Genomic DNA, 114,356 nt, shown 5'->3' with positions numbered 1-114,356 from the left:
CTTCGGTGACAACGACCGCCTTGCAGCACTGGTGGCCCACCTGGTCCGCGCCGACGCGCTGGTACTGCTCTCCGACGTCGACTCCCTCTACGACGGCCCGCCTGCCCACGGGGCCAAGCGGATTCCGCTGGTGGAAGGCCCGCAGGATCTGGAGGGTGTCTCCATCGGCAAGGCTGGCAAGGCCGGTGTGGGAACCGGCGGGATGCTCACCAAGGTTGAGGCTGCCACCATGGCCGCCGGTTCGGGCATCCACGCCCTGGTTACGTCAACGCCGAACGCCGCGGCGGCACTCCGCGGCGAGGACGTGGGCACTTGGTTCACCGTAAACGGCGCCCGCAAACCGGTCCGGCTGCTCTGGCTGGCCCACATCGCGTCAGTCCAGGGCCGCCTGGTCCTGGACGAAGGAGCGGTCCGCGCAGTGCGGCACCACCGGACGTCCCTGCTCCCTGCCGGGATTTCCGCGGTGCACGGAGAGTTTGAAGCCGGCGACGCCGTCGAAATAGCGGCTGCCGACGGCACCGTGGTGGCGCGCGGACTGGTCAACTACTCCTCGGCGGAGCTTCCCCGCATGCTGGGGCGCACCACCATGGAGTTGGGGGAGGAGCTGGGCAGCGGCTACGAGCGTGAAGTTGTTCATGTTGACGACCTGGTGCTGGTCCGGGCCGTCCGCTCGCCTAAACTTGGACTATGACTGAGGCCCTGATCCATAACGCTGCTGAAAATTCCGGAGAGACCAACGCGGCTGCCCAGGCGCAGCCGCTGGAATCCGCGGAGGCTCCGGCGTCGGGCACTGTGACTTCCGGCACTGAGGCTTCAGTTGCTGGGTCGTCGGGCGCTGTTCCCTTGTCCGAGGAAGAAGTCGAGGCCGGCGTCCACGCCATTGCAGACCGTTCGCGCCATGCTGCCCGCCGGATGGCCATGGCCAACCGGGCCTGGAAGGACCGGGCGCTGCGCGCCGTCTGTGCCGCACTTGAAGAGAACCAGCAGGCCATCCTCGCAGCCAACGCCGAAGATGTAGCCCGGGGCAAGGCCAACGGAACCTCTGCGGCCATGCTGGACCGGCTCACGCTGACGCCTGCCCGCATCCAGGGTTTGGCCGATGCTTTGGAGAACCTGGCGAACCTGCCGGACCCGGTAGGCAACGTGGTCCGCGGCCAGACGCTGCCCAACGGCCTGCGCCTGCGCCAGGTCAACGTTCCCATGGGCGTGGTGGCAGCCATCTATGAGGCCCGCCCCAACGTCACCGTGGACATCGCCGGTCTCGCCCTCAAGAGCGGCAACGCCGTCATCCTCCGCGGTGGAAGCGCCGCGGAATCCACTAACGAGGTCCTGGTGCGGATCCTGCGTGAGGCGCTGGAATCCGTTGGCCTGCCCGCGGACGCCGTCCAGACGGTGGACCAGTACGGCCGCGCCGGTGCGACGGCCCTGATGCGCGCCCGCGGCCGCGTTGACGTCCTGATTCCCCGCGGCGGCCGCGAACTGATCCAGTCGGTCGTCACCAACTCCGCCGTGCCGGTCATCGAGACCGGCGAGGGCAATGTGCACATCTTCATTGATGAGTCCGCCGGCGAAGAGATGGCCGTAGAAATCCTGCTCAACGCGAAGACCCAGCGCCCCAGCGTGTGCAACACCGTGGAGACGCTCCTGGTGCACTCGGGCTCCACAGTGCTTCCCGCCGTCGCCACCGCGCTGCAGAAGGCCGGCGTCAGGCTGCACGTGGACGAACGCATCCGCGCCGCGTTGCCGGCGGGCGTGGCGGCCGAGGCCGCGACGGACGAGGACTGGGGGACCGAGTACATGGACCTGGATCTCGCCGTGGCCATGGTGGACAGCCTTGACCAAGCGGTCAAGCACATCCGAACGTGGTCCACCGGCCACACCGAGGCGATCCTCACCAACAACCTGGCCAACGCGGAGCGGTTCATCGCCGAGATCGATTCGGCGGCGGTGATTGTCAACGCCTCCACCCGCTTCACGGACGGCGGCGAGCTGGGCCTGGGCGCCGAAGTGGGCATCTCCACGCAGAAGCTGCACGCGCGCGGTCCGATGGGTCTGACGGAGCTCACCACCACCAAGTGGATCGTCCAAGGCGAGGGCCAGGTCCGCGGGTAGCAACGCGGTAACATAGACCAGAACCATTCGCAGCGGTCACTTCCGCTGCCGCAATCCTTGAACCCTAGGGGAGAACATGCTGTTCCAGCAGATCGCCATGACCGCAGCCGCTGAGGCCGAAGAACACGAACTTGCTCCGCTCTGGGCCGAGCCGTGGGTCTTCGGTGTGGTCATTTTCGCCATCCTGCTGGTGATGATGTTCATCACGCTCTCCTACACCAATCTGGGCAACCGCCACGAGGTCACCGAGGAGCACGCCGACCCGCACCGCCAGCACCCGAACAAGCACGATCACGGGCAGGGCCACTAACATTTCGCGCGCTCTGCACCGTCAAGGTGCCAACGGCCGGCTGCGGGTAGGCGTGATGGGCGGGACGTTCGATCCCATCCATCACGGCCACCTCGTGGCTGCCAGCGAAGTTGCCGCCGAGTTCGAACTGGACGAGGTGATTTTTGTCCCCACAGGTCAGCCGTGGCAGAAGTCCCACAAACAGGTCAGCGAAGCGGAACACCGGTACCTCATGACGGTGATTGCCACTGCCTCGAACCCGCGGTTCACCGTCAGCCGCGTGGACGTGGAACGGCCTGGCCCGACCTACACCATCGATACGCTCCGCGACCTGCGCGCCCAGCGCCCCGAGGCGGACCTCTTCTTTATCACCGGCGCGGATGCCCTGGCCCAGATCCTGTCCTGGAAGGATATTGACGAGCTCTGGTCGCTTGCGCACTTTGTTGGTGTCACCCGGCCGGGGCACGTCCTGGACGGCATGGGCCGGGACGACGTCAGCCTGCTCGAAGTGCCGGCCATGGCCATCTCCTCGACGGATTGCCGCAGCCGGGTGGCAGCGAACAACCCGGTCTGGTACCTGGTACCGGACGGCGTGGTGCAATACATCGCCAAATACGGCCTCTACGCGGACGTCCCGCCTGTCGGGACGGACGCCGCGGCCGGTGCACGTGAACCAGCAAGTACTGAATGAGTCCTCAATGAGTCACGAACAGCCCCCCTTCCGCAGCCGCAGGGAACTCCGGAAGGCCCGCGACGCACAGCAGGCGGCCGCCGCCGGAAATACCGCGCACGACGACGGCCAGGCGACTGCCGCGTCCGGTGAACCTTCCGCTTCGGGGCCTGCCCTTGCGGCCGCGCCTGCTTCGTCCGGTCATTCCGGTCCGGACGGCGCGCCTCCTTCTGCTCCGGCAGCCGCAGTTTCCGCTGCGCCCCGGCAGGCGTCGACGGAACGGTCCTCACAGGTCCGCGCCCGCGACCGCGCTGCCCTCCGTGCCATCAAGGAGATGGAGCAGAAGGAAAACCAGCTTTCTGCCGGTGGCCCGGTGACCCGGCGCCAGCTCCGGCTCCAGCAGCTTAAGGAACAGGCCCTGACCGGGCTGAACCCGGTCGTCCCACCGGCGCAGACGGACGCTCCGGCGGCGGAAGGCAATGGATCCACACGACCCGGCGCCCCTGGGAACCCGAAGGTTCCTGCCCAGCCGAACAATCCGGCGCATCCCAGGGCTGCCGGCGACGGGCCGCAGCCGGGACCTGCAGGCGGGCATGAACTGCCGGCCATGACCGTGGAGCAGGCACTCGCGGCGCGTTCCCTCATCGCTGAGCAGGCGCGCAACCAGATCGCCAAGATGGAGCACATAGCTTCGCTGGATCCCGAAGCTGTTGACCCGGAGATCCTTGCCGAACAGATCGCCCTGGCCGAGCGTGCGGCCGTGCTGAACCGCCGGGCCATGGCAAGGCAGAAGCTGGCTGAGCAGGCGTCCGCCCCGCCGGCCCGGGACAGTGCAGCGAAAGAACGTCAGGCACCCTCCACCGCCACCAACCTGGCCATGGTCACGCCGCTGGAGTTCGTCCAGGTTCCCGGCGTGGACCGCCCCGTGATGAAGGCTCCGGCCACGTCCTACGTGCCGGTCACAACCCATCAGGGCACCAAGATCCCGGCGCGTGAGAGCGGCCCCGCGGCGACCGCGGACCGCACCCAAGGACCAAACGCTTCACAGGGTCCTTCGGGTCAGGTTCCGGAGGGCTCCGGATCCAAGCGATCACACGTGATTGCGCGGGCCGAGGCAGCGGCCCGGGCCGCCGGGGGAGCTGGGGGAGTGCTGGAAGCCCAGCCTGTCCAGCACCGACAGGCGCAACGCCGGGCGGCACAGGAAGGGCCGGCAACAGCGCCGCAGTCCGCGCCGCAGGAGACGCGTGTGCCACCACAACGGCCCCTACCGCAGCCGCCCGCCGAACCATTGGCGGACGACCTCTTCGAAGACCTTCCCCGTGTTCCGGCGGCATCGGCCCATGGCCTGGAACCGCTGGACGCTGCCACGGCAGGCCTCGCCCGGGCTAACCGAAACCGGATGCTGCAGATTTTCGTCCTGGCGCTGGGCATCGTGGCGCTTATCGCCGGGATCATCCTCATCATTAGCGGATTTTCCGGCTAGCAGTCCGGCCGCGCCAACAGCATTTTCAACCCTACAAGGAGTCCCGTGACTGCATCAGAATCATCCATCATCACAGCCCGCGCTGCCGCCAAGGCCGCTGCGGACAAGCTCGCCCAGGACGTGGTGGGCCTGGACGTCAGCGAGCGTCTCGCCTTGGCTGACGTCTTCCTTATCGCCTCGGCACCCAGCGAGCGCCAGGTCAACGCGATCGTCGACGGCATTGAGGAAGAACTGGCCAAGCTGGACCTCCGTCCTGTCCGCCGCGAAGGCCGCTCCGGCGGACGCTGGGTCCTGCTCGACTACTCAGACATCGTGATCCACGTGCAGCACGAAGAGGACCGCGTCTTCTACGCCCTGGAGCGGCTCTGGAAGGACTGCCCCGTGGTGGATCTGGGGCTCGGAGACGACGCTTCCGCCAAGGCCGGCGCGGCCGCCGAGGGCGAGTAAGGTTCACCCCAAAAGCCGAATATGCCCGATTTGGAATTTTCGGAATTGCTGTTCTAAGATATTTGAGTTGCTCCGGGGAGACCCGGAAAAACGCTCCCGGAGCGGCAATAGTTCGGGGCTGTGGCGCAGCTGGTAGCGCACCTGCATGGCATGCAGGGGGTCAGGGGTTCGAGTCCCCTCAGCTCCACCAAATAATCCGCCGGAACCATGTGGTTCCGGCGGTTTTTTGCTGTTTTCGTTGCCTTGCCGGGCCCTGCCTGGCGCCGCACGGGCCATTACACCTGGAGAGGCGGCCGACCGACGGAGCGGTTTCCGGCAGTCCAGAGGCCCGATTGGTGTCACCAGCGAAAGTGCATTAAGCTGGTCAGGTTGCTCCGGGGGAAACCACCGGAACAGCAAATCCGGGGCTGTGGCGCAGCTGGTAGCGCACCTGCATGGCATGCAGGGGGTCAGGGGTTCGAGTCCCCTCAGCTCCACGGATATGAGAAACACCCCGGTCTTCGGACCGGGGTGTTTTTCTTTACCTGGGTTTCCCTCCCGGAGTCAGTTGCAGAGCCGCCGACTCAGAGCCGCGGATCTCTTTCACAGCCAGCCTGTCCGGCGCAGGGGAGGTTCCTTGCCGCCGGGGCGCTGGACCAACACCTGGTTGACGCCTGTCAGCCCGTTCTCGAAGCCCACGGCACTGGAAGCCATATACAGACGCCACACCCTGGCCCGCCCGCTGCCGGCAAGCCGCACGGCGTCGTCCCAGTTCTCCTCCAGCCGCCGAACCCACGCCCGCAGGGTCAGGGCATAGTGCCTGCGGAGGGCCTCTACGTCCAGCACTTCGAAGCGGGCCTCTTCCAGCGCCGTCACCATCTCGCCCAGGCTGATCATTTCGCCGTCGGGAAACACGTAGCGGGGAATAAACGAATCCGGGTCCGGGCTGGTGGGGCCGGCATTCCACGAGATGGCGTGGTTAAGCAGCCTGCCGCCCGGTTTCAGCAGCGCATACAGGGCAGCCGCATAGCGGGGGGTCTGTTCCCGGCCAACGTGCTCGGACATCCCGATGGAACTGATGGCATCGAATGGCCCGTCCGTGACATCTCGGTAGTCCTGAACCCGGATTTCCACCTTGCCGGAAAGTCCCGCATCAGCCACCCGCTGCCGGGCCAGTTCGGCCTGTTCCGACGAGAGCGTCACCCCCACCACCGACGCCCCGTACTTCCCCGCGGCATGCAGGGCGAAACTGCCCCAGCCGCAGCCCACATCCAGAACCCGCATCCCTGGCTCCAGGTCCAGCTTGCGGCAGACGAGGTCCAGCTTGGATTCCTGCGCTGCCTCCAGCCCGCCGGGACCTCCGGAGGAACCGTCCGTCCGGCTGCCGGGCTGCCCGTCGTCCGGCCAGACCGCGCACGAGTAGACCATCGATGGGCCCAGCACCAGGGAATAAAACCTGTTGCCCACATCGTAGTGATGGGAGATCGCCGCAGAGTCTCGGCTGCGCGAATGCAGGCGCCCCTTTCGCGCCACTTTCGCTTCTTCCGGGGGCGGAACCGGATTGGGACCGAGTGCCCCGAGCCGGACGGCGGTCCGCAACAGTGCCCAGAGTTCAGGCGGCGTGGGAGGGCGGAACGGGCCCGGCTCGGCGAACTTGCCCGCGGAGCTCAGGGCGGTAAAGGCGGCGAAGATGTCACCGGGCGCATCGATTTCCCCCGCCACATAGGCCCGGCTCAAGCCAAGCTGGCCGGGGGACCACAGCATGCGCCGCAGGGCACGGCGCGAACGGAATTCGATGATGGGCGCTCCCTCGGGGCCGGCTTCCGAACCATCCCACGCCCTCAGCCGCAGGGGTATCGTTTCCGTCCCCAGGACAATGCCAAGGGCTTTACTGAGCTGTCCGGCGGCGCCGTTGCTTCGCGTCATGATGGTCCTCCCGTCCCCGTGTGTGCCCAGACTATGGCCACGGCGCCCCGCAGGGCTATGGCGCGCCGGCCATCATCTGTCGGATCCTCCGTCCCGGTATCATGGGGGAGTGAATCCCACCCCCGCCGACGTCGTAGTCATCGGGGCGGGCCAGGCCGGACTTTCCGCCGCATACCACCTCAAGCGCCGCGGCCTGGACTACGTGGTGCTGGATGCCGAGCAAGGCCCGGGCGGCGCCTGGCGGCACCGGTGGAGGAGCCTGCGAATGGCAACCGTGAACGGCATCAGCGACCTCCCCGGCATCGCTAAACCCTCACCGGACCCGCGGGAACCCAGCTCCGAATTCCTCACCCGGTACTTCAGCGGCTACGAGGAGGAACTCGGCCTCGACGTGCATCGGCCGGTCAAGGTCCGGTCCGTGCACCGGGAAGACGAGGAGCCAGCCGGGCGGCTCCTCGTCAGGACAGACAAAGACGACTGGAGCGCGCGGGCCATCATTAACGCCACCGGCACCTGGACCCGGCCCTTCTGGCCCATTTATCCCGGCCGGGAAACCTTTCGGGGCCGGCAGTTGCATGTGGCCGACTACGTCGCCGCAGATGAATTCGCGGGGCTGCATGTCATTGTGGTGGGCGGCGGCATCTCCGCGGTGGGCCTCCTGGATGAAATCTCCCAGGTGACCACCACAAGCTGGTTCACCCGCCGCGAGCCGGAATGGCGGGACGCAGGGTTCGACTCCCAGGCGGGCCACGACGCCGTCGCGCTCGTGGAAGAGCGCGTCCGCCAGGGCCTGCCGCCGCAAAGCGTGGTCTCGGTGACAGGGCTCGTCTGGACGCCGGCGCTGCGCGCCGCGGCAGCACGCGGGGCGCTGGACCGGCGCCCGATGTTTACGGCCATCGAAGCGGACGGTGTCCGCCTGGCGGATGGAAGCTTCCTGGCGGCCGACGTCATCCTCTGGGCCACCGGCTTCCGGGCCGAACTTGAGCACCTGGCACCGCTGGGGCTCCGTGGTCCCGGCGGCGGTATCGTTATGGACGGTACCCGGGTGGCAGCGGAGCCGCGCGTCCACCTGGTGGGTTACGGCCCGTCGTCGTCCACTATCGGCGCAAACCGGGCAGGACGCGCAGCCGTGACCGCCATCCTCAAACTCCCCGGCATCGAACCCAGCCAGGCTGCGCAGGCATGGGGCTGACGGGTACCGCGCCGCGCGGCGGCAACCAAGAAGACCACCCCACCCCGGAAGGCGGCACCAGCCCCGTGACAGGACCCACCCTTGAGGATGTTTTCCGGATACTGCGCCGCCGGCCGGATGTGGAAGCGCCAAACCTCCAGGCCTGGGACGCCACGGACCGGCTCCTGCTGGAGACAGCCTCGTCCTTTGTCCGGCCCGGCAGTACTGTGGCGGTCATCGGTGACCGATACGGTGCCCTGACCCTGGGCGCCCGCGCTGTCCTCCAGCCGGGCGCGTTGCGGGTGCACCAGGACCTGATCACGGGGGAGCGCGCGTTGCAGCTTAACGCGGCCGCCCTCGCCTCGCACTACCCTGAAGCGCCGCGCGACCCAGCGAACCCTGACCCGGCGAACCCCGACCCGGCGAACCCCGACTCAGCGAACTCTGATTCGGCCAACCCTGACTCAGCGCATCATGACAGAGCGCGCGACGACGGCGGCGCACCTTCCGCGCCCGGCTTCCGGCAGTTGCCGCTTGGCCCTGCCCTGCTGGCCGGAGCGGAAACGGTCCTGATGCAGCTGCCCAAAACCCTCGCGGAGCTGGACGAGGCCGCTGCCGCCGTCGCCCGTTACGCCGCCCCGGAGGCAGTGCTGCTGGCCGGCGGCCGGATCAAGCACATGTCCCTGGGCATGAACGCGGTCCTGGCCAAACACTTCGAGGTCGTCCAGCCCCAGCACGCCCGGCAGAAGTCCCGGGTGCTGCTGGCCACCGGCCCCCGGCGGGACGGGGAAGGCAGCCGCTTTCCCGCCGTCGAACACCTCGCGGAACTGGACCTGGAAGTCGCCGCGCATGGGGCGGTCTTTGCCGGGGCAAAGCTGGACATCGGAACCCGGTTCCTGCTCACGCTCCTGCCGGAGATGAAGTCCGCCCGCCATGCCGTGGACCTGGGATGCGGCACCGGTATCCTGGCCGCGATGTATGCCCGCCGGTTTCCTGGGGCCGCCGTGACGGCATCGGACCAGTCCGCTGCCGCAGTGGCTTCCGCGCGCGCCACCGCGGAAGCGAACGGACTGGGGGAGCGCATCAGCGTCCTGCAGGACGACGCCCTCAGCACGCTTCCGGACGGTGCCGCGGATCTGGTCCTCCTGAATCCGCCATTCCACGTAGGCGCGGGGGTGCACGCAGGCGCAGGGCTGAAGCTCATTGCCGCCGCGGGCCGCGTGCTGGAACCGGGAGGCGAGCTATGGACGGTGTTCAACCGCCATCTGCCATACCTGCCGGCACTGGAACGCGAAGTGGGGCCAACGGTGATAAAGGGCCAGAACCCAAAGTTCACAATCACCCTCAGCCGGCGCCGGGCCTGACGGGCAGTTGCCGGCGCGTACATTGACCGCGGCCCGGCGCCTCCCGCCTCCGCCACATCGCCGCGGCGCATGTGCCAGCCCGGGCGTGTACCGTACGATTTCAAGCAGCACCATACCGGGTGGCCGAAGACGTTTAGGGGACGCCGTGACTGAGACCCGCCAATCCGCGCCAAGGCGAGGAACCAACCTGCCCCGGATGGGCGACTTCAACCTCACGGTGATCCTGGACGCCATCCGGCGTGCCGGCGGTGGCCTGAGCCGCGTTGAGCTGGCCCAGATCGTGGGCCTTTCACCGCAGACCATCTCAAACATCTCCCGCAGGCTGCTGGACCAGAACCTCATCGTCGAAGCAGGCAAGGAAGGCAGCGGCCCGGGCAAGCCGCGGACGATCCTCCGGCTCAACCCCGGTGGGATGTATGCGCTCGGCGTGCACCTGGACCCCGCCGTCACTACCCTGGTGGTCCTGGACCTGGTGGGCGCCGTGGTGCAGCACGTACGGATGGAAACTCCCGGCGGCAATGATCCGGCTGCGGTGATCTCCACCATCGCGGCCGGAATCACTGACCTGGTCAACGATTCCGGCGTGGACCGGGGACGCATCGCCGGACTCGGCATTGCGGCCCCCGGCCCCATCGATCCTGAACACGGGACCGTGGTGGACCCGCCGCTGCTGTCGGGCTGGGACCGGGTGGAACTGCGCAATGCGCTGTCCGAAGCCACCGGCTACCCCGTTCTCATGGACAAGGACGTCACCAGTGCGGCCGTGGCCGAGACGTGGGCCGGCGGTCCCAGCGGCGCCGGGAGCTTCGTTTTCATGTACATGGGCACCGGCATCGGCTGCGGGATCGTGCTGAACGATGAAGTGGTCCGGGGTACCTCCGGCAACGCCGGTGAAATCGGACATATCGTGGTGGATCCGGACGGTCCGCTATGCGACTGCGGGCAGCACGGCTGCGTGAAATCCTCCGCGATTCCGCAGGTCCTCGTTGCAGAAGCGGAGGCGGCAGGCATCCTGGCCCGGTCGCGCACCGGCGACAGCGGAGCCGAAATCCAGCAAAGCTTCGGGCAGCTGTGCGACCTCGCCGACGCCGGCGACAAACGCGCTCTGGCCATCATCGACAAGTCCGCAGTCCTGGTGGCGCGGGCCGCCTCCGTCGTGGCCAACGCCCTGGACGTGGAGCGGGTCGTCTTCGGCGGCCCGTTCTGGAGCCGGCTCTCCCGCCGCTACCTGGAGCTGGTGCCGGAGATGCTGAACACCAACAGCGCAGCGCGGCTCATCCACCCCATCGAGGTGGTGGGCACCGGAGTGGGCGAGGACGTGGGCGCCATCGGCGCCGCGTCCCTCGTGCTGGAAGATGCGCTCGCCCCCCGGGCGCAGCGCCTCCTCCTGGAGTCCTGAACCATGGCCCGCACCACGCGCCGCACGGCGCTGAAGGCAGGGGCGGCCGCGGCCGCAGCACTGATGGGACTCACCGCCTGCTCGCCGGGATCCGACAGCGATTCCGGAACCACCCTCAAGGTCGCCTACCAGAAGACGGATTCCTTCACCGCCCTGGACACCATGTTCCAGTCCGCCAAGTCGGACTTCGAGGCCGCCCACCCGGGTGTCACGGTGGACCTGCAGCCCATCCAGGGCAATGACGAGGACTACGGAACCAAACTGGCACTCGCCCTCCGCTCACCGGCCACGGCCCCGGACGTGTTCTACGAGGACACTTTCAAGGTCCGCTCCGACGTCGACGCCGGCTACCTCCTTAAGCTCGACTCCCACCTGGATCAATGGGAGGGCTGGGACGCCTTCGAGGACGCGGCCAAGGCGGCCGGAAAGGCGGACGACGGCGGCACGTACGCAGTGCCGCTGGGTACCGACACCCGGGTCATCTGGTACAACAAGAAGGTTTTCGCGGCCGCCGGGATCAGTGTCCCGTGGCAGCCGAAGAGCTGGGAGGACATCCTCACGGCCGCGCGCACCATCAAGGCCCAAGGCCCGGACATCATTCCCTTCAACATGTACGCGGGCAAGGGCACCGGCGAAGGCACTGTCATGCAGGGCTTCTACGAACTTCTGTACGGCACGGGAACCGGGCTCTACGACGACGACACCGGTAAGTGGGTGGTTGGTTCGGCAGGCTTCCAGGATTCCCTGGCGTTCCTGAAGACCCTCTACGACGAGGACCTTGCGGTCAGTCCCGCGGAGGCGCTGGACGGCAACGTGTGGAAGAAGGTCTTTGGCGAGTGGTTCCCGAAGGGCCGCCTGGGCGGGACCGTGGAAGGTTCCTACGCGCCGTCGTTCTGGCAGGAAGGCGGCAGCTACGAATGGCCCGGCTATGCGCAGGACATGGGCGTCGCTCCTTTCCCCACGCGTGACGGCGCAGCCCCGGGTGCGGTGAGCATGTCCGGAGGGTGGACGCTGGCGGTGGGCGCGGGCACCAAGGACCCGGACCTCGCTTTCGAATTCCTCGCCACGGCCCTGAACATGGAGAATTCGCTGGCCTTCACCCTTGCCAGCTCGCAGATTGCGGTCCGCAAGGACGTCGCTGCGCATCCCGATTACCAGGCCGCCAATCCCTTCGTGGGGGACGTATCCGCCGTCGTGCCGGTAACCCGCTACCGTCCTGCCACCTCGGACTATCCCCGGATCTCCGCTGCGGTGCAGGAAGCCACTGAAGCCGTGATCACCGGTGCCCGGACACCGGCAGAGGCTGCGGCCGGCTATGACGCTGCGGTGGAGCAGATCGTCGGCGTCGAAAACATCGTCCGGAAGTAGCTTGTGTCCGCCTCCGCCGGCCCGCGGCAGGGCCTCCGGTATCTTCCGGTCCTGCCCGCCGTCCTGCTCCTGCTGGTTTTCCTTGCCGGTCCCGTCGCCTGGGCCTTCCACGCCTCCTTGACCAATGCCGGACTGACAGGCCGCACCGCCCGCAACCCGCAGTGGATCGGACTGGAGAACTACGCGAGGCTGCTGGGAGATGACGCCTTCCCCCTGTCCCTGCTGGTAACGCTCGTGTTCGTGGTGGGCTCGGCGGTCCTGGGCCAGAACCTGCTGGGGCTGGCCTTGGCTGTCCTGATGCGCCGGGCACGTCCCGCCATTTCCGCGGCGGTGGGCACGGCGGTGGTGGCGGCGTGGGTGCTGCCTGAGATCGTTGCCGCCTTTGCCGCCTATGCGTATTTCAGCCGCGACGGCACGCTCAACCAGCTCCTCGGGGGGCTCGGTTTGCAGGGCGCGGACTGGCTTTATTCCTTTCCCCTGGCGGCGGTGATGCTGGCCAATGTGTGGCGGGGAACGGCGTTCTCCATGCTGGTCTACCGCGCGGCGCTGAACGACGTTCCAGTCGAAGTGGTTGAGGCGGCGCAGGTGGACGGGGCCACGGGGTGGCAGCGGCTGGCCTTCATCACCCTGCCCATCATCCGCGGCAGCATCGCCACGAACCTGATGCTGGTCACGCTGCAGACGCTTGCGGTGTTCACGCTCATTTGGGTGATGACGGCCGGGGGCCCAGCGAATGCCAGCGCCACATTGCCGCTGCTGGCGTACGTTGAAGCGTTCCGCTTCGGGGACATCGGCTATGGGACGGCAGTGGCGGTGGTCCTGCTGCTGATCGGAGCCGGATTCGGGGCTGTCTACATCCGGCTGCTGCGCGGAGCCCGGGCATGAAGCGGAAGGACGCCGGCAGAAAGCGGCAGGCCGTCGGCAAAAAGCTGATGGGCAGTGCGCCGGCCGATGCCGCACTCCTGGTGTTGGGCGCCTGCTTCCTGCTGCCGCTCCTGTGGCTGGTGCTGGCCTCCCTCGACACCGGGGCCGGCCACGAAACGCGCCTGCCGGAGCAGCCGGGGCTGGCCAACTTCACCGCTGTCATGACTCCGGAGCTGCTGCTGGGGCCGCTGTGGAACAGCCTGGTGCTTTCAGCCGGTACCGGTGCGGTGACCCTGGCAGCAGCCGTGCTGGCGGCCTATCCGCTGTCCCGCTACCGGTCCCGCTTCAACGGCCCGTTCATGTACGGTGTCCTGTTTGGCACCTGCCTGCCCATCACCGCGATCATGGTTCCGGTTTACGGGTTGTTCGTGCAGCTGGAACTGCTGGACTCCATGCCCGCCACCATCCTGTTCATGGCGGCCACCTCGCTGCCGATGGCCATCTGGATGACCCGGAACTTCATGGATTCCGTGCCGGTCTCCCTGGAGGAAGCAGCCTGGATGGACGGTGCGTCACGGATGGCGGCGTTGTGGGCCATTGTCCTTCCGCTGATGCGGTCCGGGCTGGGCGTGGTGTTCATCTTCGTGTTCATCCAGGCCTGGGGCAACTTCTTCGTGCCCTTCGTGCTGCTCCTGTCCACGGCGACACAACCGGCGGCCGTCTCGATCTACAGCTTCTTCGGCCAGCACGGAGCGGTGGCCTACGGACAACTGGCCGCCTTCTCGATCCTGTACTCGTCACCTGTGCTGGCCCTGTATGCCATCGTGGCCAAGGGCTCGGGCGGCACCTTTGCCTTGTCCGGTGCTGTGCGCGGGTAGGGCCGGCCCCGCCTGGCTCAGCTCCCGTCCGGCTACGGGGCAGCCGCGCGGAGGTCATCTATCAGGACAGTCAGCGGTGCATTGGTGGCGCTGCCTGAGAGGTACGTCATGATGCCCACGCTGCCAGGCACCTGCAGCACGGCGGTCGAGTCCGTCACGGTGCGCTGCCACATGGCGGGCTCAGCGGTACCCAATTCCCAGACGCGTGCCCGGACGGTGGTGGGGCTCGTGCCCGTAACCTGCAGCCGGATGCCGAGCCGGTCGCCAACTGCATAGTTCAGCCCCGCAACCGTGCCGCCGATCAATGTGGTTTCGGCGCCGCTGGACGTCGCCCGCACCAGCGAAAGATTCACGCTACCCGTGGATGTCAGCTGCAGTTTGGCACGGTATTCGCCGCTTCCAGGAACTCTCCGGCCGATTACCGAAGTGTAGATTCCGCTGCCGGTCGCGGGCTTATCCGTGGCCAGCACCAGGTACACGTCAGTCGCGGACGAAGAAACAGAACCAAGATAGGCGCTGTTGCCGACTGCGGGGGCGGAGATTCGGATCCGCCCCTCGCCTGCGGAGACGGAATACGCGGAGGAATTGCCGGTGGTTGTCCACGGACCGCCCACGTCTGCGCTGCCCAGCCCGTTGGAGACCGTGCGGTCGAAGGCGTCGGCAGCCAGGACCGCAGTGGTGGCCAGCGAGAGCTGCCGGGTGGTTGAATCAGTGGCACCGTCGTTATCCGTTACCGTCAGTGTGACTGCGTAGGTGCCTGCAGAGGCATAGGTGTGCGACGCCGTCGTTGTGCTTCCCGTCGTCCCGTCGCCGAAATTCCAGGCGTACGACGCTATGCTGCCGTCCGGGTCTGTGGATGCTGAGCCATCAAACGAGCACGATAGGCCATCGCAGCTTTCAGTGAACGAGGCCGTCGGCAGGGCATTCCCTGCGCCCGTTGTTATGCCGAAAGCATCCGCGAAACTGCCGTTTGTGGCCACAAACCGCGCATTGAGAGAGGTTTCCGTGAACTGCAGCTGCAGAAACCCGTGGCTGGGACTGGCATTGAGCGCAGAATAGCTGGCGAAGTAGGGTGCCTCCGGGTCGGCTGTGTTGACGTCCCGCAGGGCAACTCCACCGGTTCCCACGGTGGCGAAGACAGTACCGGCACCCTTCGACAGCGCATTGTCGGCGTCACGAACGCAGCCCGCCTGGTAGGTGCCCGGAACAACTGCGGTGCAGCCCCCGCCGGTACCAAGCTGCTTGCTTCGCTGGTAGAGGTGTTCATGGCCGTTCAGTACCAGGTCGACTTTCTTGTTGAGGACCAGGTTGGTGACCGCGGACCCGGCCACGCATCCGTACTGGCCTATGGAGAGGCAGGGGGTGTGCATCCCGACGACTACCCACGGAATGGAGGCGGACCGGGCACCGTCGATGGCTGCTGCCGTCCAGTTGTAGCGGACGCTACCCGCTGAGTAGTCCCAAGTGCCCTCGGGAAAGGGTATGCCCGGCGATATCATGATGAACCTGGCCATCGGGTCCTGCTGCGGAACGTCAACGTAGTACTGGCGCCCGTAGGTTCCGACCAGACCGGGCAGCTGGTTCGGCAGGCAGGCCCCAAAATCATTTATATTGCCGTTCTGGCCGTTGCTCTCGTGGTTTCCGGAGACGAGCTCGAAGGGAAAGCCCGCGCCGGTGTTTGCTGTCACCAGGTCACACCAGCTCTGTTCTGCTCCCGTGGTCCCGTAGGACAGGTCGCCCAAGGCAAGGTTGAGATCAGGTTTCACCGCGCCAATGCCCGCCAGGACGCCCGCGGCTGCTGCACTTGCGGAGTAGTCGCCGGCTGCCGTGACGTGCAGCTCACCAGGAGTGGCCGGGATCAGGGCGGCGGGTGCCGCCACCTGCCGGTCCACGACGGCGGACATCCCCGCTTGCGGCTGCCCGCCGGACTGCGGGGGCGGGCCGGGAAGAATCGCCAGGAGCAAAGCCCCCAGGGCAAGTGCGGTTGCGGTCACGCGCCGATCATGCATGGTGGGCTCCTGTTCCGGAACACTGCCGGGCACCTCGGCCCTGGCGGGGAGAGCTGCGCTGTGAGTGCGCGGGTACCGGATCCAAGGCGTGAGACCGCACGAGGCGTATAGGCGAGAGTCAGTCGATGTCCTCGAGGACCACTCCGTAGGGGAGCGTCTCGTCGAGGTGTGCCTGGTGGCCGGTGGATCCGGGGTTGTAGGTGACCCGGACTCCGTGCAGCTTGTCCGCAGCGGACTGCATGAGGACGGGCCGCACGGTGCTGATAAACATCTCGCTCTTGCCTGCGAGGAACTCCTGGTAGCTGGCTGGAAGCACGATCATGGCAAAAGGATAGACCTGCGGGCGCCTGATGGGGAGGGGGAAACGGCCCGGCCCGACGTCGAATAATATTCTGCCGGCCACCGCCCGCGGCTGTAAAACTGCGTCTTAATTCGGACGCCGACTTGAATGCTTCCCCCCTGGCCCATAGAGTCGTAGGCAAGTTACCGCGGTAACGTGTCAGCGATCCTCCGGTCAGGAGGGTGTGGGTGCCCCCATGTGGGCCTGACATTTGCTCACGGAAAGCTTCAATCCAGGCGTAACAGTCGCGGCTGCGTCCCTGTTGAAGTTCCTTTTCCGTGTTCCCAAACTCAAATTCATTGCCGGGCCGGCACCGCCTTCGGGCAGCTGGCCCCAGTGACCCAAAGCCAAGGACGCAAATGTCGCCACCAAGCCTTATTGACACACATCCATCCCTCTCCGAGACGGCCGCTCCCGTTGCGCTGTCCTACGAGCTCTTTCCGCCCCGTTCGCCCGCTGCGGCCGAGACCCTGTGGACCACCATCCGGGAACTGGAAACCACCAGCCCGGACTATGTCTCCGTGACGTACGGTGCCAGCGGCTCCAACCGGGACACGGCCGTTGACCTGATCAACCGGCTCCTGCTGGAGACCACCCTGCGGCCGCTCGCCCACCTGACCTGCGTGGGGAACACGCCGCAGGAACTCGCGGGGATCATTGGCCAGCTGCTGGACACCGGCGTGCGGGGCATCCTGGCCCTGCGCGGCGACCTGCCCAAGGACGGCGTCGCGCCGGGGGATGGTTCCCTGCGCTACGCCCAGGACCTGATCGACCTGATCCGCCGTGTCGAGCAGCGCCGTTCGGCCCTCCTCTGCGCCGGCAAGATCGCGGTGGGCGTTGCGGCGTACCCCGCACGCCATCCCGAGTCGCCCAGTGAAGCGCACGACGTCGAGGTGTTGCTGGCGAAGCAGCGTTCCGGCGCCGATTTTGCCATCACGCAGGTGTTCTTCCATGCCGGTCAGTACGCCGACTTGCTGACCCGGGCGCGCCGTGCCGGGGTCACCATTCCGATCATTCCAGGTGTCATGCCGTTGACCAGCCTGCGCCGGCTGAAGCGGCTGGGCGAGCTGACCGGGGTGGAGCCGGCAGCAGAGCTCACCGAGCGGCTGGCTGCGGCGGACACCGATGCGGACAGGCTCCGCATCGGCGTCAATGCCACCGTGGACCTGGCCAATGCCGCACTGGATGCGGGAGCACCCGGCATCCACCTGTACACCTTCAACGAACACCAGAGTGCACTCCAGGTGCTGGACAAGCTGGCCCTTCCCAGGCCCAGCCGCCCGGCCGCGCGCACCGCGGGCCGCCGGCTCGCCAGCTGACACCGGGGCCCGCACCCTGAGAACCTGCCCCGAGGCCTGAGCCCAGCCTGCCAGGCCTGCAGACCACCAAGAATTCGAGGAATCACCATGACTGACTTCAGCACGCCCAAAAACACTCCGTTCCCGTCAGCTTCGCTCCTGGGCTACCCCCGGATCGGCCGCCGCCGCGAACTCAAGAAGGCCGTTGAAGCCTACTGGGCCGGCAGGATCGACTCCGCTGCCCTGCACGCCGCCGCCAAGGACATACAGCTCACCACTGCCAGGCGTCTCCAGGAGCTCGGCCTGACCGAGGCCGCCGCTGTCCCCGGCACCTTCTCCTACTACGATCAGGTCCTGGACACCACAGCGCACGTCGGAGCAGTTCCGGCCCGCTTCGGCCAGCTCCTCAACGAAGCAGGACAGCTGGACATCGACGGGTACTTCACCCTCGCCCGCGGCACCAAGGAGCAGCAGCCGCTGGAAATGACCAAGTGGTTCGACACGAATTACCACTACCTGGTTCCGGAGATCGGCCCCGAAACCGCCTTCACCCTGGCTTCCACCGCCAAGGTTGACGAGTTTACCTTCGCCCTGGAGAACGGCATCGAAACCCGCCCGTACATCGTGGGCCCGGTCACCTACCTGCTGCTGTCCAAGGCTACCGACGAGGCACCGGCGGGCTTCGCCCCGCTGTCCCGCCTCGAGGACATCCTGCCTGTCTACGTCCAGCTGCTCGAGAAACTCGCCGCCGCCGGCGCCAGCTGGGTCCAGGTGGACGAACCCGCACTCGTAGTTGACCAGGACACCCCGGCCGCGGAGATCGAAGCAGCCGTGGCCCGCGCCTACGAGGTCCTCACCGCTGCAGCCAACCGCCCGCAGATCCTCGTTTCGACCCCGTACGGTTCGCTTGACGGCCAGCTCGGCACCCTCGCAGCCACCAACATCGAGGCCCTCCACATTGACGTCTTCAAGGGTGCCGTCCCTTCCGCCGCGGCACTCGCCGGACTGGGCAGCAAGACTTTGGTTGCGGGTGTCGTTGACGGCCACAACATCTGGCGCAACGACCTCGCCGCTTCAGCTGCCAAACTGGACGCGTTGAAGGCTGCGGCAGGCAAGCTGGCGGTCAGCACCTCCACCTCCACCCAGCACGTGCCGCATGACGTCGCAGAGGAGACTGAGCTGTCCGACCAGCTCCGCAACTGGCTGGCGTTCTCCGACCAGAAAGCCGCTGAGGTCAGGACCCTTGCCGCATACCTGGCCGATCCTGCATCCGCGCAGGCCGCCATCGATGAAGCCACATCCGTCATTGCCTCCCGCGCCTCAGCCGAAGGCGTCCGCCGCGCCGACGTCCGGGCCCGCACGGAAACCCTTACCGCCGCCGACTTCAGCCGCTCAGCCTACGCGGTCCGCGAAGCCGCGCAGCAGGAAGCATTGCACCTGCCGCCGCTGCCCACCACCACCATCGGGTCCTTCCCGCAGACGGCGGAGATCCGCTCCGCCCGCGCCCGGAACACCAAAGGCGAGCTGAATGACGCGCAGTACGAGCAGCTCATGAAGGACGAGATCAAGCGCGTCGTGGACCTGCAGGAGGAGTTGGGCTACGACGTCCTGGTGCACGGAGAGCCCGAGCGCAACGACATGGTCCAGTACTTCGCCGAGAACCTCGAGGGCTTCGACGTGACGGTCCACGGCTGGGTCCAGTCCTACGGTTCCCGCTGCACCCGACCGTCCATCCTGTGGGGCGACGTCACCCGCAGCGCACCCATCACGGTCAAATGGGCCGAATACGCGCAGTCCCTGACCAGCAAGCCGATGAAGGGCATGCTCACCGGTCCCGTCACCATCCTGGCCTGGTCCTTCGTCCGCGACGACCAGCCGCTGCGCGAAACCGCCAACCAGGTGGGCCTGGCACTGCGTGACGAGATTGCGGACCTCGAAGCCGCCGGCATCAAGGTGATCCAGGTGGACGAGCCCGCGCTGCGTGAACTCCTCCCGCTGCGGAAGGCCGACCACGCCGATTACCTGAAGTGGTCCGTGGACTCGTTCCGCCTGGCCACCGCCGGAGCAGCCGACTCCACCCAGATCCACACCCACCTCTGCTACTCGGAGTTCGGCGTGATCATCGACGCGATCGACGGGCTCGACGCGGACGTGACGTCGATCGAGGCGGCGCGCTCCCGCATGGAGGTTGTGCACGACCTCGAGTCCCACGGCTTCGGCCGCGGTGTCGGCCCGGGCGTGTACGACATCCACTCGCCGCGCGTTCCCGGCGAGCAGGAAGTCACCGAACTGCTCAGCACCGCCGTCAAGCACGTCCCGACGCGACAGCTCTGGGTCAACCCGGACTGTGGCCTGAAGACCCGCGGCTACGCCGAGACCGAGGAGTCGCTGCGCAACCTGGTCAAGGCCACACAGGCAGTCCGCGCGGAACTGCTGGAGGCCGCCGAGTAGCAGCGCAGTGAGCGGCGCCCCCACCGCTAAGGTGAGGGGCGCCGTCGTGCATTAGGTACTCCTCAGGATTCCCAGAGGATCTCGTCGTCCACCACGCCGTCCTCGTCGGCCGAGGCCACCAGGACCTCATCGGTGAAGTGCTCGCCGAGGGTGAAGTCCATGACGAAGTAGCGTTCCGGCTGGCCGGGGTAGATACCCACGTGGCCCAGCTTGAGCGCCTTGAGGAAGACGTCCTTGGTGAGCTGGCTGCGGTCCTCGACGCCGAAGACCTTGTGCAGGTGCTCATCTTTGAGGGCGTTGCAGTGGAAGTGCAGGTATTCCTGGGGGCTGGTGCCTTCCTGGTCCAGTTCCTCCGCAATCATCTCGCGGACCTCGTCCACCAGCTCGGGCAGGAAGCGGAGGCGGTATTCGACCTTGCGGAGGGCGGCTTCGTCGAAGTGGTCGTGGGCGGCGATGTTCAGGTCGAGTTCCAGCGGGTGGCCGCGCAGTTCGTGCTTGGCGGCAACGGAGTGCTCCCGGCCGTGGTTGAGCTCGATCTCCCCAAAATGCTGGCTCGCTACCTTGTTCATAGTCTCAACATAGACCCGAAGCCCGGTGCATTCCAGCGTTGGCGGCTAATTCACGGCGGTGCGCATGCCGGCCAGCGTTTCGGCGAGGAGGTCCACGAACAACTGCACGCGGGCGGTCTTCCGGTCGTTGATCAGCAGGGCGAAGACGTTGCGCGCCAGCCGGATTTCCGGAACGTCCAGGACCACGACGCCGGAGGGCTTGTTCCGCAGCGCAAGCTCAGGAACAAGGGCGGCGCCCAGGCCCGCTGCCGCCATTTCCAGGCTGGCGTGGAAATCGTCGCTGTGCGCGACCACCCGCGGGTGCAGGTTGCAGCCGGCGAACAGCCGCTCGATCACCATGGCGTCGCTGGTCCCGGGGTGGTGCATGATCCAGGGCATCTCCGACAGATGGTCCGCTGCGACCTTCGCATCGCTGCGGAAGCCCCAGCCGGCCGGGAGCACCACCCGGAAATCGTCGTCGCCGATCCACTGCCGGTTGATGGTGTTGGGCCAGGCGAATCCGGTCTGGCCGACCTGGAACACCACGGCCACGTCCAGGTCACCGCCGGTCCGCAGGCCCTGGATGGTCTGGCCGGGCTCGGCGACGGACACCTTCAGGTCGATGCCCAGGTCCTTCCAGGCCGGATTCTTCAGGATGCGGGGGAGGACATACGTGGCCAGGCTGGGAAAGATACCCAGCCGTAGTTCCTGGCTGGCAGTGTCCTGGGTCTTGGAGGCGGCTGCCATCAGCGCCTCTATGTCGGTGAGCACCTTGGCGGCGTGCCGGGTCATGACGACGGCGGCATCCGTAGGAACCACGCTGCGCGCCGACCGCTGGAACAGGGTCACGCCGGTGTCCCGTTCCAGCGCGGACATCTGCTGCGAGACGGCGGACGCCGTGTAGCCGAGCGTCGCCGCGGCGGCCGCGAAGGAGCCCTGCCGCGTGACCTCCAGGAGGGTCTTGAGGTGTACCGGATTTACCACCTGCCCACCCTACTCCGCGGACCCGCGGCAAAGAACCTTTCCATCCCGCCCATCCGGGCAGGCGGCTGCGCCGAATTGCCCTCTGTATACCCGTCCCAGAGGCAATGTTCAGCAGAGGAGCATCCCTTGTCAGCAATCCCAGCAGGAAGTATCGGCCGCCGCCGGGTGGCGGTCATCGGCAGCGGCGTGGCCGGCCTGACCGCGGCGTACGTCCTCAACCGGCATGATGACGTCACAGTTTTTGAAGCGGACGCGCGCTTGGGCGGGCACGCGCACACGCACGACATGCCGCAGCCGGGCGGCGGTACCCTGGGCGTTGACACTGGGTTCATCGTCCACAACGAGCGGACCTATCCCACCCTGTTGCGCCTGTTTGCCGAGCTGGGCGTGGAAACCCAGGACTCCGAGATGAGCATGTCCATCCGCTGCGACGGCTGCGGGCTCGAATACGCGGGAGCCCGCGATGGTGCCCGCGGCATCATTCCCCGGCCGTCCACCCTGCTGCGCGGACGCTACCTGCTCATGCTGCTCGAAGTAACCCGGTTCTACCGGAAGGCGAGGGAATTGCTCAGGACGGCGCCGCCGTCGGCCGTCAGCGACGAAGTCGAGGTGCCCGAACTGACGCTGGGCGAATTCCTGGCGCGGGAGAAGTTCAGCCCCTACTTCATCTCGCACTTCATGACCCCGGTGGTGAGCGCTGTGTGGTCCTGCGATCCCGGCACGGCACTGGCCTACCCGGCCCGCTACCTGTTCACCTTCCTGGGTCACCACGGGATGCTGGGCATCAAGGGCTCGCCGCAGTGGCGCACGGTCACCGGCGGATCCGCCCGGTATGTGGAGAAGCTCGCAGCCACGCTGCCCGACATCCGGATCAACACCCCCGTCACCGCCATCCGCAGGCACGCCCTGAGGGTGGAGATCAGCTCCAACGGGATCAGCGAGGACTTTGAGGCGGTCGTGATCGCTACCCATCCCGGCCAGGCGCTCCGGTTCCTGGCGGACGCCACCCCGGCTGAGCAGGAAGCGCTCGCCGGGATGCCGTATTCGGTGAACCACACCGTCTTCCACCAGGACACGGCGGTGCTGCCCGCCACCGACAACGCCAAGGCCTCCTGGAACTACCGGCTGCCGTCCTGCGACGCCCGCCCTGACAAGGTCCTGGTCAGCTACGACCTCACCCGCCTCCAGCGGCTGGAACCGGCGGACGGCCGGCGCTACTTGGTCAGCCTGGGCGAATCGGACCTGATCCACCCGGGCACCGTCCTGGAACGAATGGTGTACGAACACCCCCAGTACACGCCCGAATCCCTCAAGGCACAGCAGGCCATCGCCGCGCTCGCAGACCCGCGGACCGCTTTCGCCGGCGCTTACCTCGGCTGGGGATTCCACGAGGACGGCGCACTCTCCGGCGTCCGGGCCGCAGAGAAGCTGGGGCGTACGTGGTCGGCGGTGCCTGCGGGGCCCGCGGACATTCCCATGCCGGGCGAGCGGGACCTGTTGGCCGCCGGAGAGCCGGCATGAAACCCGCGATCTACCGCACCTGCATCTCGCACGTGCGGCACAGCCCGCTGAAGAACGCCTTCACCTACCGCAGCTACAGCTGGTTCGTGGACGTGGACCACCTGCCCCGGCTGCCATGGCTGCTGCGGCCGCTCGCCGGCTTCCATGCTGCGGACCACCTGGGTGCCCCGGACGCCACGATCCGCGCCAACGTGGAGCGCTTCCTGCGCAGCCAGGCAATAACGCCCGACGGCGGCCCCATCCACATGCTGGCCAGCGCCCGGGTCTTTGGTTACGTCTTCAACCCGCTCACGCTGTTCTGGTGCTATCGGGCCGGGGGCGGGCTGGAGTGCGTGGTGGCGGAGGTCCACAACACCTACGGTGAACGCCACTGCTACCTGCTGCGGACCGACCAGTCCGGCCGCGCAGCAGTGCCCAAGGCCTTCTACGTCTCTCCGTTCAACGATGTGTCCGGCCAGTACCGGATGAAACTGCCGGCGCCGGACGAAAGGCTGGCTGTGTCAATCGTGCTGGACCGCGAAGGGCACCGGCCGTTCATTGCCACGATGGACGGCAGGCGGCGGCCGGCCACCGTCCGCAACATCCTCGCAGCGGCCCTGGCCGTTCCGGCCGCGCCGCTGCTGGTATCCGCACTCATCCGGGTGCAGGGCATTAAACTCTGGGCACGACGCCTGCCCGTCGTTGCCAGGCCACACCACCCATCACAGGAGGCAGTTCAATGACAATGACGGACAACAGCGGAACCGCCCCTGCCCGTAAGGCCGGGAGCGCTACCCGGGTGCCGGCGTCGCCCGCCACTATCGATCCTGACCTTTGGCCGGGAGTGGCCGCACCGCCGTCGGGCGCCAAGGCATTGATCGCAGGAAGGGCCGCCGGCGCGCTTTTCAAAGGCGCTGTGAAGCGGCTGCCCCTGAGGGTGGAATACCCCGACGGGACTGTCCTGGGAACCGGCGGACCGGACGCCCCCGTGATGACCATGCGGCGGCCGGGGGCGTTCGAGGCACGGATCGGGGACAACGGGCTGATCGGGCTCGGGGAGTCCTTCATGGCGGGAGACTGGGAAGCGAGCGACCTGGCGGGCGTCCTGGAGGTGTTCGCCGCGGCCGTGGACACCCTGATCCCGGTGCCGCTGCAGAAGCTGCGCTCGCTGTACCTGCCGCGCACGCCACGGACTGAACGGAACGCCGAGCAGAACACCCGCAGCAACATCTCGCGCCACTACGACCTTTCCAACGACCTCTTCGCGAACTTCCTTGACGACACGATGAGCTATTCCTCGGCGCTGTTCCCGATGTCGGCGGGTCCGCTGGAATCCGTGGGCTGGGATGCGCTTGCCGGGGCGCAGCAGGACAAGATTGACCGGCTGCTGGACAAAGCGGGTGTGGCTTCCGGGAGCCGGGTGCTGGAGATCGGAACCGGCTGGGGCGAGTTGTCGCTGCGCGCGGCGGCACGCGGGGCGACGGTATACAGCGTGACGCTGTCCAGCGAGCAGCAGGCGCTGGCGCAGGAACGGATAGCCGCCGCCGGGTACGCCGACCGTGTGACCGTGGCGCTGCAGGACTATCGTGCGGTGGAGGGCGAGTACGACGCCGTGGTATCCGTGGAGATGATTGAAGCCGTGGGCTATGAGTACTGGCCGATCTACTTCCAAACCATCGACCGCGTCCTTGCGCCCGGGGGGAAGGTGGCCATCCAGGCCATCACCATGCCGCACGGGCGCATGCTGGCCACCCGTAACGCCTACACATGGGTGCACAAGTACATCTTCCCCGGCGGCTTCCTGCCCTCCGTTCGGGCCATCGAGTCCGTGACCCAGCAGCACACCACACTGCGGGTCCGGGAGCGGATGGGTATGGGGGACCACTACGCCGCTACCCTGCGGCTGTGGGAGGAACGGTTCCTTTCCCGCTCCCGCGAGGTCGGCGAGTTGGGGTTCGACGCCGTGTTCCAGCGGATGTGGCTGTTCTACCTCTGCTACTCGCGGGCCGGCTTCCAGTCGGGCTACCTGGATGTGCAGCAGATCGTGCTGGACCGCAGGGAAGCGCAGCTGTAGGTTCGGCCTGGGTGCAGGGACCCTGGTTTCCAGGGAAGGAAAGTGGGCAGGCATGAAACTCACGACACTGGCATGGACGACGGCGGCAACGGTGGCCACTGCCGCTGCCGGCGCCGCGGCTACGGACCCCCGGAGCAGCTGGTACATCGGGCTGCGAAAACCGGACTGGCAACCGCCGGCCCTTGCCTTTCCGATCGTGTGGACGGTTTTGTACGCCGACCTGGCTGTGGCGTCCGCCGCGGCCCTGGACCGGGCCGCTGAGGAGGGCCGGGCTGGAACAGGTGGCGCTGGGGCAGGTGGCGCTGGAACAGGTGGCGCTGGTACGGGCGGACAAGACCTGCGAACGGAGTTGCGGGCCTACCGCAGGGCACTCGCCGCGAACCTGGTCCTCAACGCTTCGTGGAGCTGGTTCTTCTGGCGCTCCCGCCGGCCATGGCTGGGAGCCGCCGAGGCAGCGGTGCTCACAGCCAGCAGCGCGGATCTGGTGCGGCGCACCTACCGGCTGAACCGGGCTGCGGGTGTTTCGCTTGCGCCCTACGCTGCATGGTGCGGATTCGCCACGATCCTGTCCGCGGGGATCGCCAGGCTCAACCCCTCAGCCAGATAGCAGGGGGCATTCGGGCTCCGCAGGAGGAAGCTTGGTCCCACAAACAGGCAGCTGGTCCCACAAACAGGCAGCTGGTCCCACAAACAGGCAGCTGGTCCCACAAACAGGCAGCGGGCTGCCGGCCCGGGATCCTGGCCGCTGGGTAAGGGTCCTTCATCACTACATGTAGTGATGAAGGACCCTTTTCGTTGCCGCCGCCCGGCGGGCGACACGCCGCAGTTTTCGCGACACGCGGGATGGTTATTTGTGGCTAAGTCGTCCACAGCATGTGGATGGCGGCGCGAAAAAACCCGGGATTCCGGAGATTTTTAGAGCCTCTGCCTGTGGATTAAAAGTGCATTAAATGACATACTTGTAATACATCATCTTGGGGTTCCAAAGAGGCGTCTGCACTACATGTAGTATCTACATACAGCTTGGGCCGGGACACCGGGCCAGCGAGGATTTCGACTAAGGGGACAGGGAACAATGACCGTAACGGTTTACACCAAGCCTGCTTGTGTTCAGTGCAACGCGACGTACCGGGCGCTCGATAAGAAGGGCATCACGTACCAGAGCGTTGACATCTCTCAGGACGCAGAGGCCCTGGCCCGCCTGAAGGATTTGGGCTACATGCAGGCCCCCGTTGTTGTCACCGACCAGGACCACTGGTCAGGCTTCCGTCCGGACAAGATCGAAGAACTGGCGCAGGCCTCCGTTTCCTCGGTGGCCTAAGGACCAGCACTTATTGCCGGCAACGTACCAACCAGCTGAGGTGGCTCCCATGGCAGCACCAACAGCACAGCATTCACGCAGGACCAGCCATCCGCACGCGGCTCAGCGCGCAGCGGTGGCTTCGCCGGCTTCCCCCGAAGACCTTCCGCGGCCGGCTGTCACGGACAGCCAGCTGATCTACTTTTCCTCCACATCCGAGAACACCAGCCGCTTCGTTTCGAAGCTTGGCCGTGAGGTTGCCCGGATCCCGCTGTATGCGAAGGATGCACCACTCCTGGCCACCAGACCCTACGTCCTGGTGGTGCCTACGTACGGCGGCACCGGAGGAGAAGGATCCGTTCCCAAGCAGGTCATCCGGTTCCTGAACAACCCGAAGAACAGGCAGCTGCTGCGGGGTGTCATCGGGGCCGGCAACACAAACTTCGGGGACAACTACTGCCTGGCGGCGGACATCATTGCCGCCAAGTGCCAGGTACCCCACCTTTACAGATTCGAACTTATGGGAACGCCGGAAGACGTCACCCGGGTCAACCAAGGATTGGACACGTTTTGGACACGACTGTCGCAGAAACAGAAGTAACCAGGGCCCAGAAGCCCGAGATGCCCGCCGCCTACAAGGGCCTGGGCTACCACGAGCTGAACGCCATGCTGAACCTGTACGGTCCCAACGGCGAAATCCAGTTCGAAGCTGACCGGGAAGCTGCGCACCAGTACTTCCTGCAGCACGTTAACAACAACACCGTCTTCTTCCATGACCTGGAGGAGAAGCTCGACTACCTGGTGAAGAACCAGTACTACGAGCGCGAGACGCTGGACCAGTACACGATGAACTTCATCCGTGAGCTGTTCAACCGCGCCTACAAGAAGAAGTTCCGCTTTGAGACCTTCCTGGGCGCGTTCAAGTTCTACACCTCATACACGCTGAAGACGTTCGACGGAAAGCGCTTCCTGGAGCGCTACGAGGACCGCGTCTGCATGGTGGCACTGCACCTGGCCCGCGGTAACGAGCAGCTCGCCCTGCAGATGGTGGACGAGATCATCGAAGGCCGCTTCCAGCCGGCCACGCCAACGTTCCTGAACGCGGGCAAGAAGCAGCGGGGCGAGCTGGTCTCCTGCTTCCTGCTCCGCATCGAGGACAACATGGAGTCGATCGGCCGCTCCATCAACTCCGCCCTGCAGCTGTCCAAGCGCGGCGGCGGCGTGGCATTCGCGCTGACCAACATCCGTGAGGTGGGTGCTCCCATCAAGCAGATCGAGAACCAGTCCTCCGGCGTCATCCCCGTCATGAAGCTCCTCGAAGACAGCTTCTCCTACGCCAACCAGCTCGGTGCGCGCCAGGGTGCCGGTGCGGTGTACCTGCATGCTCACCACCCGGACATCTACCGCTTCCTGGACACCAAGCGCGAGAATGCGGACGAGAAGATCCGCATCAAGACCCTCTCCCTGGGCGTCGTCATCCCGGACATCACGTTCGAGCTGGCCAAGAAGGACGAGGACATGTACCTCTTCTCGCCCTACGACGTCGAGCGCGTCTACGGCATGCCGTTCTCCGACGTCTCGGTCACCGAGAAGTACTACGAGATGGTGGACGATTCCCGGATCAAGAAGACCAAGATCAAGGCCCGCGAGTTCTTCCAGACCCTCGCCGAGATCCAGTTCGAGTCCGGCTACCCGTACATCATGTTCGAGGACACCGTGAACCGGGAAAACCCGATCGACGGCAAGATCATCATGTCCAACCTGTGCTCGGAGATCCTCCAGGTTTCCCAGCCCACCACGTACCACGATGACCTGTCCTACGACGAGACGGGCAAGGATATCTCCTGCAACCTGGGCTCGCTGAACATTGCGAAGACCATGGACAGCCCCAACTTCGGCTTGACCATCGAGACGGCCATCCGGTCACTCTCGGCCGTGTCCGACATGTCCAACATCACCTCGGTGCCGTCCATCGCCCGCGGCAACGATCAGAGCCATGCCATTGGCCTGGGACAGATGAACCTGCACGGCTACCTGGCCCGCGAGCGGGTCCACTACGGTTCCGAAGAGGGCCTGGACTTCACCAACATCTACTTCTACACAGTGGTGTACCACGCCATCCGCGCGTCGAACCTGCTGTCCATCGAGACCGGCCAGACGTTCGGCGGCTTCGAGAAGTCCAAGTACGCCTCCGGCGAGTTCTTCGACAAGTACACGGAGCAGGAGTGGGTGCCGCAGACCGAGAAAGTCCGCGAGCTCTTCAAGGATGTCCACATCCCCACGCAGGAAGACTGGCGTGCACTGAAGGCGTCCGTCATGGAGCACGGCATCTACAACCAGAACCTGCAGGCTGTTCCGCCCACGGGCTCGATCTCCTACATCAACAACTCCACCTCCTCGATTCACCCGGTGGCGTCCAAGATCGAGATCCGCAAGGAAGGCAAGCTGGGCCGCGTGTACTACCCGGCGCCGTACCTCACCAACGACAACCTGGAGTACTACCAGGACGCGTACGAGATCGGCTACGAGAAGGTCATCGACACCTACGCCGCCGCCACCCAGCACGTGGACCAGGGCCTGTCCCTGACACTGTTCTTCAAGGACACGGCCACCACGCGCGACATCAACAAGGCCCAGATCTACGCCTGGAAGAAGGGCATCAAGACGATCTACTACATCCGTCTCCGCCAGCTCGCGCTGGAAGGGACCGAGGTTGAGGGCTGCGTCAGCTGCATGTTGTAGCTTCAACTAAAGGTGCCAGTACGACGGCGGGTGCCCGCCCGCCGTCGTACGCTTTAACTTAGAGAAACCCACCCAACTTCTTAGGGGATGACATGACCGAAAAGGTCAAGCTGCTTAGCCACGTCGAGGCCATCAACTGGAACCGGATCCAGGACGAGAAGGACGTTGACGTCTGGAACCGCCTGGTCAACAACTTCTGGCTGCCGGAGAAGGTGCCCCTGTCCAACGACGTCCAGTCGTGGAACACGCTGACGCCGGCCGAGCAGCAGCTCACCATGCGCGTCTTCACCGGGCTGACCCTGCTGGACACCATCCAGGGCACCGTCGGCGCCGTCTCCCTGATCCCGGACGCGCTGACTCCGCACGAGGAGGCCGTGTACACGAACATCGCCTTCATGGAGTCGGTGCACGCCAAGAGCTACTCGTCCATCTTCTCCACGCTGGCTTCCACCAAGGAGATCGACGAGGCGTTCCGCTGGTCCACCGAGAACGCGAACCTTCAGAAGAAGGCGCAGATCGTCATGGACTACTACCAGGGCGACGATCCCCTGAAGCGCAAGGTCGCCTCCACGCTGCTGGAGAGCTTCCTCTTTTACTCTGGCTTCTACCTGCCGATGTACTGGTCCTCGCGCGCCAAGCTGACGAACACCGCTGACCTGATCCGCCTGATCATCCGCGACGAGGCCGTCCACGGCTACTACATTGGCTACAAGTTCCAGAAGGGCCTCGAAGGCCTGTCGGAGGAGCGCAAGCAGGAGATCAAGGACTACACGTTCGAACTGCTCTTCGAGCTGTACGAGAACGAGGTCCAGTACACCCACGATCTCTACGACGGCGTGGGCCTGGCCGAGGACGTGAAGAAGTTCCTGCACTACAACGCCAACAAGGCCCTGATGAACCTGGGCTACGAGGCGATGTTCCCGGCCTCCGTCACGGACGTGAACCCAGCGATCCTTTCGGCACTGTCCCCGAACGCGGACGAGAACCACGACTTCTTCTCCGGGTCAGGTTCGTCCTACGTGATCGGCAAGGCCGTCAACACCGAAGACGAGGACTGGGACTTCTAGCTGGCTGGTTGTGGGTCCCCCCGACGCGAACGTTTTTAGGCGGGGTGTGAGGTTCCAAGCTACTTGAGCCTGTTTCATTGTAGTTGACCCAATGTTTCAAGCTAGCTGAGCCCGCCACGGTATTAGCGGTAGCACTTCCCGGGATGTCCTTCCGACTTCGGGAGAAAATTGTCAGATTGGCGGTCGGAAGCCGAGCAATTCGGAAGTCCTTCGAAAGTGACTGGTGTCGTTGTTGGCGCCGGGAATAACAACCCGGTGTCAACGCCGACCTGGCTGCTGACAATTCCCAAACTTTCCCGCAGCGAAGCACGCCTAACGAAGGCCCCTGCCGTGACGGGGCGTGGAGGTTGTCAGGCGTTCCAGCACTGTTCATTGGGACAAATAGTTAATTCTGATCTGAGTTGCGGTCAATCTAGACCGCCGAAAGAGGGTTAAGGGACACTTGTGCGCCTATTGGGGAACTTTTGCGACTGAGGATGTGGTCGCTAAGTGAGGGCAATGATGACAACCAGTAATTCGCTTCTGGCTAGCCTCGCTATCATCAAATCAAACTGGGATTACTCCCAAGAAAGCTACGTCGACAACTTCCTACCGTTTTTCTTGGACGCAGCTAAGGGAGCAAGCGGGCCAATTACGCCAGCTGAGGCCAAGCTGCACATCAGGGAACGATTTGGGATAGACGTACCGGAGGGCGTCCTCACGACCCTTAGCCGCAGGGCTGCCCACAAGCAGTATGGCCGACGCGAAAACGGCAGCTTCATCGCCGATCCAACAAAGTTTGACGACATCCGGGACTTGAATCGGCAGAAAGCCGATTATCTGAGGAAGCAGTCCGCTCTCGTCAATGAACTTGTCACATATGCGGCGAACCGGTTTAGGCGGATCTTTAGTGTGGAAGACGCTGAAGATGCACTGCTGAATTACATCGAGGAACACTCGGTTCCCATTCTGGGCTCCGTAATGAAAGGCGCGCCGTATGGTTCGCGCCCCGCTCCTCGGTCCAGCCCCGACACGGAATACATCGTCAACTCATTCATAAGTGACGTCGTGAGTAGTATGCCGGCATCCTTCGAGCACCTCGAAACGGTCGTCAAAGGGAGCATGCTCGCAGTTTCCCTTTACCTCCCGAATAACAGCGAACTCGGCAAGAGGTTCGACAGGACGACACTGTATTTCGATGCTCCTGTCCTTCTGAAGGCATTGGGTTACGAGGGAGAGGATGCAAAGGCAGCTGCCCAAGACCTTCTCGCACTATCGCGAGCTGCGGGAGCCGAGCTCGCGTGCTTTACACATAGCGTGAGCGAAGTTAGGGGGATCTTGGACCGGTCTGCGGCGAAAGCCTTGCAGGGAGGATTTCATGGAAGCCACCGCCGGGCGACGGATGCATATTTTGCCAGCGAAGGGTTCAGTGGCAGTGACATTCTCCTGCTGTCACAGCGTCTCGAGGAAGATGTCGCTGCCCTAGGATTGACGATCCGAGAACGTCCCTCACCAACTGCCGAGCTGACAGTGGATGAGTTGGCCTTAGAAGAAGTAATGGATGCAAGCATCACTTATTCAAGTCGGGACACACTTTTGAATGACCTGGACAGTCTCACGGCTGTTCACCGCCTTCGTGGCGGACGAAGCAGTTCTCGCTTGGAAACATGTCGCGCACTACTGGTCACCACCAACGGAGGCCTTGCGCGAGTTGGTCGCCTGTTTTTCGCCAGAGAAGAAGGCGATCATGGTTGGCCTCCCGTGCTGACAGATCACCACCTTGCTACTCTCGTTTGGCTCAAGAAGCCGCAAGCTGCACCAACACTGCCTCGACGCCAAATTCTTGCCGACTGCTTCGCTGCCCTTGAACCCGGTGGCCGGATTTGGGACCGTTACCTTGAAGAGATTGACCGACTGGGGCGACGGGGGAAAGCATCCGAAAATGACCTGATGCTGCTGCGCTACTCGACCGAAGCTCAGCGTAGTCTCATGGACCGGACAATGGGAGATGCCGACCAGGTGACGGCTGCGACCGTGGCAGAGATCTTGGACAAGGTTAGGGCAAACATCCTGGCTACGACCGAGCGTGAGCGCGACATCGCCTCCCAGGCGGCGAGCAAGACACAAGCGGCGCTGGAAAATGTCGAAGAATCCCTTCGAGAGAGCGAATGGTCCCTCGCATCCGAGCATGCGGCCAAGCTAGCGGCAGAGGACCGCTCGACAACACTGGAAGCTCGAGTTGTGGCCCTCGAGTCCAAAGCTGAGACTTTGCGCAAAGCAGCAAGCGCGAAGGCCAAACGACATGCGGCGGTAACATACTGGGTCGTTCTAGGATTTTGCGGCGTAGTCCTCCTCTACGCCGCCTTCGCTACCTTCCTTCCCGACGGCATCATGCCTGGCTGGGGAAAGCCTGCCATGCCTTTCTGCCTCGCCTTCGCAGGCATCGGTGGCTTCGCAACGTTGATGTGGGGCGGGAGCATCAAGGGTACCGCTGGTAGATTCAGGCGCACTCATGAGAACTACCTGGAAGGGCGCTACCTTCGGGCGCTGGGAGGCTAATGCGTTACCCCAGCTCGAAGCAGCAGGAGTCAACCGGGAAGATTGTCGCCCATCGGTATTCAAGGATTCGTGATTCAGTGCAGAGGGGGACAGGGCATGTCAAGAGAGGCTAGGTCAGCGGCGGCTCTTCGAATCATTTCGCGGTTCGTGCTGCGCGCACGCCTGGTCCAGGAGCACTCCCTGGCCCAGGACAAACTGGCCCTCGAAAAATATGCCGCATGGACCATGACGTTCAACCTCATCGTAAACACCAAGACTGGTGAGAGGTCGGTGGAGATGAAGCCTGCTCCGTTGCTTCCGACGGAGCAGGTGGAGTCTGCTGCGGCACGGGTTCGCCCGCTCTTTTTGAAAGACGATGGAGTGCATTATGACAAGGTCCTTAGCGGCCTTTCCGAGTTGGTGGCCGCGTCGCCCGCTTACCGGAAGGAGGTCGAAGATCTCAGGGCCAAGTTCAGGATTGCCGACCCTGACTACCCTGACGGCCGGCCCAAGGCGGCGCGCTCAGAGGCGAGCATGTCGAACAAGGAGGTTGCTGGTGCATGGCTGTATGGACACCTACTGCATGAAGATGAAGTCCGCCGGTCCTACGCGAGTGGTATCAGTGCTGAGGAGATGTTGCTGAACGCAACAAAGACTGTGTGTAGTGAGATGGTGGCCGCGGTGGAGACACTCCACTTCCTGGAGCGCCTCGTCGTGGAAGGAGTTCTGGACCTTCCGGAAGATTTGTTTACAGCGCCTGTGACGGTCTCGGCCAGCGAGTGGGCGCCGACCCTGCTCGAGGTCTACGTTGCCGACGTAGGCACGCCCATGCCAGCGGATCTGAACGAACCATTGGACGGGGCATGGCAGAAAGTCCATGACGAGTTTGGGCCTAAGAACTTCGGCGGCACGCAGTTCAACTCATAGCCTCGAATTCCCTAAGCATCGCTTTTGGCACTTTCTCGCACCGGAGACGAGGCCACTGCAAAATCTTACTCCGGACTTTCCTTGGACAAGGCGATGATCCATTCAGGTGTCTCGTCGCGAGTCAATCTGTCGAGGGTGACCCTGGCCCGGGCCGCAGCAATCTGAACCTTCCGATCCTTGGGGTCGACTGATGCCGGCCGCCTTGATGCGGGGATCGCCTCATAGTCAGCACGGGACAGTTCTCGGCGCCTGCCCCGGCAGGCACTCAACATGGCGGACCTTCCCCTTGCCCTCGGCTACATCCTGTCATTCCAATTCTACAACCGCGCCCGTCTGCACTCGGCCCTGGGTTACAGCACACCCGTAGAACACGAACAGCTCCTCACCATGAAAAAGCCACAGCCGGCACAAACTGCCTGATTAACTGTTTGTGATTCGCGGGTACCCCTGATCACGGTCCGCTCCGGTGGAGGGGTGGAGCGTAGGGATCAGCATGGAGTCCACAGGTCACGCTTCCAATGTTTTCAGGGCAACGATGCCCACCACGGGTGAGGTAGTTCTGAGCGTGACGATATGGTCGTCGCGGACCTGAATCCAGAAACGGGCGGATGTTCCGACGGCGCACGACTCGAGGAGGAGCAGTTGAAGTGATTCCCCGTCGCGACGGAGCTCCGAAAACCCCGCGTCGAGATAGTCGACCAGTGGCGCAGTTGCGGCCATTTGCCGCGATACGGTTCTAGTCGTCATGTCGAGCAAATAATGGCTGCCCGTGGCAGTGGTCACGAGGTAGCGGCCCGTATCGTCATTACGTAGCTCCTGCACCATAGGGCGAGTCTAGTTGCGGCGTGTGACATCGTTCCCAGAGCTCTCAGGGGATAGCGAGTAATGTGCCTGGATGTGTTGCCGGATGGTCCCTTGTTCTAAGGACGGCGGCGGGTACGGAGGATGCTACTTCATTTTAGTCTTGTACTACCCCCTCACCGCGGCTTAGAAAGCCTAGACCTGGGTGTCGGCGCAGGGCTTTGATCCCGGCGGGATAGCTTACGATGAGCAGACCGACAGGGAGGTTCCGGGTGATGTTCAATTGGTGAGCGCCGACGAGAACTGGCACGGCCGGGGACAACGGCTGACGTACGTCCGCAGAATAGGGGAACCGCTCTCGCAAGAGCGACGGATCGGGGGCCATCTCGCGGGCGACCAGCTCATAGACGGGCCAGCTCGCTTCGCCTACTACTCGCTTGGCTGTTTCGATGACTTCGCTGCTGGCAGCCGGTCCGGAACACGTAGCGATCGTCAGAAAGGACGGCGTCCCTGGCCCAAGCTTAGGGAGTACGCCAGCTCGTACGCCCACTCGGCCAATGACGGCGACATTGGGCAGTCTCGGGAAACGGAGCGAACTCCGAAGGGACGTTTGCGACGCCCATCAAGCATTCCGGCAGCGAGTACGAGACCTGCGGCATCAACGGCTGGGCAGCCATCTATGGCACCACCTCGGCCCGGGATCGGCAGTGCAGCTTCCATCAGAAAGCACTAGCTTTGTGATGGTTATGGGCACCAACTGGCGGTGAAAGCACCGTTGGGCGATGCCGAAGCCGTCAAGGAAAAGGTGGCGGACCTATCAAGGATTGACCGCGGCGGCTTTAAGTGTCGCCTTCATCTAGTGAGAACGAGCCCGCGCGCAGCAGTCCAAGAACCGGGACTGGAAGCTCCATCCGAGCCGCTGTAGTGGCGATAGATTCTCTTATGAATGGGAAAGCTGCCATGATTGCGACCCTCTCTATAAACTCTTTTACGACGGGCTTTGAAAGTCCAACAGCCTGAGAGATTTGATACTGTGTCGAGACATCGGCGATATAGGTCGCATGCGCGTCGCTTACAACCATCCGGAAGCGTGGTTCTAGAAAAGTTTCGTCGTGCCGTTCTTCTACAGATATTTGGATGTCCGTCTCTTCGCTTCCTTCCCGCCTAACTCCGTGCAGCTCGTAAGTCACGATCCTAGTGAGCTCGACGAAGTCCAGTAGGTGAGCGGCGGAGGTGATGACCAGGGGCGCAGCTTGCGCTGTCATGCCATTGGGGCGAAATCGGACTTCTTGGACTCAGCAGCAGCGAAACGAATGGCAGGCGGGCTGAACAGGATCGAATGGTCGACGCTTAAGGTGCACACTGCGGAGCCGACACGTGTGAACTCGGACCGACGGGCGCGAGCTGAGTCCCATTCCGTGACCGAATCACTCATCAACTGTCCTTCATCTAAGGCAACCTTGTGAACGATAAGCGCACCAACGCCGTGGGCGTAACGGCGAATGGTCGAAAGCTTTGGGTCATTATCCGATCGCTCAAAAGCGGCAACCGTAGCTTGAGATATGCCAAGCTTTTCAGCCAACTCTGACTGGCTGATATTTTGACTACGCCGGAGATCAACCAGGTTGGCAAGGAACTCCAAATCGTTGGAAGCTAGGACCTTCGCCCGTCGCATTTCCTTGGAGTCCGAGTCCACCCCCAGACGATTTTTTAAACGTTCGATTAGCTGTCCCATAGATTCGAGTCTATATTCCTACCCCCAAGGGGGTCAACAGGGGCTATCGAGAGGACACGGCTCAGCTTCGGGGTCGACGCACCGCCATTCCCTCTCTTGGCCGTCATGGAACCTTTTCGTTGCACGGCTAATCTCAGTGTTCTGCACCTTGTCGATCTCGCCCTGGGTGCCATCCACCCACTTGAAGTGAGCTCTCAGGCCAACCATTAGGTTCACATAGATTTGCGGCTCCGCATGGTAGATCCGAACCTGTTTGCCGTTCATACGGGCTCTTATTTCCCACAGCTCAGGATCCGCGCTGACTGGTTTCAGCTCCTCGCCTTCGACTAGTTCACCAAACCGTGCGCGTTCTATGACAGCGTCAAGTTCACCCAGACGAACCTCTATTTCCTTTTGGGGTAGGGGTCCAGTCCACCCCTCGGCATCAGTGGCAATTGTTTCCAACTCATCGAGGATGACCTCCCGCCCGTGTACGCATTCGTAGTCTCGCCAGATCGACTCACTCGGCTTTGATAGAGCAAGGGAAGGGTAGCGGCGCTTCATTGGCGATCCAGTCATTGCTGGCCGCCGACCGGGACAAGCGAACTCATCTGCATAACTTAGCAGTCAGTTAGGCAGCACTGACCATAATCCAATGAAAAGTGGTGGGCTTCCACAAACACAGAACTGCGGTGCCAAGGGTACTCGTAGTCCCATTCCCGACAAAACACGGCAGCTAGGAGTTCAGTGTGATGGTGGTAATTGATGATCGACTTGAGAGGTCCGTCGACCACTTCCGGTCCGGAGCCCAACCGAACCTGAGCGCAATAGAGGTAGTGGAGCGCTCGGATCGCGGATCCCTCTCGGGGCTCCTTCTTAAGGGCCCTTCTGGCTGAATCTTCGGATCCATAGTTTCTAAGAGCCGTACTTACGCGAGATTTCACTTCGTCCACATAGGCAGCAACTGCGTCCTCTGGCCCCTCCTGTCGACCGCTTGCTTCTCGTTCGACGAGCCGAGCAGTTCCTCCCGTTGGCGATAGTGGACCGCCGGCATCCATAGTGAAAAGGGCCACGCCAGAGTCAGTCGCCTCGGCAAGTGCTGCTTCACGCACTGGTTCTGATCCCGGGTCGCATGCTTCAAATGATCACCGCGCAGGGGTGTCTTTTCACTGGGCATCCAGACGGTCCGACGGACCGGCCAGCACTCGGGAAGGCTCCGGATGGGCCCGCCGCCCACCAACGCGGTACGCCGATCGGGAAGCAAGGCGATTAACGGTTCCGCCGCCCACACGTCCGGAAACTACGGGACGAAAGGCGTCCGATAAACGCAGCAGGGGCGCAAATCGACGTCTCTGTTGCGACATATCGCGGCCCGATGCGCGATCGGTCTCGTGGGTGCCTCGTTACTTGCGCTCCCGGCCTCAGGACTAGCGACCAGCCGCTGGCGCCATTCGGCTCTGAGAAAAGGGCCAACTAGGTTGGAACAGAGGCCCAACGCGTTGATCCAAAAGTTCCCGGAACAGTTGGATCAACTTTCGCCGAATGGTCCAGTTAGATCGGAATCTCACACGGGGACCTGCCAGCCGGTTCTCCCGTCCAGGGCGTGAACCGCCCGTTGCCTGGTTTCCGGCCATTCCTCCACGAGGAGGGACAGGACCACGATGTCACGCCACGTCCCGTTGGCCCGCGGCGAGGAGCGCCGGCGGGTGCCCTCCACGGTAAATCCAAAACGGATGAGGGAACGAATGGAACGCTCGTTTCTCGGGTCGACATCGCATTCCAGGCGGCCCGCGCCCATGGCGAACAGCCAGTCGAAGACAGCGGTTTTCACCTCATGGTTTGCACCTGTGCCCCAGAACGCAGGGTTGATGACGGTGCGGCCGACTTTCACCCGGTCATACTGCTCGGTGACTTCTGTCACGCCCGTGGTGCCGGCGAACAGCGGGCCCCCGGGCAAGCCCGTGTAGTAGATCGCGAAGATCGGCAGTCCTGCGAAGCGGCGATGGATATATGAGTTGAGTTCGGCAGGGTTTGCGGGCCGGCTTTCCCCGTCGCCGAAACCCTGTGCCCAGATGTCATCGTTGCCCAGGATGCGCGCGAGGGGCTCGACATCAAGTGTGCTGAATGGCGTGAGCGTGAAGCGGCCCGTGCTGGTTTTCAGGGCAGGGAGGATCTCGGGAAAGCGCAGCACTCCGGAACCCCTTTCTTATGCGAGGTTTGCCTTTATGAGGGTTGGCCGGCTGGCCGTCGCTGACCGGGTACGTGCCGCAGCGTGCTACATCGTCCGGCACCAAGATGAATTGGCGGTAAACGTGCCCGAGGCCTGCCTGCCATTGCCATCCGGCTGATCTGCGAGGTGCGGCGTCACCTGTTGTTTACCTCCGCGATGCAACGTCTATGCCGGACGGGGACCAACGATTCACCTCAAGGGAGTCCAATGGTGCGTCATGTAGAGCGGGGACCTGCAGGGGAACGAATTCAATGAGTGAAGTCTGTGCGCTCTGCGCCAGTTCGGTGGTGTACCAGAAGGTGGACGTCACCTGGCCGGGAAGCCCGGATCCGCAATATCTGTCCATTCCCGCGCACTGCAGCAACTGGCACTGTCCCCATGCGACTGTGCGCCACCAGCCACTCGTATGGACGGTCCGGGACCGGGTTACGCAGGTGAAAGTCCCGCCGAAGAGATAACTGCGCGTTGCCATGGAAGCCGACGAAGAGCATGATCGTGATATCGGAGCGCTGCAGAGTGAATGGAGGCGCCATGATTCAAGCTCTCCTGTGCAAGCTCAACATAAGGCACGAGTGGCATCTCGAACATGCCGAAGACGGGGTCGTCTATAAACGCTGTCGGCGGTGCGGCAAAGATGACGATGAACGCAATAGGGGAGGCGGCAACTTCGGCTCTTGGGCAGGCGGATAGGAGCGCTCGTGCCGCGCGCTTTCGAGACCGATCATGTTGACTCACCGCGCGGCGAGATACTCCGCCAGGCTGCTCTCGCCGATGGACGGCGGCAGACGGAAGTAATCCACTGTTCCGCTGCTTACGGGCATGGCGGCGAAGGGGCTTGAACCGTGCAGGGTGCCGGCGCGCGCTTTCAGTGGGTGGGGCAGCGCTGGCGGCTCCCAGTCCTGGTGCTCACTTTTGTATTTTCGCCCTGCCGGGGAAATCCAGCCGGGCGGTTCATTCTTCGTCGCAGGCGTTGGCCGCCAACGGCTGGTATGCCGGAGCCGGTGGTGCTTCGGGCATGGCTGACCCAGGTTGCTGATTCCGGTGGTCCCGCCGTGATGCCAGGCGAGCAGGTGGTCTGCCTCGTTGTCCAGAGAATGATTGCTGCAGCCGGGGAATGGACACTTTCCGTCCCGCAACCGGAGCCATCTTCGCATGGCCTTGGTGAGCCGATAACTGGTGCGGCCGATTTCCAGCGGCGCTCCGTCCCGGGGATCCACGAGGACCCGGTAGAAGGAATCTGCGCCGTTGGCTACAAGATCCCGTGCCAAAGATGCCGGAATGGGGCCGTAGCCGTCCAGCATGGCGGGCTCGTCCGTGGCGCCCAGGAGCGAGAACACCGGAACTGTCACCAGGACTTGGGCTCGGGGAGCGGGACTGTCCGCGAGACCCTGCGGTGGGGACCCGGCGTCGTGCGTTTCAGGGGATCCGCCGGTGCAGCCAGTGCAGCCGCTGCCCCCGCGGAGGGCCGTGGCGGCGAAAAGGTCAGCCCGAAGTTGGGTGAGTGTGCGCTCCTCGTTGGGCCCCTGAAGGCCTCGGGCGATGGCGGTGAAGCGGTTCCAGATGGCCGAGGCCTTGTCTGCCGGGAGGTAGGCGGAGAGGCGGGCCATGCCGTCCTGCTCCGGGGCGAACTCGAGACACCTGTCAGCAGCACCCCTGGCGTGGCGTTGTTCGATGCTGTCCGGGTGGTTCCGTTCGCGCCAGCCCCGCGCCTTCCGCCGGAAACGGTAGGCGGGCATTTCGCCGGCGGGGCAACCGCGGGCGGGCTGCGGTGTCTCCGGGTCAAGAAAGTGCGCTTCCAATGCGGCCGCGGCGTCAGGGGCCAGCGTGGAGGCTTCGTCCACCATCACCCGTGCGTGCTGCCAGGATATTGTGCCCGCTTTGAGTGCTTCCAAGGTCAGTGGCAGGGAAGTTGCCAGTGCGTAGGACTGCGCCAACAACGCGTCCGCGGCCTGGTCTCCGATGGCCAGAACGCAGCCGATTTCCGCGGCGATAGACATTTCCTGCGCCTGGACCGGCATGTCCGGCGGCGCGATGGACCGCGCTGAATCCGCGTAGGTGGCCGCCGCTTCGGCTTTCAGTGCTGCGAGGCGCGCCTCGGTCCGGGCTGCGCCCGCCAGAATGTCCAGGCAGTCGTCGGCGATGGCGGCGAGGGGATCGTTGGTTGCCTGTCCGCGAACGGTACGGGCTGCCCCGGCGTTGGCTACCTCGGCGCGGAGAACGGCAAGGGCGGCGTCGATCGCCTCGAATGCCCCTGCTGCCGCTTCGCTTGCCATGAACTAATTATCAAAGGGGGGTCTGACATTTTGAGGCGATGGGGGAGCGCTCGGAAACTTTTCAAGGAAAGTTTCTGAATCCACGGTTACGGCCAGTCTGAAACGGCAATTTGCTTCTGCGACGGATCCGCGGACCAAGTAAGCGGTCGGAAGCCAGATTCCGGGACAGGACTGCGGCGTTCCGCTGGCGCCCGGGCGAAATCCCGCGCCCAGCTCAGCTCTTGAGTCAGCTCAGCCCTTCAGCTCACCATCAAATAGTTCGCGCAGCTCTCGGAAGTGACGCTCGGTGGCGGCTTCGTTATAAGCCGCCGAATCGGCCATGGTGTAGCCGTGGGCCGCGCCGGAATAGACTTCGTTCGACGCCGGCAGGCCGGCTGCCGCCAACGCCTCGCCCAGCCGCGCAACAGCATCCCGGTCCATGCTCCGGTCGTTGTCCGCGTGACCGAACACGAAGCGCGCACTGGCGCGCGCGAGGCCGAGGTGCGGGCTGTCCGGGGCGTCCGTCGCCAGTCCGCCCCCGTGGAATCCCCCGCAGGCGGCGATCCTTTCCGGATGGGCTGCAGCAGTGCGGACGGCCAGGCGGGCACCCATGCAATAGCCCGTCGTACCCATGGGTCCCGGGGACACTCCGTCAATCCTGTTAAGGGCGGCAAGCCACGCATCGATATCCGGAAGTGCCCGCTGGGTGGTGAGCCGTCCTATCCGCGGGAAGGCGAGTTCCCCGGCGGCCTTGCGTCCGGCCGGGGTGGTCATGTCGATGCCGGAGTTGAGTTGGGCGACAGTTCCCTCCCGATAGAAGACATTGGGAGCCAGTACGATGTATCCCCAGTCCGCGATCCGTTGCGCCATGTCCTCGATCCGGGCGCGCAGCCCGAAGGCGTCCATGTAGAAGAGGACACCGGGAAACGGCCCTTCGCCCGTCGATGGCCGCGCGAGTATTGCTTCGGCCGGGCCGTCCGGGGCGGTGATATCGATCAGCATTCGGTCAGGATATCGCCCGTGGGCCCGAAGTGAAGGGCACGCCTGACAGGGTGGACATCATCGCCGTATACAGCTGCAACTTTGCCCTGAGCCGCGAGCTCTGGGCCGCTCTCCATACCTCCGCCATCCGGGACAATGCCCTGGTTCACGACGATCCGGACATTTCCTACCGGCCTGCGGCCGGGCATGAGCCGCCCCTGCGCCGCCGGAGGGACCGTCTTCTGTGGCGGCGGGGGCGTCACTCGTCCTGTTGAGACAGCTGGTTTGCTTTGGCATAAAGGTCGATCAGGTCCCGGCTGAACTGGTGGGGTGAAGTTTCGCAAGGGCTGTGGCCTCCCCGGTAGACGCCTATCCGTGCCTGGATGGCTTGGGCAAAGAGCCTGTGCAGCCGGAGCGGCCACAGATCGTGCTCGCCGACCGCAACAAACTTGGGAATGGATGCCTCGGCCAGGATGCCGCGCAGGTCCGGCGCCTCTTGCATGAGGGTGTAGATGTCCCCGACGGATCGCCGGCGCGTGAAGCGGAAGCGGTCGTTGACGAACTTTCGCCGCCCGGGCGGGACATGTACGAATCTTCCGCTGCGGATGCCCCAGATCAGGAGGGCACCGCCGATCCTGCCATTCACCCAGGTGCTGAAACGGCCGATGCGGCTTACACCCCTGAAGCTGGGGCCAGGCTGGGGCGGGCAGCTCTGCAGCGTGAGGGACCGAAACAGTTCCGGGCGCTGCACGTAGGCAAGCTGGGCAACGATGGCCGCGAACGAATACGCCACGACGTGAACGGGAGCTGCCGTGGATTCCAGGACGGCCAGGAAATCATCGACGAAGAGCTGATAGTCATAGTGTTTTCTCGGCGGAACCAGATTTTCCGGCCCCGCGGACGCGGACTCGTACTGCCCGGCCAAGTCGTAACTCAGCACGAAGTAGCCGGCAGCGGCGAGATCGGGCATCATCAGCACAAAATCCTCTTTGGAACCCGTGGCGCCGGGAACCATCACAATGGCGGGATTGTCGGGATTCCCCAGGGCCAGAGCCGCCAGGCTGCCGCTGGGAACTTGGATGCTGCTGCGCACTGAGCCCTCGGGGGGTATGGACCAATCGATATCGCCCAGCTCTGCGTCCCGGAGAGCTGCAGCATCCACCTGGGCAGAGCCGAACTCCTCAGGGTGAACCCCCGACTGTTCCGTGTCTGTATCGGCCATGCTCCAAAGATAGCGCCGGCGGCACTGTTTGGTCAGCGGGCAGGGTGCGGCAGCCGGGCAACGCGACTGACGAAGTCGTGGAGGCGCCGGTACACCTCCTGGGACTCCGGGTAGCGGTAATCCTGCTGCCATGTGTGCTCGGTGTTTGTGTTGGACCAGGAATAAATCAGGGTCTCCACCGGAACGGAAAACTGCCGAAGCCGTTCAATGAAATTGAGGTTTGCCTGGTAAAAGAAGTCGCGTTCCGACGTGGTGACGAAAACGGGCGGATGCCCCGCGTGCAGCCACTCGATAGGTGACACAAATGCAGCTGCCTCCTTGAGGCGGCCGATCTTCCGGCGGGTCTGCGGCCACCGCCGGAACCCGCCGGAAGGCGGAACCGCGGCCGGCAGCAGCATTCGGACGAAGTTCAGGCTGAGGACGAAGCTCTTCTCGAAGAAGACGGAGAAATCGACGACGCTGCAGTGCTGGACCAGGCCTCTGATGTGGCCGCCGGAAACGGCTGGCTGCAAGGAGTAGTGGGTGGCCAGCTCGGGCCGCAAGCTTACGGCCGTGAGTAAAGACGCAATGTGTCCGCCGGCCGAATCACCGCCCAGGATGAGGCGCTCCGGGTCTCCTCCGAATGCCCGGATATTTCCGGCCACCCATGCCAGAGCCGCATTAGCGTCCTCCAATACGTGGTCCATACGGAACCGGGGCGCCTGGCGGTAATTCACGTTGACGACCACCATTCCGCCCAAAACCTGGCTGGCACAGTACTTGGTCACAGCTGCCTTGTCCCCGGAGGTCCATCCGCCGCCGTGGAAATAGACGTACACCGGCAGGTCCGCGCCGGCCTGCTCGCGTGAGTTCACGTCCGCCGGCTCACTGGGCGCCAGTACGTCGAGTCGGTGGCCGGGGACGCCGTCACCCGCATAGTCAATGTCGTGCGTGTACGCCACATTGCTAATGGGGTCTGTGTTGAACCTTGCCCGCTCGTGCGGACCTACAGCCACCATCAGAAGCCGCCATGTCCACACCGGCACGCGGCGCAGCACTCCCCGCAGGCTGCGGGCGAGTCGGAATGGGTTGCCGGAATGGCCGGCCACCGCGGTCATCCTCCCATCTTACGGGCAGCGGAGCCGTTGTCCCATAAGTCCTGGCGGCTCGGGCGGCCCTGGAGTCCGTGTGGCGGAGGAGTGTTACCGGGCACAGGCAGTTCCAATCACTGCTCTGTTCCTCGCCGCGAAATGAGAACCGGCCCCCGTGCATGGTGGAGGACCGCGTGGGCTGTTGAACCTATCGTTTCCCGGAGGAAACCATGCCCCTTGGTGCCCACAACGAGGATCCGCGCATGCATTGAGGCCGTCAGGATGGCATGGGGGATCGATCTGCCAACGAGGACGGCGCCGTCAACCGGAATGCCGGGCGCCAGTGCCCGGGCGCGGATAACCGCTGCAGCAAGGACTTCCTCCGCCCCGGATTGGGCGGTCGGGGCGCCGGTGGGATCCTTCTGCAGGTATCCGGCAGGCGTGTGTTGGACATGTATGACGGAAAGCGCTGCCTGCGATACCGATGCCATCACGCAGGCATCTTCCAGTGCCGTGGGTGACCCCGAGCCGTCCACTGCCACGATTACTGGGCCCGCGGGGTTCATGTCAGGCCGAATAACCGCAACCGGACAGGTGGCGGTGGCGGCCAGTTCAAGGCTTACCGAACCCACGAGCAGGCCAAGGAATCCGCCCAAGCCGCGGCTTCCCACCGCAACCATGGCCTGCCCGTCAGAAATACGGGCGAGATAGGACGCGGGCAGCCCATGCAAAAGAGTGCCTTCCACTTCCAGTCCGGGCATGGCCGCTTTGGCGGCGGCAACTCCCTCCGCAAGGATCGCCTGGGCCGAGCGCTCAAGTCCGCTGTCCGCGATGCCGGGCACGGGACCCAGCTTCCTGGTCAGCAGGGGCCAGAGAGAACAATGAACCACGTGCAGAGCACAATCACGGAGGTTCGCATGGTGCGCTGCCCAACGGACAGCCGCAAGAGCCTCGGCTGACCCGTCATAGCCGGCGACTATGGCTCCGTTCTGCTGCATCAGTCCTCACTTCCTGGCCGGCCAAAGGCATCGGAGGTGCTAACGAGGCGTGAGATCGTCGATCAGCCCGGTGCCGGCGCACTCACGTACATCCTTGATGGCGGTGGCCGCCTGGTGCTTGTCCGGGTATTGTCCGGACACGGCCAAAACACAGCCGTCGGGCGCCACCAGCCTGAACCTGACCCGCGAATCCTCGTCGGTAAACAGCTCGAACATTCCCGCCATGGGTTTTGCTCCCTCAAAAGTCCCGTGCTCCAGCCGCTCTGGAGCAGGTGGCTACCGGTATCCCGGTGCAGCAGCCTGGACACAGCACTCCAGCCATGGCGCATCCTTGGGCTTCCCTTTACATTCTCAGAGGGTGCGGCGACGCATTAGGGACCAAAGTCCCGGATTGTGGAATGCGGACGGCCGCCTTCCAACAAAGAAGGCGGCGGTACCGGGGTGTCCCTGGTACCGCCGCCCCTGAGGACCGCAGATCAGTTGCTGGTTGCTGCCGCTGTGGACGCCTTGAACACATTCCAGGCGGCGTAGCTGCCGTCGAGTTCGACGACGTCGTACCCGGCGCGGCGGAGGGCGCTGGCGGCGACGGAGTTGCGGACGCCGGACTGGCAGTAGGTCACGATTGGGCCGTTGTCCGGGAGCTCGTCCAGGTGCCACATGACGCGGCCGCCGCTGAGCTGGACCGAGCCGGGGATGTGGCCGTCCTTGTGTTCGGTTTTGTTGCGGACGTCCAGGACCATGGCTGCGTCGAAGCCGTCGAGGTCCTCGGGCTGGACCAGTTTCGGGGTGGTCAGGGGCAGGCCTTCGATGCCGGTGACGTAGCCGGCGACGTTGTCGATGCCGACGCGGACCAGATGGTCCCACATCTCCTGGGCGGCGTCCTGGTCCGGTGCGAGAAGGACCAGGGGGTTCTTGTCGGTTTCGGGGTTGACCACCCAGGCGCCGTAGCTGGCTACGGACTTCCCGGCCGGGACGTTCAGGGACCGGGCCACGGTGCCTTCGTGGACTTCCCGGTTTCCGCGGGTGTCGATGAAGGTCAGCGTGTCCGCGGCCAGTCCTGCGGCGACGGTGTCGGTGGAGAGTTCGGGCAGGGGGGTGCGTTCGCCCATGACGGCCGGGCCCTCACGGTTTTCGTGTTTCATGCGGGCGAAGTAGGCGTGTGCGTCGGGCTGGCCGTCGAGGAGTTCGTTGATGAAGCCCTGCTCGTCGTTGGCGGCCAGGTACGGGCCCCACCAGGCGTAGAGGCGCTCATAGCCCACGGTGGAGGAGGGGATAGCTCCGAGGGCCTTGCCGCAGGCACTGCCGGCGCCGTGGGCGGGGTGGACCTGGACGTAGTCGGGCAGGGTGAGGAACTTATCCCGCAGGCTGGCGAAGAGCTGCTTGGCGCCTTCGAACCGGGTGTCGATGCCGCCTGCTGCCTCATCGAGCAGGTCCGGGCGGCCCAGGTCTCCGGAGAACACGAAGTCACCTGAGAGCAGGTAGCCGGGCTGGTCGCTGAACGCGCCGTCGGTCACCAGGAAGGACAGGTGCTCCGGGGTGTGCCCGGGGGTGTGCAGGGCCTTGACACTGATGTTGCCCAGGGTGATGGCGTCCCCGTCATAGAGGCGCTCGGCGTCGAACCCGTACTGCCAGTCCGGCCCGCCCTCACCGGAAACGTACATCGTGGCGCCGGTAGCGGCTGCCAGTTCGCGGGTGCCGGAGAGGTAGTCGGCGTGGATGTGGGTTTCGGTGACTGCCACGATCTTCATGCCGTTCTTCGCGGCGAGGTCCTGGTACACGGCGATATCGCGGCGGCCGTCCACCACGATCGCCTCGCCCTTGGACTGGCAGCCGATGAAATAGCTGGCCTGCGCGAGGTCTTCGTCATAGATGCGTTCGATAAGCATGTGCTTCGCTCCTTCTGTGGAGTTGGTATTGAGGGACTTCCTGCTTCAAGTGTAATACCCCAGGGGGTATATTGCAACGAGGAATATGCCCGGGCAAACCGGGCGTTCGTTAGGGGTTTTGATGCCCGGCTCCGGCGCGGAGCTTGTCCATGTCGAGGTTCTTTACGGCTTGAATCACTTCCTCCAGGCCGGTGGCGTTGAGGGCTCCGGGCTGGGAAAAGACAAGGGTTTTGTCCTTGAATGCCATCAGCGTGGGGATGGACGTGATGTGCGCTGCGGCGGCGAGGGCCTGTTCAGCCTCGGTGTCCACCTTGGCGAAGGTGACGTCCGGGTGCCGCTCAGCGGCGGCGCCGTAGGTGGGTGCGAACATGCGGCAGGGGCCGCACCAGGCTGCCCAGAAGTCGACGAAGACGATATCGCTGCTCTCCAGGGTCTGGGCAAAGCTCTGTTCGGTGATGTCGATGGTGGCCATGGTCTGTCGTGTCCTTTCGGGGAAGTCGGGTGGGGTTGTACTGTGCCGGCGGGCAAGTATTAGGTAGTGGGTAGTCCCGCGCGGGTCCAGGCGACCATGCCGCCGGCCATGGTGTCTGCCTTGTAGCCAACGCCGTTGAGGGCTTCGGCGACGGCGGCGCTGCGGTTCCCGCTGCGGCAGACGGCGATCACGGGAACGGCCGGATCGAGCTCACCGAGGCGGGCCTGCAGCTGTCCCATGGGGATGTGCAGGGCGCCGGGGATCATGCCCTCGGCAACTTCAAAGTCCTCGCGGACATCGAGGATGCGCGCGGTGGAGCGGCGCTGGTCGGTTTCGGTAACGGTGATTTCAGCCATGGGATATTCCTAACTGGGAGTGGTCGGTTCAAACGGGTGAGGGGACATCGGTGCTGTGGCGTCCGCGGTTCCTGAGCGGACAGGAATTGACGAAGAACCAGCAGATGCCGGCGCTTGCCGCGGTAAGTGCTGCGATCCCTGCGGCGATAGGCCATTGCAACCCGGCGGGGGCCTGCTGGATCAGGACGAAGGTGCCCATGGCCAGGACGAACCAGCCGAATGCCTTGCGCAGGGCAGTCTCCGGAATGCGACCGGCGAGTTTCGCACCAATCAGTGAGCCGACGATGGCCGCGGCGGTCACCCCGAGCGTGATGCCCCAGTCAAGCTGCACGGTGGTGAGGTAGCCGGCGAGCCCGGCGAAGGATTTCATGGCGATGACAACCAGGGACGTCCCGACGGCGACGGACATGGGAAGTCCGCCCAGGAGTGCCAGGGCCGGCACCACGAGGAAGCCACCGCCCGCGCCGACGAGTCCGGTGACGAGTCCGACGATGGCGCCGTCCAGCAGCACCCGCCCAAGGGGCAGCTCGCGCTTGACCGGCGCCGCACCGCCGTCGTTCTTCTTTGTCCGCCCGCGGAGCATGGCCACTGAGGTGGCCACCATCATGATGGCGAAGGCGATGAGCAGGATCTGGCCGGGGATGTGGCCGCCGAGGAGGCCGCCAACGAAGGCGCCGGCCATGCCTGCGGCTCCGAATATCAGGCCGGTCCGCCACATCACCCGGCCTCCTCGGGCGTGGCTGATCACGCTGACCGCCGACGTCACGCCGACGACGAAGAGCGAAGCCGCAATTGCTTCCTTGGCCTCAAATCCGGCCACGTAGACCAGGATCGGGACGGTCAGTATGGACCCGCCGCCGCCAAGGACCCCCAAGGAGAGTCCGATGACGACCGAGAGGGCCAGTACAACGAGCAATGTCATGCTCATGATGCCTGGGCGTCCTTCGCGGACAGGCCGGTGTTGACGGGCAGGGCAAGGATGGCGCTTTCGCGGGTGGGTTCCTTGACCGTCTTGTTCCACGGCATTGCTGAGATGACCTTGCCCATGGCGCAGGTGTTGGTGGCCGCAGAGAATGTCAGGCCGGTCCCGATGATGCCGGCAAGCGTACGGATCTTCGGGGAGACGAACTTGCCGCCTGTGAGGCCCAGCATCACCAGGGAACCGGCCGCCAGGCGCACCTGGCGTTCGAGGTCCCAGCGGTTCTTGCCTTTGACTACGTCCCCGCCGGCGGCGGCGTAGCCGGGGGCTCCGCCCGTCAGGACGTAGGCGGCCTCGATCCCGGCCTTTGCGAGGCGCTGGCGGGCCTGTTCTGCGCGGACGCCGGACTGGCAGACCAGGACCACCCGGGACCCGAGCCGTGCGGCGAGCTCGTCGGTGTGTTCGGACAGCAGCTGCAACGGCACGTTGTACGAGCCGCGGATGTGCATGGACTCGAACTCGGCGGCAGAACGCACGTCGATCAAGACGAGGTCCTGGTGCTCGGTGATCCAGGACTGCAGGGTCTCAGGAGCGAGGGCGGTCACTGCTGCTGTGGAAGGGGAAGTCATAAGGGAGCCTCTCGGGAGGGTTCGGGGGATACCTCAAAAAGTATTGCAGATACCCCCCAGGGTAGTCAAAACACCCCCCGGGGTATGCAGTGAGTCCTGGCTGCGTACGGCGGGCACATGAGCGAGCGAAGAAGTACGTGGGATGTTGCGCCACAAGGAAAGCCTGAGCCGCGGCGAGCGCGCCGCGGACGTTCCTTCGCAACGGCATGGGCAGCTGGGCGTTCGTAGGCTTCTTCATCGCCTTCATGGCGGCGTGGGCCTGGTCAACTCCTTCGCCCTCGTCCGGGACGCGTGGGACCCTTATCCCTACATACTCCTGAACCTGTTTCTGTCCATGCTGGCCGGGGACCGGCCTTGGTTACGCTGCCGGCCAGACCACCTTCGTCTGCCATTTGGCGGGATCCGGTTCCTGCTCCGGACCACTAAGGTAGTACTCCCACATGGTGTCCGCCGGCGTGAGGCCTTCCGCCTGCATCCGTTGCTGGATGGCACCGTAGGTTTCGCCAAGGGTCTCGTAGGGTCCCGTGTGGATGGCTTCGTAGGCATCGCCGCCGGGCAGCGTCCCCGTTTGCACAGCATCGGCCCCATTGAAATGGCCGCCGAAGGGGAAGCCCGCTTCGACGTCGACGCTGTCGCCCGGCATGCCGTGGTACCTCGCAAAAGGAGGACCTGCGGCGAAAGCGCCCTGTTCCTGCATTGCAGCCATAACGGCACCGAAGGCGCGGCCGAAGAATTCTGTCAGCGAGGTCATGGGGACCCGTTCTCGGATCACAGCGACAAGCTGCTCCGTAGTCTGGATTCTCCTGGGCTCAGAACCTGTTTCGCTCATGGCACCAGCGTCCCCTTCCGGCTGCCAACGGGACAGGGCATAAAGCCCCTAAACTCCCTCCGCCCTACGCGGCTGCCACGTAGGCTTCCCGCAGCCACTCCTGCACTTGGCCGTCGAGGGCACTGCTGTCTGGGAGCTCCAGGTGGTGCATCCAGACTCCGGGGGAAGGATGGGCCACCTCCTTGAAACGGGGCGATGCTTCATGCCGTCGGAGGGCCAAAGTAAGGACCAATGGGATGTCGGACGTGACGTACGTACCCGGGCGCCACAGATAAGCGAAGCCGCGGCGCCGGCGGAATGCGATTTGGCTCCTGCTGACGCGGACATCCATCGGCCCCAAGCCCGAGGCCATGCGTTCCGCCGCATCGTAGATTGCCCGGGCTGCGGGTGACCCTTCAAAGAACCGGGCAACGGTCCAGAAGTTGTTGGCTGGCTCCATTGCACCAAACCGGGACCTATTTCATGGCGGCGGCCAGTTCATCGGCCCATGCTGCCGCGCGGCCCGCCTCGCCGGCGAGCAGGGGCCCCTCTGTGCCCTTGACGTAGAACGCCATTGGTCCGCCGATGATGCTGGCACCGGCCTCCTGCAGGGCGCGGCTGATCTTCTTCCCCGCGTCGCCATGGATGAACAGTTTGAGCCGGGTATCGAACGCGGCCGCCTTCACTCCGGTAAGTCCGCCGCCGGCCAAGTCTCCGAGGGCCGAAGCGATTGCAGGAGTGGGGCGCCAGCCATTGATAGGGCTCCCGACGACGAGCAGGTCGCCGGCCTGGAGGCTGCCGGGTACGAACCCGGCCACGGGAACAGCCCTGGCCCCTGCACCGAGTCCGGCAGCAACGGCCTCGGCAATCGCTTTGGTGTTTCCATAGACGGAGTCATAGACGATGACAGCCTTCATGCCGTTCCTTTTGCAGTGGTGGAGAAAAGCCGGTGTTGCAAGTCAGAATGGTATAGAAGAGCTGGCATACGGCGGCAGGGCCAAAAGTCACAAGCGGCAAACGTACCCTGACGGTGGCATTGACCCGCAAGCGCCCGGCGGGCAACATCATCGCCCGGGGCGGCCCGTGCCTCGCTGGCAGTATCTGACGAGTTCGATTGCAAGGCTTCCTGTGATGGCGGCCAAGACGGCTGCGGCCAGCAGGCTTGGCGGAGGGGGGCTAAGCCGGAAGAACTCCGTCGCGGGTGACACCGTGAACAACAGGGCAAGGCCACCGTACATGCCGGCCAGAATGGCAGTTTTGGGCACGTTGAGCGGACGGGACGCTGTGACCAGGATCCAGGCGGCCAGGAGAGAGAGCGTGAAGCTCGAAGCGGTTTGGACGGCCGCCGTGTTGTGTCCTCCTGAATATGCGTAGACATTGACCGCCACAACGCTGGTGGCCACGCAGAGTCCCGAAGGGACCGCAAAGGACAGGGAACGCCTTAGGAAGCCCGACTCATAGCGCCGGCCCGACGGCTGCAGGGCCAGGAAGAATGCAGGGAGGCCAATCGTGAGGCCATCGATGACGGACAGTTGGCGCGGGAGAAACGGAAACGGCAACAGCATGACTGCTGTTGCGAGCGCGATAAGCGTCGCATACATGGTCTTGCTGAGGAATACCATCGAGACCCGCTCAACGTTGCCGATGGCCCGCCGGCCTTCGGCCACAATGGCGGGCAATCTGTCGAAGCGGCCGTCCAAGAGCACCAGCCTGGCCACCGCTTTGGTCGCTGGAGAGGCGGAATCCATGGCGATGCCCAGGTCGGCCTCCTTCAGCGCCAGAATGTCGTTCACACCGTCCCCTATCATGGCGACGGTATGCCCGCACCGCTTCATCGCCTGGATCATGTACTGCTTTTGGGACGGTGTGACGCTCCCGAAGACATCATGGTGCTGCATCGCCTCCTCAAGCAGGACCGGGTCTGCCGGAAGGTCCCGGGCATCGTATGCACTGCCCGCGCCCACCCGGACTTTGCCGGCCAGGACGGCTACAGTTCGGGGATCATCACCGGAAATTATCTTCACGGTAACTCCCTGCCGGCGGAAGTAGTCCACGGTGTCCGGCGCCTCCTTCCGGAGTTTTTCATGAAATGTGAGCAGCAGGGCCGGTTTCATTTGTCCGGGTAGTTTGGCCTCCCCGGGGGCGGTGGATGCAGGGGCGCCCGGCGCATGGGCAAGTACCAAAGTCCGCAGGCCCGTGGAGGCTAATGCTGCGGCCCGGCGGTGGGCTTCGCCGTCGGCATGCGAGGCACCGTCCAATAATGCATTGGGTGCTCCCAGGATCCAGGTTCCGGCTGCACCGGATAGGTGTCCGAAGGTGACGGAACTCCACTTTTGCGCGGCTGCGAAAGGAATGCAGGATACCTCCGGCAGTGGATCTTCAACGGGAAATGCTGCCCCAATGGAAGCGGCTGTGCTGCTGCTTCCGGCGTTGGCACCGAACCATTCAAGTGCCGCCTTCCATCCCTCGGCCGGTTCGGCGCCTGCATCATGGAGGGCATCGAAGGCAATGGAGCCGGAGGACAGCGTCCCGGTCTTATCAAGGCATAGGACATCCACCCGTGCCAGGACTTCAACAGCAGCGAGCTCCTGCACCAGCACCTTTCGCCGTGCCAGCCGCAGCCCGCCCACGGCAAATGCCACGCTTGTGAGCAGAAGCAGGCCGAGGGGGATCATGGCGAGGACGCCGGCGACCGCCGCAACAGTGGCGACGGTCCATTGGCCCGTTTCCTGCGTTTCGGCCCAACCGCCCTGATGATGCACCTGCGCGTTGATGAGGAGCAGCGCGGTGGGCAGCAGCAGCCACGTCACAACGGTGAAGACCCGCTCCAGTCCCTTCCTGATTTCCGACGTGACCAGCGAGAAGCGCCTGGCTTCGGAAGCGAGCCGGTAGGCAAAGGTGTCCCGGCCCACTTTCACGACGCGCGCCAGGCCGCTGCCTCCCAGTATCAGGGTCCCGGAAAGGAGCTGACCGCCGGGACCCTTTTCCACCGGTTGAGATTCGCCAGTCAGGAAGGACTCGTCTACCTCCAGGTAACTGCCGTCAGTAAGCTCCAGGTCCGCTGTCACCTGGTCCCCGGCGCTAAGCACCACGAGGTCGTCCGGGACCAGGCACTCTGCCGGGATTTTCTGCTTGGACCCGTCCCGCAGAACATTGGTCTTTGCGGCATGCAGAATCGCCAGTTGATCCAAGGAGCGCTTCGCGCGGTACTCCTGCACGATGCCGATAACGGAATTGCCTACCGCTGACAGGCCGAACAACGCGTCACGCCACTGGTCCAACAGGAACAGCAGGAGAAAACTCCCTGCCACTATGCCGTTGAAGAGTGTCAGGACGTTGGCCCGGACAATTTGCCAGATTGTCCGGCTGACTGCGAAAGGCACCCTGTTGACGCGGCCGGTGCTCGTTCGCTCCAGGACCTCGCCGCCGGTAAGTCCTCTGGTTTCCGATCCGCCGGGTTGTTCCATGCTGCCGGCTTACCGCCCCAGCAACGCGTCGAGCGTCGCAAAGCCGTAACCGGCCGCCCTGACCCCGTCGATCACTTGCGGCAGGGCATCGGCGTCAAGGGTCGTGCCGTCGTCCGGATTGGACCCGATATGCATGAGGACAATGCCACCCGGCTGCAGGGCAGCCATGATCCGGTCGGAGACTATCCCCGCGGTGACTCCGCCGCTGGTGCCTTTCCAGCCCAGCGTGTCCACGGACCATCGGACTGCGGCATAGCCCAGGTCATTGACTGCACTGATTGTCCGCGCATCCCGTTCGCCGAAAGGAAAGCGGAACAGGGGACGCGGGTCTGCGCCTGCGGCCAGGATCGCCTCTTCCGCCCGCCGCACCTGCGCGACGATCTCCGCATCGCTGAGGCCGGTGAAACCAGGATGGGTCATGGAGTGGTTCCCCACACGATGGCCGGCGGAGACAATTTGCCGGACTCCGTCCGGGTTGTTCGCCGCCCAGTTTCCGGTCAGGAAGAACGTCGCGGCCACCCCCTTGGCTGACAGCGCAGAAAGGATCTTGGGCAGGCCCGCCGCGTTGGCCCCTGCGTCAAAAGTCAGAGCAATGGTGCGCCCCGCGCCCGGAATTTCAGTCAGATCCTGGTTCCGCAACTCGGCCGGGAACGGGGCCGGCACGGGAAGAGGGCCCCCGTCGGGCGGGGTGGTAACAGGCGGGGGAGGCACAGTGGCCGGAGGTTGCACCGGTACCTGGCCCTCTTCAGGGGGCGTTGGCGCCGGCGGTGCGGTGTCTGTCGCACGCGGCGGCAGGGGCGGGGCCGAGGACTTGGACGGGGCGGGTCCAGCGGGACTGCTGATCGCGTGAGTGGGGCCGGAGGCGGGTCCTGAGGGCGGGGGACTCCCGGTGGAGTTGGACAGCAGAACAGCCAGTACGACGGCGACGGTCCCCAGGACGGCTGCCAGCGCGATAGCGGGTGCCCGCCGTTGTCCGGTGTTTGGTAGGGGGCTCATGGCAACCAGGCGCCGACAAACCGGTGGCTAGTCGGAACCGCCCAGCAGCTTCCCAAGATCCCGGACCGTCCAGTACGACCCGACGCAGAGCAATGCGAATCCCGACACGCCGAGGATCGAGGTCTGCATGGCCTGGCCGGCCAGCATGAGGCTCAGCCCCACTATGAGCATGGAAAGGCCGCGGTGGATCCTGCCCTGGCCGCCCCGCAGGGAATCACCCTCCAGGAGGGAGAAGAGCCGCGGGTCGTCGTGCTCCAGCTCCGCGCCGATCCGGTCGAGTTCCCGTTTCTCAAATTCAGAAAGCACAGCGGCCTCCAAGGTCCAGGTCCTTCGCGTGTTGGGTCCCGCTGCGGACGGTCGGCCCCTCGGAGTGGGGCCGCTTGTTCCCAGTATCGGCCCGTCGCTTCAGCCGGGGCAGGGTCATAGGTCCCGTCCCGGGTCCAAGTGCTCTACCAACGTCCCCTGCCTGGGAGTAGCTTCTCCAGCATGGGTGGCGAAACCAGGCTGTGCCGCGGCGGCCACGGTGCGGAGGGACGCGGATGAAGGTGGCCGACGGGCTGACCGCGAGCCAGGCAGCCCGACTCCTTGCGGAAGCGGGCCCCAACGTCCTGCCCGCGGAAAAAACCGTCCCGCAGTGGCGGAAGCTGTGGGGCGAGATGACCCACTTCTTTGCGCTCATGCTGTGGTGTGCGGCCGGCCTGGCGTTCATCGGGAACATGCCGGAACTCGCCGTGGCGATCATCGTCGTCGTGCTTGTCAACGGGGTCTTCGCCCACATCCAGCAGGAACGCGCGCAACACGCTGCCGCCAAGCTGCGGGGCCTGCTGCCGGCAGACGTCATGGTCCGCCGCGATGGCAGCCTGCGCCGCGTCCACGCCGCCGAGTTGGTGCCCGGCGACCGGGTGGTCTTCGCCGCCGGCGACCGCATCCCAGCGGACGCGGTCTTCGTTACCGCATCCTCTTGTTCCGTGGACGAATCAATGTTGACGGGCGAGAGCGAGCTCATCCCCAAAACCGCAGGGGACCAAGCCTGGGGCGGCACATTCCTGGTCAACGGCGATGCCGAGGCACGTGTCACCGCAACGGGCGCACGGACCCGGCTGGCAGGCATTGCTGCCCTGACCGGCGGGGCGGCACCTCCTCCCACGCCGCTTGCGAAGGAACTGCGCAGGATTGTCCGGCTGCTCGCGTTCGTTGCGTTGGGCATCGCTGCCCTGTTTTTCCTGGTATCGCTCCTGGCGGGCTTCCCCTGGCGGGACTCCTTCCTCTTCGCCATTGGCGTCGCAGTGGCCCTGGTGCCCGAAGGACTGCTGCCCACGGTTACGCTGTCCCTGGCCATGGGTGCCCAGCGCATGGCATCGCGCAAGGCGCTGGTCCGCAACCTTGAGGCCGTGGAAACCCTGGGTTCCACCACGTTCATCTGCACCGACAAGACAGGCACGCTCACGCAGAACCGGATGAACGCCGTCGAAGTTTTCACAACCGCCGGCAGGACCCGAATCTCGGGTGAAGGCTACGGGCCGGCGGCCCAGGTGGACGGGCCGGGCACCGAGATGGCCGTCGCGGCAGCCACAGCTGCGCGAGCCGCCTCCCAGGGCCGCACCGTCCTGCGGGAGGGACACTGGGAAGCCAGCGGTGACCCGATGGAAGCGGCCATCGATGCGCTGGCGCGCCGGCTTATCGGCGGCAGTCCGCCGGAGGCGGCCCCCATCCGACGGCTTGCCTTCGACCCGGTGCGACGGCGGGAATCCGCCATCGTGGGCGGGGAACTGTTTTGCAAGGGCGCCCCTGAGACAGTTCTTCCACTCTGCGGTCCGGCTACCGGGGAGGCAGCTGCCCAGGTCCACGGGATGGCATCACGCGGCCTGCGTGTCATAGCCGTCGCCCGGCGGCGGCTGGACCTCCCGGCCGAAAGTCTGGCCTCCCTGCCGGTCTTCGAGCTGGAACGCGATCTGGAGCTGTTGGGTCTGATCGGCCTGCACGACCCGCCTCGCCCGGACGTGGCGGAGGTGATCGCACGGGCGCGGGGTGCCGGCCTCAAACTGGCAATGATCACGGGCGACCACCCCACCACGGCAGCAGCCATTGCCCGCGAGATCGGCCTGATGGGGACACCGGAATGCGTCGTGGAGGGAACTGACCTTCCCGACGACGAACAGCTGTTGGGTGCCTTGATCGACCGTGACGGGGTGGTGGTCAGCCGCGTCTCGCCGGAGCAGAAGCTTCGGGTGGCCAAGGCGTTGCAGTCCCGCGGTCACGTGGTGGCGATGACTGGGGACGGCGTCAACGACGGCCCCGCCCTGCGCGAGGCCGACATCGGAGTTGCCATGGGCCTCGGCGGGACGGACGTCGCACGGGAGGCTGCGGACCTGGTGTTGCTGGACGACCATTTCGGCACCATCGTGGCGGCCATCGAACATGGCCGGGCCACCTATTCCAATATCCACCGGTTCCTGACCTACCACCTCACGGACAACGTGGCCGAGCTGACTCCCTTCGTGGTCTGGGCCCTTTCCGGCGGCCAGTTCCCACTGGCCCTCGGCGTCCTGCAGATCCTGGCGCTGGACATCGGCACTGACCTGTTCCCGGCGCTCGCCCTCGGCGCCGAGCCGCCCAGCCGGAGGGTGCTGGCCCGGCCGCCGGAGAGGCGGCACCTCATGGACCGTCGCTTGATGGTCCGGGTCTTCTGTGTCCTGGGCCCAGTGGAGGCAGCCGTGGAAATGGGCGCGTTCTCCGCGGTACTCTTCGGCGGTGGATGGCAGCGCGGCACGTCTCCCGACCCCGGCCTTCTCCTCGCAGCCTCCGGCGCCGCCTTCACTGCCGTGGTCCTGGGCCAGCTCGCGAACGCCTTTGCCTGCCGCAGCGCTACCGTACCGCCATGGCGGCAGGGGTGGCGGACCAACCCGCTCCTGGTCTGGGCGGTCGGCGCGGAACTGGTGGTGCTGGCAGTATGCCTCTACGTCCCGCAGGTCGCGGGGCTCCTCGGCCAGGCGCCGCCCCCGCTGGCCGGAATGCTCGTCGCCGCGGGAGCCGTTCCGGCGGTCCTGCTGGCCGATTGGATCCATAAGGCCTTCCGCCGCAGGTCCCAACGGCACTGGAATCCGGCCGTCGCCACTGATACCACTGACCTATGAGCAGGTCGCCCACCGCCGCCGCCGCCAAGGCGCCCTTCGACGCGGTCATTTTCGCCACGAAGACCGGAACCGGGGCCGAGACTGAGCTGCTGGAACGGCTTCGCGGCGCGGGTACAGCAACGGCGTTCGCGCCCGGCGCTCCGGCCCGACAGTCTGCCAGGGAGCAGTTCCTGGCGGCTGCCGGCAGGCTGGGTGTCGCCCCGCCGAACGCAGTCGTTATCGGGGATTCCGTGGAGGACATCCTGGCGGCCCACGAAGCGGGGTTCGGCCTGGTGGTGGCGATTGACCGCGGCGGCGGACGCCCGGCACTAGAGGCGGCCGGCGCCGGCGTCGTACTTAATCACCTCGGCGAGCTGGACCTTGGCAGGGTGGCCGGCGATCCCTGGCAGCTCGCCTACGAAGGCTTCGATGCAGCACACGAGGGGCACCGCGAAGCGCTGACGACGCTTGGAAACGGGTACCTGGCCGTCCGGGGCGCGGCACCCGAAGGCTCTGGCGGGGCCAGCTATCCGGGCATGTACCTCGCCGGGGTCTTCAACCGTGTCCCCACGAATGTGGCCGGTGAAGTGCTGCTCGAGGAACACATGGTCAACGCGCCGGACTGCCTTCCCCTGGACCTCCGGGCGGGCGGCGGCCGCTGGTGGTCCGAGGGCGGCATGACCGTGCTCCGCGAGCGCCGCACCCTCGACCTGCGCCGCGCCGTGCTGGTGCGCCGCCTGCTCCTGGACGCCGGGGACGACAGGCAACTGGAGGTGGTGCAGCGCCGCTTCGTCTCCATGGCCGAACCGCATCTGCTCGCACTGGAGACGGCGGTGACGGCCGTCGGCTGGAGCGGCACGGTGGAGGTGCGCAGCGGCGTCAACGCAGGCGTCCGGAACGCGAACCTTCCCGATCCGGCAGGCGGCAGCGGCATCCATCTCGTTGACGTGACGCCGGGTGCCGCATCGGGCGGGGCCCACGCCGGTGCCACAACCGACGGCGGCACGTTCGACGGCGGTCACGCCCCGGCCGGTGGGGGTGTCGCCGTCGTCGAGGTTGAGACAACACAGAGCCGGGTGCGCATCGCCGTCGCCACTGCAACCAGCGTGTCCGCGCCGCACGGCAACTGGGCGCCGGGCCGGGACGGGTCCTTCCATTACCTGACATGCGCGTTCGCCGTCACCGAGGCCACCACCGTCCGCATCACCAAGGTGGTGGCGGTGGTGACCTCGCGGGACCATGCTGTCTCATCGCCCGCGTCCGGCGCCCTGGCGGTGCTGGACCGTGCCGGCATGGATTTCGGCGGCCTCCTGGCCGGCCACCTCCGGGCCTGGACGCTGACCCTAAAACCGTTCCTGGTGGAGCTGGACGCGCCTGCCCAGGTGCAGTTGGTGCTGAACCTGCACATCTTTCACGTCCTGCAGACCCTGACCCGGCACACCGCTGAACTGGATGCCGGCGTGACTGCCCGGGGCCTGCATGGGGAGGGCTACCGCGGCCACGTGTTCTGGGATGAACTGTTCGTCCTGCCGCTCCTGGCCTCGCGTACCCCTGACGTTGCCCGCGCCCTGATCGAGTACCGGTGGCGCAGGCTGCCGGCAGCCCGCCACGCGGCGGCCTTGCGGGGCCATGCCGGTGCCATGTTCCCCTGGCAAAGCGGCAGCGACGGCACGGAGACAACGCCCAAATGGCTTTACAACGGGTCTTCCGGCCGGTGGATGCGGGACCATTCGCATATGCAGTTGCACGTGGGCCTGGCGGTAGCCTTCAACGCGTGGCAGTATTTCCAGGTCACGCGGGACCTGGACTGGCTCCTCCGCAAGGGCGCAGACCTGATAGTGGAAGTGGCCAGGTTCTTCACATCCTGGGCGGTATTCTCAGCGGCATCCGGCCGATACCACCTCAACGGCGTCGTGGGTCCGGACGAGTACCACACAGGCTATCCGGGCCGGAACGAACCCGGACTGGATGACAACGCCTACACCAATGTCATGGCGGCGTGGGTCTGCGGCCGGGCAGTCGAGACGGTATCCGCCTTCCCGGAGCACGTCGCGGGCGAGCTTCGCAGCAGGCTGGGGATCGGCCGCGGCGAGGTGGCCCGCTGGCGGGAAATGGCAGCGACACTCTATGTGCCGTTCCACGGGGACGGCGTCATCAGCCAGTTCGCCGGGTACGCGGACCTCACCGAGCTTGACTGGGACGTTTACCGTGCACGGTACGAAAGCATCGAGCGGCTCGACCTGATCCTGGAGGCCGAAGGCGACGCAACAAACGGGTACAAGCTCGCCAAGCAGGCCGATGTCCTGATGCTGCCCTATCTGCTGGGCCACGAGGGCCTGATCCAGGTGCTGCAGGGGTTGGGTTATACCCTGACGATGGAGCAGCTCCACCGAACCATCGAGTATTACCTGGCGCGGACCGCCCACGGATCGACGCTCAGCAGGGTGGCGCACGCGTCTGTCCTGGCCGGCGTGGATCCTGAGCGCGCCTGGGAGAGCTTTCGGGAAGCGCTCGACGCCGATCTCGACGATACGCAGCACGGAACCACCCGTGCGGGCATCCACCTGGGCGCCATGGCCGGCACAATCGACGTCATCCAGCGCAGCTTTGCCGGGCTGCGCCTTGACGGGGACACGCTGGTCTTTGAACCCAGCATGCCGGCCGGAATCGGGGCCGTTGCCTTCGGCTTCCGGTACCGGAACCACGTCCTGGTCGTTCGGCTCCAAGGTGACGGGATGCGCCTTGCATCGGCAGCGGGCGACGCCGGACCCGTGGCGGTGCGCGTCAACGGGACTGACTGGCTGTTGGCGCCCGGCGAGGACCTGACCTTCCGTATCCCCGGACAACGCCGCCCCACCGGCGGTGAGGAGAACCAATGAACAACCAGGGCTCACTGAAGAAGCTGGGCATCCTCACCAGCGGCGGCGACTGCCCGGGTCTGAACGCCGTCATCCGTGGTGCCGTGCTGGCGGGCGAAGTGGTCCACGGCTACGAATTGCTCGGGTTTCGGGACGGTTGGCGCGGCGTCCTGGAACAGGATGTTGTTCCGCTGCCGCGGCTCAGCGTCCGCGGCATGTCGCGGCGAGGCGGCACGTTCCTGGGTACCTCCCGCACCAACCCGCTCCGCGACGGCAGCCCGGACGCGGTGCGGGAAAGCCTGGCACGGAACGGGCTTGAGGGCCTGGTCGCCGTGGGCGGGGAGGGGACGCTGGCCGCAGCCAAGGAATTGTCCGATCAGGGAGTCAAGGTCGTTGGGGTACCCAAGACGATCGACAACGATCTCGGCGCAACGGACTACACCTTCGGCTTTGATTCGGCCGTGCAGACGGCCACGGAGGCGATGGACCGGCTGCGGACCACCGGCGAGTCACACCACCGGTGCATGGTCGCCGAGGTCATGGGCCGCAATGCCGGCTGGATCGCCCTCCATGCCGGGATGGCCGCCGGCGCCCACGCGATCCTGATCCCTGAGCACCCCGTGTCCCTGGAGCAGGTGGCGGAATGGGTCGTGTCGGCCCACGCCAGGGGCAGGGCACCCCTGGTGGTGGCGGCCGAGGCCTTTGCCCCGTTGGGGGAAGCAGCGCCCTACGCGCCCCGCGGGCTGGACACATTCGGCCGGCCACGGCTCGGCGGGATCGGGAAGCTCCTGGAAGAACAGCTCCAGGAACTCACGGGCCTGGAGACGCGGTCCACCGTGCTGGGACACATCCAGCGTGGCGGCGAACCCACAGCCTACGACCGTGTACTTGCCACCCGCCTGGGCATGGCCGCAGTGGCGGCCGCCGCCGCCGGCTCATGGGGAACCATGGTGTCCCTCCGGGGGACGGACATCGTTACCGTCGGGCTTGAGGAGGCGCTCGGCCTGCTCAAGACCGTCCCGGAGGTAAGGTACCAGGAGGCCGCGGTCCTGTTCGGCTGAGCGTTCGGCCGCGCGCCCGTTCAGTCCTTGTGGGCGGACTTCTTCAGCCGCGTGATGACGGTGGGGCAGGGTGGACTCGTCAGGACGCCGTGGGCCGTGGACCCGAGCAGGAGCCGGCCGAAGCTGCCGCGGCCACGGCTCCCCAGCACCAGGAGCCGGGCCCCCGATGCAGCATTGATCAGAGCGTCCGCGGGTTCCATGACCGTTTCCAGGACTTCTTTGATCACCAAGCCCGGGTAGTCCTGCCGGACACCGGCCACCTCTTCGGAAAGGACGATCTGTTCTTCCTCGACCACCAGCTCGGCGAAGCTGCTGGAGGGCAGCCCAGCCTTGATCCAGCGGTTCGGGCCGGTGAAGGCGTATACCACGGTGAGTTCCTCACCCAGCTGGTCCGCTTCCGCGGCGGCGAAAGCTACGGCCTGGGTGGACTCGCGGGACCCGTCGACGCCCACCACAACGCCCGTACCCTCGCCGGCGTGGACACCCACGACGGCGACCGGCGACTCCGCTGTTGCCGCTACCTGGAGTGCGCGGTCGGTGAGGGCACCGCGCGCATGGCTGCTGGAACCCACCACCAGCATCGATGCCTTTTTCGCGTAGTCGCCCAGCGATGCCCCGATGCCTCCCTCGAGAAGGTCAAGCGTGAAGTCCAGGCCGGGTTCGGCCGTGCGCAGCCGCTGGCCTGCGCTTTCCAGCAGGTCCAGCCCGGACTGGCGGAGGACGTCTACGTAGGGGAGTGCCTCGCCGGCCATCCAGCGGTCATCGATGACGTGGAGCACGGCAAGCGGCACCTTCCGGCGGTTGGCGCGGGCCGCGGCCCAGAGCAGGGCCGCGTTGGAGGCTTCGGTGTCGCTGATGCCGACGGCGATGGGCTGGGTGGATGTCATGGATCCTGTCCTCATTTCTGGTTAACTGGCCGAATTCGCGTGATGATCGTGGGGCAGGGCAGCCGCTTGAGGACGCCGTGCGCCGTGGAGCCCAGGACAAGCCGGCTGATTCCGCCGCGGCCCCGGTCGCCTACCACCAGCAGCCGTGCACCCTCTGCTGCTTGGACCAGACTCTGCGCCGGGTCACGGCCGGACTCGAGCCGTTGGTGAACCACCAGGTCCGGATAGTCGGCCATCAGCCCGGCAACGGTTTCGGAGAGGACAATCCGTTCCTCCTTTTCCATCAGGTCCGCAACGAGCTCCGGGGTGAAACCTGCGTCCGGGAGCCGGTCGGGCGGGCTGTAGGCATAGACCACGGTCAGTTCGTCGCCCTCGCGGTCCGCCTCAGCCGCGGCGAGGGCCACTGCCTGCACAGCTTCTTCGGATCCGTCGACGCCGACCACCACGCCGTGTCTGTCTTCCGTGTCCAGGGTTCCTACGACGGCGACAGGGACTTCCGCCGCCGACGCCACCTGCAGCGCCCGGTCGGCCAACACGCCGCCGAGGTGCCCGCTGCCGGAGCCTACCACCAGCATGGACGCCCGGTCCGAGAATACGGCCAGAGACCGTCCTACTCCACCGGTGAGTACCAGGGTGCTGACCTCAAGCGATGGGAATTCGCGGGCACCGGCTGCCGCCGCCTCCAGGATCCGTTCGCCCGTCTCCTGGAGCACGCCGCGCCAGGGATAAGGCTCTGAGAGCCAGCGCTCGTCGACGACGTGCAGGATCACCAGCGGGAGCCCGTCCCGGTGCGCCCTCCGCGCAGCCCAAGACACTGCTGCCCGGCTCTGGGGTGTGTCGTTGGTACCTACGGCAATGGGTTTGCGGATTGCCATGTGCTGCTCCTTTGGGGCCTGTGTCCCTCCAGCGTGCCCCTGAAGCGCCACTGGCGGGTAGGGCCCAAAGTCACCCGTTTCTTCCGGGCAGCAATTCACACAGCCAGGCAGTCGTCAGTATGCTTACTTTGTTGGCTGGTCCTTAACGAAAGGCATCATCATGACTGAGCAAAACCTCCCGGACGACGAGCTGGAAGTTGTCCCGGAGCAGGACGTCATCCTGGACGAGGCTCCCGGCGCCGCGTCCTCCCTGGAACTTGATCCTGTCCACAGCGAACCGGACAGCTATCCCGGGGCGGCGGAGGAAAACCCGGACGCCTGGCAGGAAGACCCGCTCCTGCAGGAGGAAGCCAAAGCCGGCGAACACGGCGAGTTTCCGGGCGGGCACGCCCTCACATGAGGCCCGCACATGAGCGACCGCAAAGCAACGGCACGCACCGGATGTGACGGGGCTAGGGTTAACCCATGACCGGTGTAGCGGAATCGACCGTCAGCTTTCACTCCCTTTTCGCCCAAGAGCTGCCTGAGCTATCAGTTCCGTGGCAGGCGGAGGAGGCCCCCGAGCCCCGGCTGCTTGTCCTGAACGAGGCGCTCGCAGGGGAGCTGGGACTTGAGCCGGCCTTCCTGCGCAGCCCGGGCGGCACTAAGTTCCTGGTCGGCAACGAGGTCCCGCAGGACGCTGCCCCGGTAGCCATGGCCTACGCCGGCCATCAGTTCGGCGGCTATTCGCCTCTGCTCGGGGATGGCCGGGCCCTGCTCCTGGGCGAGCTGTCCCTGCACGGCCGGACGCCCGGTGGGCTGCGCGATGTGCACCTCAAAGGTTCGGGCCGCACGCCCTTCGCCCGCGCCGGGGACGGCCGCGCCGTCGTCGGGCCTATGCTCCGCGAGTATCTGGTCAGTGAGGCGATGCACGCGCTCGGGATCCCGACCACCCGGTCCCTTGCCGTGGTGGCTACCGGCCGTCCCGTGCGCCGCGAGACCATGCTGCCGGGGGCGGTACTGGTGCGGGTCGCCGCCAGCCACCTGCGCGTCGGCACGTTCCAGTACGCGCGGGCTACCGATAACATCGATCTGCTCCGCAGGCTCGCCGACCACGCCATCGCGCGCCACTACCCGGCGGCCGGGAAGGCAGGCAATCCCTACCTGGCCCTGTTCAGGTCGGTGGTCGAAGCCCAGGCGTCGCTGGTGGCGCAATGGATGCTGGTGGGATTTGTCCATGGCGTCATGAACACGGACAACATGACCATCTCCGGAGAGACCATCGACTACGGTCCCTGCGCTTTTATGGATACGTTCAATCCGGCCGCCGTCTACAGCTCGATCGACACCGGCGGAAGGTACGCCTACGCCAACCAGCCCGTGGTGGCGGAGTGGAACCTGGCCAGGTTGGCCGAATCGCTGCTTCCCCTGATCGATGAGGACCAGGAAAGGGCCGTGGAACCGGCCGTGGCAGCGCTGGGGGAGTTCCGCCGCCGCTACAGCGATGCCTGGACGGCCGGAATGTCAGCAAAGCTCGGTCTGCGCGGACATCCGGAGGGAAGCCCGGAGGCGGAAGAGGTGTCCCGCCTGGTGGACGGCGTCATCGCCCTGCTCAAGGACGGCCCGGTGGACTACACCCGGTTCTTCCGCAGCCTTGGCGAGGCGGCCCGCGGGAATACGCGTGCGGCACGCGGGATGGTCCTCGACCTTGCGGCTTTCGATGCCTGGGCGGAACGTTGGCGGGCCATGGGGCCGGACGCCGCCCTGATGGATGGCGTCAATCCCGTCTACATCCCACGCAACCACCTGGTCGAGGAAGCCCTTGCTGCGGCCACTGCAGGTGACCTTGCCCCCTTCCGGCGCCTTGTCGCCGTCCTTTCGGAGCCTTACAAGGGGAGGCCGGGGCTGGAGCGGTACGAGGAAGGCGCTCCGGAAAGTTTTGGCGATTACCTGACGTTCTGCGGCACCTGATCGGCAGGCTTAAACAGGACAAGGGCGGTTTTCGGGAAGATTCCCGAAAACCGCCCTTTTTCGTCCTGGGACGGATGGTGCTGCTTAGGCCACGCGGACGAAGGAGGCGCCGCCGAGCCAGCTGAGGGAGTGCACGTCGGTCTTGTAACCGTCGATGCCGCCACTCACAACCTGGCCGTCACCGGCGTAGACGCCAACGTGGCCGGAGGTGATGACCAGGTCGCCGGGAGCCGGGGTGGAGACCACGGTGCCATACTGGAAGAACTGGGTGGGTGCCAGGTCGCCGACGCTCTTGCCGACCGACCGCAGGGCGGTCTCCACCATGGCGGTGCAGTCCTGGCTGATGCCGATCTGGCTGTAGGCGGAGGCCAGGATGGCTGCGCCGGTGCCCGTGCCGGTGGTTTCGGCCGGGGCGGTGGAGGCGTAGGACAGGTTCATTCCGGTGTTCGCGGGGGCAGTCGCCGTGGTTTCGACCGGCGCCGGGGCGGGGGCTGGAGCCGGCGCGGCTGCAGCGGTTCCGGCGCCGGGGATCTCGATCTGGTCGCCCGGGTAGATGATCGTGTCGATGGAGAGCCCGTTGACCGCGAGGACGTCGGCCAGGGTGACGCCGTACGCGGTGGAGATCGCGCCCAGGGTGTCGCCGGCGACCACCGTGTGGACGGTGGCGGCAGCTGCCGTGGTGGTGGCCGCGGGTGCGGCGGATGTCTGGACCGTCGCTGCTTCAGTGGCATCCGGGCCGCTCACGCCGGCATGGGCCGGAGCGCCGACGCTGAGCGCAATGCCGGATGCCGCGGCTACTGCCAGTGCGGGACGACCGAACGTCCGGGCCAGGCCCTGGACAGTGATGGAGCCGGCCGGAGTTGCACGGTGACGGGCGGTGGTGGAAATTTTTGACACAGTGAATCGCCTCTCCCATGCCTGCGGGGTGAGCTGTCGGGTTCGGGCTGGAGATGCCCGGCCGGAAGCATCCGCGCCAGCGGAATGGCTTTCGACTTAACCCCTAGGCCTCGGTGAGGCCGTGGAAACTTGGTTCCCCCGTCCCTGCCAGTTGGAAACGGTGGTATCCCGGTCCAGCGGCAGGGCTCGGCAGGCTGGTGGGAATGTCCCATCGGGGAGGGACACCATTCGACCGTAACCCGACGTCCACCTCAATGTCACATTTGGATAACATCCGAGGCCCTCCTCTCGGATTACGCCATCGTCTTGATTGGTCGGTTAATGCGCGTTGACCTCGCATGACACCCGACACCCCGCGCCGCATAGTGAATCGCGTCACAAAGTAACAATGCCGCGCGGATACCCTCCGTTTGCCTGCCCTTAACCCTCAACCACTTCTTGAAGGATGTAGGATTCCGGACTATGTCCCGGTTGACTATTGCGGTTCGCTCCCGTGCCGGCGGTGCGCTACTGGCACTTGCAGTGGCCAGCGGTGCCGCGGCGCTGCCCGCGGAGGCGGAAACGACGGACCCGCCGGGCGGATTTCCATCGTGGAGCGACATTGAGCACGCACGGAAATCGGAGTCCGCAAAGGCGGCGGAGGTCGACAGGATCCACGGACTCCTGGGTGGCCTGCAGGCACGCTCGGAAGAACTCGGCGCCGCGGCCGTAACTGCGGCAGCGGAATTCGCTGCAGCGGACGCGGCAGCCACGGCCGCCGCGGCCAGGCTCGACGCGCTGAACAGGCAGGTGGACAGGGCGGCCGGCGAGCTTTCCGCACGCAGGAACGAACTGGGCGCCCTCGCGGTCCAGTCGTACAAGACCGGCGGCACCACCATGGAATTCTTCCTTGCCCTTGATGCGCTGGAAACCGACAGTTTGCACGGACTCAACGTCGTCTCGGTCGTGGGGGACCGGAGCGCCGCCCTCGTTTCCCGGGCCGGCGCCGCCGAAAAGGTTCTGGCCGCCCTGGCAGGACAGCAGAAAGGGGCCCGCACCGAGCATGACCGCCTCGCCGCCGAGGCGGAGTCCCGGCTTGCGGAAGCACGGTCTGCCCGGGATGCCATGGAAGAGCAGGTGGCCGCCGAACAGAAGCGGAGCATTACCCTGACCGCCCAGCTCGCTTCCTTGAAAGGCACGACGGCGGCCGTTGAGCAGGATTACCGGCAGGGCCAGGCGGCACTCGCCGCGTACGCGGCCGCCCAGGCTGCCAGGCGCGCCGCCGCCGAAGAAGAGGCCCGCCGTGCTGCGGAGGACGCCGCTAAGGCTGACCCCGCCCGGCCGGCACCCCGCCCACCGGCGTCCGCTATGCAGCCTGAACCGGAGACGGAGGAGCCGGCGCCGCCAGCCGCCGACCCGGCCCCGGCCGCCCCTGCCCCCGCACCGCCGCCGGCTGTTGCTCCGCCGCCACCGCCCGTCGTCGTACCCTCCCTTCCCGGCGGCGCCGTGAACGATCCGGTCGCCGCGAAAAGCTACGCGTCCGGGAGGCTCGGGTCGTTTGGATGGGGGCAGGATCAGTTCTTCTGTCTGGCGCAGCTGTGGACGAAGGAATCGAACTGGATGACCACGGCTACCAACCCGTATTCCGGCGCTTACGGGATTCCCCAGGCGCTCCCGCCCGGGAAGTATTCAAGCGCGGGCAGCGACTGGCTCACCAACTACCGCACCCAGATCGAATGGGGACTGGGCTACATCCGGGACAGGTACGGATCGCCCTGCAGGGCATGGAGCCATTCGGTGGCGGTGGGCTGGTACTGACGTGTACAGCGGCCGCGGCTAGGCTGTGGGCATGCCCGGTTTTGAGCGGTTCAGGCTGATGCTGGAGGAAGAACGCGCCCGCAAGGTGGCGCTCCTGCCCGCCCTGCGTGCGGACATCGCCTCGGCGAACTCGGCACGACAGAACGCGAACGTGGATGACGAACACGATCCCGAGGGCGCCACCATCGCCTTTGAACTGTCCCAGGCTTCGGCGCTCCTTAGGCAAAGCAGCGCGGGCCTGGACCAGGTGGAGGCTGCGCTGGCCCGCATCGAGGACGGCACCTACGGCGTCTGTGCCGTGTGCGGCGAGGCCATTGCGGAGGGCCGCCTTGAGGCGCGGCCCTGGACGCCCTACTGCATCCGGCATGCAGCGGCGGGGCGCAGGTGACGGCGGTCCGGGAGGCGGCCGCGTTTATCGACCGGACGCTGCAGAACGAGGGCGCCTGGTACCGGGCGGACGAGGTCGAAGGGCGGCTGGGTGGCAGCCTCGCCTCGTACGGGGCGTCTGTGGGTGCAGTGCGGGGAACCGTCAGGGATGCGCTGCGGAAGTTCCCGGATCTGGACCATCATGGGGTCGTGTTCCTGGCTTCCGCGCTCTGGGGCGTTCCGAAGCCCGGGAGCAGGCCCGTCTTTGAGCGGAGGCTCGCCGCGGTGGTGCTGCTCCAGGCCAGGATCTCGATGCTGCGGCACACGGACCTGACGCGCATCGAGGGGTTCCTCAGGTCCGCGATGACTGCGGAGCTGGCGCAGCCGCTCATCACCGACGTCCTGGATCCCTTACTCGGTGCACTCGAGGGCCAGGACCGGAAGCGGGCCGCCGCGGTGCTGGCGCGCTGGCAGGCGGACCCGGATCATCAGCTGCGGGCCGCGGCCCGGATCGGAGGGAACCATGACTGACCCGTACAACCTTGACCGCTTCGTGGCGGCCCAGGACAGCGGCGGGACTTTCCAGCAGGCACTGGCCGAACTGCAGGTGGGCCAAAAACGCAGCCACTGGATGTGGTTCGTGTTTCCGCAGATTGCGGGGCTCGGCCACAGCGCGACGTCGCAGCGGTACGCGATAGGGTCGCTGGACGAAGCGAGGGCCTACCTGGCGCATCCGGTACTGGGGCCCCGGCTGCTGGACTGCGCCCAGGAGCTCAGCGACCATGGTGGACGTTCCGCCGAGGACATCCTGGGCGGGATCGACGCGCGCAAGCTGCACTCATCGATGACGCTGTTCCTTCGCGCAGCGCCCGGGGAGACCGTCTTCAAGACTATCCTGTCCACATTTTTCGACGGCGAGCCGGACGCAGCGACGGATGAGCTGCTCGCAGCACCGCCCGGGACCGGTGGAAAATAGCGGTCCCGGGCGGGGTATGTCCTACGGGGTGGGGTTGCCGCCGTTAACATTGAGCGTTTCGCCCACCACGTAGCTGGACTCCGGTGAGGCCAGGAAGACATAGGCGGGTGCCAGTTCGGCGGGCTGGCCGGCGCGGCCCAGGGGAGTGGACTGCCCGAAATCCGGCAGCTTCTCCTTCGGCTGGCCGCTGCTCACCTGCAGCGGCGTCCAAATGGGACCCGGCGCCACCGCATTGACCCGGATACCCTGTGGCGCGAGCTGCTGGGCCAGGCCCTTGGTGAAGTTGTTGATGCTCGCCTTCGTGGTGGCGTAATCGATCAGTGTCGGAGAAGGGTTGTAGGCCTGGATGGAGGTGGTGTTGATGATCGTTGACCCGGCCGGCATGTGCGGCAGGGCAGCCTTGGTCAGCCAGAACATGGCATACACGTTGGTCTTGAGTGTGTGGTCGAACTGCTCATCCGTGATGCCCGCCAGTTCCTCCTGGGCCACCTGCTTGCCGGCGTTGTTAACGAGGATGTCGATGCTGCCCAGGACGGACACAGCCGTGTCCACCACCTCCCGGCACATGGCCGGATCCTTGAGGTCGCCGGGTACCTTGATGGCCTTACGGCCGCTCGCCTCGATGAGTCCGGCGATGCGCTCGGCGTCCTCCTCTTCCTCGGGCAGGTAGGAAAGGACGACGTCGGCCCCTTCCCGGGCGAACGCGATCGCCGTTGCCGCGCCGATGCCGGAGTCGGCGCCGGTCACGATGGCCTTGCGGCCCTCCAGTCGGCCGGTTCCCCGGTACGTGTCTTCGCCCAAGTCGGCCTTGGGAACCAGGGCCGCATCCAGGCCCGGCTCCGGCTGGTGCTGCTTCGGAGGGGAGATTTCCTCGTACGCGGTGACCGGATTGCGGAAGGTGTATTGGTCGGTCATGGGTGTTCCTCCTGACGACTGGGATGCTTCGCACCGAAAGTAAGTAGGCTTACGGTTCTACCCTAGGCACTGAGGCGCTGGCTGCCAACCCCGCAATCCGGCCGGCGGGGGAACCGGCGGGGTGACCCTGTCGCGCGCCTGCTCCCAGTCGTAATCTGGGACTGGAGGTGATTGCGATGGAGGCAGCGCAGGGAGACCGCATCATCGTGCACGGACGGAACGTCGGGTCCTCCGACCGGCACGGCGTCATCGTGGAAGTCCGCGGGCCGGGCGGAACTCCGCCATACCTGGTCCGTTTCGACGACGGCCACGAAACTGTCATGTATCCCGGCGGCGATTTCGCCGTCGACCGCGGGCACGGCAACTAGTCCCGCAGTGTTACGAACGGGTGCGCCGCGCAGGGTGCGCCTGTCAGACTGGTGCGCATGGATCACTCACTGGCTTCCACGCCGCCCGTCCGCACCGGCCCGCGCAACCCCGGCGACGCCTGGGTGGAAGGCGACCGGGGGCGGTTCTGGGGCCGGTTCGGAGCCGCGGGCGTGCTCGCCTACGACCCTGCGAAAGGCGTCCTGCTGCAGCACCGGGCCGTCTGGAGCCACAACGGCGGCACCTGGGGCCTGCCCGGAGGCGCGCTGCACGAGGGGGAAGAGGCTGTCGCAGGCGCCCTCCGTGAGGCCTGGGAGGAAGCCGCCGTGCCGGCGTCGAACGTTGACGTCCTCTTCACCTCCGTGCTGGACCTGGGCTACTGGTCCTACACCACCGTGGTGGTGCTGGCGCGCGAGCCGTTCGAACCCGTGATCAGCGACCCCGAAAGCATCGAACTGCTCTGGGTGCCGCTGGCCGGCGTCGAGCGGAAGGAACTGCACCCCGGTTTCGCTGCCGCCTGGCCGGAGCTGCGCAAACGCCTGGAGGCCTAGGAGGCCCGGACTAGAAGTCCGGGCCGTACTCTGCCGTCACCAGGATGGGCAGGTGGTCTGAATTGCCGCGCGGCAGGGTCTCCACGCTCTGGATGTCCAGTCCCAGCGACGTGGCGAAGTCGAAGTGGCCCTTGAACACCTTGTACCGCGTGTACGTCCGGCGGTTGCTCAGCGACAGGGCGTAGCCCGAGTTCTTCATATGCATGTCCAGGTTCTTGGTGAAGAACGGGTAGTTGAAATCGCCCACCATCAGCGTCATCAGGCCCTTGCCCATGCTCAGGAGTTCCGCGTGGGCAGCATGGATCTGCTTGCGGCGCAGCGAGTTGGACGCTGTCAGCGGGGCCGCGTGGAACGAACCGATCACCAGCTCGTGCTGGGTCTCGTTGTCCATGACCCGCGTGCCGATCAGCCGCTCATGTGCCGGCGCCAGCACCCGGTCATGCATCGACTTCTTCAGCGCAAAGGACTGCGTATTGATCGCGGTGAAGCGGCTGGTGCGGTAATAGATGGCCAGCCCCAGCCGGTTTCCCTTGGTGGCATCCGCCAGATGCAGCGGTCCCAGCGTCTCCGGCAGGTCGCTGGAATCCACCTCCTGGAGGCACATCGCATCGATGTCATGGTTCCGGGCCAACGCCAGGAGCTCCCCGCTGGCCTTGTGTTTGCGGAGGTTGTAGCTGATAACGCGCATGAAACACCTCTTCCGAGGGTTGCTGACAGGACCCAGATCCTGAGTCTACCCAGAGAGGCCCCGCCGGACTCCAACATTTCGGCGAGTCCCGGCGGAGGGATGTTTTCGGCAAGCCGTTAGAGTTAGTGCCGATTCACTTAAGTATGCAGAAGGGGCCAAGGGTGACCACAGACCTGCCTGAACTGGCTGAGGGACATTTCTACTACCAGGAGCTCGACGGCGGCCGGTTCCGTTCCACAATCCACGCCCAGGGCGCGTGGAACGTGCACGAGCAGCACATGGCGCCGGCGTCCGGCCTGCTGGCCGACCGGCTGGAACGGCACGAACCGCGCGAAGACATGCGGATGGCCCGGATCAGCTACGAAATACTGGGCCTGATCCCTGGCGGGGATTTCCATATTGAAACGACCACGCTCCGGCCCGGCCGGACCATCGAACTGGTCCAGGCTGAACTGGTGGCCAACGGCCGCACTGCCATCCGTGCCACGGCCTGGCGCATGGCCACCTCGGACACCTCCGCCGTTGCCGCCGTGGAGGACGCCGCGATTCCCGGGCCGGATGAATGCAAGCCCTACGACGGGTCCGCCGTCTGGCCAGGCGGTTATATCCGCTCGCTTGAGATGCGCGTGGCTGAAGGTCACCGCGCCGGCGCGGGCAAGGTCTGGCTCCGCACCGAACACCCTCTGACGGACCGGTCGGACAGCGGCGACCTGGCGCGGCTGATGGGCATGGTGGATACGGCCAACGGCATTGCGGCCCGCGTCCCCCCGGGCAAGGACAGCTACGCCTTTCCTAACCTGGACCTGCAGATCCATATGTACCGCCGTCCGGAAGGCGAATGGCTGGGACTGGACAACGCTGTGTCCTTTGGCCGGGACGGGATCGGACTGACATCCACGGTGCTGCACGACCTGCAGGGGCCGTTTGGCCGGGCCGAGCAGATCCTGACGCTGCGCCGCACCTGAACCCCTGCACCCCTAACCTCCGCGGCGGGCGCCGCCCCTTAGGCCCTGTTGTGGAAGACCAGCCAGCCGGCCACGGTGGACAGGCCGGTCAGCGCCGCACCCCAGGCAATATCCACCAGCACCAGCTGCAGCGGCCACACCTTGAGGGTGGCGGCGTTGGTCAGGTCATAGGTGGCGTAGGCGAAGGCGCCCAATGCGGCACCGTAGCCCAGCGCTGTCAGCCAGGTGCCGCCGTCGAGCGCTGGACGAAGCGCAAAGAAGACGATGCCCGCGATGTAAAGGACGTAGAACGCCACCGCGTAACCTAGGTGTGGCTTGTCCGCCAGCAGCTCCCCGATGTGGCTGCGGTAGAACGGGTTCATGAGCTTGAGCCAGACGGCGTCAATTACGGCGAAGGCGGCGGCAACAACGAGGAATTGCAAGATGACCATAAGGGAGCTTAGCAACATGCAGCACGCCGGGCCGGAAGGACGCACGCTGACGGTGGTGCGGCAGGAAACGACGCTGGGCGCCGGCCGGGACCTGGAGTTCGGCCTCGAGCTGCTGGCCCGGGCCAAGGCCGGCGGGTTGGGACCCACGCTGCGCCTGTACCGGCCGGAACCCACGGTGGCGTTCGGCCAGCGTGACACCCGGTTGCCCGGCTTCAGGGCGGCTGAACAGGCCTGCCGCGAGGACGGATTCGAACCCCTGGTCCGCCGGGCCGGCGGGCGGGCAGCGGCCTACCACCGTGGCACCCTGGTGGTGGACCACATTGAACCGGACCCGGACGCCATCGCCGGATCGAAGACCCGGTTTGGCTACTTCGGCGAACTGTTCGCCGACGCCCTGGGCCGCGTTGGGGTGCAGGCAGCCGTAGGCGAGATTCCCGGCGAGTACTGCCCTGGCGAATTCAGCGTGCATGGCACCGACCCCACAGACGGCACGCAGATCAAACTCGTGGGCACCGCGCAGCGCGTGGTGGCCGGCGGGTGGCTGTTCAGCTCAGTGGTCGTGGTGCAGGATTCCGCTCCCATCCGGAAGGTCCTGACGGACACCTATGCTGCGCTCGGCCTGGAGTGGGAACCGTCCACGGCCGGGGCAGCGGACGACCTGGTGCCCGGCCTCGACGTGGACGCCGTGGAAAGGGCCCTGCTGGAAACGTACGCGGGCCACGCCACCCTGGTGTCTGCTCCCTTCAGCAGTCTGGAGGCGTGACCCGCGCGGGTCCGGGGCTCAGCTCCCGCGGGCGGGATCCGGCTCAGTGTCCGCGGGCGATCCATTCGTCCAGGTGCGGCGCTTCGGCGCCGATGGTGGTGCTGTCGCCGTGGCCGGTCCGGACCACCGTGTCCGCCGGCAGCGGCAACAGCCGGCTGCGGATGGACTCGATGATGGTGGGGAAGTCGCTGTAGGACCGGCCGGTGGCTCCCGGTCCGCCCTGGAACAGCGTGTCCCCGGTGAACACGGTGCTTTCGCCGCCGGGCCCCTCCACCACGTGGAAGGACACCGAGCCGGGGGAATGGCCAGGGGTGTGCAGGGCTTTGAGCGCGAGCCCGGCCACCTCGAACACCTCACCGTCGCTGATGGTGCGGTCGGGTTCCGTGTCCGGGTAGACGCTCTGCCACAGCATCAGGTCGGCCGGGTGGAGGTGCACCGGCGCCGGGACGAGGTCACGCAGCTGTGCGACGGAGCTGATGTGGTCGTCGTGGCCGTGGGTCAGCAGGATGGCCTTGAGGCGGCGGGCCCCCACTGCGGCGGCCACGGCGTCGGCGTCGTGCGCGGGATCGATCACCACGCATTCGCTGTCATCGCCCACGATCCAGACGTTGTTGTCCACGTCCCAGGTGCCGCCGTCGAGCGAAAACGTGCCGGAGGTGACCAGGCGGTCGATCCGGGCGTTCACAGTTCCACCACCGAACGGAGGACGGTGCCTGCGTGCATCTTGTCGAACGCTTCTTCTACCTGTTCGATGCTGATCCGCTCCGTGACGAACGCATCCAGGTCCAGCTTGCCCTGCTGGTAGAGGCTCACCAGCATGGGGAAGTCCCGGGAGGGCAGGCAGTCTCCGTACCAGGAAGACTTAAGGGATCCGCCGCGGCCAAAGACGTCCAGGAGCGGCAACTCAAGGGTCATCTCCGGGGTGGGCACGCCCACCAGGACCACGGTGCCGGCAAGGTCGCGGGCGTAGAACGCCTGCTTGTAGGTTTCAGGGCGTCCGACGGCGTCAATCACCACGTCGGCGCCGAACCCGCCGGTGAGCTCGCGGATTTTTTCCACGGGGTCGGTGGCGGACGAGTCCACGGCGTGGGTGGCGCCCAGTTCCTTGGCGCGTTCCAGCTTCCGGGCGTCGATGTCGACGGCGATGACCGTGGTGGCGCCGGCGAGCGCCGCGCCGGCGATGGCGGCGGTGCCGACTCCGCCGCAGCCGATCACGGCCACGGAGTCGCCGCGCTTGACGCCGCCGGTGTTGATCGCGGCGCCGATGCCGGCCATGACGCCGCAACCCAGCAGGCCGACGGCAGCGGCATCCGCTTCCGGGTCCACCTTGGTGCACTGGCCTGCGGCAACGAGGGTCTTTTCGATGAACGCGCCGATGCCCAGGGCCGGGGACAGTTCCGTGCCGTCCTCGAGGGTCATCTTCTGGGTGGCGTTGTGGGTGTTGAAGCAGTACTGCGCCTCGCCGCGGCTGCAGGCGCGGCACGTGCCGCAGACGGCACGCCAGTTCAGGACCACCCGGTCACCGGGGACCACATTGGTGACATCGGGTCCGACTGCGCTGACCACGCCGGTGGCTTCGTGGCCCAGCAGGAACGGGAAGTCGTCGCTGATGCCGCCCTGCTTGTAGTGCAGGTCGGTGTGGCAGACGCCGCTGGTGAGGATGTCGACGAGCGCCTCGCCCGGCCCGGGTTCGGGAACCAGGACGGTTTCCAGAGTGACGGGCGCACCCTTGGAGCGGGCGATGACACCTTTGACTTTATGGACCACGGAAGCTCCCTCATGCAGATAGACAGAACGGGACCGGCAGCGCACCGCCGGTCCCGTTCTGTCTATCACACGCCCCGTTTCGGGCGCCTTCCGCTACGCCGCCAGGCGGGTCTTGACCTCGGCGGCAGAGGGGTTGGTGGCGGCGGAGCCGTCCGGGAAAAGGACCGTGGGAACCGTGCGGTTGCCCCCGTTAAGCTGCTCCACGAGCTCGGCGGTGCCGTCCACTTCCTCGATATTGATCTCGGTGTACCCGATGCCGTGCGCGTCCAGCTGTTTCTTCAGTCGGTTGCAGTAGCCGCACCAGGTGGTGGAAAACATGGTGATGGTGCCGGATTCGGGAGTGAAATCCACGGGGCTCTCCTTGCTGTTGGTAATGGGGTCCGTCGGCGTCAACGGTATCGTGCCCGGCGCTATTCCCGGCCGCTGTTTCCTCCGTCCGGTGGCCGGTGGCATGCTGGAACCATGTGTGGACGCTACGTGATGGCACGTGCCGTGGGTGACCTGCTGGCCGAATTCGACGCCACCCTGGAGGACGAGGTGCACATCCCGCCGTCGTGGAACGTGGCGCCGACCGACGATGTCCCCATCGTCCTGGAGAGGCTGGTGGAGGACGGCGGAGCAGCGCCACGGCAGGTGCGCCAGCTGCACGTGGCTCGCTGGGGGCTGGTGCCCTCCTGGGCGAAGGACCCGTCGATCGGGTCGCGGATGATCAATGCCCGGAGCGAATCGGTGCTGGAGAAGCCCGCCTTCCGTAAGGCCATCCGGTCCCGGCGCTGCGCCGTCCCGGCGGACGGCTATTACGAATGGAAGCAGGGGCCGGGCAAGACGAAGCAGCCCTACTACGTACACCCCGGAATGGACCACGGGTTGGCCTTCGCCGGCCTCTACGAATGGTGGAAGGACCCCTCCACGCCGGACGGGGAGCCGGCACGCTGGCTGCTCTCCACGTCCATCCTGACGGCGGACACCCCACCACCGGGTACGGAATCGACCGTTTTCGGCAGGCTGACGGAGCTGCATGACCGGGTGCCGCTGCCCATGGACAAAGACACCATGCATGCCTGGCTCGATCCGGCTGCCGACGACGCCGCGGAACTGGTGGACCTCGTCCGGGCGCGGGTGCGGGACGTGGTCGCGGACTGGAAAGTGGAAACGGTTGGCCGGGACGTGGGCAACGTGCGCAATAACGGGCCTGAGCTCATCAGGCCGGTGGAGGCGCTGTTCTAGCTGCCCATTCCGGCTCCCGCTCAAGCAGCCTCTTCCCGCGGCGGGCGGCGCTCAGACGGTGACCGAACCGTCGTCGTCCACTGACCAGGAAGGGTTGTAGGCAACTTCCCAGCGGAAGCCGTCCGGGTCCGCGAAGTAGCCGCTGTACCCGCCCCAGGGCTGGGTGACCGGCTCGGCAATGATGGTTGCGCCGGCAGCGGCCGCCTCGGCCATGACCCTGTCCACCTCGTCGGTGCCGGGCAGGTTGTGGCTGAGCGTAATGCAGGGAACCGGTCCAGGAGCGTTGACGCCGGCCTCCGCCTGCATCTGCACGGCGTCCCACAGGGACAGGACCAGCCCGTGGTTGACCTGGATGAATACCACATCGCCGTCCAGCTCACGGTGGACGGGCCAGCCCAGCCCTTCCACGTAGAACGCGCGGGACGCGGCAACATTGCGGACACCTAGCGAGATGAAGTCGACTCGGGGTTGCATGCTTCGATACTGTCAGACGATGGCGACAATTCAAGGAAATGATAGGGACGCCGCGGCGGACAAGGAGCAGCTTGCTGCCGTGCGGATCGCCGTCGATGAGGTGGATGACCAGATCGTCACCCTCATCGCCCGCCGCGAACGGCTCATCCGCATCGCCGGAACGCTTAAGGGCGACGACGCCGAAGTGCGCGCACCCGGACGCGTGGAACGGATCATCGAGCACGTCCGCTCAGCCGCGGAGAAGAAGGATATCGACCCGGACATCGTCGAATCCACCTACCGGGCCATGATCTCCGGGTTCATCGAACTCGAAATGCGCGTGCACAAGGGCAACGGCTAGAGCCCCTGTTTTCAGAGGAACCGGGAATCTCCAGAGACCGGGAATCTCCAGAGGGAGCAGGTGCTCCTCCCTAAAGGGACTCGGAGACCGGCACGCCGGACTGAAAGTCCCTTCCGTCCGCTTCGCTGAAGGCGGTCATGACATGGCCCTCGCCCAGCCCATTGATGGCAGCGAGCGGGAACTGGCCGGTAATGCTGTTGGCGGAATGGGTCACGCCGGAAAGGTCATAATCCTCTTCGATGCCCTGGTCGCGGTTGAAGGAGTAGAAGGCGATAGCCTCCCCGTTCATGAATTCGATACACAGCCGCCGCTGTGCGGAGTAGTCCGGAGTGGCCCCCATCAGGCCGACTACGTAAGCGCCGGAACCGGGGATGCTGCCGTCTATGTCAAAAGTGGCGATGGCTGTGGAGTCCTGCGTTGTGAGGCTGGCCTGCTTGAGGAGTGCGTCATCGGTGCTCATGGCTCCATCCTGCTCCCTGCCGCACCGTCAGTCCACCCCCGTCTAGGTTTTGTCCTGCCCCCGTCGTAGACTGGGAGTATTCGAATATGTGTTCGAATAATCCGTTCGTCCGGGAGGCAGCCATGGGTCTGTTCAGTGAATCCGTGGATGTGGCGTGCTCTCCGGACGGCGAGCCCCGGGAACTCCGGTGGGACGGGCGGTCATACACAATCTGCGCAGAACCGGTCCGCTGGTACGAGCGCCGCCAATGGTGGGCGGAGGAACGGCGCGCACCCCTGGGCGGCGGCCCTGGCCTGGTGGACCATGAAATCTGGCGGGTCCAGGTCCTTCCCGCCGCCGATACGGAAGTCTCCGGTCCGGGCACCGCGGGGGAGCCGCTCACCCTGGACCTCTCCCGCCACACCGGCAGCGGCCGCTGGCGGCTCCTGCGCATCCACGACGCACTGCGGCGGCCCCGGACAGCATGAGCTTTACCCACCTCCACGTCTCCACCGCCTTCAGCGCCCACTACGGGGTCTCCTGGCCCGACGAACTCGCCCAGGCCGCCGCGGCAGACGGGGCAACTGCGCTCGCCTGCACGGACCGGGACGGACTCTACGGAACCGTCAAGCACCTCAAAGCCTGCATGGCCGCAGGCATCGACCCCATCGTCGGGGTGGACCTCGCAGTTTTCGACGATGACGGGGACCACCGCACCCAGGTTTCCGGCAGGGTGGTGGTACTGGCGCGCGGAAACAACAATGGTGCAGGCTACCGCGCACTGTGCCGCCTGGTGTCGGACGCCCACGCCCGCACCTCGGGCAAATCCGGGGGAGCGGTCCCGGCCGCCGTCACCCGCGCGGAACTCGCCTCGCGCACCCTGGATCCAAACACCCTTAAACCCGTCCTCACCGTGCTGATCGGTCCTGACTCGGATGTGGGCCGTGCCATGGGCGGACGGCGGTACCTGCGCCCCCGCACCCTCTTCAAACAATGGCTGGATGCCATGCCCGCCGGGACCGTGGTAACCGAAATCGTCTCCCAGCTCAGCCCCCCCGGGACGCCGCTCAGCACGGCCCACGCCGTCCGCATGCTCAAGCTCGCAGAAGAGCACCGCATCCCTGCCATTCTCACCAACTCCGTCAGGTACTGCGCCGCCGACGGGGCGCCCACCGCGGACGTCCTGGACTCGGCCCGCACCCTGAAATCCCTCCCGGAGCTCGCCGGCGAACCGCTGCTGCAGCCCACCGGCCGGGGCTGGCTGAAAACATCCGCCCAGATGCTCCAACTGGGCAAGGAAATCATCTCCGCCGCCGGCTACGGCGCCGCGGACCTTAGACAGCTCATGGCGCAGACCGAGGCGCTCGCTGACCTTTGCCGGATCGATCCGGTATCGGACATGGGCTGGAAACAGCCGGTGGTTCCCGAGGCATCCGTCCTTGGCATCAGCCAGGACCCGCATGCGGAGCTGATCCAGCGCTGCCACGCCGGAATCGGCAGGAGATTCCCCGGTATCGCCGAGTCAGCCGAACGGGACATGCTGGCCCGTCTGGAACATGAATTGGGCATCATCCGGAACCTGGGTTTTTCCGCCTACTTCCTGACCGTGGCAGAAGTGTCCAGGATGATCCAGGACATGGGGGTCCGCGCCGCTGCACGTGGGTCAGGTGCGTCCAGCCTGGTCAACTACCTCATCGAGGTCAGCCACGTGAACCCCCTGCAGCACGACCTGATTTTCGAGCGGTTCCTGTCGCGGGACCGGGCCACCCTGCCGGATATTGATATCGACGTCGAAAGCGCCGAACGCCACAACGTCTACCACCGCATCTTCGAACGCTTCGGCGCGGAGCGGGTCACGCTGATGAGCATGCAGAACGGCTACCGTGCCCGCGGCGCGGTCCGGGACGCGGGGCTTGCCCTGGGAATGGATGACGGTGAAGTGGGGGAGATCGCCAAGCAGCTGTGGCGGTTTTCGGCCGGAAAGTTCCGTGAGGCGCTCCAGGAGAAGCCGGAGCTGCGCGGGTTCGCCGGCCGCCTGGAGCAGCGGGACGCGGACGGGAACCAGCAGCTGGACATGCTGGTGGACCTCACCGAACGTCTGGACCGGCTGCCCCGCCACATCTCCATGCACCCGTGCGGGGTGATCCTGGGGGACGCCACCTTGCTGGACCGCACCCCCGTGCAGCCCAGCGGCCTCGGGCTGCCCATGAGCCAGTTCGACAAGCACGACATGGATCCCATGGGAATGCTCAAGCTAGACGTGCTGGGCGTCCGGATGCAAAGTGCCATGGCCTTTGCCGTCCGGGAGGTCATCCGCGTCCATTCCGGCAAGGCGGACGTGGTGTCCGCGGGCCGCCATGGGCCCGGACCTGACGGCTCCGGGCCCGATTACATTGCGGACAACGGCCACATCGACCTCAACGCCGTGCCCCTGGATGACGAAGCCACGTTCGAACTCATCCGAAGTACCCACACCCTGGGCTGTTTCCAGATCGAGTCCCCGGGGCAGCGGGAGCTGATCGGCAAAATGGCGCCGCGCGAGTTCAACGATCTCATCATCGACATTTCACTGTTCCGGCCGGGGCCCATGAAATCGGACATGGTGCGGCCTTTCCTGGAACACCGGCACGGGTTCGCCCCCGAGGTCTACCCGCACCCGGACCTGAAGCCCGTGCTGGCGGAAACGCACGGGGTCACCGTTTTCCACGAACAGATCCTGAAGACCTTCGATGTCATGACCGGCTGCGGCCTGGCGCGGGCAGACGAATTCCGCCGGGCCCTGGGCAAGGAAGCCCTCGAGCTGGGGGTGGAGGAATTCTTCCGCAGGGAAGCACGGAAAAACGGCTACGCCCCGGAAGTGGTGGACAAGGTCTGGGGGACCCTCAAATCCTTTGGCAGCTTCGGGTTCTGCAAAGCACACGGTGCCGCCTTTGCCGTGCCCACCTACCAGTCGGCCTGGCTCAAGGCGCATCATCCGGAGGCCTTCCTGGCCGGGCTGTGGGAGCACGATCCGGGAATGTACCCCAAGCGGCTGCTCGTGGCTGAAGCGCGGCGGATGGGCATCCCCATCCTTCCCCTGGACATCAACCGCAGCCACGCCGAGTACCGGGTGGAACGGATCCTGTCCGGTCCTGATAGCGGAAAACTGGGCATCCGGCTCAGCCTGAATGGAATCTACGGCCTGTCCGCTACCGAACTTAAGCGGATTGTTGCGGGCCAGCCCTACGATTGCCTGGCCGATCTCCGTGCCCGGGCCAGGGTCAGCAAGCCGAACATCAAACGGCTGGCCCAGTTGGGCGCTTTTGACTCCCTGCACCGGGAAGCCGGCGGCACGGCAAATCGGGCCGACCTGGTACACCACCTGCAGGAGCTGTCCGCCCCGGGCAGCGCGCGGAAAGGCAGGGAAGTCCTCGAGGGCCAGTTGGCCCTGCCCTTGGGCGATATCGAACTGCGCAACGTCCGGCCAGGCCTTCCCGCGCCCACCCTGGCGGACAATGTCCGCGCGGAACTGGACCTGCTGGCCGTGGATGTCAGCAGCCACCTAATGGACAGCCACCGGCCGCTGCTGGACGGCCTGGGGGTGACAACGGCGGACAAACTGCTGGGCCTGCGCAACGGCACCGAAGTACTGGTGGCGGGGGTGCGCGTGGCCACCCAGACGCCTCCCATGCGCGGAGGCAGGAGGGTGGTGTTCATCAGCATCGACGACGGCACCGGATGCATCGACTCGGTCTTCTTCCACGAGGCCCAGGAAAGCGCCGGCCCGCTCCTGTTCGGCACCCGGCTGCTGCTGATCCGGGGGACCACCCGCCGGACGGGGCCGCGGGGAATCAGCCTCAGCGCCAGCATGGCCTGGGACCTTGCCCGCCCGGAGACGCTGCCCGTCCCCGCGGCCGCGTTGGTCGGCCCTCTGCCGAACCTATAGCATTGACGGTGGCTGGCTGTGGTCCCCGTACGCCACAAGCTATGAAGCCTAAACTTTGAATAGGAGACACCCGTGTCAGATGCCCAGCAGATCACCCTCATCGTCGATGGCGAAGAGACCAAGGTGGCTACCGGGACAACCGGTGCGGAACTCTTCTTCGAGCGCCGCGACGTCGTCGTTGCCCGCGTCAACGGCGACCTGAAGGACCTGGACCAGGAGCTGCCGGAAGGCGCCGACGTCGAGGGTGTCACCATCGATTCCCCTGACGGGCTCAACGTGCTGCGCCACTCCACCGCACATGTCATGGCCCAGGCCGTCCAGCAGCTTCGTCCCGACGCCAAGCTGGGCATCGGCCCCTACATCACGGACGGGTTCTACTTCGACTTCGACGTCGCCGAACCGTTCACCCCCGAGGACCTCAAGACCCTCGAAAAGATGATGCAGAAGATCATCAACCAGAACCAGAAGTTCGTCCGCCGCGTGGTCAACGAGGACGAAGCCCGCGAGGCCATGAAGAACGAGCCCTACAAGCTCGAGCTCCTGGGCAAGAAGAACGAGGCCGCCGAAGCCGGGGAAGGCGTCAACGTCGAGGTGGGCGCCGGCGACATCACCATCTACGACAACGTGGAGCGCAAGGAAGGCACCACCGTCTGGTGTGACCTGTGCCGTGGCCCGCACCTGCCCAACACCAAACTGATCTCCAATGCCTTCGCGCTGACCCGCTCGTCCTCCGCCTACTGGCTGGGCAACCAGAAGAACCAGCAGCTGCAGCGCATCTACGGCACCGCCTGGCCCACCAAGGAAGCCCTCAAGGCCTACCAGGAGCGGATCGCCGAGGCCGAACGCCGCGACCACCGCAAGCTGGGCTCCGAACTGGACCTGTTCTCCTTCCCGGACGAATTGGGTTCCGGCCTGCCGGTGTTCCACCCCAAGGGCGGCATCATCCGCAAGGAGATGGAAGACTACTCCCGCCAGCGCCACGTCGAGGCCGGCTACGAGTTCGTCTACACGCCGCACATCACGAAGGGCCACCTGTACGAGGTCTCTGGCCACCTCGACTGGTACAAGGAAGGCATGTTCCCGGCGATGCACGTGGACGCCGAACTCAACGAGGACGGCACCGTGCGCAAGCCGGGTCAGGACTACTACCTGAAGCCGATGAACTGCCCCATGCACAACCTGGTATTCCGCTCCCGCGGGCGGTCCTACCGGGAACTGCCGCTGCGGCTGTTCGAATTCGGTTCCGTGTACCGGTACGAAAAGTCCGGCGTGGTGCACGGCCTGACGCGCGTGCGCGGTATGACACAGGACGACGCCCACATCTACTGCACCCGTGAACAGATGAAGGACGAGCTCACCAAGACCCTGAACTTCGTCCTGGGTCTGCTCAAGGACTACGGGCTGAACGACTTCTACCTGGAACTGTCCACCAAGGACCCGGAAAAGTACGTTGGCGACGACGCCACCTGGGAAGAAGCCACCCGGACCCTCGCCGAGGTGGCGCAGGAGTCCGGACTGGAACTGGTTCCGGACCCGGGCGGGGCTGCCTTCTACGGTCCCAAGATTTCCGTGCAGGCAAAAGATGCGCTGGGCCGTACCTGGCAGATGTCCACCATCCAGCTGGACTTCAACCTGCCAGAGCGCTTCGAGCTGGAATTCCAGGCCGCCGACGGAACCCGTCAGCGCCCGGTCATGATCCACCGCGCCCTCTTTGGTTCCATCGAGCGCTTCATGGGCGTGCTCACCGAGCACTACGCCGGCGCGTTCCCCGCCTGGCTGGCTCCTGTCCAGGTGGTGGGCATCCCGGTGGCGGAGGCCTTCAACGAGTACATGTTCGACGTCGTCGACCAGCTCAAGGCTGCGGGCATCCGCGCCGAGGTGGATACCTCGTCTGACCGCTTCCCAAAGAAGATCCGCACCGCCAGCAAGGACAAGATCCCGTTTGTCCTGATCGCTGGCGGCGACGACGCCGAAGCAGGCGCCGTCTCGTTCCGCTTCCGTGACGGAAGCCAGGATAACGGCGTGCCCGTGACCGAGGCAGTGAAGCGGATCACCGAAGCCGTCCGCAACCGGACCAGCTAGCGGAACGGAACACACCGTGGAGGAGAACACAGGCGCCGGCTATCCGGAGGATTCTGGCGTGACGGACGATTTCGACCTCGCTGGTGTCCCGGACGCCTTCCAGCGCTTGTGGACCCCGCACCGGATGGCCTACATCAAGGGCGGCCAGCACCAGTTTAAGAACCAGGATGACTGTCCCTTCTGCGTGGGTCCCGCCCGCACGGACGAGGAAGCGCTGATCGTTTACCGCGGCAAGACCTGCTACGTGGTGCTGAATCTGTTCCCGTACAACCCGGGCCACCTCCTGGTGTGTCCGTACCGGCACGTCCCGGACTATACGGACCTCACGGTGGAGGAGACCGCAGAGTTCGCGGAGCTCACCCAGACCGCCATGCGCGTGCTGCGGAAGGTGTCCAATCCGGGCGGTTTCAACCTGGGGATGAACCAGGGCGTCGTGGGCGGAGCCGGCATCGCGGCGCACCTGCACCAGCACATCGTTCCCCGGTGGGGCGGAGACGGCAACTTCTTCCCGATCATCGCCCAGACCAAGGCCATCACCCAGACCCTCGACGAGGTCCGCAGGCAAGTTGCCGAGGCCTGGCCCGGGGAGACGGATGCTTAACAAACACGCCAGGGGATTCTTCACCGCGCTCTTCACACCGCTGGCCCGCTGGCTGCTGCGGATCGGCGTTTCGCCGGATGCGGTAACCATCGTCGGAACCGCCGGCGTGGTGGTGGGCGCGCTGGTCTTCTACCCGTTAGGCCAACTGTGGTGGGGCACCCTGTTCATCACGGCCTTCATATTCTCTGACGTCCTGGACGGCATCATGGCCCGGATGCAGAACGTGAAGAGCCGGTGGGGCAACTTCCTGGACTCAACCCTGGACCGGATCGCCGACGGCGCCCTTTTTGCCGGGCTCGCCATCTGGTTCTTTACCGGCGGGGCCAGCGTCCCCATTGCCATGGCAGCCACTATCTGCCTGGTCCTGGGCATGGTGGTCTCCTACGCCCGGGCCAAGGCCGAATCCCTGGGCTTCACCGCGAACGTCGGGGTGGCCGAGCGCGCCGAACGGCTGGTTTCAGTCCTGGTGGTCACCGGTTTCACGGGGCTGGGCCTGCCTCCGGTGGTGCTGCTGGGCACGTTGGTGCTGCTTGCCGCTGCCAGTTTTGTCACGGTGGTGCAGCGCATCGTTTCCGTCCGCCGGCAGGCACTGGCCGAGGCAGCTCCGGCGGATTAACCCTGATTAAGCCGCCGGCCTGCGGTGGGACTAGTATTAGGACTGCCCGGTCACTGGACCCGGCAATCCGTGTGTGTTAAGGCCGGCAGTTCAATGCCGCCTGCATGCCGGGCGAAGGTCATCTATCTACCCATAGGGGTTTTTGTGTCTACACCTGATGTAAGCAGCGAAGCCGGTTCGTCCGCGAACAGCGTCACGGGCAGCAACCGCGTCAAGCGGGGCATGGCCGAGATGCTCAAGGGCGGCGTCATCATGGACGTCGTCAACGTCGAACAGGCCCGCATCGCCGAAGACGCCGGTGCCGTGGCCGTGATGGCGCTGGAACGCGTTCCGGCTGATATCCGTGCCCAGGGCGGCGTGTCCCGCATGTCGGACCCGGACATGATCGACCAGATCATCGATGCCGTGTCCATCCCGGTCATGGCCAAGGCCCGCATCGGCCACTTCGTTGAGGCCCAGGTCCTGCAGTCCCTCGGCGTCGACTACATCGACGAGTCCGAGGTCCTCACCCCGGCCGACTACATCAACCACATCGACAAGTGGAACTTCAAGGTTCCCTTCGTGTGTGGTGCCACCAACCTCGGTGAGGCGCTGCGCCGCATCAACGAGGGCGCGGCAATGATCCGTTCCAAGGGCGAGGCCGGCACCGGCGACGTCTCCAATGCAACGGGCCACATGCGCCAGATCCGTGCCGAGATCGCCAAGCTCTCCGCACTGCCCGAGGACGAACTCTATGTTGCGGCCAAGGAACTCCAGGCTCCGTACGAACTGGTCAAGGAAGTCGCCGCAGCAGGCAAGCTGCCCGTGGTGCTCTTCACCGCAGGCGGGATCGCCACCCCGGCGGACGCCGCCATGATGATGCAGCTCGGCGCTGACGGCGTGTTCGTCGGCTCCGGCATCTTCAAGTCCGGCAACCCGGCCCAGCGGGCGGCCGCCGTCGTCAAGGCCACCACCTTCTACGACGACCCTGATGTCATCGCCAAGGCCTCACGCGGCCTGGGCGAAGCCATGGTGGGCATCAACGTTGACGAGATCCCGCAGCCCCACCGCCTCGCCGAGCGCGGCTGGTAAGCCGCCACAACCCGGCAAGCCACGACGGCGGGTGCGTACCTTTTCGAAGGCGCGCACCCGCCGTCGTTTAGTTGTACTCAGTCAGTTGGGTGGGGGCACCTACTCCAGGCCGCGGCGCTTCAGGAGGGGCTCCAGTGCCGCCTCGCGCCCGCGCAGGATCCGGAATGACTCAAGCGGGTCGCGGTTGTTGCCCCGGGAGAGCAGCTCCGTCCGGAAACGTTCCCCGTTCGCGCGGGTCAGGCCACCCTGTTCGGTGAACCAGTCCACCGTCTCAGCGTCCAGAACTTCGCTCCAGATGTACGAGTAATATCCTGCCGCGTAGCCGGCGCCCGCGAAAATGTGCTGGAAATACCCCGTCCGGTAGCGCGGAGGAACCAGCGGGTGGGCGATTCCCGCGGCGGCAAGGGCCCTGACCTCAAACTCCAGGGCGTCGTCGGGGATGTCGCCGGGCTCCAGGGTATGCCAGGCCAGGTCAAGCAGGGCGGCGCCCAAGTACTCGGTGGTGGCAAACCCTTCGCCCCAGAGCCGGGAGCCTTCCAGCCGGTCCACGATGTCCTTGGAAAGCGGCTCGCCGGTTTCATAGTGCCGGGCGTAATTGGCGAGGACCTCAGGCCACATGATCCACATTTCGTTGACCTGGGACGGGTACTCCACGAAGTCCCGCGGAACGTTGGTGCCGGAGAAGTTCGGATACGTGACGTCGGAGAACAGTCCGTGCAGAGCATGGCCGAACTCATGGAAAACGGTCCGTAGCTCGTCGAGCGTCAGCAGCGTGGGTTCGCCTGCAGGCGGCTTGGAAATGTTCAGGGTGTTGATCACCACCGGCCGGGCGGTCAGGAGCGCCGACTGGTCCACGAGGTTGTTCATCCAGGCGCCGCCGCGCTTGGACTCGCGCTGATAGTAATCACCCAGGAACAGGCCAAGACCGCTGCCGTCCGCGTTGCGCACCTCCCAGACGCGGACATCCGGGTGGTAGCCGGCAAGGTCATTGCGCTCATGGAACGTGATGCCGTACAGGGACGTGGCCGCGAAGAAGATGCCGTCCGTCAGGACCCGTTCCAGCTCGAAGTACGGGCGGAGGGCCTGCTCGTCCACCTGGTATCGTTCCCGGCGGACCTTTGCGGAGTAGTAGGCCCAATCCCAGGGCTCCAGCGGGTGGCCGGCCGTTTCTGCCAGGGCGCGGGCTTCGGCGTCCGCGTTCCGCACGGCTGCGGGTGCGAGCCGGTTCAGCATGGCCTGCACAGCTTCGAAGGAGGGCGCCGTCTGCAGGTCCACCACCAGCTCGGCGTAGTTGGCGAACCCCAGAAGAGCCGCCTTTTCCGCGCGCAGGCCTGCCATGGTCCGGGCAAGCCCGGTGACGTCCAGGGAGTCCCTGCCAGAGCCGCGCCCCACCGACGCCTCGAATAGCCGGCGGCGGACGTCCCGGTTTTCCAATGCGGCGAGGGCTGGTTGGTTCCCCGGCAGGATAAGCGTGAGCAGGAATTTGCCGTCGTGCCCCGCGGCGCGCGCGGCTTCGGCAGTCGCGGCCACCTCGTCCCCGGCCAGCCCCGCCAGCTCCGTCCGGTCTTCGATGAGCAAGGCCGCCGACTTCATCCCCTCCTTCACCCGCTGGCCAAAATCCGTGCCCAGCCGCGCAAGTTCGGAGTTGATGGCGCGCAGGCGTTCCTGGCCGGCAGCGTCCAATTGGATGCCGGACTGGCGGAACTCCTTGAGGTACTCCTCGACCAGACGGGCATCTTCTGCATCGCACCCCCTGGTGTCGAGGGCCGCGAAACGCTCGTACAGGCCCCGGTTCAGGAAGATTTCGTCCTGGTGCGCGGAGAACCGCGGAGCCAGCTTCGTCTCGAGGGCCTGGATCTCCTCCGACGCGTCGGCGGAGACCAGCGTGAAGAACGACGCCGATGCCCGGCTAAGGAGCCGGCCGGCACGCTCCATCTCCACGGCAGTGTTCTGGAACGTGGGGGCAGCAGGGTTGTCCGTAATTGCCCGGATCTCCGCCAGATGCTCACCGAGGCCGGCCTCGATGGCCTCCTCGAAATGGGCGGGGGCGATCGCGGCGAACGGCGGAAGTCCGTACGGCAGCGGGCTTGGCGCCAGAAGGGGGTTTGTCATGAGGCAAACCTTTCACAACGGCCAGCTTCACAACTTGAGCCACGCCATGGCCCGGTCCCTAGAATGGTCCTGTGGCGACCATAACCGGCAGGGGACGGGTTCGTTTTCGAGGCGCCGCCTCCGCCATGGCACTGACTATTGCGCTGTCCGTGACGGGAGTGCTCGGGGGATGTGGCCTGGTCGCTGAACAGGAGGGGTTCCCGCCGCCGTCTGCGGCAACCGGCCCCGGAAGCAGCCGGGACGGAAGCCCCGCCCCTACCTCCCCCTCGACCCCCACGCCGGTCCCGACGCCCGGTAAAGGTCCGGCCTGCCCGGTGCTCCGGTGTATTTCCGTGCTGGTCACCGGCGACATGCTCGTGCATGCCCAGCTATGGCAGCAGGCGCAACAGGACGCGGCGGCTTCGGGCAGGCCAGGACTGGATTTCGTTCCCCTCCTGGAAGGGCAGCGCAGGTACATCCGCAACAGCGACCTGGCCATCTGTCACCAGGAAACCCCAGTGGCGGGCCCGGAGGGGCCTTTCTCGGCGTATCCTTCCTTCAACGTGCCGCCGCAGATCATCACAGCATCCAAGGCAGTGGGCTACGATGCCTGCACGACGGGCAGCAACCACACCATTGATCGCGGCACGGATGGACTTGTGCGCACCCTGGATCAGTTGGATGCTGCAGGCCTGAAGCACACGGGTTCGTATCGGACTGAAGCGGAGGCCCAAGGGGTGCTGGTCATGCAGACCGCGGCCGCGAAGGTCGCGTTAATCCAAGCCACCTACGGCCTTAACGGACTGCTTCCGGACTATTCCTGGCAGGTGGACATGCTTGACGCGCCGAGGATGATTGACAAAGCAGAGAAGGCCCGGGCTCTCGGGGCGGACATCGTGCTGGCGGCGATCCACGCCGGAGATGAATATGCCAGCGAACCCAACACCCAGCAGCAGGAAGTTGCGCGCGCCCTCGTGGACAGCGGTCAGTTCAACTTCGTCTACGGGCACCACACGCACTCGGTGCTCCCCATCGAGCGCTATAAGGGCACTTGGATCGTCTATGGACTGGGCAACGGCGTTACCGAGCTCTCACCGTGGTAGGTGGTCAACAATGAGGGCCTCCTGGTGCGCGTTCAGTTCGGCCAGGACGCTTCCGGCAAGTGGTCCGCCACGGACCTTGCCTGGGTGCCCTCCGTCATCATCCGGGATCCCTACCGATGGTGCTCCCTGGCAGCGGACACGCCGCAGGGATCCTGCGCCGGACCGGACGCCGACGCCGCCAGCAGGGCGCGAACTTTGCGGGTCGTCGATTCCCTGGGCGCCTCGGCCGCAGGTGGCCACGAACTGCTCATCACAAAAGAGCCATGACCTGGCAGTGAACCCGTGGTGCCCGGTCTGGCTACCGGGGCCGGCGCGCCGCGTGCTGCCGGGCCAGCTCGGCAAAGTGGTCGTCCGGCTCCCCGGGCGCGAACGTGCCGAACTTCCTCTCGGCCGCTGTGCGGATCAGGAAGTCGGCGATCGCGGGGTTTTTCGGCAGCAGCGACCCATGCAGGTAGCTGGCCACGACGTTCCGGTAGCGGGCACCTTCGTGGCCGTCACTGCTGTTGTTACCCGTCCCCTTGGCAACCGTGCCCAGCGGACGCACGCCCGGACCGAGGGTGGTCTGGCCGCTGTGATTCTCGTAGCCGAGTACTTCGCCGAATTCAGGCGTGGCCACTTTGACGTTGCCGATCAGGCGTTCGTCCGTGCCGCGCGTTTCCACGTCAAGGATTCCGATGCCGGGAATCTCCGTGCCTGTGTGGGTTTTGAAGAAGCGGCCGAAGAGCTGGTAGAGGCCGCAGATCACCAGCATGGGCATGCCTTCCTCAGCCAGGGCCTTGAGGAGCGGTGCGCGGGTCTGCAGGTCGTCCTGAATGATCAGCTGGCCGCTGTCCTGTCCGCCACCGCCCACCAGGATGTCGGCGTCCTCGGGCCAGTCGTCGCCCACGTTGTACTCAAGGAGTTCCGGGGTATAGCCGTGCCAGGCGATGCGCCGCTGGAGAACCAGGGCGTTGCCCCAGTCGCCGTAGATGTTCATGTCCCGCGGGTACAGCTGCACCACACGGATTGTCCCTTTGCTGGCCCGGGCGGGCGTTGTTGCTTCTGCCGGGTTCACGAGACAACCTCCACGGTGGTGATTTTGGACAGCTCGCGCCGGATGGCCAGCATGGCCGTATAGGTGCAGAAAATCCGCTTGGGCTTGCCTTGAGCTTCCCTGATGAACGCCGCGAGGGCAGGGGCGATCTCCGGCTCCACGGAACCCACCGGCACTTCGTCGTACTGCAGGCGAAGCGCCATGTCGTAGGCACGTGAACCGGTCAGTTGGTCGACGCCGCCGTCCCGGAGGGACTCGAACTCGACGTCCCACAGCCAGGACATGTCGCGGCCGTCGGCGTAGTTGTCATTGATGGCCACCATGGTGGCGTAGCCCGAGGCCGGGAAGGACTTCAGTCCCAGCCGGAAGCCGCTCGGGTTCTTCACCAGCACCAGGTCCAGCGGCTGGCCGTCCACGGTCAGGCTCTCGCCCCGTCCGAATGCCGGCGCCACGTTGGAGAGCGCGGCCAGCAGCGCGTCGTTGTCGGCGGCTGCGGCGCCGCTGCCGCAGATGCTGCGCGCCAGGGTCAGCGCGGCTGCTGCATTAAAAATGTTGTAGACGCCGCGGAGCTTCATCCCGGTAGTGACCGTTTCGCCGTCGTACTCAAAACTGGCGCTGTCCGCGCCCACAGAGCGGAGTACGACGTCGGCCGCCGGCTTTTCCGGCAGGCCCGCCGGGGCGGGGCTGCCGGGAGCTGCGCGCATGTCGTCGTCGTTGGGAAAGGTCCCGAGCAGCGAGTCGTCGAGCCCGAAGTACCTGACGTCCTGGCCGGTGAGGGTGTCCGCGATCCGGGCCACGCGCGGGTCTTCGCGGTTCAGAACCACGGTGCCGGTGGTCTTGGCCGCGATGTGCTGGAGCAGCTGTGCCGTCTTGTCGATTTCGCCGAAGCGGTCAAGCTGGTCACGCAGGACGTTCAGCAGCAGGCAGTACCGCGGCGGGACGCTGTTGACGAAGTGCACGGCATGGGCCTCGTCCAGCTCAAGGACAGCGATGTCCGCATCCAGCCGGCCGCGCCAGTCCACCTCGCCAAGCAGGGCGGCCGCCACGCCGCGGGTGAAATTGCTGCCGGTGCGGTTGGTGAACACCTTCAGCCCCTGGCTTTCGAGCAGTTCCACCACCATCTTGGTGGTGGTGGTCTTGCCGTTGGTGCCGCTGACCACAGCCACCCCGTGGGGAAGGTTAGCCAGCGTCCGCCGCATGAAACCGGGGTCGATTTTCTCGACCACCAGGCCGGGCAGGGCGGAACCGCCGCCCCGAAGCCGGGACAACCGGCGGACCAGCTTGCCGAGCGGAACACTGAAGTAGAACATGGTTCGAATATATCCCAGCAGGGGCATGCATCCGGCCCTGCCCTGAGGCCCAAGGGCCGGAGAAACCGCCCCGGCCCGTATGCTGGATGGATGACAACTTCCCTTTCCGCTGCTCCCGCACGCCCTGGATCCGGGCTGCGGATTGGCGTCCTGGCGCTCCAGGGCGATTTCCGCGAGCACCTCCGCGCCGCTGCTGACAGCGGTGCCGAGGCCGTGGCCGTGCGCCGGCCCCAGGAGCTGGACGGCCTGGACGGCCTGATCATTCCCGGCGGGGAATCCACCGCCATCGACAAGCTCGCCCGCGCATTTGAGCTGGCCGCTCCGCTGCGCGAGCGCATTGCCGGCGGCCTGCCGGTCTACGGCTCCTGCGCCGGGATGATCCTGCTGGCGTCGGACATTGCCGACCCAGCCACCGACCTCTCCGGTGCGCCGCAGCAGACCTTTGGCGGCCTTGACATCACGGTGCGCCGGAACGCCTTCGGCCGGCAGCGGGAGTCCTTCGAAACGGACCTGGACTTCAAGGGCCTGGAGTTCAGCGCGACCGCCGACGAAGTGGCGCCCGTGCATGCCGTCTTCATCCGCGGGCCCTGGGTGGAGCGTGTCGGGCAGGACGTCGAGGTGCTGGCCCAGGTGGAGCCTGCCGACCCGGAACACGCCTCCCACGCGGCTCCGCTGCCCGGGACGGCTAGAATTGTGGCAGTGCGTTCGGGCCAGCTGCTGGCCACCTCCTTCCATCCGGAAGTGACCGGCGAAAAACGCATCCACGAACTTTTTATCCGCATGATCAGAGGAGAAGCGTAAAGCATGTCAGGCCACTCCAAATGGGCAACGACCAAGCACAAAAAGGCGATCATTGACAGCCGCCGCGCAAAGTCGTTCGCCAAGCTGATCAAGAACATCGAAGTCGCCGCGCGCATGGGCGGTCCGGACCTTGCAGGCAACCCCGGCCTGGAGCTGGCCGTCACCAAGGCCAAGAAAACCTCGGTCCCCAACGACAACATCGACCGTGCCATCAAGCGCGGCGCCGGCCTTACCGGCGAAGTGGTGGACTACACCGAGATCATGTATGAAGCACGCGGCCCGCAGGGTTCAGCGCTCCTGATCGAGTGCCTCACCGACAACAAGAACCGGGCCGCCTCCGAGGTCCGCCTGGCGATTTCCCGCAACGGCGGCACTATCGCCGACCCCGGATCCGTCAGCTACCTCTTCACCCGCAAGGGCGTCGTCAACCTGCCCAAGAACGGCCTGACCGAGGATGACGTCCTGATGGCCGTGCTGGATGCCGGGGCTGAAGAAGTCAAGGATAACGGCGAGACCTTCGAGATCCACTCGGAGCCCGGCGACCTCCCCGCCATCCGCGAGGCACTCAAGGAAGCCGGCATCGAATACGACACCGATGAAGTGGAATTCGTTCCCTCCATGCAGGTGGAACTGGATGTGGACGGCGCGCGGAAGTTCCTTAAGCTCGCGGACGCACTGGAAGACCTCGACGACGTCCAGAACGTGTACAGCAACGCCGACCTCAGCGACGAAGTCCAGGCCGCCCTGGAATCCGAGTGACGGAACGCCCGTGACGCTCCGCGTCCTGGGCGTTGACCCGGGCCTGACCCGCTGCGGCATTGGCGTCGTGGACGTGGAACGGAACCGGCGCGCCACCATGGTGGCCGTCGGCGTCGTCGGCACCGCGCCGGACGAAACGCTGGATCAGCGGCTGCTGGTCATCGACGCTGCCATCGACGAATGGCTGGACCGCTACGAACCCCAGGTCCTCGCCGTCGAACGTGTTTTCTCCCAGCTCAACGTCAGCACGGTGATGGGGGTGGCGCAGGCGTCCGGCGTGGTCATTGCCGCAGCCGCGCGCCGCGGCATCCCCGTGGCGCTGCACACGCCGTCGGAAGTCAAGGCCGCTGTCACCGGCAGCGGGTCCTCGAACAAGGAAGCGGTGACCAAGCTCGTCACCAAGATCCTCCGGCTGGACGCCCCACCCCGACCTGCCGACGCCGCCGACGCCCTCGCCTTGGCCATCACCCACGCCTGGCGCGCGGGCAGCGGTGCCGCCGTGGCCACCACCGGCCCCGGGAGTTCGTCCCTGACCCCGGCGCAGCGTGCGTGGGCCGATGCCGAGGCCAAGGCGCGCCGCGCACGCTGAATCTCCGGCTGCCTTGCTAGGGTATTCGTAGATATGTTCGGATAGCCGGTCCTCCGTCAGGGAGCCGGCCGCACACCAGGAGCCAGGCCTTGATCAGTTTCCTCCGCGGAACAGTGGCGCACGTGGGCCTGTCCACGGCCGTCATCGACCTCAACGGCGCAGGGATGAGCGTCAACGCCACGCCGCAGACCCTCAGCGGGCTGCGCGTCGGCGAGGAAGGCCAGCTGTTCACTTCCCTGATCGTGCGGGAGGATTCGCTCACCCTTTTCGGTTTTGCGTCCGACGACGAACGGGAAGTTTTCGACGTTCTGCTCAGTGTGAGCGGGGTTGGGCCGCGCCTGGCCCTGGCAGTCCTCGCCGTCCACGAGCCCGAGGCCATCCGGGTGGCCGCACACAGCGGCGACAGCAAGACATTCACCAAGGTCCCGGGAATTGGGCCCAAGGTGGCCGGACGTATCGTCCTTGAACTGGCTGGAAAGCTGGTGCCGCACGGCACGGCCGGGACAGCTGCCGCTCCGACGGCCGCCGAAGCATCCTGGAAACCCCAGGTGGTTGCCGCCATGACCAGCCTGGGCTGGTCCGAGAAGGACGCGTCGGGCAGCATCGACAAGGCGCTGGCCGAAGAACCGGAGGTTTCGTTCCGCGGCAACGTCCCCGAAATCCTGCGCACCACCCTCCGGTGGCTCGGCCAGGACGGGGCGCGTGCCGGCAACCGCGTAGGCAGCCGTGGCTGAACCGTCCCTGGTGGCTGCCGGGGAGGAGCCGGAAGAGCGGGCGATCGAGGCCGCTCTCCGGCCCAAGAACCTGGACGATTTTGTGGGCCAGCACCGCGTGCGCAAACAGCTGTCGCTGGTGCTGCAGGCCTCCCGGATGCGCGGACGCAGCGCAGACCATGTGCTGTTCTCCGGCCCGCCCGGCCTCGGCAAGACCACCCTGGCGATGATTGTCGCCGCCGAAATGAATGCACCCCTGCGCATCAGCAGCGGCCCGGCCATCCAGCACGCCGGCGACCTGGCCGCCATTCTCTCCTCCCTGTCCGAGGGGGAGGTGCTGTTCCTCGACGAAGTCCACCGGATGTCCCGGCCCGCCGAGGAAATGCTCTACATGGCCATGGAGGACTTCCGGGTGGACATCGTGGTGGGCAAGGGCGCCGGCGCCACAGCCATTCCCCTCGAGCTGCCTCCGTTCACCCTGGTCGGCGCCACCACCCGCGCCGGCCTGCTGCCGGGTCCGCTGCGCGACAGGTTCGGGTTCACCGGCCACCTGGAGTTCTATTCGGTGCCGGAGCTGGAACTCGTGCTTCGCCGCTCCGCGGGACTGCTCGACCTGAAGGTCAACTCCGCCGGCTTCAGCGAGATCGCCGGCCGGTCCCGGGGTACGCCCCGTATCGCCAACCGCCTCCTGCGCCGCGTGCGGGACTGGGCCCTGGTCCACGGCGTTGAACAGATCGATGCCCGCTCTGCGTCTGCCGCGCTGGATATGTACGAGGTGGACAAGAAGGGCCTGGACCGCCTGGACCGCGCGGTCCTCGATGCCCTGATCACCAAGTTCGGGGGCGGCCCGGTGGGCCTGTCCACCCTGGCCATCGCCGTCGGCGAAGAAACCGAAACCGTGGAAACGGTGGCCGAACCGTTCCTGGTCCGCGAAGGACTGCTGGGCCGGACGCCGCGGGGCAGGATCGCCATGGCCGCTGCCTGGACCCACCTGGGCTACGCTGTCCCGCCGGGACGCTTCGGCCAGGAGCAGCTGGAACTTTTCGAACCGAACGGGAGCGACGCCGCGGCGGAGGACTGGGCCACGGAGGGCCAATAGGGCTTACCTCCAGCTTTCCCTTTAGACTGGTATGACGCTCGGCACGTTTCGGGTCTCATCCGGCTGCCGCCGCCACCTGCGGGCCGCGCCGGAGTCATCATCAGGCTAGTAAAAGAATGGATTTTCCCTTGGACCCAATGTCAATTCTCCTGTTCGTCATGCTCGGCGTCTTCATTTTTATGATGTTCCGCCGCAACAAGAAGGCGCAGCAGCAGCAGGCGGAACTCCAGTCGAAGTTCGGGCCCGGCGTTGAGGTCATGACCAGCTTCGGGCTGTTCGGGCACATCGTGGCCATCGATGATGCAGAGAACAAAGTGACCCTCGAGCTGTCTCCCGGTAACCTCGCCACCGTGCACCGCCAGGCTGTCACCAAGATCGTGGAACCGACCACCGCCGCAGAGCCCGTTGCCGCCGCTGAGCCCACCGTGGGTGCTGAGTCGTCCGTGACCCCCGTCCCCAACGACGCGTCCTCCCTTACGGAGACAGAGTCCCGCACGACGGCGGCCCCGCTGAACCCTTCAGCCGTGGAGACTCCGGAGGAAACCCTCAAGCGCCTGAACGACGAGGGCAAGAAGGACAACTAGTCCACCGCCCGGCACCACCTCTGCCGCTGCGGTTCGCCGCCGGTGCACACCCCGGCAGGCACCGGCGGTTCTTCCGTGAATGAGAGAAAGATCGACAATGGCACGAACTGGCCCTAAGAAACCAGGACTTCGGGTCCTGGTGTGGCTCGGCGTCATCATCGCCGCGCTGACCGCTGTCCTGGCCGGCGGCACAATGTCCGGGCAGGCCAGCTGGGCGCCCAAGCTGGCCCTTGACCTGGAAGGCGGAACCCAGATGATCCTGGCGCCCCGGGTCGAGGGCGGTTCTGACATCAACGAGGAACAGCTGAACCAGGCCGTTGCGATTATCCGCCAGCGTGTGGACGGCTCCGGCGTGGCCGAAGCTGAAATCAGCACGCAGTCCGGCCGGAACGTCGTGGTCAGCCTGCCGGGCACGCCCTCATCGGAGACCCGTGAACTGATCCAGGCCTCCGCGGACATGAACTTCCGGCCTGTGCTCCTCAACGGGGACGGCGCCGCCGTGCCCGAAGAGTCCCGGACACCCGCGGACCAGCTTCCCAAGCCCACGGCTGAGCCGGCGAACAGCAGCGACACCAACTGGATCACCGCCGAGGTCTACCAGCAGTTCGAGGCGCTCGACTGCAACAGCCCGGAAGCCGAAAAGGCGGAGCGGTCCGACCCCGCCAAGCCCCTGGTAACGTGTGAACCGGCCACGGAGACCACGCCGGCGATCAAGTACATCCTCGGCCCGGTGGAGGTCAAGGGCAGCAACATCGTCAGCTCCTCTTTCCAGCTGCAGGCCGGCGCCCAGGGCGCCGTCACCAACCAGTGGGCCGTCAACATCCAGTTCGACGGCGAGGGCACCGAAAAGTTCAAGGCCGTCACCGAACGCCTGAACCAGTTCTACGTGGCAGCCGGCGGCGAGTCCGGCACCGACCCGAAGGCGCAGTTCGCCATTGTCCTGGACGACCAGGTCATCTCCGCACCCCGGGCGCTGGCCGTAATTACGGACGGCCGTCCGCAGATCACCGGCGGTTTCACCGAGCAGACTGCCAAGGCGCTCTCCGACCAGCTCCGCTTCGGCGCGCTGCCCATCAGCTTCGAGATCCAGAGCGAGCAGCAGATCTCCGCAACCCTTGGCGGGGAGCAGCTCCGCATGGGTCTCCTTGCCGGCCTTATCGGCCTGCTGCTGGTGGTGGTGTACTCCCTGTTCCAGTACCGGGCCCTGGGCTTCGTGACCATCGCCTCGCTGGCCGTCGCCGGTGTCCTGACCTACCTGGCCATCGCCATCCTGGGCTGGACGGAGAACTACCGACTGTCCCTCGCCGGCGTGGCGGGCATCATCGTGGCCATCGGCCAGACGGCCGACTCGTTCATCGTGTACTTCGAACGCATCCGCGATGAGCTGCGCGACGGGCGTGGCCTGGTCTCCGCCGTCGAAAACGGCTGGAAGCGCGCCAAGCGGACTGTCCTCGCCTCCAAGGCAGTCAACCTTCTTGCCGCACTGGTGCTCTACTTCGTCGCGGTGGGCAACGTCCGTGGCTTCGCCTTCACCCTCGGCCTGACGGCGATTGCCGACCTGATTGTCGTGTTCATGTTTACCCACCCGACCCTGCAGCTCCTGGCCCGCACCAGGTTCTTCGGTGAGGGCCACAAGCTGTCCGGACTCGACCCGGAGCGGCTTGGCGCCGTCCCGCTGTACCGGGGCGCCGGCCGCCTGCGCACGCCGGAGTCCCGGCCCGTGGTCGCCCGCGCCAAGAACACCGGCGCCGCGGCTGAAGCGGAGCGCCGGATGACCATCGCCGAGCGCCGCATGGCGGAAAAGCAGGAGCAGCTCGCAGGCTCTGCGAAGTCCGCCGCGAAGGAGACCAAATAATGCCCAGTTTCGCCACCTTCGGCAACGAGCTTTACACCGGTAAGCGCTCCTACAACTTCGTTGACAGCAAGAAAATCTGGTTCCTCATCGCGGCCGTGGCGGTCGCCTTGTCCATCATCATCCCGGTCGCCAAGGGCGGGTTCAACCTCGGGATCGAGTTCCGGGGCGGCTCCGAGTTCACCGTCTCAAACGTCCAGACCAAGGATGCCGCGGTGGGTGAAAAGGCGGTCACGGACGTAGTTCCCGGCAGTGTCCCGCGCGTGGCCAACGTGGCCGGCACCACCATGCGGATCCAGACGGACAAGCTGACCGACGACGAGACCCTCCGCATCAAGGAAGGCCTCACCACCGCCTACGGCGTGACCGATAACGAGGTAACATCAACGTTCGTGGGCCCCACCTGGGGCGCGGATGTCACGAAGCAGGCCCTGATCGGCCTGGTCATCTTCGTGATTTTGGCAGCAGTGCTCATGGCGCTGTACTTCCGGACCTGGAAGATGTCCCTATCGGCGATCGCCGGCATGGCCGTGACCATGTTTATCACCGCAGGGGTGTATGCGCTCAGCGACTTCGAAGTGACGCCCTCGGCCATCATCGGCTTCCTGACCGTGCTCAGCTACTCGCTGTACGACACTGTGGTGGTCTTCGACAAGATTCGCGAAAATACCGCAGAAATCGACACTTCCACGCGGAGGACCTTCGGCGAGGAGGTCAACCTGGCCGTGAACCAGACCCTGGTGCGCTCCATCAACACCATGATGGTGGCAATCCTGCCGGTCGGCGCCATCCTGTTCATCGGGGCCGGCCTCCTCGGGGCCGGTACGCTGCGGGATCTGTCGCTGGCACTGTTCGTGGGCATCCTCATCGGCACTGCGGCGACGATCTTCGTGGCCGCTCCGATGTACGCCTGGCTGCGCGAACGCGAACCAAACCTGGTCAGGCAGGCCAAGCGGGTGGCCCAGCGCCGCGCCGGCTCGGCGGACCGTTCCGCTGCCGCGGAGCCTGCAGGGACCTGACCCTTGCGCACGGCCCGGGCCGGTGTTTCACTGACGCCGCCCGGGCCGTGCGGCGTTTAACGGCCGGTTACGGATGTCTCCGCCGTGAGGAATAGACTGAAGTAATTAAACGTGGTGAGGGGTACTTCATTGGAAGAACGTTCGTCGTCGGCGCCAACGGCCCAGGGCGGCCAGGGTCCTGCCGGTCCGCAGACCGGTGCGGCCGGGCCTGCGCGTCCCGGACCGTTCGTGCCGGTGGACAACTCCGGGCAGCGGCCCACTTTCCCGGGCCGCCGGGAGCGGACCCGGTCACGCCTTGCGCGGCTCACCGGACGCAGCACCGCCACGTACTCGCCGATCCTGGAGCCGCTGCTCCGGACCGTCCGGGCCAACAATCCCAAAGAGGATTTCGACCTCATCCAGCGTGCCTTCGATGTCGCGGAACGCAGCCACCGCGGGCAAAAGCGCAAGAGCGGCGACCCCTACATCACGCACCCGGTGGCGGTCGCCACCATCCTGGCCGAACTGGGGCTCTCCGGAACCACTCTGGCAGCCGCACTCCTGCACGACACGGTGGAGGATACGTCCTATACGCTCGCTGACCTCAAACGGGATTTCGGACCAGAGGTTGCCATGCTGGTGGACGGCGTCACCAAGCTGGACAAAGTCAGCTTCGGCGAAGCCGCGCAGTCCGAAACCGTACGCAAAATGGTCGTGGCCATGGCCAAGGACATCCGGGTCCTGATGATCAAACTCGCGGACAGGCTGCACAATGCCCGCACGTGGCGCTTCGTCTCCGCTGAGTCCTCGGCCCGGAAGGCTCGGGAGACTCTCGAAATCTTTGCGCCGCTGGCCCACCGGCTCGGCATGAACACCATCAAGTGGGAGCTGGAGGATCTTTCCTTCGCTGCGCTCTACCCCAAGGTGTACGAGGAGATCGTCCGGATGGTGGGGGACCGCACTCCGGAACGGGAAAAGAGCCTCGGCGTCATTCGCGACCAGATCGCTGAAGACCTGCGCGCTGCCCGGATCAAGGCAACCATCACCGGCCGGCCCAAGCACTACTACTCCATCTACCAAAAGATGGTGGTGCGGGACAAGGATTTCGACGACATCAACGACCTCATGGGCGTGAGGGTGTTGGTGGACTCAGTCCGTGACTGCTACGCGGCGCTTGGAACCATGCATTCGCGCTGGAACCCGCTGCCCGGCAGGTTCAAGGATTACATCGCGATGCCGAAGTTCAACATGTACCAGTCACTGCACACCACAGTGATCGGACCGGGCGGCAAGCCGGTGGAGATCCAGATTCGTACGCATGAGATGCACCGCCGCGCAGAGTACGGTGTGGCCGCCCACTGGAAGTACAAGGACCAGCCCAATCGCACAGCGGTCGGCCCCGGAAGTCCCCGCGACGGCGACATGGGCTGGCTGCGCTCCCTCGTGGACTGGCAGCAGGAGACCTCCGACCCAGGTGAGTTCCTGGACTCGCTGCGCTTCGAGATCAACGCCCGCGAAGTCTTCGTGTTCACTCCCAAGGGTGAGGTCATGGCCCTCCCGGCCGGTTCCACCCCCGTGGATTTCGCCTACGCAGTGCATACGGAAGTGGGCCACCGCACCATCGGTGCGCGGGTCAACGGGAAACTGGTCCCGCTGAACAGCGAGCTCAACCACGGCGACTGGGTGGAAATCTTCACCTCGAAGGCCGAGGGCGCAGGCCCCAGCCAGGACTGGCAGCACTTCGTCAAGAGCGCACGTGCACGGAACAAGATCCGCCAGTGGTTCAGCAAGGAACGCCGCGAGGAAGCGATCGACCGCGGCAAGGAACTCCTGACCCGGGCCATGCGGAAGCAGAACCTGCCGCTGCAGCGCCTGATGACCCACGAGGCCCTGGCCGCGGTGGCCGAAGAGTTCAAGTACGTCGACATCTCCGGGCTCTACGCCGGCGTCGGTGACGGGCATACCTCGGCACAGTCCGTCATGGAGAAGCTCGTCGAAAGCCTGGGCGGCAACGAAAGCCCCGACGACGACATTACCGAAGTCAGTGTTCCCACCCATGTCAGCAAGGCCAAGTTCTCCGACTCCGGCGTGGTGGTTCGCGGCGTGGGCGATGTCTGGGTCAAGCTGGCGCGGTGCTGCACCCCGGTTCCGCCGGATCCGATCCTGGGCTTCGTGACCAGGGGCTCCGGCGTGTCGGTGCACCGCACCGACTGCACCAACATCTCGGACCTCAAGGACCAGCCGGACCGCATCGTGGACGTGGACTGGGCACCCACGCAGTCCAGCGTGTTCCTGGTGGAGATCCAGGTCGAAGCGCTGGACCGCAAGTCCCTCCTGTCAGACGTCACCAGGGTCCTCTCCGAGAACCATGTGAACATCCTGGCCGCCAGCGTCCACACCTCGACGGACCGCGTGGCCATCTCAAAGTTTGCCTTCGAGATGGGCGACCCCAAGTACCTCAGCCACGTCCTGAGCGCCGTGCGCCGGATCGACGGTGTCTTCGACGTCTACCGCACCACTGGTAACAAGCGGAGGAGCTAACCGGGCGAGCTTGTCCAGGGCGGCGAGTTTGTGGGGTACCCGCGGGGTTGCCTCGATGGCCAGCACCAGCAGCCGAAGCCGGACGTCCTGCTGCGGCCGGGCCAGGAGACTTGCCAAGGCGGGAAGCGCCAGCCTGGCTTCCACGTGGAGGGCGATGTCCAGGGCGGTCCGCAGGGGACTTGAGACCATAAGCCCGCCCAGGCTAACCACGTCCATCGGTCCCAGCCTGACCTCGTGCAGCGTGCAGCCGCGGGTGTTGCGCAGGCCGGAGACGCGGCGCTTGGCGTCCACCAGCAGCGCCAGCCTGTCCGGTTCCGCGGCGCAGCCGTAGATCCAGGCCGCCGTCATCCGCCCCGCAACCACCCGCTGGCGCACCTGCGGCGGGACGGAGCCCGCCGCAGCCCGGGCCCGGAGCTGGGCCGAGTGCCTGGCGTCAGGCAGGGTGAAGCCGTTCTGGTGCAGCCGGGTGAGCACGCCGTCCGCTGCCAGGGACTGGAGCTCCGGCGGGCTGAAGGGCATTCCGGGAGCGTACAATTCCGGAAAGCGCTGTACCGGCGGCTCGGCGGCCGGAAGCGTTTCCGTGCGGGCTCCTGCAGATGGAGGGAGCGGACGGTGTGCCATCCCCCCATCCTGCCGCGGAAGCTTCAACAGCGTCAGGCCCGGTTCCGGTTATGTGGATAACCGGAACCGGGCCTGCCGGAGGTCCTCCCGCACCAGGGAGGAAAGGACGTCAGGCCAGTTCGCTGGCCGAGCGCTGAATCTGGTCGAGCCAGGCCTGGCGGGCTTCGAGCGCCTCGCGGGCAGCGGCGATCTTCCGCTGATCCCCGGTCTTCTCCGCAGCCACCAAATCCTCCTGGAGTCCTGCGATGGCTGATTCGAGCTGGGACAGGGCGCTGTTGGTGCGTGCCTTGCGTTCAGGGTTGGAACGCTGCCACTGCTCGTCCTCGGCCTGCTTGACGGCGTCCTCCACCTTCCGCAGCCCGGCTTCGATCCGGCCCATGTCCGCCCGGGGTACCTTGCCGGCTTCTTCCCAGCGGTCCCGCACGGACTGCAGTGCCTTCTTGGCAGCGGCCAGGTCCTTGACCGGGAGGATGGCGTTGGCCTCGGCCAGCAGCGCTTCCTTCACGGTGAGGTTCGCGGCGTATTCCTGGTCGATTTCGTCGTTGGCGGCCTGGCGCGAGGTGAAGAACACATCCTGCGCGGCTCGGAACCGTGCCCACAAGGCGTCATCATCCTTGCGGCTGGCACGCGGCGAGGCCTTCCACTGGTCCATGAGCCGGCGGTACTCGCCGGCGGCAAAGCCCCAGTCCGTAGATGAGGACAGTGCCTCGGCTTCGGCGATCAGCTTCTCCTTGGCGGCCTTGGCAGCGGAGTTGTTGCTGTCCAGCTGGGAGAAGTAGGCCCGGCGGTGCCGGTCGAACACGGTGCGGGCGGCGCGGAACCTCTTCCACAGCGCATCTTCGTTGCTGCGGCCCAGACGGACGCCGCTCTTCTGGGCGGCCTTCCAGTTCTCGAACAGCTCGTTCATTCGGGCGCTCGAGGTCTTCCACTGCGTCTGGGCCGGGTCCTGGCCGGAGATCTGCTCGGCCTCGGCCACGATCGCCTCGCGGGCAGCCAGCTCCGACGCGCGGACGGCGTCATGCTCGGCCTTTTCAGCTTGCTCCAGCTCAGTGATCTGGCCTTCGAGCTTGTCCAGGCGCGCTTCTGCCGCGCGGAGGTCACCCACCATGTTCCGCTCTGCGAGCTGTTCACGCAGGTGGCTAACGGTCTTCTGCATGTCGGTGCTGGGGGCCTTGGAGCCAACGCGCTGTTCCAGCAGCACGATCTGCGCGACGACGTCGTCATACTTCCGTGCGAAGTAGGCCAGAGCTTCCTCATCACTCACGCCGGGGTACTGGCCCACGGGATGCTCGCCGCCGTCGATGGTCAGGAAGACGTGCCCGTCGCCTTCAACGCGGCCCCACTTGGCGGCCTCTTCCGGCGAAGTGGCCGGAGGCGCCTGGACCGGGGCGGCGGCAGGAGCTGCGGCAGCGGGCTTGGGCCGGGAGGCGAAAGCCTTGGGTGAGGGCGCTGCGGGCCGGGGCACCGGGGACGGAGCGGGTGCTGGAGCCGCAGGGGCCGCCGCCCCTTCGGACGCGTCTGTTGCTGTTTCGTCGGATTTCTGACTGTCTGTCACCGCTAAAAGTCTTTCGCTTGGAGGGAAATACTCACGTACTGCACCGTAGCCGCTCGGCCAGGCTTCCTACTTCAGAGAAAACGAGTCTATCGTGACTGGTTCCACAGGTGCGCCGTCTGTTGCACTGCCGCCCGGCGTGATTCCAGCGGCCGCAATATTGGCGACCGTATCCAGCCCGGAGGTCACCCTGCCCACCACGGTGTAGCCGCCTGCACTGTCTGCAGGAATGACCGTGTCTTTGTAAACGATAAAGAACTGGGTGCCATTGCCGTACGTGTTGTTTCCGCTGCGTGCCACGGCGATGGTGCCTGCCGGGTAGGCATTGTCCTCCGGCGTGTTTTCCAGGGGACCCCATCTGTAGCCGGCATCGCCTTCACCGGTGCCGTCGGACGACCCGCACTGAAGTAGCGCAAACGACTCGCCGGTGGTCAACCGGTGGCAGGTTTTGCCGGAATAGAACCCTTCATCGCTGAGGGACTTGAAGACGGCAGCGGCCTGCGGCGCCTTGGTGCCGTCCAGTTCAACGCCGAGCGCAGTTCCGTTAAGGACGAGCTCGCCGGTGAAGGTCTTGCCGGCAGCCGTGTCGGCGGCGGGGATGTTGGCAGCGTTCGTGGCCTGGACAGAGGGATCGGCGGAGGCAGACGGCCCGGCAAGGTCGGCCTGCGCGGCGGCGAATTCTTCCTCCGAGGGGTTACCGGCGAAGGCCGTGAGCTGGAGGACGACGGCGAGCACGACGGCCGCCGTGCCGGCGCCGGCGGCGATGACATTGTCGCGTTTGCGCCGCTTTTCCTGGTCCCTCCGCAGCTCACGCTTGGCTTCCATCTGCTGGATGCGCCGTTTTGTCTCGCGCGCGCTGCGTGAACTGGCCGCCAAGGGTCCTCCTCGTAGTAGTGCTGCGCGCCCGCCGTTCCGGCCGCCCGCAGTTCCCTGTCCAGCCAGCGCACATGCCTGCCGTATTAGAGATGCCGGCTGAAGGCGCATAAACTGACTGCCGCACATAGTTTATGCATGACTGGCTGGACAGCTCCGCCGCGGACCGTTTTCGGAGGCCGGCAGTGTCCCGGCAGCCTTCACCAAGAGGAGAACTCCATGGCACGCAGCGCCTCCCTGTCCGGATTCCCTGAGTGGCTTCCCGAGGAGCGGCTGGTGGAGCTGCACGTCCTGGACACGCTGCGCCGGGTATTCGAACTGCACGGCTTCAGTTCAATCGAGACGCGCGCGGTGGAAACCGTCGGGCAGCTCCTGCGCAAGGGCGAGATTGACAAAGAGGTGTACGGCCTCAGCCGCCTGCAGGAGGATGAGAGCGACAACCCCGTTAAAGGGGGCAAGGCGGACCCGCATGCCCTGGCCCTGCACTTCGACCTCACGGTGCCTTTTGCCCGCTACGTCGTGGAGAACGCCGGCTACCTCGCGTTCCCGTTCCGGCGCTACCAGATCCAGAAGGTGTGGCGCGGTGAGCGCCCCCAGGAGGGACGGGCCCGGGAATTCACGCAGGCGGACATCGATGTAGTGGGCGACGGCGACCTTCCCTTCCGTTACGACGTCGAGATCGCACTGGTCATCGCAGAGGCCCTCAGCGCGCTGCCCATTCCCGACTTCCGCCTGCGGATCAACAACCGCAAGCTGGCCGAGGGCTTCTACCGCGGTATCGGGCTGACGGATACGGCAGGGGTGCTGCGGAGCATCGACAAGCTGGAAAAGGTGGGGCCGGCCAAGGTTGCCGAGCTGCTGCGGGAAGAGCTGGGAGCCACCATGGAGCAGGCGGAGAAGGCCCTGCAGTTGGCTGGTATCCGTACCGAAGACACGTCCTTCGTGGCGCAGGTGCGCGCCCTGGGCGTCACCAATGAGCTCCTGGAGGAAGGCCTGTCCGAGCTCGAACAGGTCATCACCGCCGCCGTGCAGCGCGCGCCGGGCAAAGTCCTGGCCGACCTCAGCATCGCCCGCGGCCTGGACTACTACACGGGCACCGTGGTGGAAACCGTCCTGGTGGGTCACGAGCAACTGGGCTCGATCTGCTCCGGCGGCCGCTACGATGCCCTCGCGTCGAAAGGAAACCGCAAGTTCCCGGGGGTGGGCCTGTCCATCGGCGTCACCCGACTGGTCTCGAGGATCCTCAGCCAGGAACTCGCGAAGGCATCGCGGTCGGTGCCCACAGCAGTGCTGGTGGCGCTGACGCATGATGACAGCTGGGACGCCGCCCAGGACGTCGCGGCGCTGCTGCGCAGCCGCGGCATTCCCACCGAGGTGGCGGCGAAGGCGGAGAAGTTCGGCAAGCAGATCAAGTTCGCGGACCGCCGCGGCATCCCCTTCGTCTGGTTCACGGACGACGACGGCACGCACCAGGTCAAGGACATCCGCACCGGCGAGCAGGTGGCCGCAGCCCCCGAGACCTGGATGCCGCCGTCTGAAGACCTCGCCGTGCAGGTTGCCACCACCGTCACCGCAGCGGTGTTCTGAAACTAGCGCCGAAAGCGCAGCACCAGCCAGCGGCCGGCCACGCCGCCGGCAAGAACCGCGGCCATGGTTGCCACGGACGCCGGCGGCAGCGTAAAAGCCAGCAGCAGGCAGCCCAGGAACCCGGCAGCGTTCAGCCACTTGGGCGCGAAGCCGGGGTGCGGATGGAGTGTGAACGCGGCGGCGTTGGCGACCGCATAGTAGACCAGAACGCCGAAGCTGGAGAAGCCCACCACGGTCATGACATCCACGCTGACCAGCAGCAGGATGACGACGGCGGCCACGGCAAGTTCCGCGGCGAAAGGCACCCGGTGGCGTGTCCCCACCCTGGCGAGCGGCGAGGGGAGGTCGCGTTCCCGGGCCATGGCCAGAGTGGTGCGCCCGACGCCGGTGATCAGGGCCAGGAGGGCGCCCAGGCAGGCTGCTGCGGCTCCGGCCTGGACCACGGCAGCGCCGGCGGCAAGGTGTGAGTTCAGCACTGCATCCAGCAGCGGGGTCCGGGACGCCGCCAGCAGGCCGTCGCGGAGGTGGTTCTGCAAGAGCAGTGCCAGCCCCAGGTAGATGGCGAAAGCCGCGGTCAGCGCGGCCAGGATGGCCCGTGGGATGGAACGTGCCGGGTCCTTGACCTCCTCACCCAGCGTGGCGATCCGCGCATAACCGGCGAAAGCGAAGAACATCAGGCCCGCCGCGGTGAGGATACCCCCGGGTGCCGCCGCGCCGCCGTCGTACGATCCCTGCATTACCTCCGCTCCGCCGGAGGGGTGCGGACCGATGACGGCGGCAGCGGCTACGAAGGCGAGGGTGGCCAGCACCACGGCGAGCAGGATGCGGGTCAGCAGCGCGGTGCGGGTGATGCCCAACAGGTTGACCCCGGTAAGCGCAACGACGGCAGCGATGGCCACGGGCACGGCGTACCCGGGCGCCACATAGTTGCCGAACGTCAGCGCCATGGCGGCGCAGGACGCCGTCTTCCCGGTGACGAAGCCCCAGCCGGCAATGAAGCCGGGCCACGGCCCCAGCCGCTCCCGGCCGTAAACGTATGTTCCTCCGCTGGTGGGGTATCGCGCAGCCAATGCCGCGGACGCCACGGCGTTGCAGTAGGCCACGGCCCCTGCCAGGAGCACGGAAACGGCCAGCATGGTGCCGGCCAATGCCGCTGCGGGGCCGAAGACCACGAACACGCCCGCGCCCAGCATGGAGCCCAGGCCGATGATCGTGGCGTCGGCAGTGCCGAGCCTCCGCTGCAGCTGCGGATGTGCGCCCATGCGGGGACCGTGCCTTTCAAGCGGGTAAACTCAGACGGGATCGTTCCTGGACGATCCTATTTAATTTCCACTGATTTCCTGCTGTCGTCTCTAGAAAGGCGTGCTGTGCTGCGCACACATGACCTCGGATCCCTTCGTTCCGAGAACATTGGACAAACCGTAACCCTGGCCGGCTGGGTTGGCCGACGCCGCGATCACGGTGGCGTGGCATTTGTTGATCTCCGTGACGCGTCCGGCGTGGCCCAGGTGGTGGTCCGCGAGGAAGAGGTCTTCCACGGCCTGCGCAACGAGTACGTCCTGCAGGTCACCGGCACCGTCTCCAAGCGGCCCGCCGGCAATGAGAACCCCGCACTCGCCACCGGCGACATCGAAGTCATCGCCGAGGACGTCACCGTCCTGAACACCTCGGAAGCGCTGCCGTTCCAGATCGACGAGCACGTGGAGGTGGGGGAGGAAGCGCGCCTCAAGCACCGTTACCTGGACCTCCGCCGTCCGGGCCCGGCACGCAACCTCCGCCTGCGCTCCGAGGCGAACCGGGTGGCCCGCGAACTGCTGCACCAGGACGGCTTCGTGGAGATCGAAACGCCCACGCTGACGCGTTCGACGCCGGAAGGTGCCCGTGACTTTGTGGTTCCGGCACGCCTGGCGCCGGGTTCCTGGTACGCCCTGCCGCAGTCTCCGCAGCTTTTCAAGCAGCTCCTGCAGGTTGGCGGCTTTGAGAAGTATTACCAGATAGCCCGCTGCTACCGTGACGAGGACTTCCGCGCGGACCGCCAGCCCGAGTTCACCCAGCTGGACATCGAGGCGAGTTTCGTGGACCAGGACGACATCATCAGCCTGGGCGAGAACCTGGTCAAAGCGCTCTGGAAGCTGATCGATGTGGAGATTCCCACGCCCATCCAGCGGATCACCTATGCGGACGCCATGGCGCGCTATGGCTCCGACAAGCCGGACCTGCGCTTCGGCCAGGAGCTCACCGAGCTCACGGAGTTCTTCAAAGACACCAACTTCGGCGTGTTCAAGGCCCCTTATGTCGGTGCCGTGGTGATGCCGGGCGGCGCTTCACAGGCGCGCCGCGCACTCGATGCATGGCAGGAATGGGCCAAGCAGCGCGGCGCCAAGGGCCTCGCCTATGTCCTCTACAAGGAGGACGGCGAGCTGGCCGGTCCCGTGGCCAAGAACCTTACGGACGCCGAACGTGCCGGCTTGGCCGAGGCCGTCGGCGCCAAGCCGGGCGACTGCATCTTCTTCGCTGCCGGCGAGAAGACCCCGTCCCGCGCCCTGCTGGGTGCAGCCCGCGTGGAGATCGGCCACCGTACCGGCCTGATCAACCCGGACGACTGGGCCTTCTGCTGGGTGGTGGACGCGCCGATGTTCGAGCCTGCCGCCGCGGCCGTTGCCTCCGGTGACGTTGCCGTCGGCGCCGGCAAGTGGACCGCCGTGCACCACGCGTTCACCTCACCCAAGCCCGAGTTCCTGGACACCTTCGACAAGGACCCGGAGTCTGCGCTGTCCTACGCGTACGACATCGTCTGCAACGGCAACGAAATCGGCGGCGGTTCCATCCGTATCCACCAGCGCGACGTCCAGGAGCGTGTGTTCGAACTCATGGGCCTGGACCGTGCGGACGCCCAGACCAAGTTCGGGTTCCTGCTGGAAGGCTTTAAGTTCGGTGCGCCGCCGCACGGTGGCATCGCTTTCGGCTGGGACCGCGTCGTTGCCCTGCTGGCCGGCGTCGAGTCAATCCGCGACGTCATTGCTTTCCCCAAGACCGGCAATGGCTACGATCCGCTGACCCAGGCTCCGGCTCCCATCACCGCGCAGCAGCGCAAGGAAGCGGGTGTGGACTTCAAGCCCCAGGCCAGGCCCGAGGAAAAGAAGACCGAAGGCAAGTAAGGCCCGTAGACCTTCGAAAAGCTCCCCGCTGCCGGCATGGTTCGGCGGCGGGGAGGTCTTTTAAACCCCACGCTTGAAGCTTCAAGTAAACTTGGATATCCTTGTTTGCATGACGCAAACACTTGGCCTTCCCCCGGTACTCTTCCTCAGCCACGGCGCCCCGCCCCTTGCGGATGACGCCACCTGGACCCGCCAGCTGGCGGACTGGTCAGGGACGTTTGGGAAGCCCAAGGACATCCTGATGGTGTCGGCGCACTGGGAAAACGCCCCCGTTTCGCTCAGTGCCACCACCCGTAGTCCCGGCCTGGTCTATGACTTTGGCGGGTTCGCGCCGAAGTACTACCAGGTGCAGTACAACGCCCCGCAGGCGCCGGAGCTCGGCGCCGAGGTGGAGCGGCTGGTGGCCGGCCGCGGATACCACGTGGACCGCGACGAGAGCCGCGGCCTGGACCATGGCGCGTACGTTCCCCTGAAGGAGATGTACCCTGACGCGGACGTTCCCGTGGTGCAGATGTCCATGCCTACGCTGGATCCGCAGGGCCTCTTTGCGCTGGGTACCTCCCTGGCCCCGTTGCGCGAGCGCGGAACGCTGATTGTCGGTTCCGGCTTCACTACGCACAACCTGCGCTGGTTCAACCCGGCCGGCGGACCTGACGTCGCGCCGCCGTCGGCCTCCAGCGAATTCGACCACTGGGCGGAGGAGGCCATGACCCGCGGCGATGTTGACGCCATCCTGGACTTCATGAAGAAGGCGCCTGCCGCCCGCGAGGCGCACCCGCGCAGCGAGCACTGGGCTCCGCTTTACGTCGCCCTCGGTGCGGCGTACGGCTCCGGGAATATCGAGGCGAAGACCGCCATCGACGGGTTCTGGTACGGCCTGTCCAAGCGGTCCTGGACCCTGAACTAATAGGCGCAATTACGGGCTGAGTCAGTCCCCGCCGGGCCCGTCGGTCACCTGGACCCGCACGGAGCAGGCGTCGCCGGCAGCCTTAAGGACGACGGCGGCACGCGGCTCGGGTACGTCCAGCCAGGCCAGCCTGGGCGCACCCGAGTAGTCCCGCAGGGCCGGGTGCGCCAGGACCTGCTCCGCGAGCGTCCGGTCGCCGCCGGGCGCAAGGTACTCGAACGGCGGGGCGGAGCCGAACAGCGCTGCTGCCTGGGCGGCAACGGCATCCACCAGCGCATCAGCCTGATTTCCGCGGCGGCGGGCAAAGCGCTGCTGGGACTGGCCGCCCGCGGACGTGCGTCCCTGAACGTACCGGGTTCCCGCCTTGCTGGCCAGTAGCCTGCCCTCGGAGGTTACTCCTATGCCGTAGCCTCCCCGCCGCACCAGCAGCAGCCCAACCTGGCGCGGCTGGGAAGCCAGCGAGGCCAGCCGCTCCAGGACGTCCGCTCCGCGCCCCGGCCGGCCGTCCACTGGCCATGGCGGCTGGAGCAGCGCCGCGGTGCCGTCGGCCGCCAGAAGCCGCACGCCGTCGTCGTCATCGCTGACAGACCAGCCGCCATGGGCGCTGCCAAAGCGCGCCGCCCAGCCCGGCAGCCGGGCGCCGGGCACGAACGTAGTGCGCACGGACGGCGGGCGCGCGCCCCGGGCTGCGGACATGTCGGCCTCCTCTTCTGTACGTCCCCTCCGCGGGATGGCACTTCGCGGCAGTGTTACTTCACAACATTGCTGTGAACTGCCATCCCGCGGGGGAGGGCTGTCGGCGCGGGCCGAATGATTGACTGCAAGTAGCCTATCTATGTGGATGATCTCTTCGGGCAGGATGCTGGCGACGACGACGGGCCGGACGGTGGCGCCAAACCCGGCGCAGGCAGCGGTACTGCTCCGCGCAGCCCCCTCGCAGTCCGCATGCGGCCGCGCAACCTCGACGAGGTGGTGGGCCAGCAGCACCTGCTGGGCCACGGCTCGCCGCTCCGCCAGCTGGCGGCAGGCGCGGAGGCCGCGGGGCCAGCCGGGCCGGCCTCACTGATCCTGTGGGGACCGCCCGGGACGGGCAAGACCACCCTGGCCCACGTGATCGCCAGGGGCCCGGGCCGCAAGTTCGTGGAGCTGTCCGCCATTACCGCCGGCGTGAAGGACGTCCGGCGCGTCATGGACGATGCCCTCACGGCCCGGGACCTTTACAAGACCACCACCGTCCTGTTCCTGGACGAGATCCACCGCTTCAACAAGGCGCAGCAGGACGCCCTGCTGCCCGGCGTTGAGAACCGCTGGGTGGTGCTGGTGGCCGCAACCACGGAAAACCCCTCCTTCTCGGTGGTGTCCCCGCTGCTCTCCCGGTCCCTGCTGCTGACGCTCAAGCCGCTCACTGATGCCGACATCGAAGGACTCCTGCTCCGTGCTGTCCAGGATCCGCGTGGCCTGGACGGCAAGGTCGAGCTCTCCGGCGAAGCCCTGGCACACCTGGTCCGGCTCTCCGGCGGTGACGCCCGGCGCGCGCTGACCGCCCTGGAGGCCGCTGCCGGCGTCGCGTTTGGCGACGCCGATGACGCCGCCGTCGGCGATGGCGCTCCCGTGAACGTCGAACTTAAGCACACCGAACGTGCCCTGGACGTCGCCGCCGTTCGTTACGACCGCGCCGGGGACCAGCACTACGACGTGGCCAGCGCGTTCATCAAGTCCATCCGCGGCTCGGACGTGGACGCGGCACTGCACTACCTGGCCCGCATGCTGGAGGCGGGGGAGGACCCCCGCTTCGTGGCACGGCGGATCGTGATTTCTGCGGCGGAGGACATCGGCATGGCGGACCCCACCGCCCTGCAGACCGCGGTGGCCGCAGCCCAGGCAGTGCAGCTGATCGGCATGCCGGAGGGCCGGATCATCCTGGCCGAGGCTGTGGTCCACCTGGCCACCGCCCCCAAGTCCAACGCCGCATATCTCGGGATCAACAAGGCCATTGCGGATGTCCGCGCCGGGCTGGGCAATGGTATTCCCGCCCACCTGCGCGACTCGCACTATCCGGGGTCCAAGCAGCTGGGGCACGGGCTCGGCTACAAGTATGCCCATGACGCCCCGCACGGCGTGGCCACCCAGCAGTACCCGCCGGACGACCTGGTGGGCAAGGACTACTACCAGCCCACGGCCAACGGCGCCGAACGGGACATCGCGGTACGGCTGGAGCGGCTGCGGAAGATTATCCGCGGCACATAGGCGCCGTGGTAGGATAGATGTTTGTCTGGCAAGGCACGGACGCACAATCCCCTTGAATTTCTTCAAGTAGGTTATGCCCTGCGCCCAGTAGCAAAAGGCAGCGGTTGGCCGATGCTCTCCATCGTGGAGGCCAGTAACACTGACACACCGCAGATATTGGAAGGACACAAGTGGCTAACAACACTCGTGCTCGCCGTCAGGCCCGCCTCTCGCGGTCCCTCGGCATTGCTCTGACCCCCAAGGCCGCCAAGTACATGGAGCGCCGCCCGTACGGCCCCGGTGAGCACGGCCGCGCCCGCAAGAAGCAGGACTCCGACTACGCCGTACGTCTGCGCGAAAAGCAGCGTCTGCGCGCCCAGTACGGCATCCGCGAAGCACAGATGACCCGTGCCTTCGAAGAAGCCCGCCGCACCAAGGGCCTGACCGGTGAGAACCTCATCGAACTGCTCGAAATGCGTCTTGACGCCCTGGTCCTGCGTGCCGGCTTCGCCCGCACCATCGCCCAGGCCCGCCAGCTTGTTGTGCACCGCCACATCATGGTTGACGGCGTCCGCGTCGACCGCCCGTCGTTCCGCGTCGGCGAGGGCCAGCTGGTCCACGTCCACAGCCGCAGCGAGACCATGGTTCCGCTCCAGGTTGCAGCAGCCGGCGCCCACCGCGACGTGCTGCCCGCCGTTCCGGCCTACCTGGACGTCAAGCTGGAGGCACTGCAGGCCCGCCTGGTCCGCCGCCCCAAGCGCTCCGAGGTTCCCGTGACCTGCGAAGAGCAGCTCGTCGTCGAATTCTACGCACGCTAAATCCCAGCAGCGTATCCAAAGAAGCCCGTGGCAAGCGCCGCGGGCTTCTTTGTATGTAAGGTACTTGGGGGACATCTGCGGCGAAGCCCTTTTCGGGGCGCGCCGCGGTGATGCCGATCCACAGGATTTCGAGGAGATGAACGTATATGTCTGGTGGCGATATTGCCGGCCTGATCGCTGCCGGGGTGTTTGCGCTCCTGGTGCTGCTGCTGGCAGTGCCCATCATGAAACTGGGCAGGGTGTTCGACGAGGTGCGCACCGCCATCCGGTCGCTCAGTGACGGGGCCACTCCACTCATGGATGAGGTGACGGCCACCGTCTCCACCACCAACCAGCAGCTCAAGAAGGTGGACGGGATCTCATCCAACGTCTCTGACGCCTCGGCGAACCTGTCTGCACTTTCTTCACTGGTTGCCGCCACCATGGGATCGCCGCTGATCAAGGTCGCGGCCTTCAGCTACGGCGTCCGGACCGCGCTGGCCAACCGTAAGAAGCCCGCTACCGGCCGCCGCAGCCGCTGAACCACGGAAGAGACAGACCATGAAAAGACTTGTCTGGATGGGAATTGGCGTGGCTATCGGAGTCATCGCCTTCAAGAAAGTGACCGAAGCCCAGTCCAATCTTGGACCGGA

The 114,356-nt window shown here is 65.8% G+C and carries 107 protein-coding genes, 2 tRNA genes, 1 pseudogene and 1 riboswitch (2 of these 111 cut by a window edge); of the genes and pseudogenes, 64 read left to right on the top strand and 46 right to left on the bottom strand.

The features are described 5' to 3' along the window. From proB to ACIQC0_RS08710, 8 genes are all read left to right on the top strand, one after another. On the top strand, positions 1-691 hold the 3' portion of the coding sequence (gene proB, locus ACIQC0_RS08745) for a glutamate 5-kinase (protein WP_400534290.1). Its footprint begins 488 nt before the window's first position; 691 of the gene's 1,179 nt are visible here — the last part of the coding sequence; its start codon lies beyond the left edge, outside the window; the stop codon is at positions 689-691. Then, complete coding sequence (locus tag ACIQC0_RS08740; RefSeq protein WP_377216028.1) at positions 688-2,112, top strand: glutamate-5-semialdehyde dehydrogenase; 1,425 nt, start codon at positions 688-690, stop codon at positions 2,110-2,112. Before proB ends, ACIQC0_RS08740 begins: the two co-directional genes overlap by 4 nt. 76 nt (positions 2,113-2,188) lie before the next feature. Beyond that, complete coding sequence (locus ACIQC0_RS08735) at positions 2,189-2,422, top strand: hypothetical protein (RefSeq protein ID WP_377216029.1); 234 nt, start codon at positions 2,189-2,191, stop codon at positions 2,420-2,422. Positions 2,423-2,462: 40 nt separating this feature from the next. Further along, the gene (gene nadD / locus ACIQC0_RS08730; RefSeq protein ID WP_400534524.1) at positions 2,463-3,092 is read left to right on the top strand and encodes a nicotinate-nucleotide adenylyltransferase; all 630 of its coding nucleotides are present in this window, start codon (positions 2,463-2,465) and stop codon (positions 3,090-3,092) included. A gap of 7 nt (positions 3,093-3,099) precedes the next feature. Next, positions 3,100-4,554: a hypothetical protein gene (locus ACIQC0_RS08725; protein WP_400534286.1), complete on the top strand. Its 1,455-nt coding sequence runs from the start codon at positions 3,100-3,102 to the stop codon at positions 4,552-4,554. Between the two features lie 45 nt (positions 4,555-4,599). Next, positions 4,600-5,001, top strand: coding sequence for a ribosome silencing factor (gene rsfS / locus ACIQC0_RS08720; protein ID WP_377216031.1), 402 nt, complete (start codon positions 4,600-4,602; stop codon positions 4,999-5,001). Positions 5,002-5,115: 114 nt separating this feature from the next. After that, positions 5,116-5,191: transfer RNA gene (locus ACIQC0_RS08715), tRNA-Ala, on the top strand. Positions 5,192-5,404: 213 nt separating this feature from the next. Then, positions 5,405-5,477 (top strand) — tRNA-Ala (locus tag ACIQC0_RS08710). 106 nt (positions 5,478-5,583) lie between these two features. Here ACIQC0_RS08710 and ACIQC0_RS08705 read toward each other — a convergent pair. After that, positions 5,584-6,906, bottom strand: a complete 1,323-nt coding sequence (locus tag ACIQC0_RS08705; protein WP_400534282.1) for a class I SAM-dependent methyltransferase — start codon at positions 6,904-6,906, stop codon at positions 5,584-5,586. A gap of 109 nt (positions 6,907-7,015) precedes the next feature. On the opposite strand from ACIQC0_RS08705, the gene ACIQC0_RS08700 reads away from it, so the two are divergent. From ACIQC0_RS08700 to ACIQC0_RS08675, 6 genes are all read left to right on the top strand, one after another. After that, on the top strand, positions 7,016-8,098 hold the full coding sequence (locus ACIQC0_RS08700) for an FAD-dependent oxidoreductase (protein ID WP_400534279.1): 1,083 nt from the start codon (positions 7,016-7,018) through the stop codon (positions 8,096-8,098). Next, the gene (locus ACIQC0_RS08695) at positions 8,089-9,441 is read left to right on the top strand and encodes a class I SAM-dependent methyltransferase (protein ID WP_400534276.1); all 1,353 of its coding nucleotides are present in this window, start codon (positions 8,089-8,091) and stop codon (positions 9,439-9,441) included. Before ACIQC0_RS08700 ends, ACIQC0_RS08695 begins: the two co-directional genes overlap by 10 nt. Before the next feature lie 196 nt (positions 9,442-9,637). Then, positions 9,638-10,840, top strand: a complete 1,203-nt coding sequence (locus tag ACIQC0_RS08690) for an ROK family transcriptional regulator (protein WP_400534521.1) — start codon at positions 9,638-9,640, stop codon at positions 10,838-10,840. 3 nt (positions 10,841-10,843) lie between these two features. Further along, positions 10,844-12,208, top strand: a complete 1,365-nt coding sequence (locus ACIQC0_RS08685) for an extracellular solute-binding protein (protein ID WP_400534273.1) — start codon at positions 10,844-10,846, stop codon at positions 12,206-12,208. A 3-nt stretch (positions 12,209-12,211) separates the two neighbouring features. After that, positions 12,212-13,093 (top strand): carbohydrate ABC transporter permease, encoded by an 882-nt coding sequence (locus tag ACIQC0_RS08680; RefSeq protein ID WP_400534270.1) that lies wholly within the window; start codon positions 12,212-12,214, stop codon positions 13,091-13,093. Positions 13,094-13,140: 47 nt separating this feature from the next. Then, entirely contained in the window at positions 13,141-13,950 is an 810-nt protein-coding gene (locus tag ACIQC0_RS08675; protein ID WP_400534519.1) for a carbohydrate ABC transporter permease, read from the top strand. A 32-nt stretch (positions 13,951-13,982) separates the two neighbouring features. On the opposite strand, the gene ACIQC0_RS08670 is transcribed toward ACIQC0_RS08675, so the two are convergent. Both ACIQC0_RS08670 and ACIQC0_RS08665 read right to left on the bottom strand, forming a co-directional pair. Then, positions 13,983-15,944 (bottom strand): PKD domain-containing protein, encoded by a 1,962-nt coding sequence (locus ACIQC0_RS08670; protein ID WP_400534267.1) that lies wholly within the window; start codon positions 15,942-15,944, stop codon positions 13,983-13,985. 133 nt (positions 15,945-16,077) lie between these two features. Further along, on the bottom strand, positions 16,078-16,281 hold the full coding sequence (locus ACIQC0_RS08665; RefSeq protein WP_377216038.1) for a hypothetical protein: 204 nt from the start codon (positions 16,279-16,281) through the stop codon (positions 16,078-16,080). A 377-nt stretch (positions 16,282-16,658) separates the two neighbouring features. Here ACIQC0_RS08665 and ACIQC0_RS08660 point away from each other — a divergent pair, with 377 nt between their 5' ends. Both ACIQC0_RS08660 and metE read left to right on the top strand, forming a co-directional pair. After that, entirely contained in the window at positions 16,659-17,618 is a 960-nt protein-coding gene (locus ACIQC0_RS08660; RefSeq protein WP_377216039.1) for a methylenetetrahydrofolate reductase, read from the top strand. An 87-nt stretch (positions 17,619-17,705) separates the two neighbouring features. Next, positions 17,706-20,048 carry a 5-methyltetrahydropteroyltriglutamate--homocysteine S-methyltransferase gene (gene metE, locus ACIQC0_RS08655; protein WP_400534264.1) on the top strand — a complete coding sequence of 781 codons (2,343 nt, stop codon included), beginning with the start codon at positions 17,706-17,708 and terminating at the stop codon, positions 20,046-20,048. A gap of 62 nt (positions 20,049-20,110) precedes the next feature. Here the strand turns inward: metE and ACIQC0_RS08650 are convergent, their stop codons facing one another. Together ACIQC0_RS08650 and ACIQC0_RS08645 are read right to left on the bottom strand one after the other, a co-directional pair. Then, the gene (locus ACIQC0_RS08650) at positions 20,111-20,617 is read right to left on the bottom strand and encodes a DUF2004 domain-containing protein (protein WP_377216041.1); all 507 of its coding nucleotides are present in this window, start codon (positions 20,615-20,617) and stop codon (positions 20,111-20,113) included. A gap of 45 nt (positions 20,618-20,662) precedes the next feature. Then, entirely contained in the window at positions 20,663-21,580 is a 918-nt protein-coding gene (locus ACIQC0_RS08645) for a LysR family transcriptional regulator (protein ID WP_377216042.1), read from the bottom strand. Between the two features lie 126 nt (positions 21,581-21,706). Here ACIQC0_RS08645 and ACIQC0_RS08640 point away from each other — a divergent pair, with 126 nt between their 5' ends. The 10 genes from ACIQC0_RS08640 to ACIQC0_RS08595 all read left to right on the top strand — a co-directional run bounded on the left by ACIQC0_RS08640 (position 21,707) and on the right by ACIQC0_RS08595 (position 33,707). Continuing rightward, on the top strand, positions 21,707-23,101 hold the full coding sequence (locus ACIQC0_RS08640; protein ID WP_400534260.1) for an NAD(P)/FAD-dependent oxidoreductase: 1,395 nt from the start codon (positions 21,707-21,709) through the stop codon (positions 23,099-23,101). Next, a complete protein-coding gene (locus tag ACIQC0_RS08635) occupies positions 23,098-23,823 on the top strand; it encodes a DUF1365 domain-containing protein (RefSeq protein WP_400534257.1) in 726 nt (241 codons plus the stop codon). Before ACIQC0_RS08640 ends, ACIQC0_RS08635 begins: the two co-directional genes overlap by 4 nt. Then, on the top strand, positions 23,820-25,154 hold the full coding sequence (locus ACIQC0_RS08630) for a class I SAM-dependent methyltransferase (protein WP_400534255.1): 1,335 nt from the start codon (positions 23,820-23,822) through the stop codon (positions 25,152-25,154). Before ACIQC0_RS08635 ends, ACIQC0_RS08630 begins: the two co-directional genes overlap by 4 nt. 52 nt (positions 25,155-25,206) lie before the next feature. Beyond that, positions 25,207-25,761: a TspO/MBR family protein gene (locus ACIQC0_RS08625; RefSeq protein ID WP_400534252.1), complete on the top strand. Its 555-nt coding sequence runs from the start codon at positions 25,207-25,209 to the stop codon at positions 25,759-25,761. Positions 25,762-26,229: 468 nt separating this feature from the next. Next, positions 26,230-26,475: a glutaredoxin-like protein NrdH gene (gene nrdH / locus ACIQC0_RS08620; protein ID WP_377216047.1), complete on the top strand. Its 246-nt coding sequence runs from the start codon at positions 26,230-26,232 to the stop codon at positions 26,473-26,475. Positions 26,476-26,524: 49 nt separating this feature from the next. Further along, complete coding sequence (nrdI, locus tag ACIQC0_RS08615) at positions 26,525-27,055, top strand: class Ib ribonucleoside-diphosphate reductase assembly flavoprotein NrdI (protein WP_400534249.1); 531 nt, start codon at positions 26,525-26,527, stop codon at positions 27,053-27,055. A gap of 20 nt (positions 27,056-27,075) precedes the next feature. Beyond that, a complete protein-coding gene (gene nrdE / locus ACIQC0_RS08610; RefSeq protein ID WP_377216191.1) occupies positions 27,076-29,196 on the top strand; it encodes a class 1b ribonucleoside-diphosphate reductase subunit alpha in 2,121 nt (706 codons plus the stop codon). A 92-nt stretch (positions 29,197-29,288) separates the two neighbouring features. Further along, positions 29,289-30,263, top strand: a complete 975-nt coding sequence (gene nrdF / locus ACIQC0_RS08605) for a class 1b ribonucleoside-diphosphate reductase subunit beta (protein WP_377216049.1) — start codon at positions 29,289-29,291, stop codon at positions 30,261-30,263. 498 nt (positions 30,264-30,761) lie between these two features. Then, positions 30,762-32,801, top strand: coding sequence for a hypothetical protein (locus ACIQC0_RS08600; protein ID WP_400534246.1), 2,040 nt, complete (start codon positions 30,762-30,764; stop codon positions 32,799-32,801). Between the two features lie 225 nt (positions 32,802-33,026). Beyond that, positions 33,027-33,707, top strand: a complete 681-nt coding sequence (locus ACIQC0_RS08595) for a hypothetical protein (RefSeq protein ID WP_400534243.1) — start codon at positions 33,027-33,029, stop codon at positions 33,705-33,707. A 507-nt stretch (positions 33,708-34,214) separates the two neighbouring features. Here ACIQC0_RS08595 and ACIQC0_RS08590 read toward each other — a convergent pair. From ACIQC0_RS08590 to ACIQC0_RS08485, 22 genes are all read right to left on the bottom strand, one after another. Then, positions 34,215-34,532 carry a hypothetical protein gene (locus ACIQC0_RS08590; RefSeq protein WP_400534240.1) on the bottom strand — a complete coding sequence of 106 codons (318 nt, stop codon included), beginning with the start codon at positions 34,530-34,532 and terminating at the stop codon, positions 34,215-34,217. A gap of 815 nt (positions 34,533-35,347) precedes the next feature. Then, positions 35,348-35,698 (bottom strand): hypothetical protein, encoded by a 351-nt coding sequence (locus ACIQC0_RS08585; protein ID WP_400534237.1) that lies wholly within the window; start codon positions 35,696-35,698, stop codon positions 35,348-35,350. Between the two features lie 71 nt (positions 35,699-35,769). Beyond that, positions 35,770-36,243: a helix-turn-helix domain-containing protein gene (locus tag ACIQC0_RS08580; RefSeq protein ID WP_400534234.1), complete on the bottom strand. Its 474-nt coding sequence runs from the start codon at positions 36,241-36,243 to the stop codon at positions 35,770-35,772. Between the two features lie 33 nt (positions 36,244-36,276). After that, positions 36,277-36,786, bottom strand: coding sequence for a hypothetical protein (locus tag ACIQC0_RS08575; protein ID WP_400534231.1), 510 nt, complete (start codon positions 36,784-36,786; stop codon positions 36,277-36,279). Between the two features lie 1,000 nt (positions 36,787-37,786). Further along, complete coding sequence (locus tag ACIQC0_RS08570) at positions 37,787-38,413, bottom strand: GNAT family N-acetyltransferase (protein ID WP_400534228.1); 627 nt, start codon at positions 38,411-38,413, stop codon at positions 37,787-37,789. A gap of 770 nt (positions 38,414-39,183) precedes the next feature. Then, positions 39,184-40,725, bottom strand: coding sequence for a DUF222 domain-containing protein (locus ACIQC0_RS08565; RefSeq protein WP_400534225.1), 1,542 nt, complete (start codon positions 40,723-40,725; stop codon positions 39,184-39,186). 231 nt (positions 40,726-40,956) lie between these two features. Beyond that, positions 40,957-41,706 (bottom strand): dienelactone hydrolase family protein, encoded by a 750-nt coding sequence (locus ACIQC0_RS08560; protein ID WP_377216052.1) that lies wholly within the window; start codon positions 41,704-41,706, stop codon positions 40,957-40,959. Positions 41,707-41,944: 238 nt separating this feature from the next. Beyond that, a complete protein-coding gene (locus ACIQC0_RS08555) occupies positions 41,945-42,907 on the bottom strand; it encodes an alpha/beta fold hydrolase (protein WP_400534222.1) in 963 nt (320 codons plus the stop codon). A gap of 32 nt (positions 42,908-42,939) precedes the next feature. Then, on the bottom strand, positions 42,940-44,004 hold the full coding sequence (locus ACIQC0_RS08550; RefSeq protein WP_400534220.1) for an alpha/beta hydrolase: 1,065 nt from the start codon (positions 44,002-44,004) through the stop codon (positions 42,940-42,942). 107 nt (positions 44,005-44,111) lie between these two features. Then, positions 44,112-44,975, bottom strand: a complete 864-nt coding sequence (locus ACIQC0_RS08545; protein ID WP_400534217.1) for a universal stress protein — start codon at positions 44,973-44,975, stop codon at positions 44,112-44,114. A 39-nt stretch (positions 44,976-45,014) separates the two neighbouring features. Next, positions 45,015-45,200, bottom strand: coding sequence for a YegP family protein (locus tag ACIQC0_RS08540; RefSeq protein ID WP_377216057.1), 186 nt, complete (start codon positions 45,198-45,200; stop codon positions 45,015-45,017). A 251-nt stretch (positions 45,201-45,451) separates the two neighbouring features. Then, positions 45,452-46,861, bottom strand: a complete 1,410-nt coding sequence (locus ACIQC0_RS08535; RefSeq protein ID WP_400534214.1) for a rhodanese-like domain-containing protein — start codon at positions 46,859-46,861, stop codon at positions 45,452-45,454. A gap of 109 nt (positions 46,862-46,970) precedes the next feature. Further along, positions 46,971-47,333: a thioredoxin gene (trxA, locus tag ACIQC0_RS08530; RefSeq protein ID WP_400534211.1), complete on the bottom strand. Its 363-nt coding sequence runs from the start codon at positions 47,331-47,333 to the stop codon at positions 46,971-46,973. Between the two features lie 59 nt (positions 47,334-47,392). Beyond that, a complete protein-coding gene (locus ACIQC0_RS08525) occupies positions 47,393-47,689 on the bottom strand; it encodes a rhodanese-like domain-containing protein (protein WP_377216060.1) in 297 nt (98 codons plus the stop codon). A gap of 28 nt (positions 47,690-47,717) precedes the next feature. Further along, positions 47,718-48,617: a sulfite exporter TauE/SafE family protein gene (locus ACIQC0_RS08520; protein WP_400534208.1), complete on the bottom strand. Its 900-nt coding sequence runs from the start codon at positions 48,615-48,617 to the stop codon at positions 47,718-47,720. Continuing rightward, positions 48,614-49,237 (bottom strand): rhodanese-like domain-containing protein, encoded by a 624-nt coding sequence (locus tag ACIQC0_RS08515; protein ID WP_400534206.1) that lies wholly within the window; start codon positions 49,235-49,237, stop codon positions 48,614-48,616. Before ACIQC0_RS08515 ends, ACIQC0_RS08520 begins: the two co-directional genes overlap by 4 nt. Before the next feature lie 358 nt (positions 49,238-49,595). Continuing rightward, complete coding sequence (locus ACIQC0_RS08510; protein ID WP_400534203.1) at positions 49,596-50,066, bottom strand: GyrI-like domain-containing protein; 471 nt, start codon at positions 50,064-50,066, stop codon at positions 49,596-49,598. A 64-nt stretch (positions 50,067-50,130) separates the two neighbouring features. Then, entirely contained in the window at positions 50,131-50,505 is a 375-nt protein-coding gene (locus ACIQC0_RS08505) for a DUF5655 domain-containing protein (protein WP_400534201.1), read from the bottom strand. 16 nt (positions 50,506-50,521) lie between these two features. Beyond that, positions 50,522-50,962 (bottom strand): flavodoxin family protein, encoded by a 441-nt coding sequence (locus tag ACIQC0_RS08500; protein ID WP_400534198.1) that lies wholly within the window; start codon positions 50,960-50,962, stop codon positions 50,522-50,524. A 147-nt stretch (positions 50,963-51,109) separates the two neighbouring features. Next, positions 51,110-53,512 carry an HAD-IC family P-type ATPase gene (locus ACIQC0_RS08495; protein WP_400534195.1) on the bottom strand — a complete coding sequence of 801 codons (2,403 nt, stop codon included), beginning with the start codon at positions 53,510-53,512 and terminating at the stop codon, positions 51,110-51,112. 9 nt (positions 53,513-53,521) lie between these two features. Next, positions 53,522-54,175: a polysaccharide deacetylase family protein gene (locus ACIQC0_RS08490; protein ID WP_400534192.1), complete on the bottom strand. Its 654-nt coding sequence runs from the start codon at positions 54,173-54,175 to the stop codon at positions 53,522-53,524. 360 nt (positions 54,176-54,535) lie between these two features. Next, the gene (locus tag ACIQC0_RS08485) at positions 54,536-54,814 is read right to left on the bottom strand and encodes a DUF3040 domain-containing protein (RefSeq protein WP_377216069.1); all 279 of its coding nucleotides are present in this window, start codon (positions 54,812-54,814) and stop codon (positions 54,536-54,538) included. Between the two features lie 233 nt (positions 54,815-55,047). Between ACIQC0_RS08485 and ACIQC0_RS08480 the strand changes: the two genes are divergently transcribed. Genes ACIQC0_RS08480 through ACIQC0_RS08470 form a run of 3 tightly spaced genes read left to right on the top strand, consistent with a single transcriptional unit; the run spans position 55,048 to position 61,540 of the window. After that, complete coding sequence (locus ACIQC0_RS08480; protein WP_400534189.1) at positions 55,048-57,642, top strand: cation-translocating P-type ATPase; 2,595 nt, start codon at positions 55,048-55,050, stop codon at positions 57,640-57,642. After that, a complete protein-coding gene (locus tag ACIQC0_RS08475; RefSeq protein WP_400534186.1) occupies positions 57,639-60,500 on the top strand; it encodes a glycosyl hydrolase family 65 protein in 2,862 nt (953 codons plus the stop codon). Before ACIQC0_RS08480 ends, ACIQC0_RS08475 begins: the two co-directional genes overlap by 4 nt. Then, the gene (locus ACIQC0_RS08470; protein WP_400534183.1) at positions 60,497-61,540 is read left to right on the top strand and encodes an ATP-dependent 6-phosphofructokinase; all 1,044 of its coding nucleotides are present in this window, start codon (positions 60,497-60,499) and stop codon (positions 61,538-61,540) included. The genes ACIQC0_RS08475 and ACIQC0_RS08470 overlap by 4 nt, the downstream gene beginning before the upstream one ends. Positions 61,541-61,560: 20 nt before the next feature. Here ACIQC0_RS08470 and ACIQC0_RS08465 read toward each other — a convergent pair whose 3' ends face one another. Next, positions 61,561-62,427, bottom strand: coding sequence for a universal stress protein (locus ACIQC0_RS08465; protein WP_377216073.1), 867 nt, complete (start codon positions 62,425-62,427; stop codon positions 61,561-61,563). A gap of 11 nt (positions 62,428-62,438) precedes the next feature. Next, entirely contained in the window at positions 62,439-63,302 is an 864-nt protein-coding gene (locus ACIQC0_RS08460) for a universal stress protein (protein WP_400534180.1), read from the bottom strand. Positions 63,303-63,462: 160 nt separating this feature from the next. On the opposite strand from ACIQC0_RS08460, the gene ACIQC0_RS08455 reads away from it, so the two are divergent. Next, positions 63,463-63,702 (top strand): hypothetical protein, encoded by a 240-nt coding sequence (locus ACIQC0_RS08455; protein WP_377216075.1) that lies wholly within the window; start codon positions 63,463-63,465, stop codon positions 63,700-63,702. Between the two features lie 65 nt (positions 63,703-63,767). Continuing rightward, entirely contained in the window at positions 63,768-65,252 is a 1,485-nt protein-coding gene (locus ACIQC0_RS08450; protein WP_400534177.1) for a YdiU family protein, read from the top strand. An 84-nt stretch (positions 65,253-65,336) separates the two neighbouring features. Here ACIQC0_RS08450 and ACIQC0_RS08445 read toward each other — a convergent pair whose 3' ends face one another. Then, complete coding sequence (locus ACIQC0_RS08445) at positions 65,337-66,149, bottom strand: LysM peptidoglycan-binding domain-containing protein (RefSeq protein ID WP_400534174.1); 813 nt, start codon at positions 66,147-66,149, stop codon at positions 65,337-65,339. A gap of 3 nt (positions 66,150-66,152) precedes the next feature. Further along, positions 66,153-66,322, bottom strand: a riboswitch (cyclic di-AMP (ydaO/yuaA leader). 289 nt (positions 66,323-66,611) lie between these two features. Here ACIQC0_RS08445 and ACIQC0_RS08440 point away from each other — a divergent pair. Genes ACIQC0_RS08440 through ACIQC0_RS08425 form a run of 4 tightly spaced genes read left to right on the top strand, consistent with a single transcriptional unit; the run spans position 66,612 to position 69,288 of the window. Further along, entirely contained in the window at positions 66,612-67,946 is a 1,335-nt protein-coding gene (locus ACIQC0_RS08440; RefSeq protein ID WP_400534171.1) for a coiled-coil domain-containing protein, read from the top strand. Between the two features lie 31 nt (positions 67,947-67,977). After that, positions 67,978-68,334, top strand: coding sequence for a TraR/DksA family transcriptional regulator (locus ACIQC0_RS08435; RefSeq protein ID WP_377216079.1), 357 nt, complete (start codon positions 67,978-67,980; stop codon positions 68,332-68,334). Further along, the gene (locus ACIQC0_RS08430; protein ID WP_400534168.1) at positions 68,331-68,843 is read left to right on the top strand and encodes a DNA alkylation repair protein; all 513 of its coding nucleotides are present in this window, start codon (positions 68,331-68,333) and stop codon (positions 68,841-68,843) included. The genes ACIQC0_RS08435 and ACIQC0_RS08430 overlap by 4 nt, the downstream gene beginning before the upstream one ends. After that, a complete protein-coding gene (locus ACIQC0_RS08425) occupies positions 68,836-69,288 on the top strand; it encodes a DUF1810 domain-containing protein (protein ID WP_377216081.1) in 453 nt (150 codons plus the stop codon). Before ACIQC0_RS08430 ends, ACIQC0_RS08425 begins: the two co-directional genes overlap by 8 nt. Before the next feature lie 21 nt (positions 69,289-69,309). On the opposite strand, the gene ACIQC0_RS08420 is transcribed toward ACIQC0_RS08425, so the two are convergent. Beyond that, positions 69,310-70,203, bottom strand: a complete 894-nt coding sequence (locus ACIQC0_RS08420) for a glucose 1-dehydrogenase (RefSeq protein WP_377216082.1) — start codon at positions 70,201-70,203, stop codon at positions 69,310-69,312. 176 nt (positions 70,204-70,379) lie between these two features. On the opposite strand from ACIQC0_RS08420, the gene ACIQC0_RS08415 reads away from it, so the two are divergent. Both ACIQC0_RS08415 and ACIQC0_RS08410 read left to right on the top strand, forming a co-directional pair. After that, a complete protein-coding gene (locus ACIQC0_RS08415) occupies positions 70,380-70,571 on the top strand; it encodes a DUF1918 domain-containing protein (protein WP_377216083.1) in 192 nt (63 codons plus the stop codon). 57 nt (positions 70,572-70,628) lie between these two features. Beyond that, the gene (locus tag ACIQC0_RS08410) at positions 70,629-71,120 is read left to right on the top strand and encodes an NUDIX domain-containing protein (RefSeq protein ID WP_400534163.1); all 492 of its coding nucleotides are present in this window, start codon (positions 70,629-70,631) and stop codon (positions 71,118-71,120) included. A gap of 10 nt (positions 71,121-71,130) precedes the next feature. Here the strand turns inward: ACIQC0_RS08410 and ACIQC0_RS08405 are convergent, their stop codons facing one another. After that, complete coding sequence (locus ACIQC0_RS08405; protein WP_377216085.1) at positions 71,131-71,808, bottom strand: endonuclease/exonuclease/phosphatase family protein; 678 nt, start codon at positions 71,806-71,808, stop codon at positions 71,131-71,133. A 161-nt stretch (positions 71,809-71,969) separates the two neighbouring features. Between ACIQC0_RS08405 and ACIQC0_RS08400 the strand changes: the two genes are divergently transcribed. Next, complete coding sequence (locus ACIQC0_RS08400; protein WP_400534159.1) at positions 71,970-72,773, top strand: thioesterase family protein; 804 nt, start codon at positions 71,970-71,972, stop codon at positions 72,771-72,773. A gap of 38 nt (positions 72,774-72,811) precedes the next feature. Here the strand turns inward: ACIQC0_RS08400 and ACIQC0_RS08395 are convergent, their stop codons facing one another. Next, positions 72,812-73,204 (bottom strand): DUF2177 family protein, encoded by a 393-nt coding sequence (locus tag ACIQC0_RS08395; RefSeq protein WP_400534156.1) that lies wholly within the window; start codon positions 73,202-73,204, stop codon positions 72,812-72,814. On the opposite strand from ACIQC0_RS08395, the gene ACIQC0_RS08390 reads away from it, so the two are divergent. Further along, entirely contained in the window at positions 73,197-73,967 is a 771-nt protein-coding gene (locus ACIQC0_RS08390; RefSeq protein ID WP_377216088.1) for a biotin/lipoate A/B protein ligase family protein, read from the top strand. The two genes, ACIQC0_RS08395 and ACIQC0_RS08390, sit on opposite strands and share 8 nt — an antisense overlap. A 43-nt stretch (positions 73,968-74,010) precedes the next feature. Here ACIQC0_RS08390 and ACIQC0_RS08385 read toward each other — a convergent pair whose 3' ends face one another. The 3 genes from ACIQC0_RS08385 to ACIQC0_RS08375 all read right to left on the bottom strand — a co-directional run bounded on the left by ACIQC0_RS08385 (position 74,011) and on the right by ACIQC0_RS08375 (position 76,085). Further along, complete coding sequence (locus ACIQC0_RS08385; RefSeq protein ID WP_400534153.1) at positions 74,011-74,652, bottom strand: MBL fold metallo-hydrolase; 642 nt, start codon at positions 74,650-74,652, stop codon at positions 74,011-74,013. Next, a complete protein-coding gene (locus tag ACIQC0_RS08380; RefSeq protein ID WP_400534150.1) occupies positions 74,649-75,734 on the bottom strand; it encodes an S-(hydroxymethyl)mycothiol dehydrogenase in 1,086 nt (361 codons plus the stop codon). The genes ACIQC0_RS08385 and ACIQC0_RS08380 overlap by 4 nt, the downstream gene beginning before the upstream one ends. Positions 75,735-75,827: 93 nt before the next feature. Then, positions 75,828-76,085, bottom strand: coding sequence for a mycoredoxin (locus tag ACIQC0_RS08375; protein WP_377216091.1), 258 nt, complete (start codon positions 76,083-76,085; stop codon positions 75,828-75,830). 111 nt (positions 76,086-76,196) lie between these two features. Here ACIQC0_RS08375 and ACIQC0_RS08370 point away from each other — a divergent pair, with 111 nt between their 5' ends. Continuing rightward, positions 76,197-76,961 carry an SOS response-associated peptidase gene (locus ACIQC0_RS08370; RefSeq protein ID WP_400534147.1) on the top strand — a complete coding sequence of 255 codons (765 nt, stop codon included), beginning with the start codon at positions 76,197-76,199 and terminating at the stop codon, positions 76,959-76,961. A gap of 51 nt (positions 76,962-77,012) precedes the next feature. Here ACIQC0_RS08370 and ACIQC0_RS08365 read toward each other — a convergent pair whose 3' ends face one another. After that, entirely contained in the window at positions 77,013-77,435 is a 423-nt protein-coding gene (locus tag ACIQC0_RS08365; protein ID WP_377216093.1) for a VOC family protein, read from the bottom strand. 19 nt (positions 77,436-77,454) lie between these two features. Here ACIQC0_RS08365 and ACIQC0_RS08360 point away from each other — a divergent pair, with 19 nt between their 5' ends. Next, entirely contained in the window at positions 77,455-77,775 is a 321-nt protein-coding gene (locus tag ACIQC0_RS08360) for a chorismate mutase (RefSeq protein ID WP_377216094.1), read from the top strand. A gap of 70 nt (positions 77,776-77,845) precedes the next feature. Here the strand turns inward: ACIQC0_RS08360 and ACIQC0_RS08355 are convergent, their stop codons facing one another. Next, the gene (locus tag ACIQC0_RS08355; protein WP_377216095.1) at positions 77,846-78,235 is read right to left on the bottom strand and encodes a hypothetical protein; all 390 of its coding nucleotides are present in this window, start codon (positions 78,233-78,235) and stop codon (positions 77,846-77,848) included. A gap of 122 nt (positions 78,236-78,357) precedes the next feature. On the opposite strand from ACIQC0_RS08355, the gene ACIQC0_RS08350 reads away from it, so the two are divergent. The 6 genes from ACIQC0_RS08350 to pdxS all read left to right on the top strand — a co-directional run bounded on the left by ACIQC0_RS08350 (position 78,358) and on the right by pdxS (position 86,509). Beyond that, positions 78,358-78,702, top strand: coding sequence for a DUF6504 family protein (locus ACIQC0_RS08350; RefSeq protein WP_377216096.1), 345 nt, complete (start codon positions 78,358-78,360; stop codon positions 78,700-78,702). Beyond that, entirely contained in the window at positions 78,699-82,139 is a 3,441-nt protein-coding gene (locus ACIQC0_RS08345) for a DNA polymerase III subunit alpha (protein WP_400534143.1), read from the top strand. The genes ACIQC0_RS08350 and ACIQC0_RS08345 overlap by 4 nt, the downstream gene beginning before the upstream one ends. 72 nt (positions 82,140-82,211) lie before the next feature. Continuing rightward, positions 82,212-84,221, top strand: coding sequence for a threonine--tRNA ligase (gene thrS, locus ACIQC0_RS08340; RefSeq protein ID WP_400534140.1), 2,010 nt, complete (start codon positions 82,212-82,214; stop codon positions 84,219-84,221). A 16-nt stretch (positions 84,222-84,237) separates the two neighbouring features. Then, positions 84,238-84,822 carry an HIT family protein gene (locus ACIQC0_RS08335; RefSeq protein WP_400534137.1) on the top strand — a complete coding sequence of 195 codons (585 nt, stop codon included), beginning with the start codon at positions 84,238-84,240 and terminating at the stop codon, positions 84,820-84,822. Next, positions 84,815-85,438, top strand: a complete 624-nt coding sequence (gene pgsA, locus ACIQC0_RS08330; RefSeq protein ID WP_400534134.1) for a phosphatidylinositol phosphate synthase — start codon at positions 84,815-84,817, stop codon at positions 85,436-85,438. The genes ACIQC0_RS08335 and pgsA overlap by 8 nt, the downstream gene beginning before the upstream one ends. Before the next feature lie 144 nt (positions 85,439-85,582). Beyond that, positions 85,583-86,509 carry a pyridoxal 5'-phosphate synthase lyase subunit PdxS gene (gene pdxS, locus ACIQC0_RS08325; protein ID WP_377216101.1) on the top strand — a complete coding sequence of 309 codons (927 nt, stop codon included), beginning with the start codon at positions 85,583-85,585 and terminating at the stop codon, positions 86,507-86,509. A 99-nt stretch (positions 86,510-86,608) separates the two neighbouring features. Here pdxS and ACIQC0_RS08320 read toward each other — a convergent pair whose 3' ends face one another. Continuing rightward, entirely contained in the window at positions 86,609-88,621 is a 2,013-nt protein-coding gene (locus ACIQC0_RS08320) for a M3 family metallopeptidase (RefSeq protein WP_400534131.1), read from the bottom strand. Positions 88,622-88,746: 125 nt separating this feature from the next. On the opposite strand from ACIQC0_RS08320, the pseudogene ACIQC0_RS08315 reads away from it, so the two are divergent. Continuing rightward, a pseudogene (locus ACIQC0_RS08315) lies at positions 88,747-89,970 on the top strand (CapA family protein). Positions 89,971-90,001: 31 nt separating this feature from the next. Here the strand turns inward: ACIQC0_RS08315 and ACIQC0_RS08310 are convergent. After that, entirely contained in the window at positions 90,002-90,757 is a 756-nt protein-coding gene (locus tag ACIQC0_RS08310) for a type 1 glutamine amidotransferase (RefSeq protein WP_400534128.1), read from the bottom strand. Beyond that, a complete protein-coding gene (locus ACIQC0_RS08305) occupies positions 90,754-92,046 on the bottom strand; it encodes a MurT ligase domain-containing protein (RefSeq protein ID WP_377216105.1) in 1,293 nt (430 codons plus the stop codon). The genes ACIQC0_RS08310 and ACIQC0_RS08305 overlap by 4 nt, the downstream gene beginning before the upstream one ends. Positions 92,047-92,136: 90 nt before the next feature. On the opposite strand from ACIQC0_RS08305, the gene pdxT reads away from it, so the two are divergent. The 9 genes from pdxT (at position 92,137) to ACIQC0_RS08260 (ending at position 101,982) form a co-directional block, all read left to right on the top strand. Further along, a complete protein-coding gene (gene pdxT, locus ACIQC0_RS08300) occupies positions 92,137-92,847 on the top strand; it encodes a pyridoxal 5'-phosphate synthase glutaminase subunit PdxT (protein ID WP_377216106.1) in 711 nt (236 codons plus the stop codon). Between the two features lie 3 nt (positions 92,848-92,850). Then, positions 92,851-93,606 (top strand): YebC/PmpR family DNA-binding transcriptional regulator, encoded by a 756-nt coding sequence (locus tag ACIQC0_RS08295; RefSeq protein WP_400534124.1) that lies wholly within the window; start codon positions 92,851-92,853, stop codon positions 93,604-93,606. 10 nt (positions 93,607-93,616) lie between these two features. Continuing rightward, positions 93,617-94,195 carry a crossover junction endodeoxyribonuclease RuvC gene (gene ruvC / locus ACIQC0_RS08290; protein ID WP_377216108.1) on the top strand — a complete coding sequence of 193 codons (579 nt, stop codon included), beginning with the start codon at positions 93,617-93,619 and terminating at the stop codon, positions 94,193-94,195. A gap of 89 nt (positions 94,196-94,284) precedes the next feature. Further along, positions 94,285-94,929 (top strand): Holliday junction branch migration protein RuvA, encoded by a 645-nt coding sequence (gene ruvA, locus ACIQC0_RS08285; RefSeq protein ID WP_400534121.1) that lies wholly within the window; start codon positions 94,285-94,287, stop codon positions 94,927-94,929. After that, complete coding sequence (gene ruvB, locus ACIQC0_RS08280) at positions 94,922-96,007, top strand: Holliday junction branch migration DNA helicase RuvB (protein ID WP_377216110.1); 1,086 nt, start codon at positions 94,922-94,924, stop codon at positions 96,005-96,007. Before ruvA ends, ruvB begins: the two co-directional genes overlap by 8 nt. Before the next feature lie 137 nt (positions 96,008-96,144). After that, entirely contained in the window at positions 96,145-96,591 is a 447-nt protein-coding gene (gene yajC, locus ACIQC0_RS08275) for a preprotein translocase subunit YajC (RefSeq protein ID WP_377216111.1), read from the top strand. Between the two features lie 97 nt (positions 96,592-96,688). Further along, positions 96,689-98,446 (top strand): protein translocase subunit SecD, encoded by a 1,758-nt coding sequence (gene secD / locus ACIQC0_RS08270; RefSeq protein WP_377216112.1) that lies wholly within the window; start codon positions 96,689-96,691, stop codon positions 98,444-98,446. Beyond that, entirely contained in the window at positions 98,446-99,462 is a 1,017-nt protein-coding gene (secF, locus tag ACIQC0_RS08265; protein WP_377216113.1) for a protein translocase subunit SecF, read from the top strand. The genes secD and secF overlap by 1 nt, the downstream gene beginning before the upstream one ends. Positions 99,463-99,591: 129 nt before the next feature. Then, positions 99,592-101,982, top strand: coding sequence for a RelA/SpoT family protein (locus ACIQC0_RS08260; protein ID WP_377216192.1), 2,391 nt, complete (start codon positions 99,592-99,594; stop codon positions 101,980-101,982). Here ACIQC0_RS08260 and ACIQC0_RS08255 read toward each other — a convergent pair. The 3 genes from ACIQC0_RS08255 to ACIQC0_RS08245 all read right to left on the bottom strand — a co-directional run bounded on the left by ACIQC0_RS08255 (position 101,863) and on the right by ACIQC0_RS08245 (position 105,031). Next, positions 101,863-102,501 (bottom strand): type IV toxin-antitoxin system AbiEi family antitoxin, encoded by a 639-nt coding sequence (locus tag ACIQC0_RS08255; protein ID WP_377216114.1) that lies wholly within the window; start codon positions 102,499-102,501, stop codon positions 101,863-101,865. The genes ACIQC0_RS08260 and ACIQC0_RS08255 overlap by 120 nt on opposite strands. 211 nt (positions 102,502-102,712) lie before the next feature. Next, the gene (locus ACIQC0_RS08250) at positions 102,713-104,158 is read right to left on the bottom strand and encodes a DUF349 domain-containing protein (protein WP_377216115.1); all 1,446 of its coding nucleotides are present in this window, start codon (positions 104,156-104,158) and stop codon (positions 102,713-102,715) included. 66 nt (positions 104,159-104,224) lie between these two features. Then, on the bottom strand, positions 104,225-105,031 hold the full coding sequence (locus tag ACIQC0_RS08245; RefSeq protein ID WP_400534109.1) for a peptidylprolyl isomerase: 807 nt from the start codon (positions 105,029-105,031) through the stop codon (positions 104,225-104,227). 216 nt (positions 105,032-105,247) lie between these two features. Between ACIQC0_RS08245 and hisS the strand changes: the two genes are divergently transcribed. Beyond that, positions 105,248-106,615: a histidine--tRNA ligase gene (hisS, locus tag ACIQC0_RS08240; RefSeq protein WP_400534106.1), complete on the top strand. Its 1,368-nt coding sequence runs from the start codon at positions 105,248-105,250 to the stop codon at positions 106,613-106,615. Positions 106,616-106,617: 2 nt separating this feature from the next. Here hisS and ACIQC0_RS08235 read toward each other — a convergent pair whose 3' ends face one another. After that, positions 106,618-107,877 (bottom strand): APC family permease, encoded by a 1,260-nt coding sequence (locus ACIQC0_RS08235; RefSeq protein WP_377216118.1) that lies wholly within the window; start codon positions 107,875-107,877, stop codon positions 106,618-106,620. A 105-nt stretch (positions 107,878-107,982) separates the two neighbouring features. Between ACIQC0_RS08235 and aspS the strand changes: the two genes are divergently transcribed. Together aspS and ACIQC0_RS08225 are read left to right on the top strand one after the other, a co-directional pair. Next, positions 107,983-109,773 carry an aspartate--tRNA ligase gene (aspS, locus tag ACIQC0_RS08230; protein ID WP_377216119.1) on the top strand — a complete coding sequence of 597 codons (1,791 nt, stop codon included), beginning with the start codon at positions 107,983-107,985 and terminating at the stop codon, positions 109,771-109,773. Between the two features lie 109 nt (positions 109,774-109,882). After that, positions 109,883-110,680: a dioxygenase gene (locus tag ACIQC0_RS08225; RefSeq protein WP_377216120.1), complete on the top strand. Its 798-nt coding sequence runs from the start codon at positions 109,883-109,885 to the stop codon at positions 110,678-110,680. A gap of 21 nt (positions 110,681-110,701) precedes the next feature. Here ACIQC0_RS08225 and ACIQC0_RS08220 read toward each other — a convergent pair whose 3' ends face one another. Then, positions 110,702-111,376, bottom strand: coding sequence for an acVLRF1 family peptidyl-tRNA hydrolase (locus ACIQC0_RS08220; protein WP_400534101.1), 675 nt, complete (start codon positions 111,374-111,376; stop codon positions 110,702-110,704). 141 nt (positions 111,377-111,517) lie between these two features. Between ACIQC0_RS08220 and ACIQC0_RS08215 the strand changes: the two genes are divergently transcribed. From ACIQC0_RS08215 to ACIQC0_RS08200, 4 genes are all read left to right on the top strand, one after another. Further along, positions 111,518-112,927 (top strand): replication-associated recombination protein A, encoded by a 1,410-nt coding sequence (locus tag ACIQC0_RS08215; RefSeq protein WP_377216122.1) that lies wholly within the window; start codon positions 111,518-111,520, stop codon positions 112,925-112,927. A 170-nt stretch (positions 112,928-113,097) separates the two neighbouring features. Then, the gene (rpsD, locus tag ACIQC0_RS08210) at positions 113,098-113,724 is read left to right on the top strand and encodes a 30S ribosomal protein S4 (protein ID WP_066276228.1); all 627 of its coding nucleotides are present in this window, start codon (positions 113,098-113,100) and stop codon (positions 113,722-113,724) included. Between the two features lie 146 nt (positions 113,725-113,870). Then, positions 113,871-114,245, top strand: coding sequence for a DUF948 domain-containing protein (locus ACIQC0_RS08205; protein WP_377216123.1), 375 nt, complete (start codon positions 113,871-113,873; stop codon positions 114,243-114,245). A gap of 19 nt (positions 114,246-114,264) precedes the next feature. After that, a protein-coding gene (locus tag ACIQC0_RS08200; protein ID WP_377216124.1) for a DUF6167 family protein crosses the window boundary here: on the top strand, positions 114,265-114,356 show its 5' portion. Its footprint extends 139 nt past the window's final position; the window shows 92 of its 231 coding nt (coding positions 1-92); its start codon is at positions 114,265-114,267; its stop codon lies beyond the right edge, outside the window.

It is taken from the genome of Pseudarthrobacter sp. NPDC092419 (assembly GCF_044755045.1).
Taxonomy (GTDB): Bacteria; Actinomycetota; Actinomycetes; order Actinomycetales; family Micrococcaceae; genus Arthrobacter.
This window is presented reverse-complemented; position numbering and strand designations above follow the sequence as displayed.

Coding starts and splice junctions, on each gene's coding strand:
- ACIQC0_RS08740 (WP_377216028.1), top strand. CDS start 688: ATGACTGAGGCCCTGATCCATAACGCTGCTGAAAATTCCGGAGAGACC.
- ACIQC0_RS08735 (WP_377216029.1), top strand. CDS start 2,189: ATGCTGTTCCAGCAGATCGCCATGACCGCAGCCGCTGAGGCCGAAGAA.
- ACIQC0_RS08725 (WP_400534286.1), top strand. CDS start 3,100: ATGAGTCACGAACAGCCCCCCTTCCGCAGCCGCAGGGAACTCCGGAAG.
- ACIQC0_RS08705 (WP_400534282.1), bottom strand. CDS start 6,906: ATGACGCGAAGCAACGGCGCCGCCGGACAGCTCAGTAAAGCCCTTGGC.
- ACIQC0_RS08695 (WP_400534276.1), top strand. CDS start 8,089: ATGGGGCTGACGGGTACCGCGCCGCGCGGCGGCAACCAAGAAGACCAC.
- ACIQC0_RS08690 (WP_400534521.1), top strand. CDS start 9,638: ATGGGCGACTTCAACCTCACGGTGATCCTGGACGCCATCCGGCGTGCC.
- ACIQC0_RS08685 (WP_400534273.1), top strand. CDS start 10,844: ATGGCCCGCACCACGCGCCGCACGGCGCTGAAGGCAGGGGCGGCCGCG.
- ACIQC0_RS08675 (WP_400534519.1), top strand. CDS start 13,141: ATGGGCAGTGCGCCGGCCGATGCCGCACTCCTGGTGTTGGGCGCCTGC.
- ACIQC0_RS08665 (WP_377216038.1), bottom strand. CDS start 16,281: ATGATCGTGCTTCCAGCCAGCTACCAGGAGTTCCTCGCAGGCAAGAGC.
- ACIQC0_RS08660 (WP_377216039.1), top strand. CDS start 16,659: ATGTCGCCACCAAGCCTTATTGACACACATCCATCCCTCTCCGAGACG.
- metE (WP_400534264.1), top strand. CDS start 17,706: ATGACTGACTTCAGCACGCCCAAAAACACTCCGTTCCCGTCAGCTTCG.
- ACIQC0_RS08650 (WP_377216041.1), bottom strand. CDS start 20,617: ATGAACAAGGTAGCGAGCCAGCATTTTGGGGAGATCGAGCTCAACCAC.
- ACIQC0_RS08635 (WP_400534257.1), top strand. CDS start 23,098: ATGAAACCCGCGATCTACCGCACCTGCATCTCGCACGTGCGGCACAGC.
- ACIQC0_RS08630 (WP_400534255.1), top strand. CDS start 23,820: ATGACAATGACGGACAACAGCGGAACCGCCCCTGCCCGTAAGGCCGGG.
- ACIQC0_RS08625 (WP_400534252.1), top strand. CDS start 25,207: ATGAAACTCACGACACTGGCATGGACGACGGCGGCAACGGTGGCCACT.
- nrdH (WP_377216047.1), top strand. CDS start 26,230: ATGACCGTAACGGTTTACACCAAGCCTGCTTGTGTTCAGTGCAACGCG.
- nrdI (WP_400534249.1), top strand. CDS start 26,525: ATGGCAGCACCAACAGCACAGCATTCACGCAGGACCAGCCATCCGCAC.
- nrdE (WP_377216191.1), top strand. CDS start 27,076: ATGCCCGCCGCCTACAAGGGCCTGGGCTACCACGAGCTGAACGCCATG.
- nrdF (WP_377216049.1), top strand. CDS start 29,289: ATGACCGAAAAGGTCAAGCTGCTTAGCCACGTCGAGGCCATCAACTGG.
- ACIQC0_RS08600 (WP_400534246.1), top strand. CDS start 30,762: ATGATGACAACCAGTAATTCGCTTCTGGCTAGCCTCGCTATCATCAAA.
- ACIQC0_RS08595 (WP_400534243.1), top strand. CDS start 33,027: ATGACGTTCAACCTCATCGTAAACACCAAGACTGGTGAGAGGTCGGTG.
- ACIQC0_RS08590 (WP_400534240.1), bottom strand. CDS start 34,532: ATGGTGCAGGAGCTACGTAATGACGATACGGGCCGCTACCTCGTGACC.
- ACIQC0_RS08580 (WP_400534234.1), bottom strand. CDS start 36,243: ATGGGACAGCTAATCGAACGTTTAAAAAATCGTCTGGGGGTGGACTCG.
- ACIQC0_RS08575 (WP_400534231.1), bottom strand. CDS start 36,786: ATGAAGCGCCGCTACCCTTCCCTTGCTCTATCAAAGCCGAGTGAGTCG.
- ACIQC0_RS08565 (WP_400534225.1), bottom strand. CDS start 40,725: ATGGCAAGCGAAGCGGCAGCAGGGGCATTCGAGGCGATCGACGCCGCC.
- ACIQC0_RS08560 (WP_377216052.1), bottom strand. CDS start 41,706: ATGCTGATCGATATCACCGCCCCGGACGGCCCGGCCGAAGCAATACTC.
- ACIQC0_RS08555 (WP_400534222.1), bottom strand. CDS start 42,907: ATGGCCGATACAGACACGGAACAGTCGGGGGTTCACCCTGAGGAGTTC.
- ACIQC0_RS08550 (WP_400534220.1), bottom strand. CDS start 44,004: ATGACCGCGGTGGCCGGCCATTCCGGCAACCCATTCCGACTCGCCCGC.
- ACIQC0_RS08545 (WP_400534217.1), bottom strand. CDS start 44,975: ATGCAGCAGAACGGAGCCATAGTCGCCGGCTATGACGGGTCAGCCGAG.
- ACIQC0_RS08540 (WP_377216057.1), bottom strand. CDS start 45,200: ATGGCGGGAATGTTCGAGCTGTTTACCGACGAGGATTCGCGGGTCAGG.
- ACIQC0_RS08535 (WP_400534214.1), bottom strand. CDS start 46,861: ATGCTTATCGAACGCATCTATGACGAAGACCTCGCGCAGGCCAGCTAT.
- trxA (WP_400534211.1), bottom strand. CDS start 47,333: ATGGCCACCATCGACATCACCGAACAGAGCTTTGCCCAGACCCTGGAG.
- ACIQC0_RS08525 (WP_377216060.1), bottom strand. CDS start 47,689: ATGGCTGAAATCACCGTTACCGAAACCGACCAGCGCCGCTCCACCGCG.
- ACIQC0_RS08520 (WP_400534208.1), bottom strand. CDS start 48,617: ATGAGCATGACATTGCTCGTTGTACTGGCCCTCTCGGTCGTCATCGGA.
- ACIQC0_RS08515 (WP_400534206.1), bottom strand. CDS start 49,237: ATGACTTCCCCTTCCACAGCAGCAGTGACCGCCCTCGCTCCTGAGACC.
- ACIQC0_RS08510 (WP_400534203.1), bottom strand. CDS start 50,066: ATGAGCGAAACAGGTTCTGAGCCCAGGAGAATCCAGACTACGGAGCAG.
- ACIQC0_RS08505 (WP_400534201.1), bottom strand. CDS start 50,505: ATGGAGCCAGCCAACAACTTCTGGACCGTTGCCCGGTTCTTTGAAGGG.
- ACIQC0_RS08500 (WP_400534198.1), bottom strand. CDS start 50,962: ATGAAGGCTGTCATCGTCTATGACTCCGTCTATGGAAACACCAAAGCG.
- ACIQC0_RS08495 (WP_400534195.1), bottom strand. CDS start 53,512: ATGGAACAACCCGGCGGATCGGAAACCAGAGGACTTACCGGCGGCGAG.
- ACIQC0_RS08480 (WP_400534189.1), top strand. CDS start 55,048: ATGAAGGTGGCCGACGGGCTGACCGCGAGCCAGGCAGCCCGACTCCTT.
- ACIQC0_RS08475 (WP_400534186.1), top strand. CDS start 57,639: ATGAGCAGGTCGCCCACCGCCGCCGCCGCCAAGGCGCCCTTCGACGCG.
- ACIQC0_RS08470 (WP_400534183.1), top strand. CDS start 60,497: ATGAACAACCAGGGCTCACTGAAGAAGCTGGGCATCCTCACCAGCGGC.
- ACIQC0_RS08465 (WP_377216073.1), bottom strand. CDS start 62,427: ATGACATCCACCCAGCCCATCGCCGTCGGCATCAGCGACACCGAAGCC.
- ACIQC0_RS08460 (WP_400534180.1), bottom strand. CDS start 63,302: ATGGCAATCCGCAAACCCATTGCCGTAGGTACCAACGACACACCCCAG.
- ACIQC0_RS08455 (WP_377216075.1), top strand. CDS start 63,463: ATGACTGAGCAAAACCTCCCGGACGACGAGCTGGAAGTTGTCCCGGAG.
- ACIQC0_RS08450 (WP_400534177.1), top strand. CDS start 63,768: ATGACCGGTGTAGCGGAATCGACCGTCAGCTTTCACTCCCTTTTCGCC.
- ACIQC0_RS08440 (WP_400534171.1), top strand. CDS start 66,612: ATGTCCCGGTTGACTATTGCGGTTCGCTCCCGTGCCGGCGGTGCGCTA.
- ACIQC0_RS08435 (WP_377216079.1), top strand. CDS start 67,978: ATGCCCGGTTTTGAGCGGTTCAGGCTGATGCTGGAGGAAGAACGCGCC.
- ACIQC0_RS08425 (WP_377216081.1), top strand. CDS start 68,836: ATGACTGACCCGTACAACCTTGACCGCTTCGTGGCGGCCCAGGACAGC.
- ACIQC0_RS08420 (WP_377216082.1), bottom strand. CDS start 70,203: ATGACCGACCAATACACCTTCCGCAATCCGGTCACCGCGTACGAGGAA.
- ACIQC0_RS08415 (WP_377216083.1), top strand. CDS start 70,380: ATGGAGGCAGCGCAGGGAGACCGCATCATCGTGCACGGACGGAACGTC.
- ACIQC0_RS08410 (WP_400534163.1), top strand. CDS start 70,629: ATGGATCACTCACTGGCTTCCACGCCGCCCGTCCGCACCGGCCCGCGC.
- ACIQC0_RS08405 (WP_377216085.1), bottom strand. CDS start 71,808: ATGCGCGTTATCAGCTACAACCTCCGCAAACACAAGGCCAGCGGGGAG.
- ACIQC0_RS08390 (WP_377216088.1), top strand. CDS start 73,197: ATGACCATAAGGGAGCTTAGCAACATGCAGCACGCCGGGCCGGAAGGA.
- ACIQC0_RS08395 (WP_400534156.1), bottom strand. CDS start 73,204: ATGGTCATCTTGCAATTCCTCGTTGTTGCCGCCGCCTTCGCCGTAATT.
- ACIQC0_RS08370 (WP_400534147.1), top strand. CDS start 76,197: ATGTGTGGACGCTACGTGATGGCACGTGCCGTGGGTGACCTGCTGGCC.
- ACIQC0_RS08365 (WP_377216093.1), bottom strand. CDS start 77,435: ATGCAACCCCGAGTCGACTTCATCTCGCTAGGTGTCCGCAATGTTGCC.
- ACIQC0_RS08360 (WP_377216094.1), top strand. CDS start 77,455: ATGGCGACAATTCAAGGAAATGATAGGGACGCCGCGGCGGACAAGGAG.
- ACIQC0_RS08355 (WP_377216095.1), bottom strand. CDS start 78,235: ATGAGCACCGATGACGCACTCCTCAAGCAGGCCAGCCTCACAACGCAG.
- ACIQC0_RS08350 (WP_377216096.1), top strand. CDS start 78,358: ATGGGTCTGTTCAGTGAATCCGTGGATGTGGCGTGCTCTCCGGACGGC.
- ACIQC0_RS08345 (WP_400534143.1), top strand. CDS start 78,699: ATGAGCTTTACCCACCTCCACGTCTCCACCGCCTTCAGCGCCCACTAC.
- pgsA (WP_400534134.1), top strand. CDS start 84,815: ATGCTTAACAAACACGCCAGGGGATTCTTCACCGCGCTCTTCACACCG.
- ACIQC0_RS08320 (WP_400534131.1), bottom strand. CDS start 88,621: ATGACAAACCCCCTTCTGGCGCCAAGCCCGCTGCCGTACGGACTTCCG.
- ACIQC0_RS08305 (WP_377216105.1), bottom strand. CDS start 92,046: ATGTTCTACTTCAGTGTTCCGCTCGGCAAGCTGGTCCGCCGGTTGTCC.
- pdxT (WP_377216106.1), top strand. CDS start 92,137: ATGACAACTTCCCTTTCCGCTGCTCCCGCACGCCCTGGATCCGGGCTG.
- ACIQC0_RS08295 (WP_400534124.1), top strand. CDS start 92,851: ATGTCAGGCCACTCCAAATGGGCAACGACCAAGCACAAAAAGGCGATC.
- yajC (WP_377216111.1), top strand. CDS start 96,145: ATGTCAATTCTCCTGTTCGTCATGCTCGGCGTCTTCATTTTTATGATG.
- secD (WP_377216112.1), top strand. CDS start 96,689: ATGGCACGAACTGGCCCTAAGAAACCAGGACTTCGGGTCCTGGTGTGG.
- secF (WP_377216113.1), top strand. CDS start 98,446: ATGCCCAGTTTCGCCACCTTCGGCAACGAGCTTTACACCGGTAAGCGC.
- ACIQC0_RS08255 (WP_377216114.1), bottom strand. CDS start 102,501: ATGCCCTTCAGCCCGCCGGAGCTCCAGTCCCTGGCAGCGGACGGCGTG.
- hisS (WP_400534106.1), top strand. CDS start 105,248: ATGGCACGCAGCGCCTCCCTGTCCGGATTCCCTGAGTGGCTTCCCGAG.
- ACIQC0_RS08235 (WP_377216118.1), bottom strand. CDS start 107,877: ATGGGCGCACATCCGCAGCTGCAGCGGAGGCTCGGCACTGCCGACGCC.
- ACIQC0_RS08225 (WP_377216120.1), top strand. CDS start 109,883: ATGACGCAAACACTTGGCCTTCCCCCGGTACTCTTCCTCAGCCACGGC.
- ACIQC0_RS08220 (WP_400534101.1), bottom strand. CDS start 111,376: ATGTCCGCAGCCCGGGGCGCGCGCCCGCCGTCCGTGCGCACTACGTTC.
- ACIQC0_RS08205 (WP_377216123.1), top strand. CDS start 113,871: ATGTCTGGTGGCGATATTGCCGGCCTGATCGCTGCCGGGGTGTTTGCG.